This is a genomic window from Actinoplanes sp. NPDC026670 (assembly GCF_040638175.1).
Lineage (GTDB): Bacteria > Actinomycetota > Actinomycetes > Mycobacteriales > Micromonosporaceae > Actinoplanes.
Genome location: NZ_JBEZXU010000032.1, coordinates 1 through 111,902, shown reverse-complemented (window position 1 = coordinate 111,902; position 111,902 = coordinate 1). Strand labels below are relative to the sequence as shown.

At 69.8% G+C, this 111,902-nt stretch carries 108 protein-coding genes, 1 pseudogene and 4 riboswitches (1 of these 113 running past the window's edge); of the genes and pseudogenes, 63 read left to right on the top strand and 46 right to left on the bottom strand.

Annotated features, from left to right (window positions below; genetic code table 11):
- The 6 genes from AB0E94_RS28980 to AB0E94_RS28955 form a co-directional block, all read left to right on the top strand.
- Positions 1-87 carry the final stretch of a TetR/AcrR family transcriptional regulator gene (locus AB0E94_RS28980; RefSeq protein WP_360332241.1) on the top strand. 540 nt of this gene lie to the left of the window's left edge, so 87 of the gene's 627 nt are visible here — the last part of the coding sequence; its start codon lies beyond the left edge, outside the window; the stop codon is at positions 85-87.
- A riboswitch (cobalamin riboswitch) is annotated at positions 85-293 on the top strand. (Overlaps the previous gene by 3 nt.)
- A 54-nt stretch (positions 294-347) precedes the next feature.
- On the top strand, positions 348-1,229 hold the full coding sequence (locus tag AB0E94_RS28975; RefSeq protein WP_360332238.1) for a MerR family transcriptional regulator: 882 nt from the start codon (positions 348-350) through the stop codon (positions 1,227-1,229).
- On the top strand, positions 1,226-2,011 hold the full coding sequence (locus tag AB0E94_RS28970; protein ID WP_360332235.1) for a (2Fe-2S)-binding protein: 786 nt from the start codon (positions 1,226-1,228) through the stop codon (positions 2,009-2,011). Before AB0E94_RS28975 ends, AB0E94_RS28970 begins: the two co-directional genes overlap by 4 nt.
- 167 nt (positions 2,012-2,178) lie before the next feature.
- Complete coding sequence (locus AB0E94_RS28965; protein WP_360332232.1) at positions 2,179-2,475, top strand: hypothetical protein; 297 nt, start codon at positions 2,179-2,181, stop codon at positions 2,473-2,475.
- An 86-nt stretch (positions 2,476-2,561) separates the two neighbouring features.
- A riboswitch (cobalamin riboswitch) is annotated at positions 2,562-2,781 on the top strand.
- A gap of 138 nt (positions 2,782-2,919) precedes the next feature.
- Positions 2,920-5,316 carry a ribonucleoside-diphosphate reductase subunit alpha gene (locus AB0E94_RS28960; protein WP_360332229.1) on the top strand — a complete coding sequence of 799 codons (2,397 nt, stop codon included), beginning with the start codon at positions 2,920-2,922 and terminating at the stop codon, positions 5,314-5,316.
- On the top strand, positions 5,316-6,311 hold the full coding sequence (locus tag AB0E94_RS28955; protein WP_360332226.1) for a ribonucleotide-diphosphate reductase subunit beta: 996 nt from the start codon (positions 5,316-5,318) through the stop codon (positions 6,309-6,311). The genes AB0E94_RS28960 and AB0E94_RS28955 overlap by 1 nt, the downstream gene beginning before the upstream one ends.
- 69 nt (positions 6,312-6,380) lie before the next feature.
- On the opposite strand, the gene AB0E94_RS28950 is transcribed toward AB0E94_RS28955, so the two are convergent.
- The 3 genes from AB0E94_RS28950 to AB0E94_RS28940 form a co-directional block, all read right to left on the bottom strand.
- A complete protein-coding gene (locus tag AB0E94_RS28950) occupies positions 6,381-6,950 on the bottom strand; it encodes a hypothetical protein (RefSeq protein ID WP_360332223.1) in 570 nt (189 codons plus the stop codon).
- Positions 6,951-7,060: 110 nt separating this feature from the next.
- Positions 7,061-7,324, bottom strand: a complete 264-nt coding sequence (locus AB0E94_RS28945; protein WP_360332220.1) for a hypothetical protein — start codon at positions 7,322-7,324, stop codon at positions 7,061-7,063.
- Between the two features lie 13 nt (positions 7,325-7,337).
- Positions 7,338-8,831, bottom strand: coding sequence for a GGDEF domain-containing protein (locus AB0E94_RS28940; protein WP_360332217.1), 1,494 nt, complete (start codon positions 8,829-8,831; stop codon positions 7,338-7,340).
- Positions 8,832-9,280: 449 nt separating this feature from the next.
- Here AB0E94_RS28940 and AB0E94_RS28935 point away from each other — a divergent pair, with 449 nt between their 5' ends.
- The 3 genes from AB0E94_RS28935 to AB0E94_RS28925 are packed head-to-tail and all read left to right on the top strand — an operon-like array spanning position 9,281 to position 11,121.
- Positions 9,281-9,805: a hypothetical protein gene (locus AB0E94_RS28935; protein ID WP_360332214.1), complete on the top strand. Its 525-nt coding sequence runs from the start codon at positions 9,281-9,283 to the stop codon at positions 9,803-9,805.
- Complete coding sequence (locus AB0E94_RS28930) at positions 9,778-10,686, top strand: hypothetical protein (protein WP_360332212.1); 909 nt, start codon at positions 9,778-9,780, stop codon at positions 10,684-10,686. The genes AB0E94_RS28935 and AB0E94_RS28930 overlap by 28 nt, the downstream gene beginning before the upstream one ends.
- A 60-nt stretch (positions 10,687-10,746) precedes the next feature.
- Positions 10,747-11,121 (top strand): helix-turn-helix transcriptional regulator, encoded by a 375-nt coding sequence (locus AB0E94_RS28925; protein ID WP_360332210.1) that lies wholly within the window; start codon positions 10,747-10,749, stop codon positions 11,119-11,121.
- A 64-nt stretch (positions 11,122-11,185) separates the two neighbouring features.
- On the opposite strand, the gene AB0E94_RS28920 is transcribed toward AB0E94_RS28925, so the two are convergent.
- Positions 11,186-11,947, bottom strand: a complete 762-nt coding sequence (locus tag AB0E94_RS28920) for a CbtA family protein (protein ID WP_360332207.1) — start codon at positions 11,945-11,947, stop codon at positions 11,186-11,188.
- A 78-nt stretch (positions 11,948-12,025) separates the two neighbouring features.
- Positions 12,026-12,166, bottom strand: a riboswitch (cobalamin riboswitch).
- Positions 12,167-12,219: 53 nt separating this feature from the next.
- Positions 12,220-12,401: riboswitch (cobalamin riboswitch) on the top strand.
- 43 nt (positions 12,402-12,444) lie between these two features.
- On the opposite strand from AB0E94_RS28920, the gene AB0E94_RS28915 reads away from it, so the two are divergent.
- The 6 genes from AB0E94_RS28915 to AB0E94_RS28890 all read left to right on the top strand — a co-directional run bounded on the left by AB0E94_RS28915 (position 12,445) and on the right by AB0E94_RS28890 (position 17,044).
- Positions 12,445-13,425, top strand: coding sequence for an ABC transporter substrate-binding protein (locus AB0E94_RS28915; RefSeq protein ID WP_360332204.1), 981 nt, complete (start codon positions 12,445-12,447; stop codon positions 13,423-13,425).
- 32 nt (positions 13,426-13,457) lie between these two features.
- Positions 13,458-14,456: an iron chelate uptake ABC transporter family permease subunit gene (locus AB0E94_RS28910; protein WP_360332201.1), complete on the top strand. Its 999-nt coding sequence runs from the start codon at positions 13,458-13,460 to the stop codon at positions 14,454-14,456.
- Positions 14,456-15,217 carry an ABC transporter ATP-binding protein gene (locus tag AB0E94_RS28905; RefSeq protein WP_360332199.1) on the top strand — a complete coding sequence of 254 codons (762 nt, stop codon included), beginning with the start codon at positions 14,456-14,458 and terminating at the stop codon, positions 15,215-15,217. The genes AB0E94_RS28910 and AB0E94_RS28905 overlap by 1 nt, the downstream gene beginning before the upstream one ends.
- The gene (locus tag AB0E94_RS28900) at positions 15,214-15,918 is read left to right on the top strand and encodes a (2Fe-2S) ferredoxin domain-containing protein (RefSeq protein WP_360332196.1); all 705 of its coding nucleotides are present in this window, start codon (positions 15,214-15,216) and stop codon (positions 15,916-15,918) included. The genes AB0E94_RS28905 and AB0E94_RS28900 overlap by 4 nt, the downstream gene beginning before the upstream one ends.
- Positions 15,919-16,013: 95 nt before the next feature.
- Positions 16,014-16,706, top strand: a complete 693-nt coding sequence (locus AB0E94_RS28895) for an energy-coupling factor ABC transporter permease (protein ID WP_360332194.1) — start codon at positions 16,014-16,016, stop codon at positions 16,704-16,706.
- A complete protein-coding gene (locus AB0E94_RS28890) occupies positions 16,703-17,044 on the top strand; it encodes a PDGLE domain-containing protein (RefSeq protein WP_360332191.1) in 342 nt (113 codons plus the stop codon). Before AB0E94_RS28895 ends, AB0E94_RS28890 begins: the two co-directional genes overlap by 4 nt.
- A 69-nt stretch (positions 17,045-17,113) precedes the next feature.
- Here AB0E94_RS28890 and AB0E94_RS28885 read toward each other — a convergent pair whose 3' ends face one another.
- Genes AB0E94_RS28885 through ureG form a run of 3 tightly spaced genes read right to left on the bottom strand, consistent with a single transcriptional unit; the run spans position 17,114 to position 18,789 of the window.
- Positions 17,114-17,554, bottom strand: a complete 441-nt coding sequence (locus AB0E94_RS28885) for a transcriptional repressor (RefSeq protein ID WP_360332189.1) — start codon at positions 17,552-17,554, stop codon at positions 17,114-17,116.
- 42 nt (positions 17,555-17,596) lie between these two features.
- Entirely contained in the window at positions 17,597-18,079 is a 483-nt protein-coding gene (locus AB0E94_RS28880) for a MarR family winged helix-turn-helix transcriptional regulator (RefSeq protein ID WP_360332187.1), read from the bottom strand.
- A 5-nt stretch (positions 18,080-18,084) separates the two neighbouring features.
- A complete protein-coding gene (gene ureG, locus AB0E94_RS28875; RefSeq protein ID WP_360332184.1) occupies positions 18,085-18,789 on the bottom strand; it encodes an urease accessory protein UreG in 705 nt (234 codons plus the stop codon).
- A 371-nt stretch (positions 18,790-19,160) separates the two neighbouring features.
- Here ureG and def point away from each other — a divergent pair, with 371 nt between their 5' ends.
- Together def and tsaD are read left to right on the top strand one after the other, a co-directional pair.
- Complete coding sequence (gene def / locus AB0E94_RS28870) at positions 19,161-19,664, top strand: peptide deformylase (RefSeq protein ID WP_360332182.1); 504 nt, start codon at positions 19,161-19,163, stop codon at positions 19,662-19,664.
- 2 nt (positions 19,665-19,666) lie between these two features.
- The gene (gene tsaD, locus AB0E94_RS28865; protein WP_360332180.1) at positions 19,667-20,692 is read left to right on the top strand and encodes a tRNA (adenosine(37)-N6)-threonylcarbamoyltransferase complex transferase subunit TsaD; all 1,026 of its coding nucleotides are present in this window, start codon (positions 19,667-19,669) and stop codon (positions 20,690-20,692) included.
- Here tsaD and AB0E94_RS28860 read toward each other — a convergent pair whose 3' ends face one another.
- The 3 genes from AB0E94_RS28860 to AB0E94_RS28850 are packed head-to-tail and all read right to left on the bottom strand — an operon-like array spanning position 20,693 to position 24,051.
- A complete protein-coding gene (locus AB0E94_RS28860; RefSeq protein ID WP_360332177.1) occupies positions 20,693-20,947 on the bottom strand; it encodes a hypothetical protein in 255 nt (84 codons plus the stop codon). It abuts the gene before it with no gap.
- Positions 20,944-23,565, bottom strand: coding sequence for an alanine--tRNA ligase (gene alaS, locus AB0E94_RS28855; RefSeq protein WP_360332175.1), 2,622 nt, complete (start codon positions 23,563-23,565; stop codon positions 20,944-20,946). The genes AB0E94_RS28860 and alaS overlap by 4 nt, the downstream gene beginning before the upstream one ends.
- 48 nt (positions 23,566-23,613) lie before the next feature.
- Entirely contained in the window at positions 23,614-24,051 is a 438-nt protein-coding gene (locus AB0E94_RS28850; RefSeq protein ID WP_360332173.1) for a transcriptional repressor, read from the bottom strand.
- A 109-nt stretch (positions 24,052-24,160) separates the two neighbouring features.
- Between AB0E94_RS28850 and AB0E94_RS28845 the strand changes: the two genes are divergently transcribed.
- From AB0E94_RS28845 to AB0E94_RS28815, 7 genes are read left to right on the top strand one after another with little or no spacing between them, the layout of a single operon-like run.
- The gene (locus tag AB0E94_RS28845) at positions 24,161-24,790 is read left to right on the top strand and encodes a superoxide dismutase (RefSeq protein WP_360332171.1); all 630 of its coding nucleotides are present in this window, start codon (positions 24,161-24,163) and stop codon (positions 24,788-24,790) included.
- Entirely contained in the window at positions 24,787-25,035 is a 249-nt protein-coding gene (locus tag AB0E94_RS28840; protein WP_360332168.1) for a superoxide dismutase, read from the top strand. The genes AB0E94_RS28845 and AB0E94_RS28840 overlap by 4 nt, the downstream gene beginning before the upstream one ends.
- Positions 25,036-25,038: 3 nt before the next feature.
- The gene (locus tag AB0E94_RS28835; RefSeq protein WP_360332166.1) at positions 25,039-25,656 is read left to right on the top strand and encodes a GNAT family N-acetyltransferase; all 618 of its coding nucleotides are present in this window, start codon (positions 25,039-25,041) and stop codon (positions 25,654-25,656) included.
- A 47-nt stretch (positions 25,657-25,703) separates the two neighbouring features.
- Entirely contained in the window at positions 25,704-26,036 is a 333-nt protein-coding gene (locus tag AB0E94_RS28830; RefSeq protein WP_360332163.1) for a hypothetical protein, read from the top strand.
- Complete coding sequence (locus AB0E94_RS28825) at positions 26,033-26,479, top strand: MerR family transcriptional regulator (protein ID WP_360332162.1); 447 nt, start codon at positions 26,033-26,035, stop codon at positions 26,477-26,479. Before AB0E94_RS28830 ends, AB0E94_RS28825 begins: the two co-directional genes overlap by 4 nt.
- Positions 26,460-26,729 carry a hypothetical protein gene (locus AB0E94_RS28820; RefSeq protein ID WP_360332160.1) on the top strand — a complete coding sequence of 90 codons (270 nt, stop codon included), beginning with the start codon at positions 26,460-26,462 and terminating at the stop codon, positions 26,727-26,729. The genes AB0E94_RS28825 and AB0E94_RS28820 overlap by 20 nt, the downstream gene beginning before the upstream one ends.
- A gap of 37 nt (positions 26,730-26,766) precedes the next feature.
- Positions 26,767-27,108, top strand: a complete 342-nt coding sequence (locus AB0E94_RS28815) for a YnfA family protein (protein ID WP_360332158.1) — start codon at positions 26,767-26,769, stop codon at positions 27,106-27,108.
- Positions 27,109-27,123: 15 nt separating this feature from the next.
- Here AB0E94_RS28815 and AB0E94_RS28810 read toward each other — a convergent pair whose 3' ends face one another.
- Positions 27,124-27,582 (bottom strand): hypothetical protein, encoded by a 459-nt coding sequence (locus AB0E94_RS28810; RefSeq protein ID WP_360332155.1) that lies wholly within the window; start codon positions 27,580-27,582, stop codon positions 27,124-27,126.
- A gap of 52 nt (positions 27,583-27,634) precedes the next feature.
- Between AB0E94_RS28810 and AB0E94_RS28805 the strand changes: the two genes are divergently transcribed.
- Positions 27,635-28,861, top strand: coding sequence for a hypothetical protein (locus tag AB0E94_RS28805; protein ID WP_360332153.1), 1,227 nt, complete (start codon positions 27,635-27,637; stop codon positions 28,859-28,861).
- Here the strand turns inward: AB0E94_RS28805 and AB0E94_RS28800 are convergent.
- From AB0E94_RS28800 to AB0E94_RS28785, 4 genes are read right to left on the bottom strand one after another with little or no spacing between them, the layout of a single operon-like run.
- Complete coding sequence (locus AB0E94_RS28800) at positions 28,845-29,540, bottom strand: methyltransferase domain-containing protein (RefSeq protein WP_360332150.1); 696 nt, start codon at positions 29,538-29,540, stop codon at positions 28,845-28,847. The two genes, AB0E94_RS28805 and AB0E94_RS28800, sit on opposite strands and share 17 nt — an antisense overlap.
- Positions 29,537-30,307, bottom strand: coding sequence for an ABC transporter ATP-binding protein (locus AB0E94_RS28795; protein ID WP_360332149.1), 771 nt, complete (start codon positions 30,305-30,307; stop codon positions 29,537-29,539). Before AB0E94_RS28795 ends, AB0E94_RS28800 begins: the two co-directional genes overlap by 4 nt.
- The gene (locus AB0E94_RS28790) at positions 30,304-31,266 is read right to left on the bottom strand and encodes an ABC transporter substrate-binding protein (protein WP_360332148.1); all 963 of its coding nucleotides are present in this window, start codon (positions 31,264-31,266) and stop codon (positions 30,304-30,306) included. The genes AB0E94_RS28795 and AB0E94_RS28790 overlap by 4 nt, the downstream gene beginning before the upstream one ends.
- A gap of 10 nt (positions 31,267-31,276) precedes the next feature.
- Positions 31,277-32,326, bottom strand: a complete 1,050-nt coding sequence (locus AB0E94_RS28785; protein WP_360332145.1) for an iron ABC transporter permease — start codon at positions 32,324-32,326, stop codon at positions 31,277-31,279.
- Positions 32,327-32,608: 282 nt separating this feature from the next.
- On the opposite strand from AB0E94_RS28785, the gene AB0E94_RS28780 reads away from it, so the two are divergent.
- Positions 32,609-35,380, top strand: a complete 2,772-nt coding sequence (locus AB0E94_RS28780) for a TIM barrel protein (RefSeq protein WP_360332143.1) — start codon at positions 32,609-32,611, stop codon at positions 35,378-35,380.
- Between the two features lie 14 nt (positions 35,381-35,394).
- On the opposite strand, the gene AB0E94_RS28775 is transcribed toward AB0E94_RS28780, so the two are convergent.
- Together AB0E94_RS28775 and AB0E94_RS28770 are read right to left on the bottom strand one after the other, a co-directional pair.
- Positions 35,395-36,222 (bottom strand): citryl-CoA lyase, encoded by an 828-nt coding sequence (locus AB0E94_RS28775; RefSeq protein WP_360332141.1) that lies wholly within the window; start codon positions 36,220-36,222, stop codon positions 35,395-35,397.
- Positions 36,219-37,397 carry a CoA transferase gene (locus tag AB0E94_RS28770; protein WP_360332139.1) on the bottom strand — a complete coding sequence of 393 codons (1,179 nt, stop codon included), beginning with the start codon at positions 37,395-37,397 and terminating at the stop codon, positions 36,219-36,221. The genes AB0E94_RS28775 and AB0E94_RS28770 overlap by 4 nt, the downstream gene beginning before the upstream one ends.
- A 193-nt stretch (positions 37,398-37,590) precedes the next feature.
- On the opposite strand from AB0E94_RS28770, the gene AB0E94_RS28765 reads away from it, so the two are divergent.
- Genes AB0E94_RS28765 through AB0E94_RS28755 form a run of 3 tightly spaced genes read left to right on the top strand, consistent with a single transcriptional unit; the run spans position 37,591 to position 41,281 of the window.
- A complete protein-coding gene (locus AB0E94_RS28765) occupies positions 37,591-39,063 on the top strand; it encodes an aldehyde dehydrogenase family protein (protein WP_360332136.1) in 1,473 nt (490 codons plus the stop codon).
- Positions 39,063-40,802 carry a thiamine pyrophosphate-binding protein gene (locus AB0E94_RS28760; RefSeq protein WP_360332134.1) on the top strand — a complete coding sequence of 580 codons (1,740 nt, stop codon included), beginning with the start codon at positions 39,063-39,065 and terminating at the stop codon, positions 40,800-40,802. The genes AB0E94_RS28765 and AB0E94_RS28760 overlap by 1 nt, the downstream gene beginning before the upstream one ends.
- Positions 40,803-40,822: 20 nt before the next feature.
- Entirely contained in the window at positions 40,823-41,281 is a 459-nt protein-coding gene (locus AB0E94_RS28755; RefSeq protein ID WP_360332131.1) for a type II 3-dehydroquinate dehydratase, read from the top strand.
- A 74-nt stretch (positions 41,282-41,355) separates the two neighbouring features.
- Here AB0E94_RS28755 and AB0E94_RS28750 read toward each other — a convergent pair whose 3' ends face one another.
- Positions 41,356-42,147 (bottom strand): IclR family transcriptional regulator, encoded by a 792-nt coding sequence (locus tag AB0E94_RS28750; RefSeq protein ID WP_360332128.1) that lies wholly within the window; start codon positions 42,145-42,147, stop codon positions 41,356-41,358.
- Between the two features lie 294 nt (positions 42,148-42,441).
- Between AB0E94_RS28750 and AB0E94_RS28745 the strand changes: the two genes are divergently transcribed.
- From AB0E94_RS28745 to AB0E94_RS28730, 4 genes are read left to right on the top strand one after another with little or no spacing between them, the layout of a single operon-like run.
- Positions 42,442-43,008: a TRAP transporter small permease subunit gene (locus tag AB0E94_RS28745; RefSeq protein WP_360332126.1), complete on the top strand. Its 567-nt coding sequence runs from the start codon at positions 42,442-42,444 to the stop codon at positions 43,006-43,008.
- Positions 43,005-44,285, top strand: coding sequence for a TRAP transporter large permease (locus AB0E94_RS28740; RefSeq protein WP_360332123.1), 1,281 nt, complete (start codon positions 43,005-43,007; stop codon positions 44,283-44,285). Before AB0E94_RS28745 ends, AB0E94_RS28740 begins: the two co-directional genes overlap by 4 nt.
- A 38-nt stretch (positions 44,286-44,323) precedes the next feature.
- Positions 44,324-45,358 (top strand): TRAP transporter substrate-binding protein DctP, encoded by a 1,035-nt coding sequence (gene dctP / locus AB0E94_RS28735; protein WP_360332120.1) that lies wholly within the window; start codon positions 44,324-44,326, stop codon positions 45,356-45,358.
- A 58-nt stretch (positions 45,359-45,416) separates the two neighbouring features.
- Complete coding sequence (locus tag AB0E94_RS28730) at positions 45,417-46,292, top strand: shikimate dehydrogenase (protein ID WP_360332118.1); 876 nt, start codon at positions 45,417-45,419, stop codon at positions 46,290-46,292.
- A 13-nt stretch (positions 46,293-46,305) separates the two neighbouring features.
- Here the strand turns inward: AB0E94_RS28730 and AB0E94_RS28725 are convergent, their stop codons facing one another.
- The 5 genes from AB0E94_RS28725 to AB0E94_RS28705 all read right to left on the bottom strand — a co-directional run bounded on the left by AB0E94_RS28725 (position 46,306) and on the right by AB0E94_RS28705 (position 53,749).
- Complete coding sequence (locus AB0E94_RS28725) at positions 46,306-48,156, bottom strand: hypothetical protein (RefSeq protein ID WP_360332116.1); 1,851 nt, start codon at positions 48,154-48,156, stop codon at positions 46,306-46,308.
- 51 nt (positions 48,157-48,207) lie between these two features.
- Complete coding sequence (locus tag AB0E94_RS28720) at positions 48,208-50,883, bottom strand: PQQ-binding-like beta-propeller repeat protein (RefSeq protein WP_360332113.1); 2,676 nt, start codon at positions 50,881-50,883, stop codon at positions 48,208-48,210.
- 16 nt (positions 50,884-50,899) lie between these two features.
- Positions 50,900-51,964: a ThuA domain-containing protein gene (locus AB0E94_RS28715; RefSeq protein WP_360332111.1), complete on the bottom strand. Its 1,065-nt coding sequence runs from the start codon at positions 51,962-51,964 to the stop codon at positions 50,900-50,902.
- 219 nt (positions 51,965-52,183) lie between these two features.
- The gene (locus AB0E94_RS28710; RefSeq protein ID WP_360332108.1) at positions 52,184-52,360 is read right to left on the bottom strand and encodes a group II intron maturase-specific domain-containing protein; all 177 of its coding nucleotides are present in this window, start codon (positions 52,358-52,360) and stop codon (positions 52,184-52,186) included.
- Positions 52,361-52,486: 126 nt separating this feature from the next.
- Positions 52,487-53,749 carry a glycosyltransferase gene (locus AB0E94_RS28705; RefSeq protein WP_360332106.1) on the bottom strand — a complete coding sequence of 421 codons (1,263 nt, stop codon included), beginning with the start codon at positions 53,747-53,749 and terminating at the stop codon, positions 52,487-52,489.
- Between the two features lies 1 nt (position 53,750).
- On the opposite strand from AB0E94_RS28705, the gene AB0E94_RS28700 reads away from it, so the two are divergent.
- Entirely contained in the window at positions 53,751-53,885 is a 135-nt protein-coding gene (locus AB0E94_RS28700) for a hypothetical protein (protein ID WP_360332103.1), read from the top strand.
- 186 nt (positions 53,886-54,071) lie between these two features.
- Here the strand turns inward: AB0E94_RS28700 and AB0E94_RS28695 are convergent, their stop codons facing one another.
- Entirely contained in the window at positions 54,072-54,731 is a 660-nt protein-coding gene (locus AB0E94_RS28695) for a hypothetical protein (RefSeq protein WP_360332100.1), read from the bottom strand.
- Between the two features lie 117 nt (positions 54,732-54,848).
- Between AB0E94_RS28695 and AB0E94_RS28690 the strand changes: the two genes are divergently transcribed.
- The 12 genes from AB0E94_RS28690 to AB0E94_RS28635 all read left to right on the top strand — a co-directional run bounded on the left by AB0E94_RS28690 (position 54,849) and on the right by AB0E94_RS28635 (position 69,596).
- Positions 54,849-55,295 (top strand): Hsp20/alpha crystallin family protein, encoded by a 447-nt coding sequence (locus tag AB0E94_RS28690; RefSeq protein ID WP_360332097.1) that lies wholly within the window; start codon positions 54,849-54,851, stop codon positions 55,293-55,295.
- A gap of 590 nt (positions 55,296-55,885) precedes the next feature.
- On the top strand, positions 55,886-56,380 hold the full coding sequence (locus tag AB0E94_RS28685) for a sigma-70 family RNA polymerase sigma factor (protein ID WP_360332095.1): 495 nt from the start codon (positions 55,886-55,888) through the stop codon (positions 56,378-56,380).
- Positions 56,377-58,566 carry a hypothetical protein gene (locus AB0E94_RS28680; RefSeq protein ID WP_360332092.1) on the top strand — a complete coding sequence of 730 codons (2,190 nt, stop codon included), beginning with the start codon at positions 56,377-56,379 and terminating at the stop codon, positions 58,564-58,566. The genes AB0E94_RS28685 and AB0E94_RS28680 overlap by 4 nt, the downstream gene beginning before the upstream one ends.
- Positions 58,567-58,611: 45 nt before the next feature.
- Positions 58,612-58,905, top strand: a complete 294-nt coding sequence (locus AB0E94_RS28675; protein WP_360332089.1) for a WXG100 family type VII secretion target — start codon at positions 58,612-58,614, stop codon at positions 58,903-58,905.
- An 89-nt stretch (positions 58,906-58,994) separates the two neighbouring features.
- On the top strand, positions 58,995-63,347 hold the full coding sequence (locus AB0E94_RS28670) for an FtsK/SpoIIIE domain-containing protein (RefSeq protein ID WP_360332086.1): 4,353 nt from the start codon (positions 58,995-58,997) through the stop codon (positions 63,345-63,347).
- A 361-nt stretch (positions 63,348-63,708) separates the two neighbouring features.
- Positions 63,709-64,755, top strand: a complete 1,047-nt coding sequence (locus AB0E94_RS28665) for a hypothetical protein (RefSeq protein ID WP_360332083.1) — start codon at positions 63,709-63,711, stop codon at positions 64,753-64,755.
- Positions 64,752-65,756, top strand: a complete 1,005-nt coding sequence (locus AB0E94_RS28660; protein WP_360332080.1) for a thymidylate synthase — start codon at positions 64,752-64,754, stop codon at positions 65,754-65,756. The genes AB0E94_RS28665 and AB0E94_RS28660 overlap by 4 nt, the downstream gene beginning before the upstream one ends.
- Positions 65,753-66,268, top strand: coding sequence for a nucleoside-diphosphate kinase (locus AB0E94_RS28655; protein WP_360332078.1), 516 nt, complete (start codon positions 65,753-65,755; stop codon positions 66,266-66,268). The genes AB0E94_RS28660 and AB0E94_RS28655 overlap by 4 nt, the downstream gene beginning before the upstream one ends.
- Positions 66,265-67,509, top strand: coding sequence for a hypothetical protein (locus tag AB0E94_RS28650; RefSeq protein ID WP_360332076.1), 1,245 nt, complete (start codon positions 66,265-66,267; stop codon positions 67,507-67,509). Before AB0E94_RS28655 ends, AB0E94_RS28650 begins: the two co-directional genes overlap by 4 nt.
- Positions 67,510-67,535: 26 nt before the next feature.
- On the top strand, positions 67,536-68,174 hold the full coding sequence (locus AB0E94_RS28645; RefSeq protein ID WP_360332074.1) for a 3'-5' exonuclease: 639 nt from the start codon (positions 67,536-67,538) through the stop codon (positions 68,172-68,174).
- Positions 68,175-68,197: 23 nt separating this feature from the next.
- A complete protein-coding gene (locus AB0E94_RS28640) occupies positions 68,198-68,989 on the top strand; it encodes an aldo/keto reductase (protein ID WP_360332071.1) in 792 nt (263 codons plus the stop codon).
- A gap of 97 nt (positions 68,990-69,086) precedes the next feature.
- On the top strand, positions 69,087-69,596 hold the full coding sequence (locus AB0E94_RS28635) for a hypothetical protein (protein WP_360332068.1): 510 nt from the start codon (positions 69,087-69,089) through the stop codon (positions 69,594-69,596).
- Between the two features lie 28 nt (positions 69,597-69,624).
- On the opposite strand, the gene AB0E94_RS28630 is transcribed toward AB0E94_RS28635, so the two are convergent.
- A complete protein-coding gene (locus AB0E94_RS28630; RefSeq protein ID WP_360332065.1) occupies positions 69,625-70,500 on the bottom strand; it encodes an aminoglycoside phosphotransferase family protein in 876 nt (291 codons plus the stop codon).
- Between the two features lie 39 nt (positions 70,501-70,539).
- Complete coding sequence (locus AB0E94_RS28625; protein ID WP_360332062.1) at positions 70,540-71,841, bottom strand: hypothetical protein; 1,302 nt, start codon at positions 71,839-71,841, stop codon at positions 70,540-70,542.
- Positions 71,842-72,314: 473 nt separating this feature from the next.
- Between AB0E94_RS28625 and AB0E94_RS28620 the strand changes: the two genes are divergently transcribed.
- A complete protein-coding gene (locus AB0E94_RS28620; RefSeq protein WP_360332059.1) occupies positions 72,315-73,040 on the top strand; it encodes a GPP34 family phosphoprotein in 726 nt (241 codons plus the stop codon).
- 129 nt (positions 73,041-73,169) lie between these two features.
- Here AB0E94_RS28620 and AB0E94_RS28615 read toward each other — a convergent pair whose 3' ends face one another.
- Both AB0E94_RS28615 and AB0E94_RS28610 read right to left on the bottom strand, forming a co-directional pair.
- Positions 73,170-73,787: a hypothetical protein gene (locus tag AB0E94_RS28615; protein ID WP_360332056.1), complete on the bottom strand. Its 618-nt coding sequence runs from the start codon at positions 73,785-73,787 to the stop codon at positions 73,170-73,172.
- On the bottom strand, positions 73,784-74,071 hold the full coding sequence (locus tag AB0E94_RS28610; protein ID WP_360332054.1) for a hypothetical protein: 288 nt from the start codon (positions 74,069-74,071) through the stop codon (positions 73,784-73,786). The genes AB0E94_RS28615 and AB0E94_RS28610 overlap by 4 nt, the downstream gene beginning before the upstream one ends.
- 127 nt (positions 74,072-74,198) lie before the next feature.
- Here AB0E94_RS28610 and AB0E94_RS28605 point away from each other — a divergent pair, with 127 nt between their 5' ends.
- Genes AB0E94_RS28605 through AB0E94_RS28595 form a run of 3 tightly spaced genes read left to right on the top strand, consistent with a single transcriptional unit; the run spans position 74,199 to position 77,872 of the window.
- The gene (locus tag AB0E94_RS28605) at positions 74,199-75,197 is read left to right on the top strand and encodes a hypothetical protein (protein WP_360332051.1); all 999 of its coding nucleotides are present in this window, start codon (positions 74,199-74,201) and stop codon (positions 75,195-75,197) included.
- Positions 75,194-76,468 carry a hypothetical protein gene (locus AB0E94_RS28600; RefSeq protein WP_360332048.1) on the top strand — a complete coding sequence of 425 codons (1,275 nt, stop codon included), beginning with the start codon at positions 75,194-75,196 and terminating at the stop codon, positions 76,466-76,468. Before AB0E94_RS28605 ends, AB0E94_RS28600 begins: the two co-directional genes overlap by 4 nt.
- 45 nt (positions 76,469-76,513) lie before the next feature.
- The gene (locus tag AB0E94_RS28595) at positions 76,514-77,872 is read left to right on the top strand and encodes a ferredoxin reductase family protein (RefSeq protein WP_360332045.1); all 1,359 of its coding nucleotides are present in this window, start codon (positions 76,514-76,516) and stop codon (positions 77,870-77,872) included.
- 34 nt (positions 77,873-77,906) lie between these two features.
- Here the strand turns inward: AB0E94_RS28595 and AB0E94_RS28590 are convergent, their stop codons facing one another.
- Positions 77,907-78,749: a hypothetical protein gene (locus AB0E94_RS28590; protein ID WP_360332279.1), complete on the bottom strand. Its 843-nt coding sequence runs from the start codon at positions 78,747-78,749 to the stop codon at positions 77,907-77,909.
- 31 nt (positions 78,750-78,780) lie between these two features.
- Between AB0E94_RS28590 and AB0E94_RS28585 the strand changes: the two genes are divergently transcribed.
- Positions 78,781-79,770 carry a hypothetical protein gene (locus tag AB0E94_RS28585; RefSeq protein ID WP_360332276.1) on the top strand — a complete coding sequence of 330 codons (990 nt, stop codon included), beginning with the start codon at positions 78,781-78,783 and terminating at the stop codon, positions 79,768-79,770.
- Positions 79,771-80,118: 348 nt separating this feature from the next.
- Here the strand turns inward: AB0E94_RS28585 and AB0E94_RS28580 are convergent.
- The 7 genes and pseudogenes from AB0E94_RS28580 to AB0E94_RS28550 form a co-directional block, all read right to left on the bottom strand.
- A pseudogene (locus AB0E94_RS28580) lies at positions 80,119-80,964 on the bottom strand (AAA family ATPase); the annotation flags it as partial.
- A gap of 165 nt (positions 80,965-81,129) precedes the next feature.
- Positions 81,130-81,906 (bottom strand): sulfite exporter TauE/SafE family protein, encoded by a 777-nt coding sequence (locus AB0E94_RS28575; protein ID WP_360332042.1) that lies wholly within the window; start codon positions 81,904-81,906, stop codon positions 81,130-81,132.
- A gap of 66 nt (positions 81,907-81,972) precedes the next feature.
- Positions 81,973-82,545, bottom strand: coding sequence for a rhodanese-like domain-containing protein (locus AB0E94_RS28570; RefSeq protein ID WP_360332273.1), 573 nt, complete (start codon positions 82,543-82,545; stop codon positions 81,973-81,975).
- A 21-nt stretch (positions 82,546-82,566) separates the two neighbouring features.
- Complete coding sequence (locus tag AB0E94_RS28565; RefSeq protein WP_360332039.1) at positions 82,567-83,961, bottom strand: MBL fold metallo-hydrolase; 1,395 nt, start codon at positions 83,959-83,961, stop codon at positions 82,567-82,569.
- Positions 83,962-83,996: 35 nt separating this feature from the next.
- A complete protein-coding gene (locus AB0E94_RS28560; protein ID WP_360332036.1) occupies positions 83,997-84,305 on the bottom strand; it encodes a rhodanese-like domain-containing protein in 309 nt (102 codons plus the stop codon).
- Positions 84,306-84,381: 76 nt separating this feature from the next.
- Positions 84,382-84,651 (bottom strand): metal-sensitive transcriptional regulator, encoded by a 270-nt coding sequence (locus AB0E94_RS28555; protein WP_360332033.1) that lies wholly within the window; start codon positions 84,649-84,651, stop codon positions 84,382-84,384.
- 251 nt (positions 84,652-84,902) lie between these two features.
- Positions 84,903-86,147, bottom strand: coding sequence for an MFS transporter (locus AB0E94_RS28550; RefSeq protein WP_360332030.1), 1,245 nt, complete (start codon positions 86,145-86,147; stop codon positions 84,903-84,905).
- Positions 86,148-87,118: 971 nt separating this feature from the next.
- Between AB0E94_RS28550 and AB0E94_RS28545 the strand changes: the two genes are divergently transcribed.
- The gene (locus AB0E94_RS28545) at positions 87,119-87,859 is read left to right on the top strand and encodes a GntR family transcriptional regulator (RefSeq protein WP_360332027.1); all 741 of its coding nucleotides are present in this window, start codon (positions 87,119-87,121) and stop codon (positions 87,857-87,859) included.
- 376 nt (positions 87,860-88,235) lie between these two features.
- On the opposite strand, the gene AB0E94_RS28540 is transcribed toward AB0E94_RS28545, so the two are convergent.
- The 3 genes from AB0E94_RS28540 to AB0E94_RS28530 all read right to left on the bottom strand — a co-directional run bounded on the left by AB0E94_RS28540 (position 88,236) and on the right by AB0E94_RS28530 (position 90,906).
- Positions 88,236-90,074, bottom strand: a complete 1,839-nt coding sequence (locus tag AB0E94_RS28540; RefSeq protein WP_360332024.1) for a hypothetical protein — start codon at positions 90,072-90,074, stop codon at positions 88,236-88,238.
- Positions 90,075-90,198: 124 nt separating this feature from the next.
- Entirely contained in the window at positions 90,199-90,411 is a 213-nt protein-coding gene (locus AB0E94_RS28535) for a hypothetical protein (protein WP_360332022.1), read from the bottom strand.
- A gap of 15 nt (positions 90,412-90,426) precedes the next feature.
- Positions 90,427-90,906 (bottom strand): NUDIX hydrolase, encoded by a 480-nt coding sequence (locus AB0E94_RS28530; protein ID WP_360332019.1) that lies wholly within the window; start codon positions 90,904-90,906, stop codon positions 90,427-90,429.
- Between the two features lie 465 nt (positions 90,907-91,371).
- Between AB0E94_RS28530 and AB0E94_RS28525 the strand changes: the two genes are divergently transcribed.
- The 6 genes from AB0E94_RS28525 to AB0E94_RS28500 all read left to right on the top strand — a co-directional run bounded on the left by AB0E94_RS28525 (position 91,372) and on the right by AB0E94_RS28500 (position 100,231).
- A complete protein-coding gene (locus AB0E94_RS28525; RefSeq protein ID WP_360332016.1) occupies positions 91,372-93,783 on the top strand; it encodes a BTAD domain-containing putative transcriptional regulator in 2,412 nt (803 codons plus the stop codon).
- 235 nt (positions 93,784-94,018) lie between these two features.
- Positions 94,019-95,035, top strand: coding sequence for a hypothetical protein (locus AB0E94_RS28520; RefSeq protein ID WP_360332013.1), 1,017 nt, complete (start codon positions 94,019-94,021; stop codon positions 95,033-95,035).
- Positions 95,036-95,309: 274 nt separating this feature from the next.
- Positions 95,310-96,395, top strand: a complete 1,086-nt coding sequence (locus AB0E94_RS28515) for an MBL fold metallo-hydrolase (protein WP_360332010.1) — start codon at positions 95,310-95,312, stop codon at positions 96,393-96,395.
- Positions 96,396-96,402: 7 nt separating this feature from the next.
- Positions 96,403-98,208, top strand: coding sequence for an amidohydrolase (locus AB0E94_RS28510; protein ID WP_360332007.1), 1,806 nt, complete (start codon positions 96,403-96,405; stop codon positions 98,206-98,208).
- Positions 98,209-98,307: 99 nt separating this feature from the next.
- The gene (locus AB0E94_RS28505; RefSeq protein WP_360332004.1) at positions 98,308-98,814 is read left to right on the top strand and encodes a MarR family transcriptional regulator; all 507 of its coding nucleotides are present in this window, start codon (positions 98,308-98,310) and stop codon (positions 98,812-98,814) included.
- A gap of 298 nt (positions 98,815-99,112) precedes the next feature.
- Entirely contained in the window at positions 99,113-100,231 is a 1,119-nt protein-coding gene (locus AB0E94_RS28500) for a hypothetical protein (protein ID WP_360332001.1), read from the top strand.
- A gap of 75 nt (positions 100,232-100,306) precedes the next feature.
- On the opposite strand, the gene AB0E94_RS28495 is transcribed toward AB0E94_RS28500, so the two are convergent.
- Positions 100,307-101,338 (bottom strand): hypothetical protein, encoded by a 1,032-nt coding sequence (locus AB0E94_RS28495; protein ID WP_360331998.1) that lies wholly within the window; start codon positions 101,336-101,338, stop codon positions 100,307-100,309.
- A 294-nt stretch (positions 101,339-101,632) separates the two neighbouring features.
- Entirely contained in the window at positions 101,633-102,454 is an 822-nt protein-coding gene (locus AB0E94_RS28490) for a hypothetical protein (RefSeq protein WP_360331995.1), read from the bottom strand.
- A 503-nt stretch (positions 102,455-102,957) separates the two neighbouring features.
- On the opposite strand from AB0E94_RS28490, the gene AB0E94_RS28485 reads away from it, so the two are divergent.
- A complete protein-coding gene (locus AB0E94_RS28485; RefSeq protein WP_360331992.1) occupies positions 102,958-104,202 on the top strand; it encodes an HDOD domain-containing protein in 1,245 nt (414 codons plus the stop codon).
- A 100-nt stretch (positions 104,203-104,302) separates the two neighbouring features.
- On the opposite strand, the gene AB0E94_RS28480 is transcribed toward AB0E94_RS28485, so the two are convergent.
- Complete coding sequence (locus AB0E94_RS28480; protein ID WP_360331989.1) at positions 104,303-105,037, bottom strand: methyltransferase domain-containing protein; 735 nt, start codon at positions 105,035-105,037, stop codon at positions 104,303-104,305.
- Positions 105,038-105,390: 353 nt separating this feature from the next.
- Between AB0E94_RS28480 and AB0E94_RS28475 the strand changes: the two genes are divergently transcribed.
- Positions 105,391-106,020, top strand: coding sequence for a hypothetical protein (locus tag AB0E94_RS28475; RefSeq protein WP_360331986.1), 630 nt, complete (start codon positions 105,391-105,393; stop codon positions 106,018-106,020).
- A 558-nt stretch (positions 106,021-106,578) separates the two neighbouring features.
- On the opposite strand, the gene AB0E94_RS28470 is transcribed toward AB0E94_RS28475, so the two are convergent.
- From AB0E94_RS28470 to AB0E94_RS28460, 3 genes are all read right to left on the bottom strand, one after another.
- The gene (locus AB0E94_RS28470) at positions 106,579-107,142 is read right to left on the bottom strand and encodes a hypothetical protein (RefSeq protein ID WP_360331983.1); all 564 of its coding nucleotides are present in this window, start codon (positions 107,140-107,142) and stop codon (positions 106,579-106,581) included.
- 353 nt (positions 107,143-107,495) lie between these two features.
- Positions 107,496-108,203: a class F sortase gene (locus AB0E94_RS28465; protein ID WP_360331980.1), complete on the bottom strand. Its 708-nt coding sequence runs from the start codon at positions 108,201-108,203 to the stop codon at positions 107,496-107,498.
- Complete coding sequence (locus AB0E94_RS28460; RefSeq protein ID WP_360331977.1) at positions 108,200-109,024, bottom strand: DUF4397 domain-containing protein; 825 nt, start codon at positions 109,022-109,024, stop codon at positions 108,200-108,202. The genes AB0E94_RS28465 and AB0E94_RS28460 overlap by 4 nt, the downstream gene beginning before the upstream one ends.
- Before the next feature lie 154 nt (positions 109,025-109,178).
- Here AB0E94_RS28460 and AB0E94_RS28455 point away from each other — a divergent pair, with 154 nt between their 5' ends.
- The 3 genes from AB0E94_RS28455 (at position 109,179) to AB0E94_RS28445 (ending at position 111,109) form a co-directional block, all read left to right on the top strand.
- Positions 109,179-109,763, top strand: a complete 585-nt coding sequence (locus AB0E94_RS28455) for a sigma-70 family RNA polymerase sigma factor (protein ID WP_360331974.1) — start codon at positions 109,179-109,181, stop codon at positions 109,761-109,763.
- Positions 109,717-110,439 carry an anti-sigma factor gene (locus AB0E94_RS28450; protein WP_360331971.1) on the top strand — a complete coding sequence of 241 codons (723 nt, stop codon included), beginning with the start codon at positions 109,717-109,719 and terminating at the stop codon, positions 110,437-110,439. The genes AB0E94_RS28455 and AB0E94_RS28450 overlap by 47 nt, the downstream gene beginning before the upstream one ends.
- 298 nt (positions 110,440-110,737) lie before the next feature.
- Positions 110,738-111,109, top strand: a complete 372-nt coding sequence (locus AB0E94_RS28445; protein ID WP_360331968.1) for a DUF1801 domain-containing protein — start codon at positions 110,738-110,740, stop codon at positions 111,107-111,109.
- 42 nt (positions 111,110-111,151) lie between these two features.
- Here AB0E94_RS28445 and AB0E94_RS28440 read toward each other — a convergent pair.
- Positions 111,152-111,902 (bottom strand): tetratricopeptide repeat protein (locus AB0E94_RS28440; protein ID WP_360331965.1); only part of this gene is annotated, 751 nt, incomplete at its 5' end.

Here is a 111,902-nt window from a genome sequence, read left to right as displayed (position 1 = left end):
CCCGGCACCGTCGACGACGTCCACCGGCTGGTCGCCGAACTGTGGCCCGGCCACGCCGCCGAGCGGCAACGGGTCACGCCGTCCTAAACTGGGCGGGCAGTCGGTTCGCCCTGTCCGCCAGACAGGGTGTCGTAAGAGGGAACCCGGTGTGAATCCGGGACTGCCCCGCAGCGGTGAGTGGGAACGACCGCCGTCAACGCACTGAACCTCGACCAGGTTCGGGAAGCGACGGCCAGTAGGAAGAGGCTGTACGCCCACGAGTCCGAAGACCTGCCACTGCCCGTACCGGATCAGGTGCGGTCGCAGACGGTGACCTCGAGGGCGGGTCGGCGGTGGACAACCACACCATGCAGCAGCAGAATCTCAGCGCCGGGTCACTGGCCCGGCGCCTCGGCGTGGCACCGACCACCCTGCGGACCTGGCATCAGCGGTACAGGCTCGGCCCCACCGGCCACGAGACGGGCCGGCACCGCCGCTACACCCCCGGCGACATCGCCACGCTCACCACGATGACCCAGTTGACCGCCCGCGGCATGCCGGCCGCCGACGCCGCCCGGGTGGCCCGGCGTGCGACCTGCCCAGCCGCCGCCGAGCACCCGCTACGTGACCCGGCCACCGACTCCCGGGCCCGGGGACTGGCCCGTGCCGCCCGCCGCCTGGACCTGCCCGCCCTGCGGTCGGCCCTGGACGACGCCGTCACCGAACACGGTGTCGTGCACACCTGGCACACTGTCGCCGGCCCCGCCTTCACCCACCTCAGCCAGGCCCAGATCAGCGAACCACGCAGAGCGGCCGCCCGCAGGCTGCTGGCCCGCCAACTCAGCCAGACCTTCGCCGCAGTACCCCGCCCACCGGCCGGCGCCCCGACGCCGGTTCTGCTCGTCGCGGCCGGGAACCCCCGCGACCTCACCTCGCTCGACGCGCTCGAAGCGGCCCTCGCCGAACATCAGATCGGCTGCCTGCACCTGGGCGCCGGGCTACCGGACGCGGCGATCACCGACGTGGTCGCCGCCAGCCGCCCCGTCGTCGCGGTGGTGTGGAGCCATCGGCCCCACCCCGCCCGGCCCGATCTGCTCGCCGCCCTCACCGCGGCGCCGGGATGGCCGGCCACCGTGGTGACCGCCGGCCACGGATGGCCGCTACCGTCACCGCCGGGCACGATGCCCGCGGCCACCCTCGCCGACGCTGTCGCCGTCGTCGCTGCGCTCATCACCGAAAGCCGCGGATGATCGCCGCGGTTCCGGCGCTGTCCGCGGCAGCAAGCATCGGCCCCTACTTCGTCTGGGAACGCCGCGAGGACACCGCCGGGTGGCGGCCGTTCACCGACCTGTGCGACCCGCAGGTCCTGGCGTCCCGGGTCGACATCGCCCGGCAGACGCTGGCCACCATGGGCGGACTACCGGTCGCCGGCATCGCCGAGCGGGTGGTCGCCTCGACCGTCTTCCTCGGTCTGGCCGCCCGGCTGGTGTCACCACCGCTGGCCGCAGCGGTCGCCGGCGCCGCCGTCCCACTGCCCGACACCACGCGCCTGTGGTGGCGTCCGGTCGACGGTGGCCCGATGCCCATCGCTCACGACGACATCAGCGCCGTGCCCTGCACCGGGCAGTCGGTGGACGACGTCGCCGCACTGCTCACCGCCACTGTCGTCGGCGACCTCGTCACGCCGGTGCTGGAGGTGTTCCGAAGCAGGTTCCGGCTGTCACCGCAGGTGCTGTGGGGCAACGTGGCGTCCGCGTTCGGCGGCGCGGCCGCGATGATCGCCGACACCGTGCCCGGCCACGCCGCCGGTGCCGCCGCCGTCGTCACGGCGATGCTCGGCCAGGGCCTGCTGGCCGGCACCGCGGCAATGCACCGGCCTGATCCGGGCCACGAACGGTGGTTCCTGGTCCGCCGCAGTTGCTGCCTCTACTACCGGATCCCCGGCGGCGGCACCTGCGGCGATTGCGTGCTGACACCCGAGCAGACCCGCCGTGAGCAGTGGCGGTCGGTCCTGGCCCGCCGACGAGCCTGAGGTTCCTGGCACGGTGGTGAGGGTGCCGAAGCCGATGGGCGATCTTCGGCACCCTCGGTCCACGGGTCAGCCGAGGTCGACCGACGGGTAGAGCCGGCGAGGGACGGGTCCACGTTGAACTCCGTGGTTGACTTGTGACTTGTCGTCCGTTGCACGGAAGGTGCCGCATGGGCCGAAAAATCGACAAACACACTGTGACCGTCGACGGCCGGGAGATGGTCGCGCTCCAGCCGGCCGACTACGAACGACTCGACGCCTCCCGCCGTCAGATCGGCGCTCGCACCGCCCGGGTCACCCGTCTCAACCAGCAGCTGCGTGACGCCCAGGAGAGGCTCGCTCAGATCGAGGCGGCGATCGCCGAAGCAGGCTCGGACGAGTGTGTTTGTGATCGTGTCGCGGCGATTCTGCACGAACCCGCCAAACGTCGCGGCGACAATCAGCGCACCCGCGGTGGCAGTCGGTAACGGCCACCGGGCTCTGAAACTGAGTTGTAACGGGTGACGGGTTCAACACACCATATGGGGCTGTGACTTTCGCTCGCCGCCCATATATGGTGTTCCCCGCAGCTGGTTCGGCCAGGCGTTAATACGTCTGTCCGAGGCAACAGGGAACCCGGTGAAAGACCGGGACTGCCCCGCAGCGGTGAGTGGGAACGAAAGCCGTCAACGAAGCACTGGGCTCGGCGAGCCTGGGAAGCGACGGCCGGTAGGAGGCTCGTTTTCGAGCTGTGCCCGCGAGTCCGAAGACCTGCCAGCGCGCCGCATGCCAGCCCGGCGTGCGGCGGTCGAAGGCCGCGTGGGACGGCCGACGCCACCAGCCGTGACACCCGGCCACGTTCCGGGGTGACGGCGGCGTCTTCCTGCGCGCCCCGAGACCTTGGGGAATGGGCGTGACGAGGGGGACGGAACATGACCGCTACGCAGGACCGTGTGGTGCCTGAACAGCGACGGCACGTGATGCAGGTGCGTAAACGCAACGGCGACCTGGAACCGGTCGACGTGAACAAGATCGTCAAAGCGGTCGAACTATGGGTCGCCGACCTCGACGAGGTCGACCCGCTGCGGGTGGCGACCAAGACCATCAGCGGGTTGTACGACGGAGCGACCACCGCTGAGCTGGACAAACTGTCGATCCAGACGGCCGCCGAGCTGATCGGTGAGGAGCCGCAGTACTCGAAGCTGGCGGCCCGTCTGCTCGCCGCGTACGTCGACAAGGAGGTCCGCGGCCAGGGGGTGGCGAGTTTCAGCCAGTCGATCCGCTACGCGCACGGCCTCGGCCTGATCGGCGACGAGACCGCGGCGTTCGTGGCGCGTAACGCCCGCAAACTCGACGACGCCGTGGACGCCGGTGGCGACCTGCGGTTCGAGTACTTCGGCCTGCGGACCGTCGCCGACCGCTACCTGCTGCGCCACCCGCAGGAACGCCTGGTCGTCGAGACACCGCAGTACTGGCTGCTGCGCGTGGCGTGCGGCCTTTCCAAGGACGCCCGCGAGGCGATCGGCTTCTACCGGCTGATGTCGTCGCTGGCCTACCTGCCCAGCTCGCCGACGCTGTTCAACTCGGGCACCCGGCACACGCAGATGTCGTCGTGTTTCCTGGTCGACTCGCCGAAGGACGAGCTCGACTCGATCTACGAGCGGTACCACCAGGTCGCGAAACTGTCGAAGTTCTCCGGCGGCATCGGCATCGCCTGGTCGCGGATCCGCGGCCGCGGCGCCCTGATCCGCGGCACCAACGGGAAGTCGAACGGCATCGTCCCGTTCCTGAAGACCCTCGACGCCGGAGTCGCGGCAGTCAACCAGGGCGGCCGGCGCAAGGGCGCGGCGTGCGTCTACCTGGAGCCGTGGCACCCGGATGTCGAGGAGTTCCTGGAACTGCGCGACAACACCGGCGAGGAGTCCCGCCGCACCCACAACCTCAATCTGGCCAACTGGATCCCGGACGAGTTCATGCGCCGGGTCGAGGCCGACGAGGAGTGGTCGCTGATCGACCCGTCCGACGCCCCGGAGTTGCCCGATCTGTTCGGCGACGAATGGACCGAGGCCTACCGCGCGGCCGAGAAGAAGGCCGTCAAAACCGTCAAGGCCCGCGATCTGTACGGGCGGATGATGCGCACACTCGCACAGACCGGCAACGGCTGGATGACGTTCAAGGACCGCTCGAACGCCCTGTCGAACCAGACCGGCGAGCCGGGCAACACGATCCACCTGTCGAACCTGTGCACCGAGATCCTCGAGGTCAACAACGACGACGAGACGGCGGTGTGCAACCTCGGATCGATCAACCTGGGCGCGCACACGACGGCCGACGGCGTGGACTGGGAGAAGCTGCGGGAGACGGTCCGGACCGCGGTCGTCTATCTGGACCGGGTCATCGACATCAACTACTACCCGTCGAAGCAGGCCGCCGCCTCCAACCCGCGCTGGCGTCCGGTCGGCCTCGGGCTGATGGGTCTGCAGGACGCGTTCTTCACGCTGCGGCTGCCGTTCGACTCCGACGAGGCTCGCTCTCTTTCCACGCGGGTTCAGGAGGAGATCTTCCTGACCGCGCTGGAGGCGTCGGTCGCGCTGGCCGAGCAGTTCGGTCCGCACCCGGCCTACCCGGAGACCCGGGCCGCCAAGGGTGACCTGCACCACGAGCTGTGGGGTGCTCAGGTCACGCAGGCCGACCGGTGGACGGCGCTGAAGGCGAAGATCGCCGAGCACGGTCTGCGAAACTCGCTGCTCATCGCGATCGCGCCGACGGCGACGATCGCATCGATCGCCGGCGCCTACGAATGCATCGAGCCGCAGGTCTCCAACCTGTTCAAGCGCGAGACGATGTCCGGCGAGTTCCTGCAGATCAACACCTATCTGGTACGGGAACTGAAGTCCCGTGGACTGTGGACCGCCGCCATCCGGGAGCAGATCAAACGGGCCGAAGGTTCGGTACAGGGCATCGCCGAGTTGCCGGCCGATGTGCGTGAGCTGTTCCGTACCGCGTGGGAACTGCCGCAGAAATCGCTCATCGAACTGGCCGCCGCCCGTGCCCCGTTCATCGACCAGTCGCAGTCACTGAACCTGTTCATGGCCGCGCCGACCATCAACAAGCTCTCCTCGATGTACCTGTACGCGTGGAAAGCCGGTCTCAAGACCTCGTACTACCTGCGTTCGCGTCCGGCGACGCGCATTCAGCAGGCGACCGTCTCAGTCGCTCCTGCGGCGGTCGTACCGGTACAGGTCGCGCCTGTATCGCTGATCCCGGCGCTGACCGAAGCCGAACTTTGCTCCCTGGAAAACCCCGAATCATGTGAGGCCTGCCAGTAATGCTGCTCGACCCCGGAATGGACCTGACCCTGCGGCCGATGAAGTACCCGCACTTCTTCGACCGGTTCAAGGACGCCATCAAGAACACCTGGACCGTCGAGGAGGTCGACCTGCACTCCGACCTCGCCGACCTCGCTCGTTTGAGTAAGTCCGAACAGCACCTGGTGTCGCGGCTCGTCGCGTTCTTCGCCACCGGCGACACGATCGTGGCGAACAACCTGGTCCTCAACCTTTATCAGCACGTCAACTCGCCCGAGGGCCGGTTGTACCTGTCGCGGCAGCTGTTCGAGGAGGCCGTACACGTCCAGTTCTATCTGAACCTGCTCGACACCTACGTCCCCGACGAGCAGGAACGGTTCGAGGCGTTCGCCGCAGTCGAGAACATCCCCTCGATCGCGCGCAAGGCCGAGTTCTGCTTCAAGTGGATCGACTCGGTCTTCGACCTGCGCAAGCTGGAGACCAAGGAGCACCGGCGGGCGTTCCTGCTCAACGTGATCTGCTTCGCCGCCTGCATCGAGGGGCTGTTCTTCTACGGCGCCTTCGCGTACGTCTACTTCCTGCGCTCCCGTGGCGTTCTCCAGGGGCTCGCGTCCGGCACCAACTGGGTGTTCCGCGACGAGAGCATGCACATGGCGTTCGCTTTCGACGTCGTCGACCAGGTGCGAGCCGAGGAACCCGATCTGTTCGACGCCGACATGGAACAGCAGGTCCGCGACATGCTCGCCGAGGCCGTCGAATGCGAGGTCCAGTTCGCGGCCGATCTGCTGGAGCAGGGTGTCTCCGGCATATCACTGGGTGACATGCGCGAATACCTCCAGCACGTCGCCGACCGGCGGCTCGCCGCGCTCGGCATCGAGCCCGTCTACGGCAGCAAGAACCCGTTCGCGTTCATGGAGCTCCAGGACGTTCAGGAGTTGTCGAACTTCTTCGAGCGGCGCGTTTCCGCGTACCAGGTAGGGGTCTCCGGAAGCGTCAGCTTCGACGACGACTTCTGACCGCACACCGGCGCCCCGCGGAAGACTTCCGCGGGGCGCCGTGCGGTGATCGGCCGGCAGGCCGATGATTCATGCCGATGATCCGGACGGCCGGTGCCCGGGCTGGAACGCGGCGGCGAGCGCCCGGGGTGCCCCGTCGAGCTTCAGTCGCGGTGTCCCGTACGCGATCCAGGACGAATCGACGAAGTCGACACGGAATCGCCGCTGCAGTCGGTAGCGCTCCCATCGTGTGCTGGTGATGTCGGTGCGTGCGACCTCCCAGCGTGCCGTGAGCCGATCCGGTTGGTCGGCGGCACACAGCAGGAGGCGACGATCGGTGACGACGGTGACCCTGACCTGCCTGGTGAACCGGATGCTCTGGTGCGCCTGAACCAGTCGGGCCGCCCGCGACCCGGGCTCACCGGCCGCGGCCACTCCGTGTAGCCAGTCGCTGGCCCGCTCGGGCAGGTAGTCCAGGGGCTTCGTCAAGCCGAGCAACACCGAGGAGACCATGAGGAACTTGTATCTGGTCCACACCGGCGGGTCCGGCAGCGCTTGATGGGGCATGTTGCCCGGCGCCAAACCCACCGTCAGCGCGGCGCGCAGTGACTCGCCGGGAAGCATCAGCGCTTGGGCCGCCTGTGACCAGTGGGCCGACATGGCTCACACACTAGCCACACTCTACCTCTCAGTTACGCTCTGCTGAGCACACGACTGGTAGTCGCCGGGCCGTCTACTCCGTCGACCAGATCAGCACCGAAACGGCCGTATCACCCGGTCGCATTGATCGCACGGATCCATCGCTGTCCACGTCCCAGGAACGCGGCGAATGCCAGTGCGATGGTATTGGGCCAACCGGCGCTGCCGGTCAGATCGCCGTACATGTGGGTGAGGAATCCGACGTACACCAGGGCGGCGAACACCGTGACCGCGACTACCGCACGCCAGTCGGTGATCGTCGCGGCCAGCGCACCCACCACGACCGCCATGACGAGAAGGCGTTCCGGTCTGGAGGAATCGAACGTCGCCGTCATCGCCTGCCTGTTCTCAAACCGGCTGCCATTGCTGGTCGCTGATGTGGAAGCGGGACTTTCCGTTGCTCTTGGCCGTGTACATGGCGATGTCGGCCTGCCGCAGCAGCTCGCTGCGCTGCAGCGTCGCGCATTGTTGGACGGCGGCACCGAGGCTCGCCGTGACGGTGAGGGTCAGGTCCGCGACGGCGAACGGCCGGGCGAAGGCGTCCACCAGCAGACGCGCCTGATCGGCGAGGCCGGTGACCTCGTCGCCGGTGACCAGTACAGCGAACTCGTCGCCGCCGAGGCGGGCGGCCAGGCTCGTGCCGGGGATGTAGGCGAGTAGCCGGTGCGCCACGGCGGTGAGCAGCGCGTCGCCGACGGCGTGTCCGTGGGTGTCGTTGACTTGCTTGAACCCGTCCAGGTCGAGGTAGAGCAGGCCGGCCGACCCGGGCCCGCCGGCCAGGGCGACGGTGTCGATGCGTTCGAACAGGGCGGCCCGGTTGGCCAGGCCGGTGAGCGCGTCGCTGTAGGCGAGCTTGCGCAGCTGCTGCTGGCTGTACCGCAACGCGGTCTCGCTGGCTTGCAGGTGCCGGACCGTGGCGTGCAGGTCGGCGGTGAGCCGCTGGTTGTCGCGCATGCTGAGCATCTGACGGCCGACCACCAGCAGCACCAGCACCGTCGACAGCACGTACAGCATCGGGCCGACCGTGCCGCGGTACAGGGTGACGGCCAGCGACACTGTCACGGCCGCCGCGAGCGGCACGTACGGCAGCATCACCCACAGCCGTGGCTCCGCCCCACGATGCCGGCCACCCTCCGGGGCGGTCCGGCGCTGCAGGCCGGCGGCGGCCCCGATCGACAGGAACCCCAGAATCCATCCGAGGTCGAAGATGTTGCTGGTGACGTAGCTGTCGCTGTTGACCAGATACGCGAAGCTCGTGTCGGCGAAGGCCAGCGCCAGATAGCCGGTGCCGAGCAGGCCGAGCACCCGTCGCTGATCGCGTCGCACCCGCGCGAACAGAATGAACATCATGCTGCCCACCACGACGTCACCGGCCGGGTAGGCCAGAGTCACCAGCCACTCGAGGGTGGTCGCGGCGCCCGCGTGGTACAGCTGGCCGAGCACCAGGGCCCAGCTGAGGTAGAACAGCGAACCGGTGATGATGAGGCCGTCGATCACCGAACGCGCCGCACGCCGGTGCGCGCCGATGAGGGTCGCCGCCCCGGCCACGGTGAGCGGCACGAGCGCCAGGTAGCCGGCGTCGGCCCAGGACGGGAACGGCGCCTCGACGCCGTCGACGTTCTCGTACCACGTCCAGATGACCTGACCGGCCGCCCAGCTGAGCGCTCCCGCGCCGAGCAGCCCCCAGCCGCGGCGGTCCCGGCCGGCGGTGCCGGGCCTGGTCGCCGTCCACACCCCGGCCAGGCCGGCGTACAGCGAGGTCAGGCCCTGGGCCAGGTTGGTGAACAGCACGGTCGCGTCGGGCCCGCCGATCACCGCCAGCAGCCATACGACGGCGACCACGCCCGGTAGCAGATGCGCCGCCACGAAGGATGCCGTTCCGAGCCGGCCCCGCGTCGGCGGGCTGTCCAACGGCGGTGGCAGCAAAGTCGACGGCTCCTCTCCGTAACCTGGCCGCGATGGTCACGACTATGGGCGGGGCGAACCCGGCTCCAGCGGTATCCCGATCGGCACCCCACGGCTGTTGTTGAGGCATCTGAGTCGGGTGCCGATCACCGTCGCGGCAGCCGCCCGACATCGTCGTCCTCGACCTCGGCCTGCCGGACATCGACGGCACCGAGGTGATCCGGGCACAGGATTGCCGTGTTCGGTCTGCTGTCCGATGTCGTCCAAGGCCGTCCAAGATGACGACCCGATGAGCAGGGGATACGTCACTGTTTCTTTGCTCGGCAGGTCGGGACGCTGGTGCGCGACGGCCGCCGGACTTCGATGTGTTCGTGGGAGGTTCGGGATTGCGCTTCTTCCGCCGCGGCAGCAGATCGCCCGGTCCGGAATCCGGCTCCTCGGTGGAAGGCCAGGCCGGGCCGCCGGTGGTCACCCACCTCTACATCGACCGGCCGGTCTTCCTCGGCACCGTGCCGGCAGACGCGACTCTGCCGGAGCCGTCCGAGGTGTTCGCGTTGGCGGTGGCGTCGCTCGACCTGGAAGCCCGGCTCGGCGGGTTGAACCTGCCGTCCGCCACGCAAGCGGAAGCCCTCGTGGAGACCTTGTCGACGTTGGAGCCGCAGGATCCCGGGATCCACAGTCCGCAGCTGGGACTGATGCTCGCCGTGACGGCCGGATGGCGGCTCGGGACCGACCGTGCCCCGCAAGCCGGAGTGGAGGCCCGGACAGCGGTCGAGAAGCTGTTGCGTTTCGCCGACCAGCCGCGACGTATTCAGGCCGCGTTGTTGTTCGCGTTCTGGTCAAGGCGCGGGTGGCCGGCAGCGAAGGCCGTACCGACGACGCCTTGTCCGCCGAACAGCGCGCCCGGGTGATCGCCGCCGCAATGGGATTTCCGGAGACCTCGCCGGTGTCGCCCGCCGCGACCGATGACCCCGTCGCGCAGGCGGAGGTGCTGATCGACAAGGCGATCGCTCTCAGCAGGCAGGGCCGGCGTGAGGCATCGGCGGAGATGCTGAACGGTGTGATCGCCACTCTCACCAGGCTTCGCGACGAGTCCGCCACTGCGCCGGGCGGCCTCGATCGAACTCTGTTCCGGGCCGCGTGGCGTCTCGCGGTGGTGCTGCAGATGGGCACCGACGCGGTGGCCGCGCTACGGGCCGGCCGGCAGGCTCTGGAGTTGGGGCGTGCGCTGCTGGCCGGCGACGCCGATGAGCAGGTCATCGCCGGGGTCGTCGTCATGGCCGCCGACGTCGCCGAGATCTTCTTCGCGACGGGACTCACCGACGCCGGGCTCGATCTGCTCATGGAGGCCGAGCAGTGGTCCGGCGACGGCACGGAACCGGCGTTGCTGCGTGCGCGGAGCACCGTGCTGCACAACTGGACCGCTGCCGGGCTTCGGATGCTGGCCGCGCCGGAGGCACCCGAACCCACCCGGCAGTCCCTGGAGAACCTCGCCGCAACCGCCACCGAGGCCGTGGGTCTACGCCGGCGGCTGCGCGACCCGAGTGACGGCGTGTCGCTCTACGAACTGGCCAACTCGCTACGACTGCTCGCCCAGATTCGCATCGCGCTGGGTGACAACGCACCGGGCGCCGACTCGGTGGCCGAGGCGTACGGGCAGGTCGAGTCGTTGTCACCGGGACAGGCGGTGAACCAGTTGAAGTCGCAGCTCGACGCCATGGTGCGCATCCTGGAACGGATCGCTCCAGCCGATGTCGCCCAGCAGCGCGCCATGGGCAGGATCCCTGGATGAACCGACGGACCTGCCCCGCGGCCATGTCGGGCACACGCCGTCATCGGCGGTCCCGCTGACATGGAGGTCGAATTCGGAGACGTCCTGCGCGGCCTGATGGCCAACCGCCGTCTGACCGTCCACGGCCTCTGCGTTGCGGCCGGCCTGGCTCATGCCGACGTCGGCCGGCTGCTGCACGGTGACCCACCCCGGCCGAGGATCCTTCGGCAGATCGCGCCGGCCCTGGGAATGTCCCCGAACGACCTGCTGGTGATCGCCGGCCTTTCCGTGACGGACGTTGAACCGCGCAAGCAGCACCCCCTGCATCGGGAGTTGATCTTCCTCAGGGCCGCTGCGAGCCGACTGTCACGAGAACAAGTCGCAACGCTGATCGAACACGCCTATCAGCTTCACCAGGGCAGCGCCGGCACGGGTCGGGACGCTGAGGTCGAGTAGTGGACCGCGCGCGGCCGGACAGGCGAATGGCCGGGACTCCACGAGCCCCGGCCTTTCGTGCAGCTCACGCTGCGGCGGTCTCCTCAGCGGCGACCGGCCGTGCGGGGGCGCCGCGCGGTGTGACCAGCGCGCCGAAGGCGATGCCGAGGACCGTCCACAGGACTGTCTGCACACCCAGCGACGTGATCCGGAAGTCCCACAGCAGGCTCGCCGGGAAGGTTTCCGGAACCTCGTTGATGTCCGGCAGCAGCAGGTACGCGATCGACACGACGACCAGGAACGCGACCACACCGGCGGCCGCCCGGCGCCACTCGACGGTCTGGGTGCGGGCGGCGATCACCGACGCCCACACCGCGACCAGGCCGAGTACCAGCACCGCCAGGTAACTCCAGGTCCGCTGGCCGATGGTCTCCGGATCACCGACGGCCGGCGGGTTCGGCGGATACTTCAGGAACGGCACCACCACGATCCCGGCCAGCGCGGCCCCGGCCAGCGAGAACGCGGCCCGGCTGTCGCTGGGGGTCCGCAGACGGCGGCGCAGCAGCGTGAACGCGGTCGCCAGGATGCCACCCATCGCGATGCCGTACAGGGTGGTGGCCAGCACCAGGCCGGCCTTCTGGCCCTCCCGGCTGACCAGCGGCTCCTCCTCGACGGCGCCCGGCTCGGCCGGCGGCGCGGCGGCCTTTTCGATGGCGATCGCCGCGTCGATGTGGGTCTCGCCGAACGTGTAGGCGAACGCCCCGGCCAGCAGGCCGGCGATCAGGCCCGCGAGCAGGCCGCGCAGCAGCAGCGAAATGTAATTGTGGCCGGTCGTGGTCAGTGACATGGCACACCCAGCAGGTGCCGGCCGTCGTGCATGAGCTCGGACATGGGTCCTCGAACCTCCTACGGGATGACGCGTCCCGTTCGTGGGGCCTGCGGTGAGCGAGTTCTCTGACTCCCGGCCCGCCGAAGCAAGCCGGTCACAGTGGCGCGACCGCACCGGACTCACACCGGTTTCCCTCACGTCACCGCAGATGGCAGCCTCAACCTAGTCGCGCATCGAACGGCGGCACAACCGCCCGCCTGCCTGGCGGCCCGGTTCCGGGCGTGTTTAGGATCGTCGACACCAGCCGTGGTGCTCGGGAAGCCGGTTCGATGCCGGCGCGGCCCTCGCCACTGTGTTCGGGAAGTCGACGGCCCTCGTCCTCGCGAGGTCACTGGGCTCAATGCCTGGGAAGGCCGGCCGCCGACTGCACCTCCCGTCAGCCAGGAGACCGGCCACGGCAGACGTACGACTCCGTCCACGAGGTGCTGGAAGGCGGTCCCGCTGTGCGGTTCCCCATGCCCTGGCGCGTTGCCGCGCCGTTGTCCCTGTTCGCCGTCGTGCTCACCGGCTGCTCCGGCCCGGCTGAGCCGGTCGCGTCACCGAGCGCATCGGCCGGCCCCGTCGCGATCACCAATTGCGGCACGCCGGTCACCGTCACCGCGCCGCCGGCGAAGGTGGTGACGATGAACCAGCCGGCCACCGAGATCATGCTGGCCCTGGGTTTGCAGGACCGGATGATCGGCACCGCCTACCTCGACGACGCGATCCTGCCCGCCTACGCCGGCGCCTACGCGAAGGTGCCGGTGCTGGCCAAGGAGTATCCGAGCAGGGAGAAGCTGCTCGAAGCCGAACCGGACTTCGTCTACGCCTCCTTCAACAGCGCCTTCAGCGACGAAGGGGTGGGGGACCGGGCCGAGTTGCAGAAGCTCGGTGTCGGCACGTACATCTCCCCGGCGGGCTGCCCGAAGGAGACCCGCCCGGCCAAGCTCGGCATCGCCGACGTGTTCGGCGAGATCCGCGAGATCGCCGCGATCTTCGGCGTCACCGGCCGCGCCGAGACGCTGATCGCCGACCAGCAGGCACGCATCACCAAGGCGGCCGGCAGCGGCAAGGGTACCCGGGTGATGTGGTGGGACGGCGGCACGGACGCGCCCAGTGTCGGCGCCTGCTGCGGCGGCCCCAACATGGTCATGGAGGCCGCCGGGGTGACCAACGTGTTCGCCGACGTGACCGGCAGCTGGGCCGACAGCAGCTGGGAGACTGTCGCCGACCGTGACCCCGACGTCATCGTGCTGATCGACGCGAGCTGGGATCCGGCCGAGGCGAAGAAGACCTTCCTGGCCGGGCACGCCACCCTCAAGGACCTGCCCGCGGTCCAGCAGCAGCGCTATGTGGTGATCCCGTTCTCGTCCACCACCGCCGGCGTCCGCAACGTCCTCGGTGTGGAGGCCCTGGCCCAGGGGATCGCCGGGCTGCCGCCGAAGGCGGGAAGCTGACCGCCGTCGCGGCGCGCACCGGCCGGACGGCCGTGGCCCTGCTGGTGCTCACGGCCGTCCTGGCGGCGTCGGTGGGTGCGGCGGTCACGGTCGGTCCGGCGGACCTCTCCATCGGCACGGTGTGGGCGGTCATCGGCGAGCATCTCGGCGTGGGCGATGCCGGGGTGTCGGTGTTGCGCGCCCACATCGTCTGGGACCTGCGGCTCCCGCGCGTGCTCGGTGCCGCGGTCGTCGGCGCCGGGCTGGCGGCGGCCGGGGCGGTCATGCAGACCGCCACCCGAAACCCGCTCGCCGACCCGTACCTGCTCGGGGTGTCGTCCGGTGCGGCGCTGGGCGCGGTGCTGGTGATCGTGGCCGGGTTCGGCGCCGGGATGGTGGCCGTCGGTGGTGGCGCGTTCGCCGGGGCGCTGGCCGCGTTCACGATCGTGGTGGCGCTGGCCGGGCGGCGGGCCGCGCTCAACCCGACCCGGGTGGTGCTGACCGGGGTGGCGATCGCGCAGCTGTGTGCGGCGCTGACCTCGTTCGTGATCATCTGGGTGGCCGATCCGCACGCCACGCAGAGCATCACGTTCTGGCTGTCCGGTTCGCTGGCCCGCTCCGGCTGGAGCGCGATCGGGTGGTCCGTACCCGCGCTGATCCTGGTGTTGATGTTGATTCTCGGGCATGCCCGGACGCTGAACGCGTTCGCCTTCGGGGAGGAGGCCGCCGCCACGCTGGGTGTCGACGTCACCCGGACCCGCTGGTTGCTGCTGGTCGCGGCCGCCCTGCTGACCGCCGTGCTGGTCGCGGTGAGCGGGGCGATCGGTTTCGTCGGGCTGATCCTGCCGCACGCCGTGCGGATGTTCACCGGCCCCGACCACCGGCTGCTGCTGCCGGTCGTGGTCCCGGCCGGGGCGATCTTCCTGATCTGGGTCGACACCGCCGCCCGCACCGTCTTCGAACCGCGGGAACTCCCGGTCGGGGTGCTGACCGCGCTGCTCGGCGTGCCCGCGTTCATGTTCCTGCTGCGCCGGCGGGAGGTCCGCGGCTGATGCTCGACGTCACCGGCATCACCTGGACGGCCGCGGCCGCCCGCATCCTCGGCGAGGTCACCTGCACGGTCGCGGCGGGCAGCCTGGTCGGGCTGCTCGGCCCGAACGGCTCCGGCAAGACCACCCTGCTGCGCGTCGCCGCCGGCCTGATCCGCCCCGACAGCGGGCAGGTCACGATCGGCGGCGACGACGTGGCCGGTCTGCGCCGCCCGGCTGTGGCCCGGCGGATCGCGCTGCTGGCCCAGCACGCCGACACCGACCTCGACCTGACCGTGGCCGACGTGGTGCTGCTCGGTCGCATCCCGCACCGCGCCTCCCGCTGGTCGGGCACCACCGCCGACCACACCGTCGCCGCCGAGGCCCTGGCCCGCGTCGACCTGACCGGCTACGAACACCGCCGCTGGCACACCCTGTCCGGCGGTGAGCGCCAGCGCGCCCAGCTCGCCCGGGCGCTGGCCCAGGAACCCGAGCTGCTGCTGCTCGACGAACCCACCAACCACCTCGACATCGGACATCAACTTCAACTGCTTCATCTGGTACGCCGAAGCCGCGTCACCACCCTCGCGGCCCTGCACGATCTCAACCTGGCAGCGATGTTCTGTGACGTCGTGGTGGTCCTCGACGCCGGCCGGGTCGTCGTCACCGGCCCGCCTGCCGAGGTGCTGACCGCTCGTCTGCTCGCCGACGTCTACCGGGTCGACGCCGACGTGCACCTGACCGAGGGGCGGCCGGTCATCGCGTTCCGGCCGCCGCAGTCATGAACCGCCGGGTGCTGCTGGTCGCCCGGTCGGTGACCCATCACGGCGGCCACGACGCGATCCACCGGCTCGCTGCCGTGGTGGGGGAGTCGCTGGGCGTACCCGTGCAGGGATGTTTCCTCGACGGCGCCGAACCGTCGCTGCACGCCGCGCTCGACGCGGCGGCCGACGCCGGACAGGTCGTCCTGGTGCCCACCCACGTGCCGCCGGACCGTTACCTGGACACCTGGATCCGTCGTGCGGTCGCCCACTGGCGGCAGGCCCGCGCCAGTGACCTGCCGATCGTGGTCACCGCGCCGCTGGCCGGGCAGCCCGCCCTGGCCGGCGCGGTGATCGAGGCCGTCGCCGGTGAGCACACCGTGCTGGGCGGCAATCCGGGACCGTTTCGCAGCCCGGCGTGGTCCCAGATCACCCGCCATCGCCGGCAGGTGCTGGTCTGCCGGGGGCCGCGCTGCTCGGCCTACGGCGCCGGGCCGGTCGCCGCAGCCCTCGCCGACCGGCTGGCCGAACACGGTCTCGGTGACGACGACGTGCTGGTCACCGCCACCGGCTGCCTGTTCCCGTGCAACCTGGGCCCGCTGGTCGTGGTCCACCCTGACGACATCTGGTATCAGCACGTCGACCCGGACCTGGCCCGCCGCATCGCCGACGGTCATCTGCGCGACGGCCGGCCGGTCGACGGCCACGAACCACGACGCTCCTGACCTCTCCCGTTTGTGCACGGCATCACACAGTTGCCAGATCTTGGCAACAACCCGCAACGGTCAATATGCTGCCGCGGAATCGTGAAGGAGAAACGATGGACGACGTGCAGGCGATGCACATCGCGAACGGGATCGTCAACGGTCCCGTCTCAGCGATCTTCATAGTGATAGCAGTGGCCGGCCTCGCGGTCTGCGTGTGGCGGGCCAAGACCGACCTCGACGACCGGCTCGCCCCGATGGCGGGCCTGGTCGCGGCGTTCATCTTCGCCGTGCAGATGCTCAACTTCCAGGTGCTCCCGGGCGTGTCCGGCCACCTGCTCGGCGGCACCCTGGCGGTGATCCTGGTCGGGCCGTGGGTCGGCGCCCTGTGTGTGGCGACGGTGCTGCTGGTGCAGTGTCTGGTCTTCGCCGACGGCGGCCTGACCGCGATCGGGCTGAACGTCACCAACATGGCTCTGATCGGCACGGCCGCGGCGTACCTGCTGGTCGCCCTGCTGCTGCGGGTCCTGCCGCGCACCGCGGGCGGGCTCGGCGCGACCGCGCTGATCGCCTCGATCGTCGGCGTGGTGGTCGCTTCCCAGGGCTTCGTTCTCGAGTACGCGCTGGGCGGCACCACCGAACTGTCGCTCGGCGGGATCGCGGCCACGATGGCCGGGGTGCACACCCTGATCGGCATCGGTGAGGGCCTGATCGCCGCCACCACCGTCGTCACCGTCGCCAAGGTCCGCCCCGACCTCGTCTACGCCCTGCGCGCCTTCCGTAAGCAGCCGATCGGAGCCAAGGCATGAAGAAGTTCCTGATCGCCGGGCTGTTCGTGGCGCTGCTGCTGGCCGGTGTGGTGTCCAGTTTCGCCTCCGGCAGCCCGGACGGCCTCGACTACGCCGCCCGCGAGGGCTGCACCTTCAACGCCGACGACGAGATCACCGGCGGCACCTGCATGGCCCAGCAGGAAGGCGACCACCAGCTCGCCGACAGCCCGCTCGCCGACTACGGCATCAAGGGCATCGACAACGAGTACCTCTCCACCGCCCTCGCCGGCGTCTCCGGGGTCCTGCTCACCTTCGCCATCGGCGGCGGCCTGTTCTGGCTGCTCCGGCGCCGTTCGACCGCTGACGAGAAGGTCTGACGGCGGCTCGTGCGTCACAGAAGGGCGTTTCGGCCGCGGTGATCCAGCGGCCGGGACGCCCTTCGCTGTTCAGGCTTGCTGTTGCCGGCAGTCGCCGCAGATCCCGGTCAGGGTGATGCCGACACTGTCGAATGCGAAGCCGGTGGCCTCCGCGGCGGCGGCCAGCGCCGGTGCGACAGCCGACGCCGGGATCTCCGCCTCATGGCCGCATCGCGCGCAGACCGCGTGATGGTGGGGCTGGTCGGCCATCCCGTACCGGGCCTCGCCCTGGCGGCCCAGCACGTGCACCACGTGCTCGTCGGCCAGCGTCAGCAGCACCCGGTGCACCGTCGACCGGTCGATCTGCGGGAACCGGGTGGTGATCTCGTCGTGCACCTCCTGCACCGACAGATGCCCGCCGTGGCCGATCAGCGCCTCCACGATCGCGCCCTTGGCGATCGTCCAGCGGCGTCCGCCGGCGCGGACCCGCTCGCGGACCGCTGCCAGTCTCTCGTGCTGCTGCACCCGCATCACAACCCACCTCGTGTTCCGTTGCCCCCGCCGGCAGTCACGTTATCCCGGATGCCCCCGTCGCCCGGGTGTCAGGCCACCCGCGGTGAGTGGTTCGCTGCCGGCGTAGGCGGTGAGGGCGGCCAGGACCTGGCGTGCCGCGGTCACGCCGGGTTCGCCGATCTGTTGGATGACCTGCTGCTGTAGTTCGTCCTGCAGGCTGCGGTCGAGGTCGGTGGCGGCCTGACCGGCCTCGGTGATGACGACGATGCGTTGGCGGATGTCGCCGGGCGCTCCTTGGCGGTGTGCGTAGGCGCGTGCCTCCAGCAGGCCGACCCGCTGGGCGGCGTCGTGGACGGTGATGCCCAGGGCGGCGGCGAGCTCACCGATGGTGTGGTCCCGCTGGGCGAGGGCGGCCAGGATCGGCATGAGGCCGCTGTGCAGGTCGGGATATCCGGCCCGGCGCAGGTGGTTGCGGCGATGCTGTTCGCAGGCGGCCTCGGCCCGGCGGCAGAGCGCCACCAGGCCGGGCAGGTCGTCGGTCATCGGGTTCAGGTGGCCGGGGCGGCGGCGAGGTGGCTGCGGATCCAGTCGGCGACCGCGGTGGCGGTGCGGTCCTGGGTCAGGGACTGGAAGATCGTGGGCAGATCACCGCGGCGGGCGCGGGAGTCGCGGTCCATCACCGACAGGTCGGCGCCGACCAGCGGGGCGAGGTCGGTCTTGTTGATGACCAGCAGGTCGGCGGTGGTGACGCCGGGGCCGCCCTTGCGGGGGACCTTGTCGCCGCCGGACACGTCGACGACGAAGATCTGTACGTCGATCAGGCCTTTGCTGAACGTGGCGGTGAGGTTGTCGCCGCCGCTCTCGACCAGGATCAGGTCGAGGTCGCCGAGGGTGTGTTCGAGGTCTTCGATGGCGTCGAGGTTGGCGGAGATGTCGTCGCGGATGGCGGTGTGCGGGCAGCAGCCGGTCTCGACGGCCCGGACCCGTTCGGGTGGCAGTACACCGTTGCGCAGCAGGAAGTCGGCGTCCTCGGTGGTGTAGATGTCGTTGGTGACCACCGCCAGGCGTAGCTCTCCGGCCAGGGCCCGGCACAGCGCGGCGACCAGCGCGGTCTTGCCGGAGCCGACCGGGCCGCCGATGCCGACGCGCAGCGCCCGGTGGCCGGACGACAGGGGTGCGTGCGGGTCGACGCCGGGTTCGGGGTGGGTGTGCGGGACGTCGTCGGGTCCGTGCACGTGCGGCTCGGTCGCCATGAGGGCCTCCGGAGATGTTCGCCGAGGTGGTCAGGCCCGGGCGAACGACACTGTCCGGCTCGGGCTCGGGGAGTCGCTGCATGCTACGTGTTACTGCAACCCGATTGCAGGAAGCCGCGCGACAATTTCCCGGGATGAAACATGGCCGGGCGGGATCGGCGGTAGTCCGGAGATTCTTCTTGCATCTGTGTTGCAACTACTAGAGAATCGCAGCAGGAGCACCGGTGTTGCTTGGCCGTGACCCGTCGTTCCGTCGTCAAGGGCGTTCCGGCAAGCGATGATCCAACCTCGCCGGAACGCCCTTGACCGTCTGTCGGCGCTCAGGGTGCGGCTAGCTGCAAGTCAATTGCAGTAGCAGTTAGAGTGCAGCAATGCCCGCGCGACCGATCACGTACTACGGCAATCCCGTCCTGCACCGCCGCTGTGCCGATGTCACCGTCTTCGACCAGGCGCTCGCCGACCTGGTCGCGGACATGTTCGATTCGATGTACGCCGCCAACGGCGTCGGCCTGGCCGCCAACCAGATCGGCGTCGATCTGCAGGTGTTCGTCTACGACTGCCCCGACGACGACGGTGTCCAGCACAAGGGTCACATCGTCAACCCGGTGTTGCAGGCGGCCTCGGCGCTGGCCGGCGACGTCACCGCCACCGAGGGCTGCCTGTCGGTGCCCGGTCCCAGCGCCGAACTGCCCCGCGCGGCCCTGGCCTCGGTCACCGGCTTCGATCAGGACGGCAAGCCGATCACCGTCTCGGGTACCGGCTATTTCGCCCGCTGCCTGCAACACGAGACCGACCACCTCAACGGCACCCTGTACGTCGACCGGCTGCCCGCCGCGCAGCGGGACGGGCTGCTGCGCGAGGCCGGGCTGCGCTGAACATGCCGCTGATCCTGGGCATCGAGACGTCCTGCGACGAGACCGGCGCCGGACTGGTCCGCGATGGGGTGCTGCTCGGTGACGCGCTCGCCTCCAGCATGGACGAGCACGCCCGGTTCGGTGGGGTGGTGCCGGAGATCGCGGCCCGTGCCCACCTGGAGGCGTTGCCGCAGATCGTGCGGGCCGCTGTGGACCGGGCCGGGGTGGGGTTCGGTGACATCGACGCGGTCGCGGTCACTGCCGGTCCCGGCCTGGCCACCGCGGTGCAGGTTGGGCTGGCCGCGGGAAAGGCGTTCGCGCTGAGTCTCGGTGTTCCGCTTTACGGTGTGCACCACCTGGCCGGGCACGCCGCCGTCGACGTGCTGGAGCACGGGCCGCTGCCCGGCCGGTGCGTGGCGCTGATCGTCTCCGGTGGGCACACTTCACTGCTGGTGCTCGACGATCTGGTCCGGGATCCGATCGTGCACCTGGGTGACACTGTCGACGATGCGGCGGGGGAGGCCTTCGACAAGGTGGCCCGGCTGCTGGGCCTGCCGTATCCGGGTGGGCCGGCGATCGACCGGGCGGCTCGTGACGGTGATCCGGCGGCGATCGCGTTCCCGCGGCCGCTGACCGGTGCGCGCGATGACCCGTACAGCTTCAGCTTCTCGGGTTTGAAGACGGCGGTGGCCCGCTGGGTCGAGCAGCGCCGTGGCGCGGTGCCGGTCGCCGACGTCGCGGCCTCGTTCCAGGAGGCCGTCGCCGACACCCTGTCACGCAAAGCCGTCGCCGCCTGCCGCGAGCATCGCAGCAGCACGCTGCTGATGGTCGGCGGGGTCGCGGCCAACAGCCGGGTCCGGTCGCTGATGGCCGAGCGTTGCGCGGCGGCCGGCATCGAGCTGCGGGTGCCGTCGCCGCGGCTGTGCACCGACAACGGGGCGATGATCGCCGCTGTCGGCGACCTGCTGGTCCGGGCCGGTCTGCCGCCGAGCCGCCTCGACCTGGGCATGCAGCCGTCGGTGACGCTGCACCGGGCTCTGATCGGCTGATCAGTCGGCGGCGGCCAGCGCGGCGATCCGCAGCGACAGGTCACGGACCACGTCCTGCACGGGCCGGCCGCTGCCGCTGCTCACCAGGGTCAGCGAGACCTCGGTGAGCAGCAGGAACGCGTGCGCCCGTGCGGCGTCGTCGGGGAACTCGGCGGCCAGTGCGTGCGCGCCCGCGACGTCACCGTGGTTACGGGCCGCGATGATGCCGAGCGCACGTTGCATACCGGCCAGCAGGGCCGCCGAGTCGCCTGTCATGCCGAGCGGACGAGGTCTCGCAGCCGCACCAGCAGATCGGCCGGATCACCGGTGGCCTTACCTTGAGCGAAGGCGTCGTTGCCGCCACCACGCCCGGCCAGCAGCAGCTTGATCAGGGCCGCGGCGGACAGGCCGCGTTCGGCTCCGGCCGGGGTGACGGTGACGACGATGCCGGCGCCCGCGATCACACCGATCACGCCGGGCCGGTTGCCGAGCCGCTGGCGGACCTTCTCGGCCAGGTGCTTGCCGTCGCCGGCGGTGGTGACACCGACGTAGGCGATCCCGTCGAGGTCGACGGCGTTGGCCGCGTGGTCCTCGGCGTCCAGGTCGACGAGCCGGTCCCGCAGGACCTCGGACTCCTTCTCGACCTGCTTCATCCGCGCCAGCAGGGCCGCCACCCGCTCGGGAAGCTCCTCGGGGCGGGCCTTGAGCTGGGCGGCGAGCCGGCCGACCAGGTCACGCTCGCGGGCGAGGTAGCGGAACGCCTCGATCCCGGTGACCGCCTCGATGCGGCGCTGGCCGGCGCCGACCGACGACTCGCCGGTGACCGCGAGCGAGCCGATCTGGGCCGACCGGTCGACGTGGGTGCCGCCGCACAGCTCCCGGGACCAGTCGCCGCCGATCTCGACCACCCGGACCGTCTCGTCGTAGTTCTCCCCGAACAGGGCCAGCGCACCTTCGGCACGGGCCTGGTCCAGCGGCACGTAGCGGACCCCGACCGGCAGGTCACGGCGGATGGCCAGGTTGGCGACCTCCTCGACCTCGCTGCGGGTGGCATCCGACAGGCCGCCGCGCCAGGCGAAGTCGAGACGCAGGTAGCCGGGCCGGTTGTAGGAGCCGGACTGCAGCGCGGTCGGGCCGAGCACGTGCCGCAGCGCCGCGTGCACGACGTGGGTGCCGGAGTGGGCCTGCCGGGCGCCGGTGCGCCATTCCGGGTCGACGGCTGCGTGCACGGTGTCGCCGGCGTGGATGGTGCCGTCGAGGATCCGTACCGTATGTGCGATCAGGCCTTTGATCGGCCGTTGCACGTCGATGATCTCGGCCTTCAGATGCGGGCCGGTGAGCAGGCCGGCGTCGGAGTCCTGACCGCCGGACTCGGCGTAGAACGGGGTCCGGTCCAGGAAGACGGTGGCGATGTCACCGGCGCCCGGCAGCACCGCGAGGAGCGTCGACTCGGTCTCCAGGGTCTCGTAGGCCAGCCAGGTCGTCGGGCCGTTCGCGTCGAGCACCGCCCGGTACTGCGAGAGGTCGGCGTGACCGGTCTTGCGGGCCTTGGCGTCGGCCTTGGCGCGGGCCCGCTGCTCGGCCATCAGCGCCCGGAACCCGTCGGCGTCCACGGTCAGGCCCTGCTCGGCGGCGATCTCCAGGGTCAGGTCGATCGGGAAGCCGTACGTGTCGTGCAGCTGGAACGCCTTCGACCCGGACAGCTGCGTGCCGCCGGACGTCTTCGTGTCGGTGATGGCGGTGTCGAGGATGGCGGTGCCGGCCCGCAGCGTACCGAGGAAGGTGTCCTCCTCGCCGTAGGCGACCTGCGCGATCCGCTCGAAGTCGGCCAGCAGCGAAGGGTAGGACGGGGCCATGCAGTCCCGGGCGATCGGCAGCAGCTCGGGCAGTGCCCGGTCGTGCCAGCCGAGCAGCCGCATGGCCCGGATCGCGCGGCGCATGATGCGGCGCAGCACGTAGCCGCGGCCCTCGTTGGAGGGGGTGACGCCGTCGCCGATCAGCATCAGCGCCGTGCGCACGTGGTCGGCGATCACCCGCAGCCGCACGTCGTCGGGGTGGCTCTCGGCGGCGGCCTGCCCGGACTGCTTGCCGTAGACCTTGCCGGTCAGCTCGGCGGCGCGGGCCAGGATCGGGCGGACCTCGTCGATCTCGTAGAGGTTGTCGACGCCTTGCAGGATCGAGGCCATCCGTTCCAGGCCCATGCCGGTGTCGATGTTCTGTTTCGGCAGGTCGCCGACGATCGTGAAGTCCTCCTTGGAGGTCACGTCGGTGATCTCGTGCTGCATGAACACGAGGTTCCAGAACTCCAGGAACCGGTCCTCGTCGACCTCCGGCCCGCCGTCCGGGCCGTACGCCGGGCCGCGGTCGTAGTAGAGCTCCGAGCACGGGCCGGCCGGGCCGGGGATGCCCATCGACCAGAAGTTGTCCTTCTTGCCGCGCCGCACGATCCGCGACTCGGGCAGGCCGATGCCGCGCCACAGCGCATGCGCCTCGTCGTCGTCGAGGTAGACCGTCGCCCAGATCCGCTCCGGGTCGAGACCGAAACCGCCGTCCGCGACCGGCTTGGTGGACAGCTCCCAGGCCAGCCGGATGGCGTCGGCCTTGAAGTAGTCACCGAACGAGAAGTTGCCGTTCATCTGGAAGAACGTGCCGTGCCGGCTGGTCTTGCCGACCTCGTCGATGTCCGGGGTGCGGATGCACTTCTGCACGCTGGCGGCAGTCGAGTACGGCGGGGTGCGCTGGCCGAGGAAGAACGGCACGAACTGCACCATGCCGGCGTTGATGAACAACAGGTTCGGGTCGTCGACGGCCGGCAACGGGGCACTCGGAACCACCGTGTGCCCATTGGCCTGGAAGTGCGCCAGGAACCGCCGCTTGATCTCCGCCGTCTGCATCCACGCACCCCTTATCGCAACTGACATGCAGTTGCATTCTATTGGTGATCAGTGACAGCGCGGGCAGCGGGTCGCCACCGTGACCGGTCCGGCTGCGAACCCGGCGGCGCTCAGCTCGGCGAGCAGGGCGGCCGCCGCGGGACCGGTCAGTGGCGCGACCCGTCCGCAGCTCTGGCAGACCAGACAATGCTGAGAGCGGGAGGCGATCCGATAGCCGACCGAGGAGTCACGGGGGATCGGCACGACCGCGCCGGCGTCGGCCAGGCGGCGCAGCACCCGGTGCACCGTGGTGAGGTCCATCCGCACGTCCCGGGCCTGTAGCCGGGCCTGCACCTCGGCGGCGGTCAGGCAGTCGTACTGCACCAGAACCTGTGCCACGGCGCGGGCAGCCATGGTCCGCCGCATGCCGGCCCCGCTGAGGGCGTTGAGCAGCTGATCGACAGCATTCGCCGATTCCATTCCGTCAAAAGCCGTGATCACAGTCACCGAAACTCCGACACGACATCGATGTGAAGACCTTCCGCCGTACGTTCGAACCTGATTTATTGCAATATAGTCGCAAGAGCCAAGCCTAGGCAGAAGAGAAGGTTCATCAATGGCGGTCTACACGCTCCCCGACATGCCGTACGACTACGGTTCACTCGAACCGGCCATGTCCGGCCAGATCCTGGAGCTGCACCACAGCAAGCACCACGCGGCGTACGTCAAGGGCAGCAACGACACCCTCGACCAGCTCGCCGAGGCCCGTGACAAGGGCGACTACTCCGCGCTGGTCGGCCTGGAGAAGACGCTGGCGTTCAACCTCTCCGGGCACGTGCTGCACTCGATCTTCTGGAACAACCTGCGTCCCGGCGCCAGCGCCGACCGCCCCGAGGGCGACCTGGAAGCAGCGATCATCGAGCACTTCGGGTCGTTCGAGGCGTTCTCCGCCCAGCTGTCCACCGCCACCAAGGGCGTGCAGGGCTCCGGCTGGGGTGTGCTGGCGTGGGAGCCGCTGTCGCAGCGCCTGATCGTCGAGCAGGTCTACGACCACCACGGCAACGTCGGCCAGGGCTCCACGCCGATCCTGGTCTTCGACGCCTGGGAGCACGCGTACTACCTGCAGTACAAGAACGTGCGCCCGGACTACGTCGACCGGCTGTGGAACCTGGTCAACTGGTCGGACGTGACCAAGCGGTTCGACGCGGCCCGCGCCGCCGGCAACCCGATCATCCTGGCCCCGTGACCGAGGCCGGCCCCGGGCCGGCGTTCCTCGCGGCACAACAGGCGGCCGGAGTCATCGCGGCCAAGAGCCGCGGTGACTTCGCCGGCGCCGAGGAACTGCTGTGTGCCATCGGCGACGAGCGGGTCCGCACCCGGGGATTCATGCTGCTCGCCGAGCTCGCTCTCGCCCTGGTGCGGTCCCAGACCGGGCAGAGCATGGACGAGCTCGTTCAGGAACTGACGCTGCTCATGGCCGAGGCCGGCTGAGTCTTGTTCACGATCACGGCGGCGACCGCCGAACAGTTGCGCGAGCTGGCAGACCGGCTGCACACGGTCTACCGGCAGTGCTTCGCGGCGCCGCCGTGGAACGAGACCCCCGACGAGATCGCCGCCTACCCGCGGCAACTCGCCCGGCAGACCGGTCATCCCGGTGCGCACGGCTTCGTCGCCGAAGACGAGCACGGCGAGATCGCCGGAGCCGTGTACGGCTGGCCCGCCCCACCGCGACTGCCGGAGAACAACGAGTACGACCTGGCCGTCCGCGATGCCGTCGGCCCGGATGCCGCGGGTCTCCTGGTCGAGCCCGCGGTGCTCGTCGCCGAACTGATGGTGGCGCCCGCCCACCGCCGCCGGGGCCTCGGCCGCATGCTGCTCGCCCGCTATACCGCCGGGCATCCCCGAGCCTGGCTCGCCACCCATCCACAGGCCGAGGCGGTCGCCCTCTACGAGGCCGAGGGCTGGATCCGCCGCGCCGCCTACATCGTCGGCCGCAAACCGTTCGTGCTCTACACCCGGGAGGCGACGATCGCGCGGCACATCGTTGCGGGCGGCGGCATGTTCGCGACACCGCTACCCCCGGACCGCCGCCCACGACGCCGCCCGTACTGATCCTCGGACTTGCATCCGGTACCGGGGTACAGGCTTACCGTCGAAGCATGAGCACCGACGACCAGCAATGGGCGCCCACAGCGTGCACCCTGCCCACCGCCGAGCGGCCGCTACGCGTCGCCGAGTTCGACGACCTGTTCACCACCGCCCTGCGTGACCAGCAGCGGCCGTCACCCACCCGGCTGCGCTGGTACCTCGACCCGGCCGCCGAGACCGTCGCCCGGGAACTGACCACCCGCGAGAGCGCCTGCTGCTCCTTCTTCACCTTCTCCTTCACCCCCGACGGCGACACCCTGCGCCTGGACATCGAGGTGCCGGACACGCAGGTGGAAGTCCTCGACGCCCTCGCCGCCCGGGCCGCCGGACGGGTGCCGCGATGACCGGGCTCCGCAGCAGCCAGCTCGCGGCGGCCGCCGGGGTCAACCTGCAAACCCTGCGCTACTACGAACGTCGTGGCCTGCTCGCCGAACCCGACCGGACCCTGGGCGGGCACCGGATCTATGCGGCGGAGACCGTCACCGTCCTGAAGGTCATCAAAGCGGCCCAGCGACTCGGATTCACCCTCGACGAGGTGGCGGAGCTGATCGAGACCGGCCGGCACCGGCACGGCGCCGGACCGGACGCCGGGCTGCAGGCTCGCGCGCAGGCCAAACTCGCCGAGGTGCAGCAGAAGATCGACGACCTGCAGCTGATCGCCGGCACCTTGCGGTCGGCGATCGACGCCGGCTGCGACGACCTGGTCACCTGCGCCGGACAGCCGTGCTGCCCGATTCCGTTCGCCGCGATCACGGTAGGAGCACCGGATGCCGAACTCTGCCACTGACCGGCGTCGTCGTCTGCTGCCGAACGGACTGACCGGGTTGGCGGGCGCCGCCTGCGCGGCCTGCTGCCTCATCCCGATGCTGCTCGCCGCCGGTGTGCTCTCCGGCGCCGGCTGGGCCGCCGCGGGAGCCTGGATGCCCGGCATCGCCGTCGTGCTCGCCGCACTCGCCGCCGTGGTCTGGTGGCTGGCCGGCCGACGGCGCCACCGTGCCGGCTGCGGGGGCGGGAACTGCGCGTGCGGTACCCCGTGATCGTGACGTCCGGGGCCGGGCCGATACGGTGCCGGGCGTGACCGTACTGCGATCTCTGCTGTTGTTCGTCCTCGCCGCCGTCGCCGAGATCGGAGGGGCGTGGCTGATCTGGCAGGGCTGGCGGGAGCATCGCGGACTGTGGTGGATCGCCGGCGGGGTGATCGCGCTCGGCGTCTACGGGTTCGTCGCCGCGTTCCAGCCGGATGCGAACTTCGGCCGCATCCTGGCCGCCTACGGTGGCGTCTTCGTCGCGGGCTCGCTGATCTGGGGCATGGTCGTGGACGGTTTCCGCCCGGACCGGTGGGACCTCATCGGCGCCGGGATCTGCCTGGTCGGCGTGGCCGTCATCATGTACGCGCCCCGGGCGGCCGGCGCCTGACCGGCCGAGCGCCGATCAGACCTTGCCGGCCACGTTCGGCCGGAACCCGGCGAGCAGCTCCCACAGCCGCGGCTGGCGCTGCGCGGTTGCCGCGATCACCGGATCGGTGTGCCGCAGGAACGCCAGATGGCGGCACGCATGCGCGGCCACGGCGGCGCGGTCCGCCACGGCGGGCGACGGTGACAGTGGATCGTCCCCGGCGGCAAGCGGCGTCGCCGGGTCCAACTCGACGGCGTCACCGGGATCCGGGTCGGGCAACGTCACATAGGTGAGCACGATCCGGCCCGCGTCGAAGCGCCACGACGTCGAGTGCAGCATGTCGACCTGACCGGAACCGGCCAGCCGCCGGGCCAGGTCGTCGGGATGGACGTCACCGCTCAGGCGGTGTTCACTGACCCGGTAGGTCAGGCGCGCGCCGCGCACCCCGAGCCGGAACACCTCGACGACCGTCGAACCATCGGTGCTGAGATCCACGACGCAATAGTGCTGCAATTGCCAGATCCTGGCAACAAGGGTTCACCTGGAGGTGACGTGGCCTGTGCTGACCATCATGGGTTCCGGTGAGACCAGTCCGACGATGGTGAGCGTCCACCGGACGGTCGCCGCCCGCCTCCCCGACCAGCCCGGCGCGGTGCTGATCGAGACCCCGTACGCCTTTCAGGAGAACGTCGCCGACATCTCCGCCAAGGCCTGCCAGTACTTCGACCGCAGCGTCGGCCTGCACGTCACCGTCGCGCCCGAGACCGACAACGATCAGGCCCTGACACTGCTGCGTACCGCCGACTGGCTGTTCTGCGGGCCGGGCAGCCCCACCTACGCGATGCGCCGCTGGACCGGCAGCCTCATCGCGCAGGCCCTGCACGACCGGTTCCGGCAGCGACGCGGCCACACCGTCTTCGCCTCGGCCGCGGCCGCCACGCTCGGCCGCTGGACCGTCCCGGTCTACGAGATCTACAAGTCGGGCGAGGACCCGTTCTGGGCCGGCGGGCTCGACCTGCTGCGCCATCTCGACCTCACCGTCGCCGTCATCCCGCACTACGACAACCGCGAAGGCGGCACCCACGACACCCGCTTCTGCTACCTCGGCGAACGCCGCCTGCGCATCCTCGAACAACACCTCCCCGACGACGCCGCGGTCCTCGGCGTCGACGAACACACCGCCGTCCACATCGATCCGGACGCCGACCAGGTGCAGGTCACCGGACGCGGCGCGCTCACCGTCCGGCGCCACGGCGCCGACACCGTCTTTGCGTCCGGGTCCGCGTTGACCCTCACCGAGCTGCGGTCCCTCGCCCATCAAGGATTGGGGGTACGGTCCACGCGCCCACCGGTCGCGCAAGAGGCGGACACACCGCCAACGATCTCGGAGACAGCCGCCACCTGCGAACGCCGTTTCGACACCGCCCTGACCGCCCGCGACGCTGACGGCATGGCCCGCGCGATCCTGGAACTGGAGACGGCGGTGCACGACTGGAGCACCGACACCGAGCTCGACGACGGCGCCGACCAGGCTCGCGCCATCCTGCGTACTCTCGTCCTGCGCCTGGCCGCGACAGCCGCCACCGGGCTCGCCGACCCCGCGGACCTGTTGGGCCCGCTCGTCCAGCCCCTTCTGGATCTCCGGTCCGGCCTGCGCGCCCGGCACGACTACGTGACCGCGGATGCCGTCCGGGACGCGCTGATCGCCGGCGGTGTCACCGTGAGCGACGACAACGGCCGGGTGACCTGGCGGGTGCTCAGACCCGGGCGGTGATCAGGAACTGCATCTGCACCTCATGGTTCGCCGACACCCCGTACCGCTGGTCGAGCTCGTAGATCGTCGTCAGCGGAACCGAGGTGACGTCGGTGAGCCCGGCATCGGCCAGGGTCAGGACGGTCTCGTCGATGGACTTGGCGGCGGCCAGGGGCAGCACCGCGCGGACGTCGTCGTTGTAGGACTCGGTGAACCGGTCGGCGCCCTGGTCGAGTCCGTTGGGGAACCAGGTGCTGTCGACCATGGCGACCAGGCCGCCGGGGCGTAGCAGCCGGGTCCAGTTCGCGATCGCGGTGGCCGGTTCGCGCAGTGTCCACATCACGTAACGGCCGACGATCGCGTCGAAGCTGCCGGGCGGGAAGTCCGGGGCGACGGCGTCACCGAGCCGGAAGTCGGGGGCGTTGCCGAGGCCGCCGGCATGTGCGCGGGCGTGGTCGAGCATGCCGGTGGACAGGTCGATGCCGGTGACCCGGTGGCCGAGCCGGGCCAGGGTGAACGCGACCTGGCCGGAGCCGGTGCCGACGTCGAGGACGTCCAGCGGCCCGGCGGGCAGGGCGGACGACCAGATGCCGGCCCAGGCCCGGTTGTCGTCGGCGAGGCGGTCCGGACGGTGCTGGTCGGCGTCGTAGCCGGGGGCACGGCCGGTCCAGTAGTCGTTGATCCGGTCCTGGGCGCTCACGTGGCCTCCTCGTCGTTCGGGTGGAACAGCAGGTGCAGTTCGCCCTCGATGTCCAGGCGGCGGATGCCGATGCCGTAGACGGGTTCGAGAACCTTCGGGTCGAGGACCTCGTCGACGGTTCCGGCGGCCACGACTCCACCGTCGCCGAGCAGCACCAGGTCGTCGCAGTAGCGGGCGGCCAGGTTGAGGTCGTGCAGTACCACGATCGCGCACGTGCCCAGGCCGCGGACCAGGCGCAGGATCTCGTGCTGGAAGCGGATGTCCAGATGGTTCGTGGGTTCGTCGAGCAGCAGGTGGGTGGCCTCCTGCGCGAGCGCCCGGGCGATCAGCACCCGCTGGCGCTCACCACCGGACAGCCCGGCGAACCGGCGGGCCGCCAGGTGGGCGGCCCCGACCCGGGTCAGGCACCGGGCGGCGACCTCGTGATCGGCCGCCCCGGCCCGCTGGAACGTGGACAGGTGCGGGCCGCGGCCGAGCAGCACCATCTCGGCCACCGTCAGCGCGGTCTCGCCGGCGGTCTCCTGCACCACCACCGCCATCCGCCGGGCCGACTCGCGCGGTGACAGCGACGGCAGGGTGTCGCCGTCGACGGTGACCCGGCCGGTGGGGCTGCGCAGCGCGCCGTAGAGCAGTCGCAGCAGGGTGGTCTTGCCGCTGCCGTTCGGGCCGATCAGGCCGAGCACCCGGCCGGGGTGGGCGAGCACGCCCACCCCGTCGATCACCGGGTTGGCGCCGTAGCGCCAGGAGACCGCGTCGGCCTCGATCACGCCGGCGCCTTGAACCGGGTGACGATCTTCTCCAGACCGTCGATGGACAGCGGGGACGGCGGCTCGGTGAAGTTGAACAGCTGCGGCAGCACGTTCCCGGCGGCGACGGCTTTGAGCTTCTCGGCGCCGGGCAGGCTGGTGACGGCCTGCTCGACGGCCTTCGGGTCGCCGTCGGAGTAGAGCAGGATCAGCACGTCGGGGTTACGGCCGAGCAACTCCTCCAGGGTGACCTCGAAGACACGTTCCTTGCTGTCGGCAAACACGTTGGTGAACCCGGCGGCCTCCAGCTGCGGGTGCGCCATGCTCGTCGACCCGTAGGCGTAGGTCACTCCACCCCCGACCGTGGGGTACAGGACTGCGGCGGTGCGCTTGGCACCCGTACCCGCTGAGGATTTGATCGTGTCGAATCGGGCCTTGAGCGCGGTGACCGCGGTGGCGGCTTCGGCCTCGCGGCGGAAGACCTTGCCGTAGGCCTCCATCTGCCGGTAGATGTCGTCGAACGTCGGTACGGCGGTGGCGTTCTCGCACATCGCGGGCTCCTCCAGCAGCGGGATGTTCACCGCCGAGAGGGTGTCGCGCGACAGGTTGTCGACCTCGCCGAGGACCAGGTCGGGCGTCTGGGCGATCACGATCTCCTTGGAGATCTGCAGGTGGCCGCTGGTGTCGGTCTTGTCGGTGAGCAGCGGGATCTTGTCGATCTCGGCCTGGGTGGCGGCGTCGTAGTAGTCCTTCGGGTACTGCCCGGCCCGGGAGACGACCTTGTCCATCACGCCGAGGGCGTGCAGGTACGGCACGGCGGCGCTCTTGAGCAGCACGATCCGCTCGGGCGCCGTGGCGAAGCTGACGTCGACGCCGCAGTTGTTGATCGTGACGCTGCTCGTCGCCTCGGTGGCGGCGTCGGTGGTGCCGCAGCCGGCGACCAGCAGCGTCAGGGAGGCGGCCAGGAGTGCCTTCTTCATGGGGGACCTTTCAGATCAGGCGTCGGATCAGGACCAGTAGGAAGGGGGCGCCGATCAGGGAGGTGATGATGCCGATCGGGATCTCCTGCGGGGCGAGCAGCACCCGGGCGATCACGTCGGCCCAGACCAGCAGGATCGCGCCGAGCAGGGCGGCGACCGGTACGACGCGCACGTGCGGCGCGCCGACGATGCGGCGGGCCAGGTGCGGTACGACCAGGCCGACGAAGCCGATGCTGCCGGAGGCGGAGACGAGCACGCCGACGCAGAGTGAGACCAGCACGAGCAGCCGCATCCGGAACCGGTCGGGGGAGATGCCGAGGGTGTGGGCGGTCTCGTCACCGACGGCCAGCACGTCCAGGCGCCGGCCGACGACGGTCAGGTAGGCGATGGTGCCGCCGATGACCAGCGCGGCGACCGCGAGCAGCGCGTCCCAGCGGGCCAGGCCGAGCGAGCCGAGCAGCCAGAACATCACCGAACGGGAGCCCTCGGCGCTGTTCGACGCGAAGATCAGGAAGCTGGTGGTGGCGTAGAGGGCGTAGCCGACGGCGACGCCGGACAGCAGCAGCCGCATCGAGGTGAGCCGGCCACCGGCCCGGGCGATCACGAACACCAGCAGCGACGCGGCCAGGGCTCCGGCGAAGGCGCTGGCCGACAGGGCGTACTGGCCGAAGCCGGCGCCGGCTCCGAACAGGATCGCGGCGGCTGCGCCGCTGGAGGCGCCGGAGTTGATGCCGAGCAGGTAGGGGTCGGCGAGCACGTTGCGGACCATCGCCTGCAGTGCGACGCCGCAGACGGCGAGGCCGGCGCCGACCAGCATGCCGAGCAGGACGCGGGGGAGCCGGACCTGCCAGACGATCGCGTCGTCCGGCGGCGCCCAGGTCGTCTCGCCGATGCCGAAGAGGTGGTGGGCGATGATCCGGGCGACGGTGGCCGGGCTGATCGCAATCGCCCCCGTGCCGACCGCGACCAGCCCGGTGGCGACCAGCGCGCCGGTGAGTCCGAGCAGCCAGAGGGCGGTCCGGCGGCGCTGTGTGCGCACGCCGAGCAGATCCGTCGCCACCAGCCGCTCCTTCGTTGTTGCAAACTATGTGCAGCAACGTAGCATCGTGATCATCACGGGATGAAGCGGCTGTGGTGCTCGTCTATTGCTGTTGCCAACTCCTGGCGGTAGTGCTTGGTGTCCGGCCCGTGCTGGGTGGCCTGCTCGACGTCCTGATCGCAGGTGCGTGGCACTTCCTCGTCCGGCTTCCGGCGAGTATAACTAACTAACTAGTTCATACATTGCGGTCACCTTTCCCGCCCGTCCACAGCTGGACCGAGGCATCGAGGAAGGCAGTGCACCATGCTCATCGTTGATCATGACGCTGCTCGCAACACCGAAACCGAACCGTCGGCCGAGCCACATCTGACGATCGCCACCGCCTGCCTGTCCGGCACCCTGGAGGACAAGCTGGCGGCCGCTGCGGCAGCCGGTTTCCATGGGGTCGAGATCTTCGAGAGCGATCTCATCGCGTCGGCGTGGTCGCCGGCCACCGTCCGCCAGGAGTGTGCGCGCCGGGGCTTGACCGTCGACCTCTACCAGCCGTTCCGTGACTTCGAGGCGGTCGCGCCCGACACGTTCCGGGCGAATCTGCGCCGGGCCGAGCACAAACTGAGTGTCGTCGAGCAACTAGGCGCGGGCGCGATGCTGGTCACCTCGTCGGAGTCACCCGACGCCGTCGACGACGATCTGCTCGCCGCCGAGCAACTGCGCGAATTGGCCGTACGCGCCGAGCAGCGCGGACTGCGGATCGCCTACGAGGCGCTGGCCTGGGCACGGCACGTGAACACGCCCACCCATGCGTGGCGCATCGTGCGGCACGCCGACCATCCCGCTCTCGGTCTCTGCCTGGACAGCTTCCACGTTCTCTCCCGTGGTGACGACACGGCCGGGATCCGGGTGATCCCCGGTTCGAAGGTCTTCCATCTGCAACTGGCCGACGCTCCCCGCCTGAAGATGGACGTGGTCGAGTGGAGCCGCCATCATCGGCTGTTTCCCGGGCTCGGCTCGTTCGACCTGACCGGCTTTCTGCGGCAGGCCCTCGCCACGGGCTACGCCGGCCCGCTCTCGCTGGAGGTCTTCAACGACGTCTACCGGCAGGCCGACCCCCGCCACGCCGCCATCGACGGGATGCGCTCGGTGCTCGCCCTGCAGGAGTCGGTGGGCGAAACTCATCGGGGCGGCGCACGCCGGCTGCGATCAGCGGGCCTGCCCCCGGCGCCCCGCCTCGGCGGGCACATGTTCACCGAACTGGCGGTCGACGAGGTCTCCGGGCCGGTCGTCGCCCGTACCCTGACTGCTCTCGGGTTCGCCCGGGCCGGCCAGCACCGGTCCAAGCCGGTCCAGCTGTGGCAGCAGGGAGATGCCCGGGTCCTGCTCAACTTCGCGCCGCAGCGAACCGTGGCGCCCGGAACCGCGGCGATCTGCGCCCTCGGCGTGCAGAGCAGCGATCCCGCGGCATCCGCCCAGCGTGCCGACCGGCTGCTCGCACCGGTGCTGCCGCGCGAACGCCGGCCCGACGAGGCGGACCTGAGTTCGGTGGCGGCGCCGGACGGGACGGCGATCTTCTTCTGCCGGGCAGGCGTGGACGGCGGCAGCTGGCTGGCCGACTTCGAGCCCACCGGCGAACGGGTTCGCACCGACGGACTGGTCAGCGCCACTGATCACATCTCGCTGACCGAGCAGGTCGACGACTTCGACCAGGTCGCGCTGTTCTACCGCACCGTTCTCGGGCTGCACGCGGGTCAGACGACGGAACTCACCGCGCCCTTCGGTCTGTTGCGCAGCCGGTCGGCCACCGATGCCGGGCACACGTTCCGGATCACGCTGAACACCGCGCCGCTGCGGCGCGGCTCATGGGCGCCGGCCGTGCCCAGCCCGCAGCATGTGGCGTTCGCCAGCGACGACGTCGTCGCCGCCGCGAAGGCCATGCGGCAGCTCGGCGCGCCGGTGCTGCAGATCCCGGACAACTACTACGACGACCTCGACGCCCGGCTCGGCCCGCCGCCGGAACTGCTGGCCACGCTGCGCGAGCACGCCATCCTCTACGACGCCGACTCCGGCGGCGAATACCTGCACTTCTACACCGAGATGCTGGGTTCCCGGATCTTCTTCGAGGTGGTGCAGCGCATCGGCGACTACGCCGGATACGGTGCGGCGAGCAGCGCACCGGTGCGGATGGCCGCGCACCGCCAGCGTCGCCTACGGCGACTGAAGGACACCCCACCGCAGGCGTACGGTCGTGAGCACGACTATTCGCTGGCCCACCTGACCGCGTTGAGCCTGTCCCCACCGGAACTGGTCGAGGCGGCCGCGGACGCCGGCTACCGGTATGTGGGCCTGCGTCTGACCCGCGTCACGCCGATCGAGCCGCACTATCCGCTCGCCACCGATCCGGCGCTGATGCGCTCGACGAAGGTGCGCCTGGCCGCGACCGGCGTCGAGGTGCTCGACATCGAACTGGCGCGCATCGGCCCGGACGAGAACCCGGGTGACTTGCAGCGTGTCCTGGAGGCCGGGGCGGAACTGGGCGCCCGCCACGTCATCGCCCAGCTGCCCGACCCGGACCGCAACCGCAAGATCGACTGCTATGCCCAGCTGTGCCAGATGGCCCGCCCGCTCGGCCTCACCGTGGATCTGGAGTTCCCGTCGTGGACCGAGACGCCGGATCTGACCGAGGCGACCCGGGTGTTGCGGGCCGCGGATCAGCCCAACTGCGGTCTGCTGATCGACCTGCTGCACTTCGCCCGGTCCGGGTCCAGCGTGGCCGATCTGCAGGACCTGCCGACTGAATGGTTCCACTTCGCGCACGTCTGCGACGCGCCCCCCGGGGTGCCGTCCGCGAAGGAGGATCTCATTCACACCGCGCGGTTCGAGCGGCTCTACCCGGGTGAGGGCGGCATCGACATCGACGGGATCCTCGCCGCCCTGCCGCGTGTTCCGTATGCCCTGGAGATTCCCCGTGCTCAGCTGGTGGCGCAGATCGGCGCCAAGGAGCACGCGCGCCTGGCGGTCGCCGCCGCCCGTCGCCGCCTCGACGGGGTGGCGCTGGAACGCAAGCCGGACGCGGCATGAGTGCCGGTGGCTGGTCAGCTGCCGTCGTGTCGGCTGCCGTCGTCAAAGGTCGGCAGGATGGACGGCGGCATCGGGCCCTTGTTGCGGCGGCCCTGGCCGGTCTCCTCCCAGGCATGGGCGAGGATGCCGACGCTTCGGCTGAGCACGAACAGTCCCCGGGCCAGCGGTGGGGGAAAGCCGAGTTCGGCGTAGATCACCGCGGTGCAGCCGTCGATGTTGATCGGTACGGGCCTGGTTCTGCCGTCGGCGAGCACTTGTTCGATCGCGGTGGCGGCCCGCAGGTAGGAGCCGGCCACGACGCCGTCGGCGACAGCCTGTTCCACCAGGCCGAGCAGGGGGTCCCGGCGCGGGTCGACGGTGTGGAAGCGGTGCCCGAAGCCGGGCAGGTACTTGGAGCGGTCCTGCCATTCGCGGACGGTCATGCCGGCTGCCGAGGCGACGTCGATTCCCTCGCTGTGGCGCTGTCGTACGTCGTTCAGCAGAGTCATGCACTGTTCGCCCGCGCCGCCGTGCACGTCGCCGAGCAGGTTCACCCCGGTCGCCACGGCGTTGTTCAAGCCGATGCCGCAGGTCGCCGCCATGCGCGCCACCGCGATGGACGGCGCGTGTGGCCCGTGATCGACCGAGGCGACCAGAGCTGCCTCGAGCAGGTGTTCCTGGCCGGTGGTGGCGGTCTCGCCGCGCAGCATGAGCCAGATGATGCCGGCGAAGCTGATCGAGCCGATCAGGTCCTGCACCGGACGCCCGCGCAGGTCGATGCGGTTGGGCTCGATCCGTGAGATGTTCGTCGCCCACCAGTCGGACACGTCGCTCAGGGTCGGCTCGTTCCGGTGGTCGTTCACGGTGTGCTCACCTCGTCGGCGGGGGTTTTGTACGCGTTGTTGTGCTCGCCGAGCAGCGGTGGCGGCGTTGTCGGCTGCAAGGGTTCGCCGTTGACGAGCACTCCGCTGCCGGTGACCCGCAGGGTCCGGTTCGGGTCGCCGGGGAACTCCAGGTCGGTGAAGAAGCCGCGTACCTTCAGCTGGTCGAGGTCCATCGCCTGCGCGACGGTGAGGATGCGGGCCGCCGGGACGCCGGCCGCCGACAGGCGCTGCTCCCATTCGATGGCCGACCGGCTACGCAGTGCGGTGTTGATCTCGTCGTTGAGGGCCGCCCGGTGCTGTTTGCGGGCCTCGCGTTCAGCGAACCGTGGGTCGGTGAGCAGTTCGGTGCGCTCGATGATCCGGCACAGCGTCGCGAACTGCTCCTGCCGGTTGGCGGCGATGTTGAGCGGCCCGTCCGCCGCGTGGAAGGTCCCGGACGGGGCGGCGGTGGCGTTCTGGTCGCCCATCGGCTCCGGCGCGACGCCACTGACGAGGTAGTTCGACGCCGCCCAGCCCATCGCCGACAGCGAGGTCTCCAGCATCGAGACGTCCAGGCAGACACCCTTGCCGGTACGGGCGCGGCCGGCCAGGGCCGCGGCGATCGTCATGGCGGCGACCAGGCCGCCGACGGTGTCGGAGACCGGGAAACCGACTCGCAGCGGGGCGGTCTGCGGCGTGCCGGTGACGCTCATCATCCCGGACAGGCCCTGGATGATCTGGTCGTACGCGGGGGCCTGGCGCATCGGGCCGGTCTGCCCGAATCCGGAGATCGCGCAGTAGACCAGGCGAGGGTTGATCCGGTGCAGGGTGTCCCAGTCGTAGCCGATCCGGCTGAGCACCCCGGCCCGGAAGTTCTCCAGCAGGACGTCCGCATCGCGCAGCAGGCCCTCGAACGTGGTCCGGTCGGCGGCGTTCTTGAGGTCGAGTTCGACGGATTTCTTTCCCGCGTTCTGGGCGAGGAACGAGGCGCCGATCCCGGCCTGGTTCAGCTCCGGCTCGGGGCCCAGCTTGCGGGCCAGATCACCGTCACCGGGTCTTTCGATCTTGACGATCTCCGCACCGAGAAGCATCAGGTGGTAGCTGCAATACGGGCCGGCCAGGACGTTGGTCAGGTCGAGGACCTGGATGCCGTGCAGCGGTCGATCGTCATCCATCAGAGGTGCCCCTCGGTCGTCATCGGGCGGCGGGCCCGGCATGGCGGTCAGGCGGCGGATCAGTGCGACGTCAGTGCCCCTCCGCCGGCTCGGGAAGCAAGGCATTGCCAGGGGACCGCACGGCCCGTACGTTACACCTAGTCCACAGAGTGGTCCATATGGTCTACCAAGTGGTGCGCTTGAAGGAGTGGTGATGACTGACGACCCACAGGACGCGCCGATCGCCGTCGGTTGCCTCATCGCCGGCGAGTGGGTGAACGACGGGCCGCACGCGGACCGGGCCGGTCCCTGGACCCGGACAGCCGTCAGCACCGCCCGGCAGGCCGGCGAGATCGATGTCGAGGCGGCGCTGCGCTACGCACGCCGCGGCGCCGCCGCGGTTGCCCGGATGTCACCCGCGGCACGGGCCGGCGTGCTCGAACGCGCTGCGCAGGCCGCTCTCGCCCGGCGCGACGAGCTGGCCCGGCTGCTCGCCCTGGAGCTCGGCAAGCCGGTCAAGGACGGCCGTGGCGAGATCGACCGGGTGGCCGACACCTTCGCGGTCTGCGCCGCCGAGGCCCGCCGGGTCGGCGGCGAGGTCCTGCCGGTGGCAGGCTGGCCCCGCGGGGTGGGCAACACGGCACTGACCTACCGTGCGCCGGTCGGTGTCGCTCTCGCGATCACCCCGTTCAATGCGCCGGCGAACCTGCTCGCCCACAAGCTGGGCGCCTCTTTCGCGGCCGGCAACACCACCTTGGTCAAACCCCCGCCCCAGGCGCCGGCCTCGTCCGTTGCGGTGGTGCGCCTGCTGCTCGACAGCGGGATGCCGGCCGAGGCGGTGCAGGTGCTGCACGGCGGTGGTGCGGTCGGTGCCGCCCTGAGTTCCGCGGCCGAGGTCGGCGTCATCAGCTTCACCGGAAGCCCGCAGACGGGTGCCGCGGTGGCCCGGTCGGCCGGTGCCAAGCGTCTGGTCCTGGAGCTCGGCGGCAACGCCGCGACGATCGTCTGCGACGACGCGGACATCGCGGCGGCCGCCCGGATCTGCGCCGCCACCGGCTACAGCAACTCCGGGCAGAGCTGCATCTCGGTCCAGCGGGTCTACGTCCACCGCAGCCGGTACGAGGAGTTCCTCGACGCGTTCACGCTGGCCGTCGAGAAGCTCACGGTCGGCGATCCGCTCGATCCGGCGACCGACGTCGGCTCGATGGTCGACGACGACGCGGCCGAGCGGGTCGTCGCGTGGGCACAGGAGGCCGCCGCCGCAGGCGCCACCATCACCACCGGTGGCCGCCGCGACGGAGCGACGGTGATCCCGACCGTCGTCGCCTCCGCCCCGCCGGATGCCCGGATCATCCGCGAGGAGGTGTTCGGCGCCGCCGTCGCCGTGCAGCCGTTCGACGACTTCGCCGAGGTGCTTGCCACCTGCAACGACAGCCGCTACGGGTTGCAGGCCGGCCTGTTCACCCACGACATGCGCCGGATCCTGACCGCGTGGCGCGAGCTGGAGGTCGGCGGCCTGATCGTCAACGGGTCCTCCAACTTCCGCCTGGACCACGTGCCGTTCGGCGGCGTCAAGGACTCCGGCTTCGGCCGCGAGGCGCCGCGCTGGATGATCGACGACTACACGGTCGTCAAGACCCTCCTGCTGCGCGGCATGTCCCTTCACGGAGAGCAGGAGGAGATCTGATGGGCACCCGCACCGCCGCCGAGGCGATGGTCGACCAGTTGGAGTCGTACGGCGTCGAATACGTCTTCGGCACCTGCGGGCACACCAACATCGCCCTGCTCGACGCCATCGGGCGCAGCAGCATCACGTTCGTCATCGCCCGCCACGAGCAGGCCGCCGCCCACGCGGCCGACGGCTACGCCCGCGCCAGCGGCCGTACCGGGGTGGTGCTCATGCACGTCGGCCCCGGCCTGACCAACGGGGTCACCGGTGTGCTGACCGCTGCCCTCGACTCGGTTCCGCTGGTCGCGATCGCCGGCGACATCCCCTCCTACTACCGCGGCCGGCACCCGCACCAGGAGGTGAACCTGCACGCCGACGCCGACCAGGCTGCGATCTACCGGCCGTTCGTCAAACGGGCCTGGCAGGTCCACCGGGCCGCCGACCTGGCCCGCTTCACCGAACGCGCCTTCTGGACCGCGGCCTCCGGGCGGCCGGGCGCGGTACTGCTCAGTGTGCCCATGGACCACTTCTCCCGGCCCGCGCCGGCCGATTCCGGCAACACCTTTCCGCTGGCGGTTCCGCACCGGCCGGCGCTGTCCGCCGACATCGCGGACCGCATCGCCGACCTGCTGATCGCCGCTGAGAAGCCCCTCGTCTACATCGGCGGCGGCCTGCGCCGCGGACCCGGGCTCGACGCGCTGCGCTCGATGATCGAGCACCTGGACATCCCCGTGGTGCACTCGCTGATGGCCAAGGGAACCCTGCCCGACGACCACCCGCTGCTGCTCGGCATGCCCGGGTTCTGGGGCCTGAAGATGACCAACGAGTACACCCGCGAAGCCGACGTCGTCCTGGCCCTGGCCACCCGATTCGCCGAGACCGACGCCAGCTCCTGGGACGACCGCTACACCTGGCAGTTCCCACCTGGGCGGCTCATCCAGATCGACATCGACCCGGCCGAGATCGGCCGGAACTACCCGGTCGAGATCGGCGCCGTAGCCGACGTCACGCACGCGGTGCAGACGATCGACACCGCTGTCCGCGCCCGATCGCCGCAGCCACGGCGCCGAGACGGGCTCCGCGAAACCATCACCACGACCAGGCGCACGCTGTTCACCGACAGCCGCGAACGCGGCACCAGCGACAACTTCCCGCTACGCCCGGAACGCATCCTCACCGACCTGCGGGCGATCCTGCCCGCCGACGCGGTGCTGGTCACCGACGTGGGCTGGAACAAGAACGGCGTCGCCCAGTGCTACGAACTGCCCGAGCAGGGCCGGTTCATCACACCCGGCGGCGCCTCGACGATGGGCTTCGGCCCGGCCGCCGCCGTCGGGGTGCAGCTCGCCGAACCCGAGCGGACCGTGGTCGCCCTGATCGGTGACGGCGGGATGAGCGCCCAGCTCCCGGCGCTGCCGATGGCCGTGGAACAGGGCGCACCGGTGATCTTCGTGGTGATGAACAACCGATCCCACGGCACCATCAGCGATCTGCAGTCCGCCAACTTCGGGCAGAGTTTCGGCTGCGACTTCACCGGCCCGGACGGCACACCGTACAGCCCGGACTTCGCCGCCCTCGGCCGTGCCTGCGGCGCCGACGGCTACGCCGTGAACAGCGCCGACGACCTCGGGCAGACGCTGCGAACCGCCCTCGCCGCGCGGCGCCCGGCGGTGATCGACGTGCCGATGGTCAACGAGCCGGTACCGACCCCGGGCCACTGGAACATCAAAGACATCTACCAGGGCATCTTCGACTGATCCGGAAGGCGAGGCCGCCGGTGCCGGAACGGCTGTTCATCCTCAACGGTCCCAACCTCGACATGCTCGGCCGCCGCGAGCCGCACCTGTACGGCCGGACCACGCTGACCGCCATCGAAAGCCGCTGCCGTACGGTCGCCGGGGAACTCGACTTCGACCTGTTCTTCGCGCAATCCAACGCCGAGGGGCAACTCATCGACTGGGTGCATCAGGCGTACGCGGAGACGGCCGCGCTCATCGTCAACCCGGCCGGCCTGTCCACCAGTTCGGTCGCCCTCTACGACGCGCTGCGGATGCTCGACCGGCCGATCGTCGAAGTGCACCTCACCAACGTGTTCGGCCGCGAACCGCTCTACCGGAACCTGCTGACCGCGGCGGCGGCCTGGGGATTCCTGGCGGGCTTCGGCGCGGAGGTCTACGAGATGGGAATGCGCGGCCTGGCCGCTCACCCGTCCCGAGGTGACCGGCCATGCGGATAGGGATCATCGGCCGTCGACGAGTCGTCGCGTTGCGGCGCGGCCGTGGAGCTGGCGCCGTGACCGTGGGGGAGGGGTCAGCGGCTGCTGAACGGGCGATCGAAGCCCCGTTCGGCCATCTGCTGAGCCATCTGCTGAAGGTCGGCGGCGAACTCGGTGACCCGCTCGGGGGTGAAACGCACGGTGGGACCGCTCAGTGCCAGGGCGGCGACGACTCCGCCGGTGTGCCCGAGGACCGGAACGGCCACTGCGGACAGCCCGTCCTCGCGTTCGCCGTGGCTCTCGCCGTACCCCCGCTCGGCGGCCTCGGCGATCCACGCCCGCATCGTCTCGGCATGCTCTCGCCCGTGGGGCGAGGTCTTGGCGATCCGCTCCAGCAGAGCCGGAGTGGCGTCGCGGAGCAGAACCTTGGAGGAGGCGCCGGCCCACATCGGCAGTTCGTCGCCGACCTGCACGACGTGCCGCAACGGTTGCGGGCTCTCCTGCTGGGCGACACACACCCGGTAGATGTCGCGGACCACGTACACATTGACCGTCTCGCGCCGCCGGGCGGCCAGTTCGCGCATTCCCCGCTGGGTCTCGGGCGGCAACTCCCAGCTGCGGCGGGCGAGGTGCGCCCAGCGCCACAGACCCGGTCCGGCCATGTATCCGCTGCCGGTGGCCCAGAGCAGGCCACTCTGCTCCAACGTCGACACCAGACGCAGCACCGTCGTCTTGGCCAGGCCGGTCTCCTCCACGATGTCCCGGACCGTCACCCGGGGCCGCTCGTCGGTCAGCAGCCCGAGAATGCCCAGCGCCCGCTGCACGCTGCGTACTCCCTGCTGATCGGCGGCTTCCGCCGCGGCATTGCGGGTGGTGGGCGCGTCCACGGCTGTGCACTCTCCTCGTATCCCGGGAATGGTTCGCTGACCATCCTGCCTGCACCGCCACGATTCTCGCGGCCGGGGCCTCGCATTCACGTATCCGTAACGGACCGGACTCAAGCCCTTGCCAGGGCCACGGAGTCACCGTAGGTTACGCGTAATCCGTACAGCGGTTCAAATGGTCTGCCAAGCGGTTCTCTATCGGGCAGGTCGCTGCTGTCGATTCCGGTGATGACGGGCAGACTTCTGAGAGCGAGGCGCATCGTTGAGGACTCCATCACGCATCGGCAGCGACAGCTGATGGCCGCCGACCCGCAAGCCACCCCCGGCGGCCAAGCCTCCCCGGCAGAGCCGGAAACCCGGCGACACTGGCTCGAGCCGAGAATCCTGCGCCTCTGGGGATCGATCGAGCTGGGGATCGGCTGTGTCGCCCTGGTGACGATCTTCGTCAGCGTGCTGTGGCAGGTCGTCAGCCGGTTCGTGCCGGCGCTCAACTGGCCGGGCGTGAGCGAACTCGCGAACTACTCGCTGATCGTGCTGACCTTCATCATGGTCGGCTACCTGATCGGCAACAACGGCCACATCACCATCCAGATCATCGACTACCTGGTGAAAGGGCGCGCCTTCGTGGCCGTCAAGGCCGTGTCCGCAGCCTGCACCGGCCTGATCTGCGCCCTGCTCGTCTGGGAGGCCTGGGAGCTGATCCAGGCCTACCCGACCCGGACGACAGCCGCACTGGGCATCCCGATCTGGACCCTCTACGCGGTCCCGATGCTCGGGTTCGCCTCCGGCGCCGTCCGTGCCGTCGTCCGTGTGCTCGCCGCCGGCTACGACGAGGCCCCCTTCGACGCGGCGGAGGCGAAATGATCCTCGAACTGTGGATGGTCGGCGCCGTCATCGCCCTGCTGCTGCTCCTCCGGGTGCCGGTCGGACTGGCCTTCATCGGACCCAGCCTCTGGTACGCGCTGGCCGACGGCCGCTCCGCCGGCTTCGCGCTGAAAACCACCTTCGACGGTCTCAACAGCTTCCCGCTGCTGGCCGTCCCGCTGTTCATCCTGGTCGGCGTGCTGGCCAACCGGCTCGGCATCGCCGACCGGCTCTACGAGTTCTGCCTCGCCGCGCTCGGCCGGCTGCGTGGCAACCTGGCCTACGTCAACGTCGGCTCCGCGGTCGGCTTCTCCTGGATGAGCGGCTCCGCCCTGGCCGACGTCGCCGGCCTCGGCAAGATGCAGATCCCACAGATGGTCAAAGCCGGCTACCCGGCCGGATTCGCCTCCGGCCTCACCGCCGCGTCGTCACTGATCAGCCCGGTCATGCCGCCGAGCATCCCCGCCGTCATCTACGCCGCGACCGCGACGATCTCCACCGGCGCCCTGTTCGCCGCCTCCGTGCTGCCGGCGTTCGCCATGGCGATCGGGCTGTGCGTGTACATCTTCTTCTGGACCCTGCGCCGTCCGCAGTTCGGCTCGGTCCCCTTCGACCGTGCCCGATTCGCCCGTGCCGCCGTGAATGCCGTCGGACCCCTGCTGACACCGGTGATCCTGCTGGGCGGCATCCTGTCCGGCATCTTCACCCCGACCGAGGCCGCCTCGGTGGCCGTGCTCTACATGCTCATCCTCGGGCTGATCTACCGCTCGGCGAACCCCCGGGTCCTGCTTCAGTCGCTGCGCGAGACCGTGGTCATCACCGGCGGCATCACCCTCATCCTGGGCGCCGCCGCCCTGCTCGGCCTGCTCCTGACCCGTGCCCACGTCTCCCGCGACATCGCCGAATACCTCACCTCGGTCTCGGAGAATCCCTGGATCTTCATGATCCTCGTCAATGTCATCCTGCTGATTCTCGGCGCCCTGATCGACGCCACCGCGGTGATTCTCGTGACCGTGCCGGTCCTGTTGCCGATCGCCATCGACCTCGGTGTCGACCCGGTCTACTTCGGCGTCGTCATGATCATCAACCTGATGATCGGCCTGCTCACCCCACCGGTGGGCAGCGTCCTCTACATCACCAGCTCGGTCACCGGCAAACCGGTCGACGTCGTGTTCCGCGGCGTCGCACCGTTCCTGATTCCCCTGGTCGCCGTGCTGATCCTGGTCACCGCACTGCCGGGTCTCGTGCTCTGGCTACCAGGCCTCCTCGGATTCTGATCCACCGGCCCGCCATCCCACACCGGGAGGAGAAAGTCATGACCCACCGTCCAGCAGGATGGCTCCGCCTCACCGCGGCGCTCACCCTTCCGATAGCGCTCGTTCTCGCCGCAGGCTGCTCCACCTCGAACAACACCCCCGCAGCAGAAGGCGGGAACCCCACCCTCAGCATCAAGATCGGTAGCTCGCAACCGGAGAGCCAGCCGAACTTCCACTGCGGCATGAAACTGCTCAAGGAACGCGTCGAGGCACAGAACCTCGGCCTCACCTTCGAGTTGTTCCCGAACAGCCAGCTCGGACCGGACGCCGAGCGCTTCGCCGGCGTGCAGAGCGGCGACATCGACATCGACCTACAGGGCGGCTCGGCGATGTCGACCGCCTTCCCGCAGATCGGTGTGCTCGACGCCGCCTACGCGTTCAACGACATCGACCACTTCTTCAAGTGGGTCGACCAGAACGGCAAGGACTTCTTCACCGACTTCAATACGGCCACCGACACGACCATCGTCGACGCCTGGTACTTCGGCATGCGGACCTTCACCGCCACCAAGCCCATCAAGCAGCCGGCCGACCTGTCCGGACTGAAGATCCGTTTCCCGAACACCCCGCAGTTCCTGGCCAACGCCGAGGCGCTCGGCGCCAACGCAGTCGCCATCGCGGTCGAGGAGCTCTACCTGGCACTGCAACAGGGCGTCGCCCAGGGCCAGGAGAACCCGGTCGTGGCCACCCACGCCCAGAAGTTCGACGAGATCCTCAAGGTCGCCAGCCTCACCAACCACCAGGTCGGCGCCCACTACGTGGTGGTCTCCGACAAGACCCTGGACAAGATGAGCCAGCCGCAGAAGGACGCCCTGTTCAAGGCGATCCACGAGATCCGCGCCGAGAACCGCAAGTGCGTCGACGACGAGACCGAGAAGGTCCTCGACGGGTGGCGCGCCGACCCCACCCGTACCGTCGTGGAAATCGACCAGGTCGACCGGACCGCCTTCATCAGCAAGGCGGAGGCCTTCTTCAACAGCCACTACACCGGCGAGAACCTGGAGCTCTACAAGAGCATCCGGGCGTCCGCCTGACCGAGGGGCGCGGGGCCGGCGATCCGCCGGCCCCGACACCAACCTGGAAGAGGTACGGGTGACCAGCCCTCAACAACCACACATCCTGGTCGGGCTGATCGGCGCCGGCATCGGCTCCTCACACTCGCCGCTATTGCACGAGAAAGAGGCAGACCGGCGGGGGATCCGGCTCCACTACACGACCATCGACTCCGACGCACACGGCCTCACCGCCGACGACCTGCCCGGCCTGCTGCGCTGGGCCCGCACCCTGGGATACCGCGGACTCAACGTCACCTACCCCTTCAAACAGCAGATCGTGCGCCACCTCGACCAGCTCTCGGCGCAGGCGAGAACCCTCAAGGCGGTCAACACCGTGGTGTTCACCGACGACGGCACCTGTGGGTACAACACCGACGCCGTCGGCTTCGCACGCCATTTCGACCGCGCCTTCACCGTCGTGCCCAGGAACCAGGTGGTTCAGCTGGGCGCCGGCGGAGCCGGATCAGCGGTCGCGCACGCCATGCTGACCCTGGGCGCGGGCCGGCTCACCCTCGTCGACGTCGACCGCGCCAAAGCGCACCGGCTCGCCGCCCTGCTGGCCGGCGAGTTCGGCAACGACCGCATCCGCGTCGGCGCACCCGCAGAAGTGGCAGCACTGCTGGCGGGCGCCGACGGGCTGATCAACACCACCCCGATCGGGATGGCGCATCACCCGGGTTGCCCGGTGCCTGTCGGCGTCCTGCGCCCCGACCTGTGGGTGGCGGACATCGTCTACCGGCCGACCGACACCGCCCTGCTCCAAGCGGCCCGCGCCACCGGTGCCCGGACGTTGCCGGGCGCGGGAATGAGCGTCTACCAGGCGGTTGCCGCGTTCGAACACTTCACCGGCATCCCCGCGGAACCGGAAGCGATGCTCGCCGACTCCGCGGACCTGCTGCGTAACGGCCTCTGACGGTCTCATACGGTCAGAGGCGCTTGCGGTCCCGGGGCCGGCGGAAAGCGGACGCGCTGTAGTAGCGGACGCCGTCGGGTCCGAGACTGTAGTGCTTGAGGAAGTCCCAGAGCATCGGCGACTCCTCGAACGTGGTGTTGTGCGATCGGTACAGATTCCTGGACAGCTTCAGCACCGGGATCTCGGTGTGGGCGCCGTGCCAGGTCCAGGTCCGGAAACGGTCACGCCAGCCGTGGCGTCTCCCCGCGACGGTGTCCACATCGGCGAGCGCAAGCCCGTTCACCCCCAGGTGGTACCGGGCCCAGCTGTCGAGCGAGTTCTGCGTGTCGTCCCAGAGTTCACCGGCGAGGAAGCCGAGGTCGCCGTACCCGTAGATCTGGTAGTTGGGAATCATCCGCCCGCTCGCCGGGACCTGTACACCGTCGATCGTCACCATGCCGGCGGCATCCGGGGCCGTGGTGAACGACGTCGAAGCCACCGCCGCGAAGTACTCCGGATGGGCGATCGCGAAGTTCTGCGTCACCGCACTCCCGGCGGACTGCCCGGTGGAGTAGAGCCGGGTCGGATCGACCGGGAACTCGTCGATGATCAGCGCGCGCAGCTGTTGATAGAAGGTGTTCGAGTCGCGGTGGCTGACCGAGACGGAGGTGGTGCTGTACTGCTCACCGATGACGACGAGGATGAAGCCTTCGCGTTCGGCGACCGTCCACCAGCCGGTGGCGTCGAAGAAGACCTTGGCGGTCTGGCTGTTGCCGGGCCAGACGAAGACGACCGGGGCCCGGTCCCGCCACAGCCGGCGGGCGGAACCGGGAACGTGGACGAGATATTCGCGTAGGTATCCCTCAACCATCATGGTGCGGACCTGGACGCCCAGCCGCGTGTAGTCGGCGCGTTCCATCAGCTGGTTGCCGTAGGCGAAGAAGTTCTCATACCGGGTGTAGCGGGTCAGGAAGTCGACGATGCGATGGGTGCCGATCGGGCGCTGCTGGACGGCCACCTGGGAGATCGGCCCGGAATGCGACGTCATCCAGCGACGGGAGTCGCGACGCTGCCGATACACGCCATCACGAGTGTGGCGTCCGGTGTCGTTGGCCTGCCTCCAGTAGGACAGGCTCGCTCCGATCGACTCCCGGTCGGGCTGGACGTAGAGGGTGGGCAGGACCGTCTCGTCGTACCTGATCAGGTCGAAGCCCGCGGGGAACTCGACCGGCGTGTAGCCGTCGGTCTCACCGCCGAACTCTCGGCCGGCGTAGGACGCCAGATATCCGGCATCGAGCCCCGGTGAGCCGATGTACGCCTGGCTGATGACCCGCAGGGGATGCGCGACCGCCCACGCTTCCAGAGCCGGTGCGCCGGTGCCGTAGCCGACGAGATAGTGCAGACCGAAGATCGAGAAGTAGCGGTTGTTCTGGAAGAAACCGATCGCGGCCTCGACGTACGCGGCTTCCGCCGCGAGGCTTCCCCAGCCGCCCGGGCCGGGTTCCAGCACGAACAGGCCCTCCTGGCGCCGGTCGGCGATACCGGCCCACCCGGTTCGCCGCAGGAACTCGCCGGTCTCGACGCCGTCGGGTACCGCGATCACCGTGTAGTAGGACCGGATCGGTGTCTCGGCAGAGATGTAGACCTTCGCGGTCCGGTTCCCGAACGACTTCGTCCAGTAGCCGGTCATCTCCCGCGGCAGTTTGCTGGCCCGGGAGTAGTCGTAGGCGGGGAACGGCCGGCCGTCCAGAGACTGAGGCGGGCCGAGCGGGGCCGGGTGGCCCGCCCCGGCCGGTGTGGCGGTCAGGGCCTGGTTCGTCAAGGTCGCACTCACCGCGAGCGCGGCAGATCCCCGCAGCAGGCGGCGTCGATCGATCGTACTCATCGCTGTGTGGCCTTCCATTGGTGACGGCTGAGGACCGGGTCCGTGCGGCGTCTACTTGTGGATCCGTACCGTCGCGGTTGAGGTGAGCTGCTTCTGGGTGCCCTCGTGCAGGAAGTTCGCGACCACCGTCAGCGGCACGGCGTCGCCTTCGGGCACGTTGTTGTCGAGGTCGGCCTTGTCGAACACCACGACCAACGTGCGGCCGATCGCCTTCGCCTGGGTGGCCGTGACGGGTGTCTGCGACAGCGGCGTGCGGAGTTCGACGCCGCCGTCGAGCCGGTAGCCGGCCGGCAGCGACAGCGTTGCCGTCACCGATCCGCGGACTCCGGTGAACACCCCGGTCCGGGAACCGAGGTCGACGGTCGCCGGAACGAAGCGCAGCGCACCCGGTAGGTCCTGCGGTGTCGGATACACCTCGATCTTGCCGGCCGGCCGAGGGTCGGTGCAGTCGTTGAAGAAGTACTCACCGACGCGGTCGAAGGTGAACTCGAAGCGTTCCCCGGGATCCAATCGTGGGTTGAACAGTCCCTCGAAGTACTGGGTCGCGCAGTGCGGCAGTTGGTTGGGGAAGTTCGGGAACGTCTCGGCTCCCGGGTTCAGGAACGTCACGGTGGTCCCGACCGGCACCCGCAGGTGGGTCGGTGCCATGCCCCGCTGCGAGGTGTTGTCGCGTGCGGCGATGGTGTCGGTGGTGCGGTCGGCGCGGCCCAGGTAGACCGTGTTGTTCACGGTCGTCCCGTCGACCGGGCTGCCCTGAACGGGACGGCGGATCGCCAGCGGCGCCGTGTCCGGCCCCTCCTGGCTACCCGACTCGGTCGTGTAGTCCCCGCCGAGCTTGAACGCCCACAGTGAATCGCCCTGGGTCACCGAGCCGCCGTACGGGTTGGTGGATCCGGCGGCGAGGACGGCGACGTACTGTTCACCGTCTGCCATGTAGGTGATCGGGGCGCCGGCGATGCCCGACCCGGTCTGGAACTGCCACAGGACGTCGCCGTCGCGGGCGTCCATCGCGAGCAGCCGGCCGTCGATCTGGCCGGCGAACAGCAGGTCGCTGGCGGTCGTCATCGGGCCCTGGCCGTGCGACATGTCGGTGCCGAGGTGGTTGCGCCATTTCACCTTGCCGGTCGAGGCGTCGTAGGCGAGGATGCCGCCGGTCTGGTACTGGCCGATCGCGCGCTGCCCGTTGGCGGCGGCGCCGTTCCAGTGGGCCACCGGGTTGGTGCCGTACGGGAAGTACACGAGGTTCGTGCTGTGGCTGTAGGAGTCGTTCGACCAGTCGCCGCCGCCGTTCTGGCTGGTGGTGGAGAGGATCGGCAGGTCCCACTGCGGGTCGTACATGCAGCCTTCACGATGGCCGGAGCGGTGGCCCGGCGGATAGGTCAGGAACGGTTCGTCGGCCTTGACGTAGCTGTCCGGGTTGAAGACCAGGTTGCCGTCGGCGTCGGGTTGGTAGCCGTTGTAGTTCGGTACGGCACGCCAGGGGTCGCCCGGGACGTTACGCGGGTCGAGCTTCTGCCAGACGACGCATTCGGGCAGCAGCCGCTGCGCCGGGAACGGCTGGGTCTCGGCGTTGTGTTGCCGGGAGTCCAGGATCATCGGCTTGTCGGCGACCGGGAGCACAGGTTTGCCGTTGGTCCGGTCGAGCACGAACTGATGCCCCGACTTGCTGCCGTAGAACACCACCTTGCGCTTCTGGCCCTTGATCCTGATGTCGGCAAGCGTCGGCGGGTGGACGTTGTCCATGTCCCACACGTCGTGCCGGATCGACTGGTAGTGCCACTTGTAGGCGCCGGTCTTCATGTCGACGGCGACCATGGTGGTGGAGAACAGGTTGTCGCCGGGGCGTTGGGAGCCGTCCTGGGAGCTGTGGCAGCTGCGCGGGTTGCCGAAGGTCAGGTAGTAGAAGCCGAGTCCGGGGTCGACCGCGCCGTGCATCCACGGTGTCGCGCCGCCTTCGAGGTTGCATTCGGTGCCGTCGGGCAGCTTCGGGCCCCAGGTGCCGCCGGCGTCGACGGAGTTGCCGTTCACGTCGGTGTAGACGGTGCCGCGGGCGGGCCCGCCGAAGAAGTGCCACAGGTAGCCGCCATTGTCGGCGCGGACCGCGACGACCGCCGCGCGGTCGCCGTTGGCGGCGTGGGCGTAGACGATGCCGTCGTGGTAAACGGTCGCGACCCGGTCGAGGTTGCCGAGGTCGACGCCGGCCTGCAACGCCGGTTGCACGGCCCAGACCTGCTCGCCGGTGTCCTTGTCGAGGGCGACGACGCGGTCGCCGTCGGCGAGGGTGTAGACCTTGCCCTGGCCGATGGAGACGCCGCGCCGGGTGTCCGCCGTGGCGAAGCCGTCCGGCGCCCATTTCCACTTCGGTGCGCCGGTGGCGCCGTCGACGGCGATCACCTCGCCGCCGGGGGTGTCGAGATAGATGATCCCGTCGGCGACGATGGGCGTCGTCTGCTGGCCGACGGCGTCGCTGGCCGGCGCGACTGCCGAGACATGGGTACGCCATGCGGGGCCGAGTTTGTCGAGGTTGCGCTGGGAGATCTGGGTGAGTCCGGAGTAGTGCTGGTTCGCGAGGTTGCCGCCGACGGTGGGCATGTCCGCCCCGGTGGGTTCCAGGCCGGGCGGTTCGGACTGTCCGGTGGCGCCACGAGGGCTCTGGGCGGCGACGGCGGACGGTCCGGCGGCGACCGCGACGGCGACCAGGATCGGTGCGAGGATTCGTATTCTCATCGATCGCCTTCCGTCGCTACTTGCGCCTGGCCGGCGTACAGAACGGCTCGTTGCCCATGGCGGACTTGATGCCGTGTTCCAGATGGGTCTGGAACTCGGCGGCGCCGGGGGAGGCCGAATTCTCCTGGAAGGCGGCCGCGTCGTGGCCGAGGGTGGTGACCCAGGAGCGGCCGCCGTCGTAGTACTGGCACCAGGTGACCGGGTGGAAGTCGCCGTGCCCGGGGTGCGATCCTTCGCCGCCCGCGCCGTCCGCCAGTGTCCGTTCGTCGACGGTGGCGAGGAAGTTCACGTTGGTCGGGTACGGGACGAGGTTGTACCACTCGTCGGAGAAACCCCAGCGGCGTGGCAGGCCTCTGGTCGACACGTCCCGGTCGTTGACGATGACGACGTCGCCTGGCTGGTTGCGTCCGTGGTTGTAGTAGTTGGCGTTGCCGAGCAGGCCCTCGTACCACTGCCAGCCGTACTCGGTGCCGAAGGCGTTGTGGACGCCGACGAAACCGCCGCCGCCCTGGATGTACTTGCGCAGCGACTCGCGGGCCCAGTCGAGGCGGGTGCCGCCTTGCGCGCCGCGCGCGTGGTTCCACAGCGTGTCGCGGGTCGGGCTCATGAAGATGACGGCCTTGTAGCTGGAGTTGAGCCGCTCGATCGCCTGGACGTCCTCGGTGATGTGCACCTCGATGCCGTCGTCCTGGAGCATGCGGACCAGTGCGGCCTGTGCCACGTTGGAGGCGTCCAGGGGACGGGGCCAGGCTGCCGGGTCGCTGTGGTTGTTCGTGATGACGTAAGGGCGGGGGAGTCCGAGGCCCTGGACACTCGCGTTGTCCGGGTCCAGGACCCGGCCGAGGTTGGCGTGCCGGGGTCCGGCTGTGCGCGAGTACACCAGTACCTTGTTGTCGCGCTCGGTGCCCCAGTCGTGGTAGCAGTCCGGGTCGACTCCGCGGCAGACCCCGTACACCGGGTCCATGCCGTTCGGTTTCCCTGAGGGGTCCTTCGACGAGTTGGCGATCGCCAGCGCGGACGCCGGTGCGAGGACCGCCAGCGCCGCGAGCGGCACGATCGTTCTGAGCCAGTTGCTGTTCACGCCGGGAGCTCCCGTCTGGAGGTGGATTCCAGTGGCATGCGTTCGTGCTCTCTGCTTGATCTCCTGAATCGATTGATCGGCGCAGCAGCGCCGGCGTACGGCCTCAAGCCCACCGCTCACTGTCGGAGGGCAGGCGGAAGGACGGACGCTGATTGTCCTCTGGTCCGTCTGGTGGACGAATTGAACCGCTTAACAGACCATAGTGGGGAGTGGTTCGGCTCACAAGGTCGCCGCGTGAGGCGCTACCCGGATCGAGGATGAGCGATGTGGGCCGAGTCGGGCACACGCCCGTCGGGGTAGGTCGGCGCTGCACCTGAACTGCAAGGTGTGCTTGGCGACGGCGTGCCGGAAGTAGCCGGCCCAGCCGTGCGTGACCTTGGTGAGCCTGGCCGGCATGGTTCTCAGGTGACGGCTGCCGCCGAGGAGCGGGCGTCGGCCGGCAGGCTGATTCAGTTGATCAGCATGCTGACGGTCCTGTCGACCCGGGCACCCTCGGCGCCCGCCCGCAGACCCGTGCCACGCTCACTGGGCTACGACCTGCTCCAGAATCCGGGCGGCGACGGCGGCACCGTCCTCCGAGCGCACCTGTTCTCCGAGGCGCCGGGCGGAGGCGGCCATCGCCGGATCACCGACGGCACGGCGGATCGCGGCCGCCAGCCGTGGCACGTCCAGACGCCGGAGATCAAGCGGGTCAGGCGCGACACCCAGCTGTCGCATCCGGCGGCCCCAGAACGGCTGATCGCCGACGAACGGGCACACCACCTGTGGCCGCCCGGCACGGATCGCCGCCGCGGTGGTGCCGGCCCCACCGTGATGCACAATCGCTGACACCCGCGGGAACAGCAGGTCGTGTGGTACGTCGCCGGTCAGCCAGGCATCCGGCGGTGGCACCTCGCGCAGGCCACCCCACCCGCCGGCCAGGACTCCGCGGACTCCGGCCGTCCGCAACGCCTGCACCACGACTTCGGTCATCGCGGTCGGATCCGGCCCGGCCATGCTGCCGAATCCGACATACACGAGAGGCTCGCCATCGTCATCCGGCTCGCACAACTCCGCGGGCAACACCGAGGCCGACGGCGGGGTGAACCAGTAACCGGTGACGTGTGCCGACGGCGGCCAGTCGGCAGGGCGGGGCACCACGGCGGGGCTGATCGCATGCAGGACCGGAACGGGCCCGCCCTCCGGGCGCAGCAGCGGATCATGGCGTCCGCGGCGGCGCGGCAGGCCGAGCCGGTCGCGCCAACTGTCGACAGTGCGGGCGAACATCAGCGTGGGTGCCTTCATGCCCGTGTAGGTCACCCGGTTCAATGCGGCCGGTAGGCGTGCCGGGAACTCCTGACCCGGCCACGGGAACGCCCTGGTGGGCACATACATCGGCATCGGCAGCGCCAGCACCGCGGGGATGCCCAGCAACTCGGCGACGTGCTGTCCGGCGATCACCTGCCCGTTGTGCACGATCACGTCAGCTCCGGCACCCGGCCCGGTGGAGGCGACCTGCCAGCAGTCGTCGAGAACACGGGTGAACATCGCCGGCATCTGCCGCATCAACGCGACCTTCGCACGAAGCCCACCCGTGGCGACATCTCCTACCGCGGAGGTGTCGAGCACACGCAGGGGGCCGTCGTCGATGACGGCGAACGCCAGCCCGCGGTCGGCGAACAGATCCGCGAAACGCGCCGGTGCCGCAACCACCGTGTCGTGGCCGCGCTCGCGCAGCTCCACAGCCAGAGCGACGAACGGCTGCACGTCGCCGCGGGTACCCAACGTCAGGACCAGAATCTTCAAGGTGAGCCTCCACCGGGCGTGGATCGACGATCGCCGACCAGACTTCCCGGCTCACCGCCGTCGATCGTACGCCCGCACCACCGCCCTGGACGACAGGCGGTTCACCGACACTCACCTCGGCCCCGGCTGGTCCTGATGGTCGTCGGATCCCGGACCTGCCCCGTCACCGACAGCGCCGGCCCGATCCTGGGCCGGCTGCACCGGGAGTTCGGCGACCGGGCGCGCTTCGTGCTGGTGAACACCCGCGAGGTCCATCCGGGGGAGCGTTTGATCAACCGCGCACCGACGGCGACAAACGGCGGCAGGCCGAGAAACTGCGCGATCAAGTGGTATCCCGGCGGCGGGGGTGCCGGCGGCGGATCTGGGCGGTGTGGTCGGTGATGGTGTCGATTTGTGCGGCGAGGTCGGGGTGGTCGGGCAGGTGTTGGTGGGTCGCGGCGAGGAGGTCGGGCAGGGCGGTGGCGTCGGTGTCGCCGAGGGCGTGGTGTAGCCGGGCGAGGTCGGTGGTGGCGGTGTCGCCGAGGTCGGTCAGGGCGGTGATCTGGCCGGCGAGGCGGCGTAGGTCGGCGGTGTTGTCGTTGGCCCATTGGTTGACGGCGCGGTTGCCGGCGCGGCGGTCGCGTTCGGCTTGGACGCGCTCGTCGCGGGTGTCGCTGGGTTGGTCGGTGGGGGCGGCGGTGCTGCGCAGGTAGCGGCGTTCGGCGGCTTGGCGGCTGGCCACTCCGAGTGCGGGCGCGAGGGCTTGCCAGGAGATCCCGGCGGCGCGGGCGGCGGCGATCAGGATCGGCTCGAGGCCGGCGAGTTCGGTCTGGGCCTGGCGCAGCAGGGTCAACGCGTGGAGCAGGTCGGTGCCGGTCACCGGCAACCTGTCGATGGCGGCCTGTTGGGCCGCCCGGACGGTGGCCACGAGCTCGGCAACGGCTTCGGCCAGATCGTGGCTTTCCGGTGGTGGGCCGGCGCTGGTCGCGGGTGTGTCGGGCATGCGTACCTCCTGCTGTCATCGTTTCGATTACGAATCGCTTGTCATCGCCGCGATGACGTGTTAGAAAGACGGTATCGCGCATTGACCATCAAGTCGAGACCGCAGGAGGTGGGAACCATGTTGATGCGCAGCGAACCCTTCACCGAGGTCAACCGGATCGCCCAGCAGCTGTTCGGGGTGCCGGCAACCGGGACCTGGTCACGTCCGACGGCGATGCCCGCCGACGCGTATCGCAACGGCGACGAGTTCGTGATCGCGTTCGACCTGCCCGGGGTGGACGCCGACGCGATCGACATCGACGTGGAACGCAACGTGCTGACCGTGCGCGCCGAGCGCCGCCCGATCGCTCTGGGCGATCAGGCCACGGTGCAGCTCAGCGAGCGTCCGCTGGGGGTGTTCTCGAGGCAGCTGTTCCTCGGCGACGCGTTGGACACCGACCACATCGACGCCGCGTATGACAACGGGGTGCTGGTGGTGCGGATCCCGGTCGCGGAGAAGGCCAAGCCCCGCAAGATCAGCGTGGCCGCGCGGGAACACACCGAGCAGAAGGTGATCACCAGCTGACCTGGCGGTTCGCCAGTACAGCTTTGCTCCCCGACAGGACCGGACGTGGCGGGTGGTGACCGGCATGACCACTGATCCCGTAGCGCATGCGGGCACCGCGTTGTCCCCCGAGTGGGACCGCGGCTTCGACGAAGCCTTCACCGAACTCATCTGCGGCGACCCCGGCCTGGTCCGCGCCGAGTTCGACGCCCTCATCAGGGCCGGCTTCGACGAACCACCCCTGCCGCCGGCACCACCCGCCCCGTCCGCTGCCCAGCCGGCACCTTCCCCGCCGCGACCGGACACCTCACCGACACCGTCGGCCGACGACGGGCACCCGCCCTCAGAGATTCCTCAGAGAATCGAAAAGTATTGGCACGGCCGTTCCCGCAGGCTGACGACGGGTCCGAACCGGCGGACCCGTTCGTCGAGGGAGAGCCGTCGCAGTGACCACGGGCCAGAGTCTCGCCACCGATGCCGCAGGCACGGGTCAGGGCGTACGGCAGGGACAGTTTCCACAGGAGCCGAGTAGAACGCCCGGCGTTGAAGCCCGCACGACCCGCCGCCTGACGGGTGTCCGCGGGCCGGACGATGTGGCGGATCAGGCCTACATGGATCTGGTGGATCGTTACGGGGAGGCGGTTCACGCCTACCTGCTGCGCCTGACCAGGAACCGGAATCTCGCGGAAGACGTTTACCAGGAGACGCTGCTGAAGGCCTGGCGTCACCGGCATGCTCTGGCCGGCCGGGACGGTTCGGTGCGGAGCTGGTTCTACACCGTCGCGCACAACGCCGCCGTGGACCAGCTGCGGGGGCGTCGTGCGCAGCCGGTGACCGGCGAGATCTGGGACAGCCTGCAGCGCCCGGTCCCGGACCACGCCGACGCGGTGGTGACCGCCGCCGCGCTGATGCCGGCGTTGCGGCGGCTGGCCGTCGAACATCGCGACGTGCTCTTCGAGCTCTACTACCGCCGCAGCACCGTGACCGAAGCAGCACGATCGATCGGCATCCCGCCGGGAACCGTCAAGTCCCGGGCGCACTATGCCGTACGGGCCCTGCGCGCCGAGCTGGTTCCGGCCGCAAGCGACTCGGAGACTCCGGCATGAGCAGGCGCTACACCACCGGATTCGACATTCTCGGCATGGACCGGGACCCGACCCCCGGCGATCCGGACCGCATCGATGACCTGGCCCGGTTCTACGAGGAGATCCGCGACGACGCCCAGACCGGCGTGCGGGTCCTCGGCCGCGGCGGGTCGCTGTCGAGAGCACGCGGCGAGTCCATGGAGAAGCTGCGCGACATGCTCGACAACCTGCCCCGCAAACTTCAGCAGACGGTCGTCTCCTTCGACGCGGCGGCGCAGGCCTATCGGACGTACGCCCGGGTGCTGCGCGACCAGCAGACCCGGATCGACACCGCGATGGATCAGGCCACCGAGGTCGTTGCCGCAGCGCGACGGACCCTGAAGACCGTACCGGCCGGGGCCACCCCGGAGCAGCTCGTGCAGGCGCGGGCTGAGGCTGACGGCATCGCCGGAGCCCGGGCTCAGCTCTCGGCCGCACGGCGACTCGCTGCCGACGCCCGGCGACTGCGGGAAGCGGCGTCCGCCAGGTGCAACCTGGAACTCGACGACGCGGCCGACAAGGCGATCAAGCCCCCGCCGCGGCGCAGATTTTTCCAGCGCATCGGTGACTTCTTCCGCAACAACCCGATCTTCCGGCTGATCATCGACATCGTGATCGCGGTCGTCGGGGTGGTCTTCCCCGTCGTCGGGATCGTGCTCGCCGCGGTCGCGCTGGTTGTCACCGTGGCGGTGCAGGCCGCGAACGGCAACTTCGAACTGGGAACACTGCTGGTCGGCCTGGTGACGCTCGTACCCGGCGCGAAGCTGATCGGGCCGTTCGTGCGGGGCGCCAAGTCGGTGGCGCCCGGCCTGGTCAAGACCGTCAGCAGCGGAGCCGAGGCGTTCGGGACGTTCGGCCGCAACAACACCGTCATCTCCGGAGCGCTCCGGTTCGGTGGCCGCGCCCCCACTCTGGGCAAGCAGCTGGTGGCCGACTTCGGCAAGGGTGTCGTGGAGGAGGTCGCCACCGTCGGCCTGAACAAGCTCGGCAACCCGAACAGCGAGGGCTTCAACGCCGCCTCGATCTTCGGTGGCGCTGCAGTCGGCGCAGCCGCCGGTGGCCTGTTCGAAGCCGGGGCCGACAGTTTCCGGAAGAACTCCGGCGACGTGGATCTCGACTTCCGTAAGGGTGACGGTCCGTTGTCGGCCGGCGGTGACTCCGTCCCCACCAGCTCGTCTGCAGATGTCGGCGGAAGTGGGACCGGTGACGTCGGACCCTCGACTGGAGACGGGGCCACCGGCGGCGCAGCACCGACCGGTGACAGTGGTCCACCCACGGACCGGACGGATACCCCGAGCCGTCCGGATCCCGTGGACCCGTCGCCTGCCGGGGACCGCACTGACCCCGAGCCGTCTGTACCGGCTCCGGCTCCGGTGGACGCGCCGCAGCCGTCGAGCGCCCCGGCCGTGAGCAGCCCGCCGGATCCGCCAGTGAACTCGCAGCCTGACTCCGTGGGAGTGCTGCCGGAAACCCCCACACCGGCCGCCGGCGCTGACGCCGACCGGACCGGACGGGATATCGAGACCGGGTCGGCTGCGCCGCAACAACCCCCGGCAGAGCCCGCTCCGGTCGCCTCAGCTCCGGCGGCCGGGCCGTCGCCGACTGGCTCGCCGACGCCGCCAGCACCCTCCAAACCCGCTGCCGGGGGAGAACCGCCGGACGATTCCGTACCTGTGGGCGGCGCGGAACCCAGCAGCGCCGGGTCGGATCAAATCCGGACCGACACACCTCCGGCCCCAGAGGATTCTGTGGCGGCCGAGTCGGCCGGGCCGCCGGAGCCGGTCCAGCCTGCACCGTCGGCCGTCCCGGCCCCGAGCGAAACGCCGAACCCCGGTGTGGACGGGAGCACCACCGGTCCGGACACGACTCGACCGCAGCCCGAGCCGGCTACCGCCAGCCCGGATGAGTCCACGTCTGCCGACGCCGATGCCGAGATCGACCCGGACAAAGCCCGTGAGGAACGCGCCGTCGAGGCGGCGACCGCCGCGATCTCCGGCGAGGCCAGCCGGGCAACCTCCGAAGCCATCGAAGAACGCCAAGGCGAGGAGCCCGACGACGAGACCGCCAAGGGCGAACTCAAATTCGGCTTCCTGCTCGACGAGGACCTCTCTCCGAACGACTCGTCTGCCGGCGACGACACCGGATTCACCAAGAGGGTCCGCCGGTAGGACCTTCCACCGGCGACCACCACCAGAGAACAAAGGAGTACCACCATGCCCGACTTCGCCGTCAACAGCGACGAGACCGCCCAGACCTCGGCGGCCCTGCTCAACGACTTCGCGCAGCTTCAGGACAAGCTCGTCGAGGTACGCGGCAAGGTCCAGAACCTGCTCGCCCAGGGCTACCGAACCCCGGCGGCCCAGCAGCGGTTCCAGCCGTTCTTCGACGAGTTCGCCAAGGGCTTCGACCAGGTCAACCAGGGCCTGCAGGGGATCGGCAACTACGTGCGGTCCGTCGGTGAGGCGTTCGCCTCCACCGACCAGGACCTCGGCTCCCGACTCGGCTGACACCGACCACCACAGACGACCCGGGTACGCCTGGCACGCCATGGGCGCGTCAGGCGTACCCATCTGGACAGGAAAGGAGAGGATCGTCCATGCGTCTCAACGTCAGCCTGGTCTCCGACGCCTCGCCGGCGGCGGAACCGCTGGTCGTGGACGCGGAGCCGGGCACTTCGGTGGGGGCGTTCGCCGCGGAGCTGGCCGATGCCGTCGGCTCCCGGCCCGGCACGCTGTTCCACGGCTCGACACCGCTGGATCCGCGGCTGTCGCTGGCTGAGGCTCGGCTGGGCGCCGGCGCTGAACTGGGCCTGAACCGGCCGGCGCGGTCGTCGGCCGCGCATGCCGGCGCGGTGGAGGTCCGGCTGGTCAGCGGGCCGGGCGCCGGCGGCATCGTGTTGCTGCCGCCAGGGGAGTACGAGATCGGTAGCGCGCCGACTTGCCGGGTACGGCTGGCCGGCGACGTGCCACCGGTCGCCGCCCGCCTGCTGGTCACCGTGGACCGTACGGTCGAGGTGACCGCCGTGGCGGCGACCCAGATGGACGGCGTCGCCCTGGACGGCGTCACGGAATGGCCGGCCGGCCGTCAGCTGGCGATCGGCGGGGTCCTTCTCGAGTTGGCCACCGGCGTGCCGGTGCGGGCGCCACTGACCCGCGCCTCGGACGGCTTCACGTGGGAGTTCAACCGCCCGCCACGGTTCTTCCCGCAGATCCCGGGTGGCAAGTTCCGGCTGCCGGTCGAGCCGGCGAAACCGGAGAAGAACCACTTCCCGCTGGTGACACTGCTGCTGACACCGGCGATCGGCGCTCTGGTCGGCATCCTCGCGACGGGTAACTGGCGGTTCATCTTCCTCGCGCTGGTCTCCCCGATCGGTGCGCTGCTGACCCAGTTCAGCACCAAACGCCGCGGCACGCAGACCTTCGCCGAGCAGATGCAGGAGCACGAGGAGAAACTCGCCCGGGTCCGGGCCGACATCGACGAGGCCGTCCTCGAGGAACAACGAGCCCGGCGGTACGCCTACCCGGACCCGGCGTTCACCGGACGCATCGCGACGCTGCCCGGAGAACGGCTGTGGGAGCGGCGGTGGCGTGACGACGACTTCCTCGCCCTGCGGGTCGGAACCTGCTCGATGCCGTCGACGGTCCGGGTGGAGGACCCGGCGCTCGACGAGCACCGCCGGATCACGGTCCCGGAGCTGGGACAGGTGCCGGTGGCCGTGGACGTGCGGGCCAGCGGTGTGGTCGGCGTGGCCGGAACCCGTCTCGCCAGGCTGGCGCCGTGGCTGGTGGCGCAGGCGGCGGTGCTGCACAGCCCGGACGACCTGCGGATCTGTGTGCTCACCGACACCGCCGGCGAGAGCCGCTGGTCGTGGCTGCGGTGGCTGCCGCATGCCCGGGCCGACGGCGAGGAGGCGTACGTGCGTGTCGGCACCAGCGCCGAGTCGGTGTCGCGGCGCATCGCCGAGCTGAACCGGATGATCGCCGCCCGTTCGGCCGTCGACCGGTCGAACGGGGCCGAGCGTGGTCCCGCCGCCGGCGAGCCGGACGTGCTGGTCGTCTTCGACGGCGCGCGACGGCTGCGGTCGATGCCGGGCGCCGTCACCCTGCTACGGGACGGGCCGGCGGTCGGCGTCCACATCCTGTGCCTGGAGCCGGAGGAGCGGCTGCTGCCGGAGGAGTGCCGTGCGGTGGTGGTCTCCCATGAGGACGGCGTCTCGCTGCGCACCGCGACGGCAGGGCTGGTCACGGGCATCCGTGCCGACGAGCCGGACGCCGGGTGGTACGAGCGGGCGGCCCGGCGGATGGCGCCGCTGGGTGTCTCCGGTGACGGCGACGAGACGGTGCTGCCGGCGTCGGCGCGGCTGCTCGACGTTCTCGACCTGGAACCGCCGACCGCGGAGCAGATCGCCGCGGGCTGGGCGGTGCGGCCGCGCAGCACCGAGGCGGTCCTCGGTGTGGGGATGGACGGCCGGTTCGCCATCGATCTGGTACGCGACGGGCCGCACGCCCTGATCGCGGGCACCACCGGCGCCGGCAAGTCGGAACTGTTGCAGACCCTGGTGGCGACGCTGGCGGTGGCGAACCGGCCGGACGAGATGACCTTCGTGCTGGTCGACTACAAGGGCGGCAGCGCCTTCGCCGAGTGCGAGCAGCTGCCGCACACCGTCGGTATGGTGACCGACCTGGACACCCACCTGGTCGAGCGGGCCTTGACCTCACTGGGTGCCGAGTTGCGCCGCCGTGAGCACGTGCTCGCCGCCGCCGGGGCCTCCGACATCGTCCGCTACCAGGAACGGCGGGCCCGCGACGCGAGCATGCCGCCGATGCCGCGGCTGGTCCTGGTGATCGACGAGTTCGCGTCGATGGTGCGTGAGCTGCCGGACTTCGTCACCGGCCTGGTCAACATCGCCCAGCGCGGCCGGTCGCTCGGCATTCACCTGGTTCTGGCCACGCAGCGGCCGTCCGGCGCGGTGACCCCGGACATCCGCGCCAACACCAACCTGCGGATCGCGCTGCGCACCACCGACCAGGGCGAAAGCCGCGACATCATCGACGCTCCCGACGCCGGTGAGCTGTCACCGCGCACACCGGGTCGCGCCTACGCCCGATTGGGGTACGCCGCACTGCTGCCGTTCCAGGCCGGCCGGATCGGCGGGAAACGGCCGGTGGTCGGTGAACGTGCCGACGAGGTGCGTGTCGAGGTGGTGCCGGTGAACTGGGCCCGGCTGGGCGACCCGGTGCCGGCCCGCCAGGTGCAGGCTGCCTCCTCCGGCGGCCCGGCCGACACCGATCTGAAAGAACTCGTCGCGGCGATCGTCGCGGCCACCGAACGCCTCGGCGTGCCCCGCCAGCCGAGCCCGTGGCTGCCGGCACTCACCGAGGTCGCCCAGTGGGCCGATCTGCCCCAGCCGCACGCCGCCGCTGTTACGGGTGACGTCGGTGCGGTCGCCTACGGCATCGTCGACCTGCCCGCGTCGCAGAGCCGCGAGCCGTTGCTGTTCGACGCCGACCGTACCGGCCATGTGTTCTTCATCGGGTCCGGCCGCAGTGGCCGCTCCCAGGCGTTGCGAACCCTGGCGGCCGCGCTGGCCGTCCGGCACTCCAGCGCCGACGTGCACCTGTACGCCGTCGACTGCGGCAACGGGGCGCTGCTGCCGCTGGCCGGGCTGCCGCATTGCGGGGCGGTGGTGGACCGGCTGCAGACCGAACGCCTGGACCGGATGCTGACCTGGCTGAACAGCGAGCTGACCCGCCGGCAGTCGCTGTTCGGGGAGCAGGGCGTCGCCGACCTGACCGAACAGCGCCGCGGTGTCTCGGCGAACCAGCGGCTGCCGCACGTGGTGCTGATGGTCGACCGGTTCGAAGTCTTCGAACGTGACTTCGCGACCTACGACAACGGCAGCTACCTCGACCGGCTGACCCGGCTGCTGCGTGACGGCGCCGGGGTCGGGATCCATGCCGTACTGGCCGGTGACAAGGTGCTCGGCTCGGGCCGGTTCGCCGGCGCGACCGAGGACAAGCTGGTGCTGCGCCTCAACGACCGCAGCGACTACTCGCTGCTCGGCCTGAATCAGCGGGAGGTCCCGCCGGAGTTGGCACCGGGGCGAGCCATCCGGCTGGCCGACCACGCGGAGGTCCAGATCGCGGTCCTCGGCCCGGACGTCAGCGGGCAGGGGCAGGCGGCGGCGATCACCGCCGGGGCCAGGCAGATCACCGACCGGGACGCCGGCGTTCCGGCCGAAGCCCGGCCGCGCCGGTTCGCGGCGCTACCGGACCTGATCGGGTACGCCGAGATACGCCGGATGCTGCCGGCGACCGGCCGACCGCTGACCGCGACCGTCGGAGTGGGCGGCGACGAGGTGGTCCCGCTCGGCCCGGACTTCGTCGACATCCCGACCTTCGCGATCGGCGGACCGCCCCGCTCGGGCCGCAGCACCGCGCTTCTGGCGGTGGCCCGGACCCTGCTGGCCAACGGCACCGGCCTGCTCGTGGTGGCGCCGCGCCGCTCGCCGCTGCGTGACCTGGCCGGGCAGCCGGGCGTGGCAGCTGTGGTGACCGACGCGGGGATCGCGGCGGCCGACTTCCGCAAGCTGCTGAAGAGCCTTCCGGAGGACACCGGGGCGGTGGTGATCGACGACGCCGAACTGATGACCCAGTCCGACATCGACGGTGACCTGAACATGCTGGCCCGTGGGGCGGCCGGCAACGGCTGGGGTCTGGCGGTCGCCGGTAACGCCGAGGCGCTGAGCCTGGGGATGGCCGGCTGGCTGACCCAGCTCAAACGCAACCGGTCCGGTCTGCTGATCGCCCCGCAGACCATCACCGACGGTGAGCTGATCGGGTTGCGCATCCCGCGCGGCATCGTGGGCCAGGCCGCCCAGCCCGGCCGGGCCTACCTGCACCTGGGCGACGGCACCCTGACCGCGGTACAGGTGCCGAAGGCAGACTGAAACCGAACGGATCCGGTGGCACCGAGGTGGTGCCACCGGATCCGTTGTCTGCCGAGTCAGAAGTCAGCAGTCCAGGAAGCGGGAACCCCGACCGTTCATGGTGTAAGGGAACGCCGTCACCCACCCAAAGTGTGGTCCTTCGACCAGGTCCGCAGCGTTGAGGCGGGCTATGACGGTTCTCCCGGTCGCCTGGTGGTCGCCTGAATACACCCACGGTGGGGTGCCAGCTGAGGTCTCACCTGGGCCCTTTCGGCCGTGGTGAGCGGCGCGTGATTGTCGGGCTACGTACTTGTTCCGGCAGGAGGCGCCGATGACCATCTCCTCTTCCACGATCCGCCGACGAACGGCGTCGCCTTCCGTTGTGAGGCGGATCGGCTACAGCGCATGGGGCTTCCTGAGCGATGGAGTCCTGGACACTCCGGACGGGGCGCGTGCCTACCGCCGTGCGGTGATCGACGCGCTCCAAGACGCCGGGAACGAGATCGTGCTGCTGCAGACCGACCGGGACCGGTGGGAGGCAGGCGTCGACCTGGACGACCGATACCGGTTCGCCGCCGGGCTGCCGGAGCTGGATGCGGTGGTGTTCGAGTGGCGGTGGCCGCTGCCGGGCCGCAACACCACCGACTGCGGAACGTCAGGTCACACCTGCGACCTGCACCGGCAGCAGGAGCTGATCGAGCACTACACGACCGGCCTGGCCACGCCGACGGTGATCTGGGACATGGACCGGCGGCTGCCTGCCGATGACCCGCTGCGGACACGGGCGAACGTGCGCGTCGGCGAGTACGCGTTTCGCCTGACGCCGGGTGCGATCACGCTGGCCTGCCCAGTTCCCGACACGCTGCTCGATCAGGCCGACCCGTATCGGCTTGCCGCAGCGCAGCGGCCGATCCCACTGGTGTACGTCGGGAACCAGTACGGCCGCGACGACGCGTTCGACCGATTCTTCGCGCCGGCCGCCGCACAGGTGACCCACCGGGTAGCCGGGAAGTGGACCGACACCGGGCCGTGGCCGCACGTGAACTTCACCGGCCGCTGCCGTTTCGACGAGGTCGCCGCCATCCACCGCGGCGCACTGGCGACGGTATTGGTGCTGCCGGAACGCTATCGGACGGTCGGGCATCAGACGTCACGGCTGTTCGAGTCCGTGACCCAGGGTTGCCTGCCGTTGACCCCGGCCGACACGGTGGCCGCCGACCGGTTCACACCACCGGAGTTGCATGTCCGCGACGGCGGCGAGGTCGTCGAGAAGCTGCATTGGCTGCAGTCGATCGCCGGGACGCCGGCCCACCGGGATCTGATCCGCGCGTGCCTGCGCCTGTTGGAGCCGTACCGGCTCAGCACCCAGATCGCGGTCCTGCTCGACACCCTGCACACGCTCGGCGCGCCGGTAAGGAGATCGCGATGACGCTCACCCCGGCGACGTTCGACACCTTCGGCGAGGCTTACGTGGCGGTGCTGCGCCGCATTCACGATCAGCCGGTGTACGACACCCGAGGCCGCGGCAAGGACGCCATCGAGGTCCCGAACATCAGCTTCCGGCTCACCGACCCGGTATGCCGGTCGCCGTACCTGGCCGCCCGGCGGGCGAACATCGTCTTCAACCACGCCGAGGCCTTGTGGTACCTGTCCGGGCGCGACGACCTGGACATGATCGGCTACTACGCGCCGCGGCTGGAGAAGCTGTCCGCCGACGGCCTCCGGCTGACCGGCACCGCCTATGGGCCGCGCCTGTTCGGCGCTGACGGAACCGATGGCCGGTCGCAGTTCGACCGGGTCATCGACCTGCTACGACACGACCCGGACAGTAAACGTGCCGCCATGCTCGTCATGCGGCCCGACGAGCTGATCGATTCCGGGAACCCGGATGTCGCCTGCACCCTCGGGCTGCAGTTCCTGCTGCGCGGCGGTCAACTGCACGCGACCACCTACATGCGCGGCAACGACGCCGTCATCGGCCTGCTGTGCGACACCTTTTCGTTCACCATGATCCAGGAACTGGCCGCCCGTCGTCTCGGTGTCGAGGTCGGCACCTACACCCACCACGTCGGGTCGATGCACATCAACGTCCTCGACATGGCCAAGGTCGAGGCGATCCTGGCCGAAGCCGACCGTACACCGGCTCCGATGTTCCCCCTCTCGCCGATGCCGGACACCTCGCCGGAGGAGTTGGCCACCGTGTTGTGGTGGGAGCAGGCTCTCCGGGCGGGCGGCACCACGTTGACTGCCGAGGCCGCTACCCGGGTTCCGGTGTCCGGCTACTGGCGGCAGGTCCTGCTGCTGTTCGAGGCCTACCGGCAGATCCGGGAGACCGGTGACCCGGTCACCGCCGACATCACCGCAGCCCTGACCGCCGGCGACCGGTGGCTGATGGCAGCCCGCTGGCCCGACCGGATCGGCGCGCCGTGAACCCCGACGGCTGGCGCTGGTGGACGGTCATCCTGCTCAAACCCGACTGCCTCGCCCGTGACCTGCTCGGCCCGGTCCTGACCGCCGTCGAACAGGAACTCCAGGTGGTCGACGTCTGCTGCGTCTTCCCCACCGAGGAACAGATCTTCACCCACTACGCCGACATCCTGCCGCTGTCCACACAGCTCGGCCGGGATGTGCCCGCCGAACTGCGGCGCATCTACGTCGGCCGGCAGGCCGCCGTAGCCCTCGCCTACGGAATCGACGCCGCGCCACGGCTGCGCCGGCTGCTCGGCCCCACCGACCCGGCCGCCGCCGGACCGGACACCATCCGCGGCCGGTTCGCCGCCGACAGCCTCGAGAAGGCGATGGCCGAAGGCCGCCTGATCGACAACCTCATCCACAGCTCCGACAGCACCGAGGTCGTGCCCCGCGACTTCGGCATCTGGTACAGCCCGGCCAAGAAACACCTGCTCCGCGCCCCGCACCCCTCGAACGGAGAATCTCGATGACCATCATCCCGGACCTCGACGTCGGCCCGAGAACGCTGCGCTTCATGCCGGACGCGCTGAAGGCCGGCCTGGATCCGTACATGGCGCAGTACGTCGGCTACCGCAAGAGCGGCCTGTCGCTCAACCACATCATCGGCTGCCCGCTGGACTGCGGATACTGCGTACGCCACTTCTGGGGCAACTTCGACGTCAAACAGCCCCAACTGCTCGTCCCTACCGAGCAGGCGATCGAGGACCTGATCAGTCACGAGGCGTTCCAGCCGCACGTCACCCCGATCCAGCTGTTCAACAAGGCAACCGACCCGTTCCTGCCCGGCGTCAAACCGCACCTGTTCCAGGTCCTGAACAGTCTCGACGCGCGCGGCTACACCAACCACGTCCTGATCATCACCCGGTTCAAGGTCACCGCCGACGACATGGCCACCCTCGAACAGTTGGCCCATCTGCGGGTCACGCTGCTGTTCACCTACTCGGGGATCACCGACCCGCGGATCGAGCCGATCGCCAAGACCGCCACCACCGTCACCTCGATCCGCACCGCCGCCCAGCACCGCAAGCGCACCGGCGTGATCCTCTACTGGCGGCCGATCACCCCTGGCTGGAACGACGACGACCAGACCATGGCCCACGTCCTGGACATCGGCCGCGACGTCGACGCGATCGTCTTCACCGGCCTCTACCACAAGGCCGAGAACGCCGCCTACCTGCAAGAACAAGGCGTCACCGTCCCGTACGGCGAAGACGAGTTCCACCGCCGCAAGACCATGCCGTACGACCTGGACGCCCGCGTCGTCGCAGCGTGGCGTGCCTCCGGCATCACCACACCGCTGTTCCGCAAGACCTCCTGCGGCGTCGCCTACGCCCACCAGGCCCCTGACTACAACGGCCACTGGGGCGTACGGGAAATCTGCGACATCTGCCCTCTCGACCAGCAGCAACGCTGCGCCGACGCCTACCGCCCACCGACCGGGTCCGACATGCGCGAGGTCCTCGACCGATTCGGGTACGACAGTGACTTCCTCATCGAGGACGGCCACGTCTGGACCCACGGCCTCGGCGAACAACGCCGCTACGCTCTGCAGCACACCCTGCAGTTCCAGATCTGGGAACTCGACCAGCCGCACTTCCTGCACGCCCACGGCCGATCACTGACCGGCCACGGCGCACCCGAGGAGCAGGCTGACGCGTTCGACCAGGTGAGGGCCCGGTTCGCGCACGCGGCCCGCTTCAACGACGAGTGATCCATCCGTACGGCGTAGGCGGTGACATGGCAGCAACCTGGCGGGAGGCGACCAACCTGGTCGCCCTCGACCTCGAAGGCAGCGGCGCCCAGGACGGCGACCACGAAGCCATCCTGGAGATCGCCGCCGTCCGCCTGATCGCCGGCCGCCCCGACGTGGCCACCGCCTACACCACCCTGATCGACCCCGGCCGGCCGATCCCCGCCCGGCCCTGGATCTCACCCGGCCTCGCCGGCACCGCCCTGTCCAGAGCACCTGACCTCGACACGGTCGAACCGCAGCTGGCACGCCGGCTCGGCGGCACCTACCTGGTCGGGCACAACATCGGCGTCGACTGGCGGCTGCTGCACCGCCGCTGCCCCTCGATCAGCATCGCCGGGCTCATCGACACCCACCGCCTCGCCAAGACACTGCCTTCCACCGGCAAGAACAGCCTCACCGACCTGCTCGCCCGTCACCGGCTGACCGACACCGTGACGGCTGCGGCGCCAGCCAGCCGGCCTCACCGTGCCCTCTGGGACACCGTCGGTGCGGCGATCCTGCTCGACACCCTGATCCAGCAACGCTGGGCCGGTGATCCCAGCCTGGACGAACTCCTCGCCGTCGCCGGACCACCGGCTCCGAAGACCGTCCCGGAGGCGCAGGCAACGCTTTTCGACTTTTGACCCCGCCGAGAGGAGACCGCCTGATGGACCCCTCCACCGTCACCATCGGCGGCGACATGCCCGTGCGCCGCATCGGCTACGGCACCATGCAGCTCACCGGCCCCGGACACTGGGGACCACCCGCCGACACCCGCAACGCCCTCCGGATCCTGCGCCATGCCGTCCACGACCTCGGCATCGACCACCTCGACACCGCCGACGCTTACGGACCCCACACCGTCGAGGAACTCATCCGCCAGGCTCTACACCCGTACCCGGACCACCTGATCATCGCCACCAAGGGCGGCATGTTCCGACCCGGACCCAACCAGTGGACACCCTGCGGACGGCCCGCATACCTGCGCCAATGCGTTGAGCTCAGCCTCCGCCGCCTCGCCCTCGACCGCATCGACCTGTATTACCTGCACCGCATTGACCCGACCGTCCCCCTGGCCGACCAACTCGGCGCCCTTGATGACCTCCGCAAGGAGGGCAAGATCCGCCACCTCGGCCTCTCCAAGGTCACCGCCGACCAGATCGACCAGGCTCGCGGCTACACCACCATCGCTGCCGTGCAGAACCAGCACAGCGTCGACACCGATGACCCTGCTCTCGCATATGCCGAGCGGCACGGACTCGCCTACGTCGCCCACCAGCCATTTCGGGCAGATCCGACCTTCAGTGGGGCATCTCCGGACGGCCGTGCGGAGCGGACCGAGCATGTCCTCCGCGCCCTGCTCCAACGGTCCGCGGCCCTGATCACCATCCCCGGCACTTCCTCTCATCGACACCTGGAGGAGAACAGCTCCATGATCAGCGCAGGCTTCGGGTCGTGAACCGGGCACTTCCCGCGAACAGCTTCATTCGCATCCCGGTCCGTACCGGTTGGCCCGGCCGTTCTCGCCTCGCGCCCCGCAACCGCCGATCTATTGCGTGGGGCAGGATGGCAGGGTGCTTATCGTGCGAGCGACCAGGAAGCTGCTCGATCTCGTCGGCCCGCCAGACATCGAGCCGGCCGACGAGGACACGACTGAGCTTGGCCCGTGGTACGCCACAGTGCTGCCGTGGCGGCCACGAGTGGCTCTGCTCGTCAGCGAGACGACGCTCCTGCCGATCCTGACACCGTTGACGCCCGCCGCCAGCTGGCCGACCAGGATCGCTGCGGCAGTCGCTCCGGTTCTGGACGCGCACGGCGTACCGATCAGCTTCATCGAGAACGAGGTACGGCAGATGGATGACCGTCGTCTCGCCACCACCGCCAGCCGCAGCATCGTCGGCGTCATGAACGACTACGTCGGTCTTGCCAAGGCCCACCGCGATCACGGCGATGAGCTGAGCCTCCTCGATCTGTCGCTGCGCCTGTCCAGAACGCCTTTCCGCCCGCTGTACAACCGCAACGTCAGCCCGGACCGCGAACTCGCCGCCATGACAGGTCCGGGTTGAGTCCTTCGCTGGACCACGGAGCGGGCCCCTACAAGATGCTCCAGGCGGTCAATTCCTGCAGGTCTTCGCGGAGACCGGCGATGCGGTGGTGGACTTCGGCCGCGGCAGGGCTGCCGGGCGCCGACTTGCGGGCGTTGGTGGCGATCATCTGGAGCTCGCGGAGCAGGCAGAGATCCTCGAAGTGGTCCCAACTGCGAGGGTCGCGTCCGTACGCGGTGACGAAGTCGCCGAAGTCGTGACTGCCGAACCGGCGGCAGTGCACGGCCACGGTGGCGATGTCCCACATGCGGGGTCCGGTGGAGGCGCTGTCCCAGTCGGCCAGCACGGGGGTGCCGTCGTCGCGCCGCAGCGCGTTTCGGACCTGAGGGTCGGACTGGATCAGGCCACTACCGAACGGCATAGCCGTCTCCCAGACCGGCGCGAGGTCCCCGAGGCGACGAACCAGCAGATCACGATCGTCGCCGTCAAGGATCGCGGAGGCATCGACCGAACGGCGTACTCCCGTGACCGGATCGAGGGCGGTCGGCACGCCTGCCGGCGGCAGGGGCAGGGCGTGCAGGCTGCGAAGCAGGAGACCGAGTTCCGCAGTGGTGATCGGCCGCGCGGCGGAGGCGTCGAGTCGCTGCCACACGGTGACCGGGTACCCGTCGATGTGCAGCGGTTGCTGGATTCCGGGATGCAGCGGGACGGTCGGAAAGTCCTGGTCCTGCAGCCATTCCACGAGATCGACGACGCGCCGTATCCGGTCGAGCGGGATCGCAGGTGGGGAGATCTTGACCACCACGTCGCTCACGGCGTACACCGCGTTCGTGTGGTGCCGCAGTAGAACTGCCTGATCAGGGGCGCGGTCGATGAGTTTGCAGACCTTGTCGAGTACCGGTCGGGTCCGTTCCTCGACGAACATGGACGCTCCTGACGGCCGGGGACGGTGTCCTTACCCGACTCAGGGTAGAGCCGCCCTCCTGCCGCACTCGCGGAGGTAGTCATCCAACTCGGCGACGGGGCCCTGCCGTTGATCGGCAGGGACGACCGCGACGACGTCGCGCGCCCGGGACAAGACGATCTCGGTGCGTTGCGGCTCGGGCAGACACGCGACAGCCTCGCGTGCCACGGCAGCTGCTTCACCGGTCCGGTGTTCACGGGCCAGGCACATCGATCGGTCCATCTGGATGAGTGCTGGATCGATCGCCGGAACCGGGCTGGCCCGGTACAGCGCGAGCGCCTCGTCCTGAAGGTGGTAGGCGGCTGGCAGGTCACCTGCCCAAACGGCGGTCCCGGACAGGTAGAACAGCAGTCTTCGTGCCGGGAATTCGAAGGCCGCATGGGTGTCCGTCTCGCCGGCCTGGTCGAACAGGTGACGTGCCTGCACCATCGCGATCCTCGCCTGCTCGGTGGCACCGATGCGGGCCAGCGCCCGAGCGCGGGCGGCCGCGGCCAGAGCGGTCAGCGGGCACGGCGTCGCGGACAGCGCGAGCGCCTGTTCGGCCAGGGCGACGGTCTGCCGCGGGTCGCCGAAGTAGTAGGGCAGCATCGCGGCATGCGTCCGGACCAGCACCCGCAGCCGGGTCTGGCCGCTGTCGTCCGAGGCTACGGCCGCCGTGCGGTACCAGAGCCGGGCATGGGTGGCGTCGCCCAACCGGAGCAGCGCATCGGCGGACAAAGCCGCCAGCAACGCCGCGGCAGCCGACAGCCGGGCCTGGACCGTAGCGGGTTGTCTCCGCCGCGACAGCGTGAGGACTTCAGTGCACTCGGCGGCGATGTCCTGAAGCACCGTCAACGGCGGGGACGACAGGTAGCCCCGGACGTGATCATGGGTCGCCTCTTCGATCATCTCCAGCTGATTCGCGGTCACCGTCGAGGAGGCCAGCGCCTCGTCCAGTTGGGCGCGCAGCGCTGCGAGGCCGCTTGCAGGAGCGTCGGGCTCGGCGGGCGTCGCTGGTGTGGGTTCGTGGCCCAGGCCCATGACGGCTCGGGGGATGCGCAGGCCGACGGCGACCCGTTCGAGGACCTCGTACGCGGTGACCTGCCGCAGATTCCTGGCGATCTCGGCGGCCCGGTTCGGGGAGATGCCGACCAGCCCGCCGATCGCGCCGTACGAGACCCCGCGGGCGTGCAGAAACCGGAAGATGGCCGTGACGTCGCGTCGCTCCAGGAAGTCGCGGATCGGCCGGCCTTCCCAGAAACCCGACACCCACCAGCCCGGGTCGATCTCGACGCGCACCGGCACCCCTCCCGCCGTCACCATGCGTGATGCGTACGCCCTGTAGGTCAGGGCATCGACCCAGCGTGGCATCGAAATCCGATGATCTCAACGATGTCGGGGCGGTTCACCCACCGTGGGAACCCACGGTGAGGTCGCACCATCGGGCGACGCCGCACCTACTGCTCCCGCATTCAGTCGGCCGCCGCGTGGTGGGGTCCCTGGTGCACCCCCAGCATGGTCCTTCCGGCCGTACCAACGGCACGGGATCGTCGATTCGCGCTGCCGTGATCACCGACGTCACCCGAAGACGTCCGGGCTGGTCAGCAGCGCACCAGTAAGGCCCCGAGACGCAGGTGGCGGGTGATGCGGCGTAGGCCCCCTGTACACGCCGGCAGGCATTGTCACCACGCGTCTCGGGGCCGCCCATCGACCCGAGGAGTTAGCCGTGCACACCACGACACCCCACTTTCTCGAACTCGCCAGCGGCCACCCGCAGCGGTAGACGGGATCCGCTCATGACGAACATCGACACCACCTACACCGGCAACCTCGGGCCGGTTCGGGGCCGGCATGCCGTGGCCACATCGTGGCAAACCGGTCAGCGGCGGCCGACCTGGCCGCTGGTCGCTGACGACCTGTTCCGACTCGCCCACCGCGACCACGACGGCCGGCCACTTCTCGATGAGCACGTCACCGGTCTGGGCTTGGCCGCCGCGCTGCTGGCCGAGCTGGTGCTGGCACGCAGGCTCGCGCTGCCGGGCGGACAGGTGATCATCGTGGACGCGGAGCCGCCGATCGACGCGCTCGCGCACACGGTCCTGGACCGGCTGGCTGCCGAACACGCCGCCCTACCAGTATGGACCTGGCTTGCCTACCTCGCCCAGACCGCCCACCAGGACGTCGCCAACAGGCTCACCCGGGCCGGACACCTACGCAAGACGACCGAGCGACGACTGCTCGGGCGGCGGGTACGCTACGTGCCGACCGACATGAACACCGCCGCTTGGCCCTGGGCCCGCCTCTCCGGCCGCCTGCAGACAGGCCAACCCTTGGACGGGTTCGACACCGTCCTCGGCGGCCTGATCCTCGTCACCGACCTGTACCGCAGCGTGTTGCTCGGCCCCGCCGCAGACCTGGAAGCCGGGCTGCGCGCTGCCGTCGCCGATGCTCCGGCCCCGGTGCGGGAGCTGGTGGCTCACACCGAGGCCGCCGTCGGGGACGCGATCATCACCCGCCGCTGATCCATCCTGCCGGACGACCCGCAGCGGCTCGCTGTCATCACCGGCCGATTCCATCCTCCGTTCGCCGATCTTGAACAGAAACGTGGCCCGACCTCGCACCCAGCGGGGAGGGCTCACAAGTAAATCTCGTTAGGGCCGGGTCGTTGATGCGAACTGCAGGGTGCCGGTGATGGCGTCGAAGACGTCGTACAGTGCGTCGGCGAGCGGCAGGTTCGGGCTCATCCCGGTCACCACGAGGTAGGACCCCGGCTGACCCGGCACCGGGACGATGGTGTGCATGGCGACCATCACCACCGACGTGGTGTCGGTCAGTTCGACGATCTCTGTCCCGGTGATCCGGGCGACCGGGCCGATGCCAGCAAGGGTCGTCGAGGTGACGGTCCGGTCGCCGTGGCCGTCGGCCAGTGCCGGGCGCGACACCTGCTGGGCGATGTCGGCGACCGACAGCGGGGTCCCGTCCGGGACGGTGACGCCGAACACCGCGACGAACGCCATCAGCAGCCCGCCGTCGTCGTCGCGGGCGATCATGCCGGCCGCGGAGGCGGCGCCCTGACGGCGTGCCGCTCGCAGCAGTCGCCGGGCCTGGCGCATCGCGTCGTCGACCGCCTCGCGCTGTTCGGGAGTGGTCGCCGCGGCTCGCAGTTCCTGCTGTTGCCGGCTGAGGTCCTGGTTGGCCAGGTCGTAGTCGAGCCAGCCGTCCGGTACCTCGAACGTGAACGATCCGGGGGTGTGCACGGGCGCGGTCACCGGCCACCACCGAGGCTGGCGCCGCCCTGTTCGTCGACCTTGGTGAAGGTGTCGAGGATCAGGTCGATCGCCTCGATGATGTCGTCGCACTCGTTGCGCAGCTGCTTGCGGCCGGCGTCCCAGCGGTCTTCGAAGTTCTCCGCGGCCTCCCGGACCGGGGGACCGACGGTCTGGTTGAAGTCGGCGGCGCTGCGTTTGACGTTGATGGTCCGCAGCACCTGGCGCATCGCGTCGGCTGCCTGTTGAAGATCCTCACCCGGGATCACGATGTCAGATCTGGCCATGCGCCCGTCACGACCCAGAACCCGTAACGGTTCGATGAATGTGACCTGAGACACATTCATCGAACCGGGTGGGCGGTCCGGTCGTGAAGTCCGCATCTGTCGACCCGATCGAAACGGAGGTGTCATCGTGGCCCGGACCCCGGCCCGCGCGATGGCCGCCCCACTCGCCGCGGCTCTGCTGCTCATGACGGGCTGCGCCGGCGCCGAGCCTGCCGCGCCGGCGGCGGCACCGGTTCTTGCCGGCGGTGAGATCCAGCTGGTCGACGCACCGGCGTCGAGCGCCGGCCTGACCGGCGACGGCCGTGCCGACGAACCGGCACCGGCGGCCACGACGCAATCCCCGACACCCGCACCGTCGACCGCGGCCGCCGACGCTGCGGCGCCGGCCAAGTGGGTCCAGCTCTCCGTCAACCAGGCGGCCATCGGGGCCACGGTGACCGACGTGACCGGATTCAGTCTGTACAGCTTCGCCAAGGACTCCGCCGACCCGCCCGCCTCGCAGTGCACCGGTGAATGCGCTACGAGCTGGCCCCCGGTGCTGATTCAGCCCGGCGGCCGGGTCTTCGTCGACGGGATGCAGACCGACGACGTCGGCGCCGTCCGCCGCCCGGACGGCGGCGTCCAGGTCACCATCGGCGGCCGCCCCGCCTACCGCTTCAGCGGCGACACCGTCCCCGGCGAGCTCAACGGACAGGGCGCCGACGGGACCTGGTTCGCGTTCGCGGCCGACGGCAAGCCGATCGACGCGCTGATCAGCACGGCCGAACTGAAGGCCGCAAAACCCGACCGCACCGGCACGCTGACCGCCAAGGACGGCAAGGACGGACCGATCGTGGTCGACGACGACGGCGCGACCCTGTACCGGTTCGACGGCGACGACACCGACCCGCCGGCCAGCAACTGCAAGGGCACCTGCGCTGTGCTGTGGCAGCCCGTGGTCGCCAAGAGCGGCGGCAAGGTGAAGCTCAAGGGCATCGACGAGGACCGGGTCTGGTGGCTGAGCCGCAAGGACGGCACCAAACACGTCACCCTCGACGGGTCGCCGCTCTACCGCAACGTCGCGGACTCCAGCACCGACACGATCATCGCCAGCGCCGCTGTGCAGGGCTGGACGGCCGCCCGATGATCCGTCGCCTCGTCCTGCTGCTCGCCGTCGTTCTCGTGTCAGCCCTGGCCGTGCCGGCGGCTGCCGTCGCCGCCCCGGACGACGTGGTCAAGGTCGCCGTCGTGCGTACCGCCGCACAGAACGGCGGCCGGCCCGACTCGCTGGCCCAGATCGCCCAGCGAACCCTCGGCGACCCGGCCCGCGCCACCGAGATCCTCGACCTCAACCGGGCCCGCCCGCAGAGCGACGGCAGCGCCCTCACCGACTCCGGCGAGCTGCGTCCCGGATGGATCCTGCTGCTGCCCGCCGACGCGACAGGCCCCGACGTCCGTCTAGGCCGGGTCGCCGCGACCCCGGGCGGCAGCGACACTCCACTGCTGAACACGCAGGTCACGGCCGCACTCATCGGTGCGGTGGTCCTGGCGCTGCTCGCCCTGCTGGTGATCTTCCGCCGCCGGATCATCGGCGGGGTCCGCAGCCGGTACCGCGCCTATGCCGACAATGCCCGCTGGCACCGCCAGATCCAGGAGCGCATGCAGGCACGCGCCCGGCTGGCCGCCGAGTTCGCCGCCGATCAGAGCCGCCCGGCACTGGCCTGGCAGGCCTCCGCCGAACTGACCGCAGCCCAGGTCGAGACCTACGCCCTGCGCGTGGACGCGACCGCGGTGACCGCCTGGGTCACCGCCGACCACGCTCCCCGCTGGCCGTGGCAGGCCGAGACCGACGGTGTGTGGACACGTCCGGCCGACCTTCCCACGGCCCGGCCCACCCGGGGCGACGGCGTCACGCCGTGCCTGGTCCGGGTCGGCGGCGAGGACGGCACCCTGTTCGTGGACCTCACCTGGCTCGACGGCGTGCTGTCGATCGGTGGTTCGGCAGGTGTCGCCATCGACGTCCTGGCGAACCTGCTCGCGGACCTGACCCGATTCCGTTCCGACCTGCCGGTGTTCTCCGTCCCCGGCCTCGGCGGCGAACCTCCGGGCGTTCCGCAGACCGCGGTGCGGCTGCGTTCGGTCACCGACCTGCGTGTGGCCGGCTCCGCGCCCGGCACCGACGACGGCATGGTGCGCCTCGCCGCCCGCCGAGGAACCCTGACCTCGGTGGCGGTGATCGCCGAGATCCCTACCGACGAGCAAGCCGCACACCTGCTGGCCGCCTGCGGACCGGGCACCGGCCAGGTCGCGATCGTCCTCGGCGACCTCCCGGGCGCCCGCTGGCGGTGGCACGCGGAAGCAGACGGCAAGGTCCGCCTGCCGGAGATCGGTCTGACGGTCACCGCACCGTCCCGCTAAGCCTCGACCCGCCGGTCCGTACGGACCGATTCAGGAAGGTTCCCGATGTCGACCACCACCACCCTCCCGGCCAGGAACACACCCGTCCGGCGGACCGGCCAGGCCCGGGCCGCCTACCTGCTGGTCTGGACGTTCCTGCTGGCCAACCTGGTGATCCTGCAGGTCATGTTCGCCAACCCCAGCCGACCCGCGCACAACACCCTGACCTCGATCGGCCGGTTCTTCGGCCTGTACCTGGGCTTCGTCCTGGTGGTGCAACTGCTGCTGATCGGCCGGGTGCCGTTCCTGGAACGGCGCATCGGCATGGACAAACTCACCAACTGGCACCGCTGGACCGGGTTCGCGATCTTCTGGCTGGTCATTGCGCACCCGACGTTCGTGCTGCTCGGCTACTCCCAGTTGGACCGGATCCCGTTTCTCGCCGAGATCCCGAACCTGGCCAAACAGATGCCGGTCCTGCTCGGCATGATCGCCGCAGCCCTCATTTTCGTCATGGCGATCAGTTCGGTACGGATGGCCCGCCGCCGGATGTCGTATGAGGCCTGGCACGCCACCCACCTGGTGGTGTACGTGATGATCGTGCTCGCCGTGATCCACCAGATCTACGAGGGCAGCTCGATCGCCTCCACCCCGATCACGCAGGCGTACTGGTGGGCGCTCTGGGCCTTCGCGATCGGTTCACTGCTGACCAACCGGCTGTTCGTGCCGCTGGTCCGCAACGCCCGGCACCGGCTGCGGGTGGTCGCGGTGGTCCCGGAGACCGACTCCGCCGTGTCGGTCTACGTGGGCGGCCGGAACCTGGACCGGCTGCGTGCCCGGCCAGGCCAGTTCTTCTGGTGGCGTTTCCCCGGGCACACCTCCTGGTGGCAGGTCAACCCGTGGTCGCTGTCCGCGGCGCCCGACGGCCGCACCCTGCGGCTGACCGCGAAAGCGATCGGCTCGACCAGCGCGGGACTGCGGCAACTTCCGGTCGGCACCAAGGTGTACGCCGAAGGGCCCTACGGCGCCCTGACGACCGCCGGCCGTACCCGGGAGAACACCCTGCTGATCGCCGGTGGCATCGGCATCACCCCGATCCGGGCGCTGCTGGAGGACCCCGACCTGACCGGTGACGTCGTGGTCCTCTACCGGGCCCGGACACCCGCCGACGCCGTCCTTGCCGGTGAACTGCGCAATCTCGTACAGGCTCGCGGCGCCCGCCTGCATCTGCTGACCGGCCGCACCACCGACGGCAACCAGCCGTTCAGCCCGGAGAGCCTGCGCGGCCTGGTACCCGACATCGCCGAACGTGACGTCTACCTGTGCGGGCCGGCCGCGATGGCCACGACCGTGCAGCGCAGCCTCCGCGCGCTGCGGGTGCCGGCCCGTCAGCGACACATCGAAGCGTTCCGGCTCGGAGTCTGAGGGGGCGTGCCGTTCCCGATGTCAGGGCACGGCATCAAGGGAGTTGTTCGAGCAGGCGGGTGACGTGCCGCTGGACCATTGCGAAGCCGAACCGCTGTGCGGTCTTCTCCGCTTCGGCCGCCATGGCACGTGCCCGACCGGGCTCGGCTCCGGAGAGTGCCTGAGCGTAGGCGAGGTGGGTGCGGGCGACGAACAGCGGCGCCCGCAGACGACGGTTGACGGTCAGGGCAAGCTCGTACGCGGCGGCCGCCTCCTGAGTACGGCCCAGGGTTGCCAACGCGCGGCCCAGCCCGTGTGCGATGGCGCCCTCCGTGCTGGCGCCGGTGCTGGCAACCTGGTCCTGCCATCGGCTCAGGACCGGCACGAGCCGGGAAGCATGCTCGGGCAGGTCGAGCGTATGGCAGACCTCGGCCCACAGCATCAGGGCCGTCGACCAGAACTGGGGCGCTCCGCAGGCGGAGATGTCGAAGGCGCCGATGAGCGCACGGGCCTCCGTTTCCCTGCCGAGTTCGCACCGCACGTAAGCGAGGGCAGCGTGGAAGACCTGCAGCGCCGGGTTCGCCTGGAGGACCTCCTCGATGGCACCGGCCGTCTCGGCGAGGCGGTCCTGGGCACGGCGGATCTGAAAGATCTGGCCGGCGTAGCCGTAGAACGCCTCCGGTTGTCCGGAGGCGACACCGAGTTCGAAGCCGTCCTGGGCGACGGACTCGGCCCCGTCCAGGTCGCCGTCCATGAACAGGTGCATCGACTGGGTCTGCGAGGTGGTCCAACGGACGAACGGTTCCGGGCTGTCCCTGGCGAAGGACTCCAGGACCAGCCTCTCCCGATTGATGGCGTCGCGATCGCCGAGCTGGAGGTCGACCTCGTGCTGGGACATCGCGAGTACGCCGCGCAGCCTTGCGTCGCCGGTGGATATCGCGGCGGCCAAACCTTCGGGCAACAACCCGGGACCGGGGCCGGAGAGCGTCGGGGGTGCGCAGCGCGCTCTGGGCCAGGCTCACCACCTCCGCGATGATGCGGGCCTCGCCGGTCGCACGGGCGAGCTCCATCGCCCGCGTGGCCACCGGTTCGACCTCTTCGTCGGGCGCGCCGTGCAGCTCGATGGCGAGGATCGCGTGCAGAAGCGAACCCTCGGGTCCGCCGGGCCGCACCGTGATCGCGCGGCGCAGAACCTCGACCCGCTCGTCGTCGATCGACCCGAACCCGCTGACGTCGCCGCGATTGTTGGCCAGCGCCGCGCGTACGAGAAGATCGTCGAGGTGAAGTTCGATCGCGAGATGGCCGGCTTCCAGCAGCGTCTCGCGGTGAGCGGGGTCGCCGGTCTGGCGTTGAGCGGTTCCGAGCCCGACAAGGATCTCGCACCGCTGTGTCACGTGTTCGGCCGGGAGCAGGGCCAGCGCCTGCCGGAACCAGGTGCACGCGTCGTCGGGAGCCAGGCTCGACAACGCGTAGTCGCCGGCCCGGCGGGCGTACTCGGCGGCCTTGTCCCGGTTACGTGGCGTGATGGCATGAATCCAGTGATGGGCGATCTCGGCGGCCCGCACGGCCGCGTCGGCGAACTGCCGCTCCAGAGCCACCGCGACCGCCTGGTGGGTGAACGCGCGCAGAGTGGGGCTCAGTTCGGCGTACAGCGTGTGGGCCACGATCGCATGCGTGAACGCGAACCGGCCGGCCGCGTCGATGACCAGCGCGTTGTCCACCGCCGGTGCGAGCCGTTCGAAGGTACGCATCGGATCTTCGCCGAGGAGCTCGCAGAGCAGCCCGAGGTCGAACTCCCGGCCGATGACCGCCGCGGTGTCCAGTGCCTTGCGCGAGTCCGTCCCGAGCAGCTGAACGCGCCGGCCCACCACCTCCCGGACGCTGACCGGCAGACCCTGACTACCCAGATGGGTCGGTGAGATCCACCGCCCGTCCGTTTGCCGTTTGATCGCACCCGTCTCGGCGAGGTGCCGCAGGATCTCGGTGACGAAGAACGGGTTGCCTTCGGTCTCGGCCTGCAGCAGATCCCGAAGAGCCAGCCCATCACGGTCCATCTCGTGGCCGGCGACCGTTTCCAGCAGCCCGAGGACCTCGCCGTCGTCCAAGCCGCGCAAAGCCAGCCGGACGGCGCCCGGCTCCCGGTGGGTCGCGGCCAGCAGCGTGCGCAGCGGGTGCGACGCGTCGATGTCGGACTCCCGGAACGTCGCGATCACCAGCACCGGCGTGGTCAGGGCCCGTTCGACCAGATGACGCAGCAGGCTGAGAGTCTGCGCGTCGGCCCAATGCAGATCATCGAGTACGACCAGCGCGGCGCTGCCGTGGGCGGCGACGGCGCCGAGCACGTCCAGGACCGAGTTGTAGAGCGCGAACCGGGCCGAGTCCGACTCCAGATCCTGTGTGCTCGAAGAACCGCCCAGCAGCGGTGCGAGGGGGTCGCGGTGTTGACCGACGAGGCCGGGCTTCTCTCGGTCGAGATTCGTCAGTACCTCCCGCCACGGCTGGTAGGGGATCGACAGTTCCTCGTCGCACCGCCCGTACAGCACGGTCGCGTCGGGCCGGGATCTGGCGAACACCGAACACAGCGTCGTCTTACCGATTCCCGCCTCACCGCTCACCAGGACCACACGACGCTGACCAGCGGCGATCATCTCCTTCCACGCGTCGGCGAGTACCGCGCGCTCGCGGTCACGGCCCGCGAACCCCAGCCCGGTCGACGTCGCGAGCCGGGCCGGCAGGGCGGCGTCCGGAAGCGGCGCGGCCTCGGCAACCCCCTGCCGGACGGTGCCGACGAACTGGTAGCCACGGCGATACAGGGTCCGTACCAGCCGTTGTTCCCGCCCGGCGTCACCGAGCGCCACCCGGATACCGCGCATCACCGTGGTGACGGCGGCGTCGGTCACGAAGCGGTCGCCCCACACGGTGTCGAGCAGTTCGTCCTTCGAGACGACCCGATCACGATGCAGAACCAGGTGGACGAGCACGTCGAACGCCCGGGGCTCGAGCGGGACACGCCTGCCCGCGAGCCGAAGTTCGTATAGAGAGGTGTCGAGCTCGAACCCGTCGAAACGGTACGGAGCTGCTTCCACCGCACGGACGATATCATCCACGATCATCCGGGTCCGCTGCGCGGCGTACGGCGTACACCCCTTGACTCTGTTCGATCCCGACGGACATTCCGCGACCGAAATCCATCACGCTCCACAGTCGGCTGGTGGGCGGGGTGGACCCCTCCGTGCGTACCCCTGGGGTGTTGAAGGGTTGGGGTTTGACGTTGGTGGTCAGCCGGCGGCTGGGTTGATGGTCGCCTGGATGGCGACCAGTGCGGCGACGGCGAAGACGAGCCAGGCGAAGGCGCGGTGCAGTCGCCCGGTGGGCAGCCGGCCGGCGATACGGCCGGCGGCGAGGGATCCGGTGACGGCGGCGAGGGTGAACGCCGTGGTGATGCGGTAGTCGAGGGTCGTGTCTCCGGCGTGGGCGGCGAATCCCGCGGCTGAGTTGACCACGATGATGACCAGCGAGGTGGCGACGGCGGCGGGCATGGACAGCCCGAGCAGCAGCACGAGGGCGGGAATGATCAGGAAGCCGCCACCGACACCGAACAGGCCGGTGAGGAACCCGACGCCCAACCCGGCGGCGACGGATTTCGGAAGACAGCCACGCCAGTTGACACCTCCGCTGGGCAGGGCGCAGTCTCCGCCGGAGTCGTTGGTCCCGGACAGCATCCGCCATCCGGCGACTGCCATCAGCGCCGCGAACCCGGCCAGAACGAGGCGGGGATCGAGCAGCCTGTTGACGGCTGCGCCGGCGAACGCCGCGGCGGCGCCCGTGCCGCCGACGATCCCGGCGATGCGCCACCGCACCAGCCCGGCCCGCAGTCGTGGGACCAGAGCGGTGGCCGACGAGATGCCCACCACCAGCAAGGACGTGGGTACAGCCGCCGCGAGGGTCAGGCCGGCGCCGTAGACCAGGGCGGGGACGGCCAGGATCGAGCCGCCACCGCCGAGCAGCCCGAGCAGGACCCCGATGAGCGAGCCGAACCCGATCGCGGCGATCACGACCGGCCCCGGCCCGGAGAACTGCCGGGAACCTTCCGGACGCGGTTGGCATACCGGGGCACCGGGCTACTGCCGCTCGCCGGTCAGGGCGGTGACGACCTGCTCGAGGCCGGTGCGCGGGCCACGGTTGTAGGGCAACTTGGCCAGCAGCATGCCCATCGCGCACGTGTTGGTCAGCGCCGCGACCGCCAGGCCCGCACCGAGCAGCGCGGCCGCCCACTTGACCGGCTCGACCGGGACGCTGGCCAGGACGGCGAGGAGGACCAGGCTGCCGGTGACCAGGCGGACCTGTCGTTCCAGGTCCCAGCGGGGGGTTCCGGCGGTGACCGGCGCCTGGAGGGTCTGCCAGGCGGTGATCCCGCCGGTGAGTACCCGCAGGTTCGGCAGGCCGGCTTCGGTCAGGGCCTGTTCGGCCTGGGCGGCGCGTTGCCCGGAGCGGCAGACCAGGACGACCTGCTCGTCGAGGTGGGCGCGCAGTTCGTCGCGGTGCTCGCGTAGCAGGTCCAGGGGCACGTTGTAGGAGCCGGGGATGTGTGCTGTCGCGAATTCGGCCGGGGTGCGCACGTCGATCAGCCGCGGTGGGTGGCCGGTGGCGAGCAGGTGTTGCAGAGCGGGGGCGTCGAGGGCGGCTGGTGGCATGGTCACGGGCGTTGCTCCTTCTCAGTTGCCGGTGACGATGGGCAGACCGGCGTCACCGGCGTCGGCGTAGGAGTCGTCGAGGTGCACGACCCGCCGGCCGGCTCGCTGCAGCAGGCTGGTGGCCGCTGCGGCGCGGTAGCCGGAGCCGCAGTGCACCCAGACGGTGCCGGCGGGCACGTCGTGGAGGCGGTGCGGCAGGTCGGGCAGTGGGATGTGCACGGCGCCGTCGATGTGATCGGCGCGCCATTCGTTGTTCATGCGCACGTCGAGCAGCACGTCGACGGCGGGCAGCCCGTGTGGTGGGGTGCCGGTGCGGGCGGCGGCTAGGTCGGCGAAGGTGGCCGTGGTCAGATCGGTCAGGCGGGTCGTGTCGCCGCCGGCCCACAGTTCCGGGTCGCCGGCTGCTGCGGTGGCGGGCCGGTCGATGCCGATGCGGGCCAGTTCCCGCTGGGCGTCGGCAACCTGCTGCCGGCTGTTGCCGAGCAGGGTGATCGGCGCACCCCGCGGGGCCATCCAGCCCAGCCACGTCGACATCGGCCCGTCCAGGCCGAAGCTGAGCGTGCCGGCCAGGTGCCGGTGTGCGAACGCCTTGCGGGAGCGCAGGTCCACCACCCACTCGCCGGCGGAGATCCGGGCGGTGAGTTCGGCCGGGTCGGCGACGGCGACCGGGCTGAGGTCGATCAGGTCGGCTCCCGCGCTGTTGCGGGCGCCCATGTGCGCGTAGTAGGCGGGGTAGGCGTCTAGTCCGGCGAGGGTCTGGGCGACGAAGGCGCCGGTCTCCAGCCGCAGGGCCGGGTTGGCGGTGCGTTCCCGGCCGATCGTCGACTCGGGCGCGTCGGACTGGGTGGCCGAGCAGAAGCTGCCGAAGCCGTGGGTGGGCCACACCTGCGCGCCGTCGGGGAGCAGGTCCGCGAGCCGGTGTGCGGAGGCGTGCTGGTGTTCGGCGAGGGCGTGGGCGTGTTGTTCGCCGAGCAGGTCGGTGCGGCCGGTGGTGCCGAACAGCAGCGACCCGCCGGTGAACACCCCGGCCGGGCCGTCGTCGCCGTCGAGGATGTACGACAGGTGATGGAAGGTGTGCCCCGGCGTGGCCACCACGCGCAGCCGCATCCGCGTCGACACGGTGATCTCGTCGCCGTCGGTGACCGGTTGCCGATGGAAGCCGACCTCGTCGTCGGCGGCGACCAGGTATGTCGCGCCGGTCAGCCGCGACAGGGCCAGGCCACCGGAGACGTAGTCGTTGTGCAGATGCGTCTCGGCCACGTGGGTGATCCGCACGCCGATGCTGCCGGCCAGGGCCAGGATCCGGTCGATGTCGCGTTGCGGGTCGACGACGATCGCCACCCGCCCGTCGTGGGCCAGGTAGCTGCGGTCGCCCAGGGACGAGGTCTGTACGACCTCCACGTTCAGCTCGCTCACGTGTCGTGTCTCCTTGCTTCGATGGCGGATGGGGTTCAGTGGCCGGTCTCTATCGGGTGCCCGGCCCGCCGCCAGGCGTCGGTGCCGCCGGCCAGGGACTGCACCCGTGCGCCGGCCGCGGCCAGCAGCCGGGCGGCGGTCACGCTGCGGGCGCCGGAACGGCACACCGTCACGACGTCCTGCCCGGCGTAGCGGGTGGCGGCTGCGGGTAGGTCGTCGAGTGGGAGGTTCACGGCACCCGGCAGGTGACCGGCGGCGTACTCATCGGTGGCGCGGACGTCGAGCAGCACCGCACCGGTGGTCCCGAGGTGCAGTTCTTCCACGCGTATTTGTCGGACAGTCATCTCACGGCTCCGTTCGGTGCATACCCATGGGGGTATATTGAGGGCGCAATGCGGCCATGGCGTGACCGCAACCAGGTCAGGACAGGGCCAGGAACAGTTTCTCGAGCTCGTCGATGCTCATCGGCGGCTCCTCGCCCCGCTCGCGGGCCGCCTGGCACTCCCGCATGCCCGTCGCGATGATTTTGAAGCCGGCGCGGTCGACGGCGCTGGACACCGCCGCCAACTGAGTGAGAACCCTTCGGCAGTCCTCCCCGTTCTCGATCATCGAGATCACCGCCCCGAGCTGCCCCTGTGCCCGTTTCAGCCGGGTCAGTGCGTCCTTGAGCAGGACCGGACTCATCTCCATAGGTTTCCGCCTCCCGACGAAACATGCCCCAGGGGGTATCGGCTGCCCGGCTCGGTCGCCGGGCGTTCATATGCCGTGTGCCACTGCCGTCAACGCCTGGCTGACACGCTCGCTCGTGCCCGCCGGGCCTCCAAGATACCCCCAGGGGTATACGCGATCGCAAGGTGAGATGGGCCCCAATGCTCGAAGCAGAGGTCTCATCCGTCTACATGGCCTGCCCGCTCAAGTACATGAGCAGCCCGTACCCACGGTCACCTCGCGATGGCCAGCGTGGCCCTACGCAAGGCGGGGGAGCGCGCCCCCAGGGTCGCCGCCACCAGCAGGAACGCCGCGCATGCCGTCAAGGCGACGCCGGCGTCGAACAGGTCGCTCACCGAACCCAGCGCGTTGTTGGTCAGCAGCAGGGGCAGACTCTGGGCCAGCACCAGCACCGACTGGACGCGGGCGAGATGGGTCGACGGCGCGCCCCCGAGGATCAGCGGGCCCACATGCGCGGTGAACAGGCCGGAACCGATCCCCACCACGGCGGCTGCCGTGATCGCGGCGGCCGCTGCGGGCGCGGCAACAAGACCGAGCACCCCGGCTGCCGCCAGGGCCAGCCCACCGACGGCGGCCAGCCCGGGCCGCCGGATCGGCCCGGCCGTGGTGACGGTGACCGCGACGGCCACGACCCCCAACGCGATCGTTGCGGCGAGGACGCCACCGAGGTCGGCGTTCCACCCGCGTTGGGTCGCCAGCAGCGGAATGAGCAGGCCGGACACCGGCAGAAGGAACGCGGCGGTGGCGGCGATCAGTCCCAGCGCCGAACGCAGCACCGGATCCGACCAGGCCACCCGCAAGCCGTCGACCGCGCTGCGCACGCCTGCACCGGCCGGCGGAGGCGGGGTGGGCGGCGCGGAACGAGGCCGCAAACCAACCAGGATGACCGCCATAACCACATAGGTCCCCGCGTTCACGAAGGCCACCGTGGCGAGCCCGGCGGTCGCCACGAGCAGGCCACCGGCCGACGGCCCGGCGAACGTGGCCAGCTGCCCGACCACCTGCCGTGCCGACATGGCCCGGGCCAGCGGCTCACCGGTCACCAGACGCCGCGGCATCGAACCGGAACTGGGCAGATAGAAGGCGTCCAAGATGCCGATGACCAGAGCGATGCCGAGCAACAGGTACGGCTGGACACCGAGCACCAGAACGGCGCTGCCGAGCACGAGCGCCGCACCGGCCATGGCGAAATCCGACGTGATCATCACCCGCCACGCGCCGACGCGATCCGCCAGCGCGCCGCCGAACAGCAGCAGCGCCACCCGTGGCAGGTTGACCGCGGTGAGCACGGCGCCCGCGAACGCGCCACCCCACACAGCCGCCACCCAGGTCATCCCGAAGGCCATCATCTGCGAGCCGAGCAGCGACAGGGTCACACCACCCAGCCAGATCCAATACCGCCGCGGAATGGGCTTGTGCCTGGACTCCGCGACCGCTGGCTCCGAAGAGAGGGACATGACGCTCCTGGACTACTCGATGACGTATCGGCGACGCCCGGTCACTCTCGGCCCTCGACTTGGTCGAGAGTCAATCCGTCAACGCCGGGAACCACCGCTCCGGTCACGTCGGCGGCCCCGGCCAGCCACAGGCAGGCGTCCGCGACCGCCGATGCCTGTACGAGCCGGGTTGGCCGGCTGATCGCGCCCGAACACCTCATCCGGCGGCAGTTGCAGGGCCCCGGCGATCTCCGAGAGCATGCGGCCCTCCAAATCGGGTTCGTCCAGCACCGATCCGGGGCACACGACGTGCGCCGGCCGTGGCCGCCTCGACCGCCCAGCCGATGGTTCGGCCCGGGTCACCTCGAGTTCGCCGGAGCGATCCTCAAGGCGATCAGCTTCTCAGTCGCGATCGCCCCACTGATGACCTTGCTGCCCCACCAGTGAGCCGGGATGAGGGCTCGGGACACCCCGAACCCCCTCGCCCCCCCGTCCAGCTCAGGAACCGCCGGAACAAGATGGCCGGGGGAACGTGCCGGAGGTCACCAATCGCCTCGTCCATCACGTCCCACATCCGGGTCCGCAGTGCCAAGGGCGACGGGGTCTCGGTCAGAATTCGGGTCCGGGCCGGTTCACACGGCCACCGGTCCCCGCACGTGCCGCAGTTCCACAAGGGCCGGACCGCCTGGTGGTCAGCCATCGCATTCGACCAGGGCCAGCCGGTAGATCCCGGCCGAACCCCGGTCGTCAGCCGGGAAAGCCGGGCGGAGGTCAGAGGCCCACACCTGCCGCTGATACCCAGGTCCCGAGCCGGTGTCGAACCAGACGTTCACCAGCCCTGCCCGTGGTAACTCATGCGGTCCCGCCACCAGAATCGACCTCTGCGCCATCTCCGCCTCCACTCGCCCGGGTGTCCACCTCTCTCATGTGACGCTTCGGCGTCCTGAACACTCCAGTGGTGTTCACGCTGAACACGAGTAGCGTGAACACCCATGGGTGAACCGGCATACCAGAACGTCGCTGACGCGATCCGCGCCGACATCGAGGCTCGGCGCCTGATCGAGGGCGACCGCCTCCCCACCGTCCGGGAGCTGGCCCAGCGCTTCGGGGTGCCGACCGGCACGGTGGCCAAGGCTGTGGACGTGCTCCGCGCTAACGGGGTGATCGTTGCCCGCCACGGCCGGGGCCTCTACGTCCGCAGCTTCGGCCGGATCGTCCGCTCGTCGCCCGACCGGCTCTCGAAAACCTGGTGGGGTGAGGGCAACTCGATCCAGGACCGGGACACGAACGGCCGGCTCCGCGCCGTGCACGTAGTCGTCGAGGAGGCCCCCGCGTCCGAGGAGATCGCGGAAGCGCTGGGCGTGCCGGCGGGCGCCGCCGTGCTGACCCGGGCACGCCGCTTCGCGGTGGAGGACCGGATAGTCCAGACCGCGATCAGTCACCTCCCGCTGGACGTGGTGGCGGCCGCCCCGGCCGTGGGGTACACCGGCCCGGGACCGGGTGGGATCTACGCCCGGATGGCTGAGGCCGGGCTGGGGCCGGAGACGTTCCGGGAATCGCTGATCTGCCGGATGCCGACGTCCGCCGAGGCCGAGGTGATGGCCCTTCCCCGGGGCACCCCGGTCATTGCGGTGACCCGACGCGCGTACACCAGCACCCGCCGGTGCGTGGAGGTCAACGAGATGGTGTTGGACAGCTCCGCGTATGAGCTGGAGTACATCCTGGGCGCGTGAAGTTGACACGTGATCGTCAACCTGAACCCCCTCTGGCCCCTCGCCTCGGCGAGTCAGGATCAGGACCCCGACGATCCAGAACCCGATCCCTCCGGGGTCGAGCCCAGCGGTATGGAGGTTGTCGAGGTGCCCGATCTGCCTTCCCCGTACGAAACTCAACGTCGCGATCCAAAGCCTCCTCCCTGGCAGCTTCCGCTTCAGCCTCCGGTGTAGCCGTCCGGTCCCTCGGTGGGGGTGGGTCAGAAATCGTCGGCTGATCTGAGTGTCTGGGCCGACCACTGCCGTCTGGTCGAACCCCTTGATCTGGACCTGATCGTCACTCAGGTCTGAAGCCACGGCGGCCGGTGACGCGATGTACGGCAGCGGGTCGGCGCGATCAGAAGGTTGGGCTGGTCAGGCGTTTGATCCAGATGCTGGCCTGTGGGGTGGCGGCGGTGACGGTGGCGATCGTGGTGGCGGCGGCCCACCAGAGCAGGACGGCGATGTAGGCCCAGGTCAGGTATTCGACGGTGCGGACGCTGCTGACCAGGGCATACCCGCCGCCGAGGACGACGGCGGTGATGACGCGCAGCAGGGGCTGGCGGGTTGCGGTCAGCGCCGTCGCGACACCGAGCAGGACGGCCCCGGCGAGCTGGGTCGGGCCGGCCGTGGGCAGCAGGTCGGCAGGGAAGGTGTAGGTGAACGCCGCCCGTTGCAGGTAGACGCCGCAGGCGGCGAGGGCGATCGCGGTGACCGGTGGGTTCGCCCGGCCCAGCCATGCGACGACCGCGTCCTGGGGAATGCGAGGCGCGATCAGCGCGATGAGCGCGGCGCACGCGGCGAGCGGGATGGCGCAGGTGAGGGCGGTTTTCAGGTAGGCGGGGTCGTCGAAGTCGACGCTGACGCCGATGGCGAGGCCCCAGAGACCGGCGACGGCGAGGCCGAGGGCGGCGGCGCCGAGGTAGCCGCGACGCAGCAGTGCGCCGGTGGTGATGTCGTCGTCGGCGTGAGCGGCGGTGAGCCAGGTGGTGGGGACGAGCTGGGCGGCGGTCCAGGCGGTGAGGACGGCGAGGGCGGCGGCCAGGCCGATGTTGTCGACGGGGAGCAGGACGCCGATGATGTCGCCGCCGAGGCGGCCGATGTCGGCGGTGGTGATGGTCTGCAACAGGACCGCGACGCTGGCGGCGGCGAGGATCGAGACGCGGGCCAGGTTGGCCAGCGTGATGCGGGTACGCGGCAGCCGCCCCGACGCCGCAGTCGCACCCGGCGGGGGAGTGGCGGGCGTGGTGGGCCCGGTGATGCGCAGGGCTCCGCGGGCGACGGCGTGCGGGTCGTCGACCACGACCGGTTCGGGTAGTCCGGCGGCGGTCAGGGCCGCCCCGAGTTCGGGCAGGACCGCGTCGTCGCCAGCGAGGATGACGGTGGTGACGTCGGCGGTGTCGAGGTCGGCGTCGGCCAGCACCTGCTTGACTGCTTCGGGCACGCGGGCAAGATGTGGGGCGGCGGCCGCCGACACGTCTGCTCGTTCGAGGACTGCCGCCGGAAGTGGTGGTGGGAGCAGCAGCGACGCCCGCGGCTGGCCGACAAGGACGGCGCGGGCCTGCCGGATCTCCCGGTGGACGGGCCAGCCGACCGGTGGCGGGTCGGCGAGCCGGGCCAGGAGCGCGTTGTCGATGCCGGGGTGGGCCGGATCATGGATCGAGGTGTGAGCGACCTGCTGGTAGCCGTCCTCCAGGTCGAGGATGGTCAGGTCGGGGGCGGCGGTGGCGACCAGGGCGAATCGGCCGGCGGTGGCCGTACCCCCGGATAAAGCCGCAGCCGCGGTGACGATGCCGGGAACCGGCAGCCCGACCTGGGTTGCCGCCTGTTGCAGGCGTTGCCGGGCGCGGTGGCCCCACCCGGTGGCGGTGACGACCGTCAGCGCGGTCACCGGGGTGCCGGCGAGCGCGGACGCATGGGTCGCGACATGGGCGAGGACCGCGGCCAGCGCGGTCGTGTCGGTGCCGGTATGGGTCAGCGCCATCGGGTCGGGCCGGTAGTTGTCGGCGTCGAGCAGCCCGGCCGCCAGGGCGGCGGTGCCGGTGAGCAGAGCGCCGCCGGGGTCGGGGATGACGCCGCTGGGGAGCCGGGCGTGGCCCGTGAAGTAGACCGGGTGGATGGTGCCGGCGTGTTCGTAGGCCGCGGTGGTCCACCAGGGGGCGATGTCGACGGCCAGGTGAAGATCCGTTGCGGGCATGCCGGGCAGTGTCGCAAGACGACATCACACGGGTCGACCGGAAATGTTGTTCTTCGCATAGTGATAGACGCCGACAAATGCGGTGGCCGATGATCGTGTGTGGCCGGTAGAGATCAGGGTTCGATCACGAACCAGGCGGGAAATCATCATCGGCCCACCTCCTGCCGTCCTGGCCGCAGGTCACCGCGTTCGTCACCGACAGCGAACGCCCAAACGGCACCCACCTGATCGTCGGTGCGGTGGCGATCCTGTTGTGGCTGGTCTGGGCGATCATGATGCTGCCGCTCGCCGCAGCGTCCTGACCGTCGCCGTCGCCCTCGCCGTGCTGCGAAATCATGCTACGAAGCGGGTGTCACCGCGGTAAGCCGAGATATGCGGTTCGTCCGGTCCGACGCGCTTCGAGAGCTGCGGCGATCCGCGGTGCGACCGCCTTCGGCAGATGCGCGGCAGCCTCGAGCGGCTCGAGGAACGCATAGGCCGACAGTTCGTCGGCGGGCAGCCGCAGTGAGGTGGAAGCTGGAAGTTCGCCGACGTCGAACGTCACGCTGATGAGTGCACGTGGCCGGGGATCAGCGGGCGGCGCCCAGTCCACGACCAGCAGCGCGCCAACCTTGAGGTCGAGGCCGAGTTCCTCGTGCAGTTCGCGGGCGCAGCCGTCCTCCGGGTATTCGTCGGCTTCCAGATAGCCGCCAGGGAAGGCCCAGTGGTCGCGGTAGCTGGGTTTGACCAGCAGCACCCGGCCGGTGCCGGCCTCGGTGATCAGAGCCGCGGTGGTGGCATAGAAACTGGGCAGCTGCGCATACCACTCGCGGGGTTCGATCCAGGTGCTCACCGACACGACGGTAGTCCAATGCCGGATGGCCTGTCGTTCACGCTGTGGCGAGCAAGTCGTGGTGGCGGTCGAAGAAGTCGGCTACGACCGGAACCCGCCGGTACGGGATGAGGCGGTCGGTGAGTTCAGTGAGGCGTTGCCGCACTCGTCGTGACTGCATGGTGCGCAGGTGTGGGACGGCTTGGGTGCCGTAGCGGCTGGCTCGGGCAGGAACACGGCGCGAACCTGCGCTGCTACCTCTGGCACGACCATCTCTGGCCACCGTCCTGCTTCGCCGGGCCGTGCGGCGGAGCACGGCCAGGTGAAGATCCGTTGCGGGCACGCCGGGCAGTGTCGCAAGACGACATCACACGGGTCGACCGGAAGCGTTGTTCTTCGCATAGTGATAGACGCTGACAAATGCGGTGGCCGATGATCGGGTGTGGCCGGTAGAGATCAGGGTTCGATCACGAACCAAGGCGGGAAATGAGCGAGGACGTACGCCGCAAGACCGCGGAACTCACCCGGCAACCGACGGTCTGGCCGGCACCCCCACCACCGCACGACCAGCGCAGCCGTGCGGGCCGGGTGTTGCGGGCCCTGCCGGGCGTCCTCGCCCTCACCGTCGTACCGCCGCTGCTGCTCACCCTCATCTTCGGCTCACCGGCTGACCTGCTGCCGTCCTGGCCGCAGGTCACCGCGTTCGTCACCGACAGCGAACGCCCGAACGGCACCCACCTGATCGTCGGCGCCGTGGCGATCCTGTTGTGGCTGGTCTGGGCGATCATGATGCTGCTGCTCGCCGGCAGCGTCCTGACCGTCGTCGCCGGCTGGCGGCTCCCACGCTGGCGGTTGCCGGCACCGTTGCACCGGATGCTGTTCGGGCTGGCCGGCACTGCGGTCGTCGCCGTCGCCACCACCCCGGCCGGCACCAGCCAGGCTCCGGCACCGGCAACGGCCGCGGCCACGACGGGCGACAGCGTCCTGCAGCGCGGCACGGTCACCGTCATGGTCGGCCAGACCCGGTTCGAGTACGAGGTGCGCCGCGGCGATTCACTGTCGAGGATCGCCCGGCGCTGGCTGGGTGACGCCGACCGCTGGCCGGAGATCTGCCAGTTGAACCGCCACCGCCACCAGACCGGCGGCGCGCGCCTGACCGACTGCGACCTGATCCAGCCCGGCTGGCACCTGCGCCTGCCCGCTGACGCCCGCCCACCGGCCGGCGCCCGCACCACACCCCCACCCCGGCCACCGGCGACCCGCCCGACCGCACCGGAGACATCCAACGAACTGCCGCAGCGGGACCAAACGACACGGCCTCCGTATCGAAACGATCAGCACCCGCTGCCGGCGCCGAGCGGTCCACTCGCTCCGGAAGCCTCGTCCAGCAGCGAGGATGGCATCCGGCTGCCCAGCGGCAGCATCCTCACCTGGGGACTGGCCACGGCGATCACCGGCGCTGTCGCGCTGGTGTGGGCCCGCCGGCGACGCCAGCGGCCACAACCGGGCGAGACCGTCGTCCTGCCTGCGCCGGCGCCACCGGAACCGGTCGACACGATCCGCCGGCACGTCGACCGGACCACGGTGCCGGCTCCGTCCGTACCATCGCTGCCGTTGCATCCCGTCGGGGTCGAAGGCCCCGGCGCCGAAGGTGCCGTTCGCGGCCTGATCCTCGCCGCCCTGACGGCCGACCACCCCGCCGAAATCCTCATCGACCGCAACGCGTGCACCGACCTGCTCGGCCCCGCCTCGCCGCAACTGCGCCTCACCCGCGACTTCTCGGACACCCTCGCCGCCGTCGACGCCCAGCTCCTGCACCGCAGCCGCATCCTCGCCGAACCCCACGCGCACGACCGGGAGGCGATGCCGCCACTGCTGGTGATCGCCCGCGCGGCCGATGCCACCGGCGAACACGCCCGCATCACCCTCAGTCTCGCCCACGGCCTCGACATCACCGCCGTCCTGCTCGGCCCCTGGCCACACGGCACCACCCACACCATCACCGCCGACGGCCACACCTCCGGCCCCGACGATCGGGCCCTGCCCCGCCGTGTCGACGTCATCGCCCGCGACGACGCCCTCGCCATCCTGGCCGGCCTCACCCCGCCACCCGTCACCCGGCCGGTCGAGACCCGCAGCGGCGAGACAGCCACATCCGCCGTATCCGCACCCGTGCAGGTCCGGGTCTTCGGCGTGCCCCGCATCGACGGCATCACCCACCCCGGCCGGCCACTACGCGCGAAAGCCGCTGAACTCGCCGTCTACCTCGCCTGTCATCCCAACGGCGCCGACAGCGACACTCTCGTCGAACACCTGCACGGCGACGCCCGCCAACGCCAGGCCAGGCAGCAACTGCACACCAACGCCTCCAACCTGCGCCACGTCCTGGCCCGCGCCGGAGGCCCTCTTCGGGGTGGCTACCTGCTCAAACGAGGCACCACCGACCGCTACCGTCTCGACCCGGCGACCGTCCAGGTCGACCTGTGGCAACTGCGTGACCTGCTCAACAAAGCCCGCCGCGGCACGCCACCGGAACGCCTCGACCTGCTCCGCCAGGCCTGCGACCTCTACACCGCGCCGCTGGCCGACGGCCACGACTACGAATGGATCGACGACCAGCGCCAGCACGCCCACCGCTGGGGCATCGAAGCCCACCTGCTGCTCGCCGAAACCCTGCTCCCCGACGACCCGCAGGCGGCCGGCACGATCCTCGACAAGGCGATGACCCTCGACCCTTACAACGAAGACCTCTACCGTACGGCCATGCGCGCCCGCCACGCCCTCGGCGACCATGACGGCGTCCAGACCTTGTTGCAGGCTCTCACCACGGTGCTGGCCGACATCGACACCGCACCCACAGCCGAAACCGTGACTCTGGCCCGCACACTTCAGCCCTGACGACAACCTGCTAACGGTGCCCGGTCTTGGCGCCGCTGCCGAGCAGCCGCCAGAGCGTTGTCGACCTGGCCCGCGGCTTGAGCGCCCCGGCGTTTCTCGGCTCTGGGCGCCGCGACCACAGTGTCGTCGTCCGTTCCTCGTCGGACAGCGTCAACGGCGCAGTCCGGACCGTCGCAGGCGAGAGCGACAGATCGCGCCTCTTCGTTTGCGGGATCGGCATCGGTACGGTGCACGGATGCGCAGGATGAGGTTCCGGCTCCTCCGTACCGTGCGGGACCGCCTCTACTACCGGCCGATGCCGCGGCATCTGCGGGTCAGACGGCACTGGCTGGTACGAACGCGCAAAGGCGGCATCCGCGATACCGCCCTCGCCCTGGGCGCCGGAATCCTCGCCATCGGAGCGGGACCGTTCATGGTCGTCGACGGCTGGCGACAGGGCCGGTTCTCCGGAACCATCCTGATGATCATGGGCGTGGTCGCCACCCTGTTCGGTGGCCGCTGCCTCGTAGCCATCACCAGACGGATGCGCACCCGGCCGCGAACGGTGCGGAGGCAAACGGTGCCGCACGCCCCGGTCTGGTCGGCGCGAGACCTCGCCTGGCGCTATGCCGCCCGTGGCGACCGCCGCGATGTCGAGGACCTGCGGAGCCTGCTTCGCGACCTGAGCCGTACCGGCACCGAAGGACTGGACGCGCTGGCCGGGCTGAGCACCTGCCCGGGCCTGCTGGACGGCCTGAGTTTCCGGGCCCGCCGCGGTGAACTCGCCGAAGAGCTGCAACCGTTCGTCGACGCCGTCGTTGCCGAGGTCGCACCGTCCCCGGAACCTCGGCTGAATCCCACTCTGGCGGCCGCGCTCGCCTCCCTGGACCGCGACGGCCACACCCGGGAGACGGCCGTCGCCGCGATGGCAGCCGACCCGTCCCCGGCGAACGCCTGGTTCCTCGCCGAACGTGCCGCCGACGCGGTCGAACCGGTCCGGCTGCGCGCCCTGGCCGCCCTCGAGCGCCTGATCATCGCCGATCCTCGAACGTATGCCCCGGTGGTTCAGCAGGCCGCCGCCCGGTTGGGTGCGCGGCGGCAGGTCGCGGCGCTTCACGCGCTCGCCGGCCCGGAGCCCGCCCGGCAGTCCTTGACTCCGTGCCGTCAGTGCCTGCGGGGCAAGCGCTGTCTCCCGGTCCAGCGCGAGCGGGCGGCCGCTGATAACGACCGCACCGGGCGACAGGAAGCCGCCGGCCCGGCCGTCGCTCATTAGGCAACAGGGTCACCGAGGCCAGGCGCCTATACGGGTGCACCATCCGGTGGACCGGGGACCTGCGCAGATCTCCCGTCACTTCGCACTGGCTGGCGTGGCCCTCGCGTAAGCGGGGGAGTGCGCCCCAAGCGCCGCCGCGCCGCTGATCGAGGGCTTCGGCCGACGTGGCCGACTCGCTCTACCTGGGCTTACCTGTGCAGGAAGTCAACAGTTGCGAGTGCGAATGGTTCGTGCCAGTATCATTCGAGTACGAACTACTTTGGTTGGAGACGCGATGAGTCAGGAACTGACACGCAGGAACATGCTCCGTGGGACGGCTGCCGTGGCCGCCGGCGCGGCGACCGTGGGGATACTGCCCACGGCGGCCCACGCGAGCGCGGAGAACCCCGGCTACGTCGTCGACGGTCTCGACGCCGCGAGTTACCTGCGGCTTCCGGAGTCGGCGAAGATGCCAGCGTTCACCGAGAAGGGCTACCTGCTCGACGACCTCGGCGGCGGCGCCTACGGCGTACGTACCGCCGGCGGCTCCAACTCGATGTTCCTGGTCACCGGCGACGGCGTCGTCGTCGCCGACGCCCCGAACGGCGCACTCGTCAAGGCCGCCATCGCCGAAGTGACCAGACTGCCGGTCACCCACTTCATCTACAGCCACTCCCACGGCGACCACACCGGCGGCGCGGCCGCGTTCCGCACCGCGAACCGCAAGGGCACCAGCCCGGTCTACATCGCGCACGAGCTGGCCGCGCAGCGCATCCGGCGGGCCGCCGACCCGCGCCGGCCCGTCCCGACCAAGACCTTCGACGACGACAGGTACGTGCTCCGCACCGGCGGCGAACGTCTCGTCCTGAGCCACCACGGCAACTTCCACTCCCCGGGCGACCTGTTCATCTCCGCACCCCGGCAGAAGGTGCTGATGCTCGTCGACGTGATCGCGCCGCGCTACGCGCCGTACTTCCAGCTCGGCCACACCCCCGACATCCCGCTCTACATGGGCGTCGCCAAGACGGTGCTCGGCTACCAGTTCGACACCTTCGTCGGCGGGCACGCCTACCACTACGGCACCCGGCAGGACATCGCCACCTACGGCCGGTACCTCGACGACCTGTACCAGACCGCCCGCAAGGTCTTCATCGAATCCCGGGTCGACTTCAGCAAACTGGAGCCCGGCAACGCCTGGGGTGGATCTCAGCTGTTCTACGCGACTCTCGCCCGGCAGACCGCCGAGCAGATGCCGAAACACTGGCTGACCGAGCTCGCCGGCGCCGACCTGTACATCGAGGGCAGCGCCCGTGTCCTGCTGTACAGCTTCTGGACCGACTACGCCCCGTTCCCCGGCGGCCCGAACGACCCCAACCGGTAACCGCGCCATGCCCGACAAGACTCCCTCCGGCCCCCGTATCTCCCGGCGGGGAGCGCTGGCGATCACCGGCGCCGGCGCCGTCGCAGCCGCGGGAATGCCACTGCCGGCCACCGCACGAGCCGCGAAACCGGCGGCCGACGTGATCCTGGTCAACGGCCGCATCACCACACTCGACCGCAGCAGACCCACCGTGTCCGGGCTCGCGATCACCGACGGGCGGATCGTCGCCACCGGCGACGACCACCAGGTCCGCAGGCTCGCCGGCCCCGGCACGCGGGTGATCGACCTGCGAGGCCGCCGGGTCGTCCCCGGCCTGAACGACTCGCACACCCACCTGATCCGGGAAGGGCTCATCTACACCAGCGAACTGTCGCTGGCCGGCGTCACCTCGGTGGCCGACGCCCTGCGGCTGATCAGGTTCCAGGCCGACCGTACCCCGGCGCCGCAGTGGATCCGGGTCGTCGGCAGCTTCACCAAATGGCAGTTCCGGGAGAAGCGCCTGCCGACTCTCGCCGAACTCAACGCCGCGGTCCCGGACAAACCGGTGCTGCTGCTGCACCTGTACGACCGGGCGCTGCTGAACCAGACCGCGGTGCGGCTGCTGGGGATCACCCGGAACACCCCGGCCCCGCCCGGCGGCCACATCGAGGTGGACGCCGCCGGCAACCCGACCGGACTGCTGCTGGCCAGCCCAAGCCCGGTCCTGCTGAACGCCACCCTGGCACAATTGCCCACGCTCGACCCGGACAGCCAGGTCCTGTCCACCCGGCTCTACCTGCGCCACCTGAACGCCCGCGGCGTCACCAGCATCACCGACGCCGCCGGCGGGGGCACCCTCTACCCCGACCACTACCGGGTCGTCCGGCAACTGCATGCGCGCGGTGAACTGACGGTCCGCATCGGATACCACCTCTACCCACGCTCGCGGGGCACCGAACTCGACGACTTCCGGCAGTTCGTCGCCACGACCAGACCGGGCGGTGACGGCTTCTTCACCATGGCCGGAGCCGGCGAGGTCGTGGTGTTCGACGCGGTCGACTTCGAGAACTTCGAGTACCCGCGGCCCGACCTGGCCCCCACCATGGACGCTCAGCTGCGCGACATCCTGTCGCTGTTCGCCGAGCACGAATGGCCGTTCCGGCTGCACGCCACCTACGACGAGTCCGCGACACGGTTGCTGAACGTCATCGAGCAGCTGCACGGCCCGTCCGGGCCCGCCGCCGGCTTCATCATCGACCACGGCGAGACGCTGACCGCCCCCACGATCGACCGCATCGCCGCCCTCGGCGGCAACATCGCCGTACAACACCGGATGGCGTTCCAAGGCGAGACCTTCCAGCAGCGGTACGGCGTACGGGCGGCCGCGCACACACCTCCGATCCGCCGGTTCCTGCGCAGCGGCATCCCGGTCGGCCTCGGAACCGACGCGACCCGGGCGGCCAGCGATAACCTCTGGATTGCGTTGTACTGGATCACCACCGGCCGCACGCTGGGCGGCACCCGCCTCTACCGGCCGGACAACACCCTGGACCGGGTCGAGGCGCTGCGCCTGCTGACCCAGGGCAGCGCCGCCCTGTCGAAGGAGGGCCACCTCAAGGGCACCCTGACTCCAGGATTCTTCGCCGACCTGGCGGTACTCACCGAGGACTACCTGACGGTGCCGGACTCACGAATCCCGGGTATCGAGTCGGTGCTGACCATGGTCGGTGGCCGGATCGTGCACGCCGCCGCAGAGTTCCGCGGCCTGAACCCGCCGCTACCCGCCGTACAACCGTCGTATTCGCCGTTGCTGACCGGAGCCAACCGGCTCTGATCCACTGCGGTGCCCGGGCGTTCTCGCCCGGGCACCGGGGACTTTACTTCGAGCAAGAACGGTATGAACACGGATGGTCCGCATGTGTACGCTCACGGTGTGGCATCCGAGAACTTCGCCGAACACGCCTTCCTCACCCTGCTCAAAGGCCATCCGCTCCTCGTGAACCATCTCGATGCGGCCCTGCGCAAAGACGCGGAGCTGTCGCTCATCGAGTACGGGATGCTCGTGACCCTGTCCGAGGCGCCCGAGCGGAGACTGACGATGGCCGAACTGGCCCGCGCCGTGGTCTACAGCCGCAGCGGGCTCACCACGCTGGTCGACTCCCTCGAACGCCGTGGCCTGATCGTCCGCGAGCGCAGCCAGACCGACCGCCGATCCTGGTACACCACGCTCACCGACGACGGACTCACCGCTCGGCGGGCCGCCGAGCCGGTCTACACGGGTTTCCTGCACGACCACGTCCTCGCCCACCTCACCCCCGAACGGGCCGAGGCGATCGCCGCCGTCTACGGCGCCGTCATCGCCGACCTCGCCCCGGACTGGCCCGAACTACGGCAATACCATCCCTCCGAGCAGCCGACAGCCATCCCACATGAGTCCTGACATGCGGAAAGGCGCCGATACCGCGGCCTGAGTCGCTGGACGCCACGATCTCGGCGACCGTGGTCAGCGCCCCGGAGCCGACCAGCCTCTCGTACCCGGCGCGATCGCCGCGTTGCAGATACATTGACGACTGTTGGTTGTGCGGGACGGTTAGTCTCGGGAGTCATCCGGATGGCGTGCACCGGCCAGGGCCGATAGGAACCCGCGGATGGAGACAGGCGAGCGGTCGTGGTTTCGCAGGCGACGCCCTTCGCCAGCCGCGCTGAGTGGGCCGAACCCGGCGATTGCCGAGCCGCGAGTGCCGCGAAACTTGACCCCGGCAGCGGAGCCGGACGATGGCGTCGGCGGCGGGGAACGCCAGGTGGTGCACGTGGTGCGGTCCTGGGGCTCGTGGACTGATGCCTACCGGGTGCGCGTCAACGCCTCCGGCGAGTTGACGCCGGGGCAGAAAGACTTCCTGCTCGGGAGCCGGGGCAACAGCAGAGTAGGCCTGATCGCCGCCACCGTCGCGGTGACGACGCCGGCCATGCTGGTCGCATGGCCGCCCGATCCACTCACGGCCACCGCACTGTCTCTGGTGAGTGCCGCAGCCGCCGCCACGACGATTCGCATCGGATACCTGCGGCTGCGGTTCCTGGCCCGGTCGGCCCGGCTGCGCCGCAAACGGGTCGCCACCGGACTCGGCAAGATCAACAGGGCTGCCGAGGGCGCTTTCGTGGGCACCCGGCGTATCCCGGCCCTGCCTTCGACGCTGCCGCTGCCGCCCGACGGCTGGTACCGGCTCGCCTGGCTGGAACCCGCCGGGGGAGGTCGCCCGATCCTGCTGTCGGCCGGTCCGGCGCAGCTACCGGCACCGGATCCACAACCCCCACCGCCACCGCCAGCAGTGACTGTTCCGAACGATCTCCTGGAGGGGAAGCTGACCGCGGCGCAACGGCGAGCGCAACGCCGTGGCCTGTGGGGCTGGACGCTGCCGCGAGTAGCCGGCCTCATCGCGTCCGGCGGGGCCCTGCTGGCCTGCATCGCAGCGGTGGTCACCGCACCGACCTTCGGCGACGTGGTGGGCACCCTGATCGGCAGCGGCGCGGTTCTGTGCCTCTCCGGCATGGGCCTGGCGAGCGTGCTCGCCACAGTGCGGGAGGACCACGGCCGGATGCTCGCCTTGCACGGGGAGGTTCCCGTGCTGCGCGCCGCCGGTCCGATCGACCTCGACTGGGCCGACCGCGAGGGCTGGTACCTGCAGATCGACGGCAAGACCCTACTGATCACCGAGGCGATGGCGGCCGAACTGCGCGTACCCGGCCGGTACGACGTCTACTACCTCCCCGACCACCTGGCACGACCCGGCCGGGCCGTGCTGCACATCGAGGCCCTGGCCGCGCCGAACGAGCCCGATGATCAGGCCGAGACGGACTGACGCGAGTTTCAACCGATGCGGCGTGGCGGGTGGCCGGGTGGTTGTGACGCAGTCGCCCTTGCCCTGACCCCGACCTCAGTAAATGGAGACATCGAGCTTTCTCGCCAGGTTGGCCAACTGCTTTCGCAGATGCTTCCATTCGGATGGCGATACGACAATCGGCAGTCCCCAACCGTCCGGCATCGCTCCGGGTTCGCCGCCGGTCGGCCCGCCGTATACCCGGTCCAGAGTGTTGGCGAGTGCAGCGATGTCGAGGATGGTGTCCACCGCAATCTCGACTCTCTTCAGTTTCATTGCGCAGGTCGCCAGGGCCAATCCGGCACGTACCACATCGGGAATGCCGTTCGGGAGAGTCTTCATCCGGTGCTCGGTGAACAGCGTCATGGCCGTCGCGGCAAAACCGCGGGCGTTGTAGGCATCGCGGCGTGCGAGAAAGTGCTCGGCCATCATCAGCACGCAGTATGCGTAGTAGCCGTTCTCAGTGTCGTCGAGTTGATCAGCATGATCCAGATAACTCTCAGTGGCCGCGGTGGCCGCGTCGATCGCCGAGCGGCGCCGCCCCAACCTGGCCAGCAGCACTGCTTGCAGGGCGAACCGTGCCGTCAACTGCCGGTCCGGGGCGGTGGCCAGGCGGCCGGCCCAGGTCGAGGCAAGGTACACGCTGACATCGGCCGTGCGATTGCGGTCCAGCCGGCGCTCGATTTCGTCCTGGTACCTGTCGCTGATCGACGGATCCAGCAGAGAGTCCGCCCGGCGTGGCACAGCCGGGTGCCAATCTCGTGGTGTTGTCGCGTCCGGCGCGGCGTCAGACTCGCCAGTCGGGTTGCCGGCCGTGAGGTGTTCGCGGTTGATCGACGCGAGCAGTTCCTCGGTGTAGGCCTCCGGGTCCTCAGGAGGTTCGGTACCGGTCGCCTCGACCTCGTCGATCACCTCGCTCAGTTGCGCCTGAGCCGTCTCGAGCAGAGGCTGGTAGGACGAGTCCGAGGCCGCCTTCAGCCGGTAGACGTGCTCTATCACGGCAGCGAGGGTGCCGGCCGCACGATAGTCACCAGCGGCCCGATATCGATCGATGTGTTCCTGGAGATACGACTGTTCCGGCTCCGGCATGGAACACGCCCTTCACCGTCATCAATGGACTTGGATGCTTCGCGATGTTGAACCACTGTGCTGCTTATCGGTTTACCGGCCTTGAGGTCGGGGTCGAGGTCAGGGCGATTGCGTAGTCCGGCGGTAGGGGCTCTGATGGTCATCGGCTGGCATGAGCGGGGTGATGTCAAAAGTCGCGGAAGCGAGAACACCGCCGATCACGCGGTGCAAAACGCACGGTCACACGACATCGAGAATTGCGGAGAGACGAGGGTTGCGCCCAGGTCTGCCAACTCTCAGCGCCGGCCGTTGTTGCTATTTCTCGCGCAGTACCGCAAGCCACTCGGCCATCCGCGACTTGACCATTGCCTCGGTGAACACCTCCGGTGTGTACGCGGCCGCAGACGCGCGCGCCTGCCCTGGTGGCACCGGCGGCACGACTACCAGGGGAAGTCGCCGCGCCACTGCCGCAGCGCTCCTGAGCATCGTCAGCATCTGTGGTGCCTCAGTCGCAGTGACCGGGGTGCTGTCGGCGATCAGGAGCACCAGCCTGATGTAGGTCATGGCGCTATATCGTGTGCCTATGCTGGCTTCGCGGTAGAAGGCCGCCGCCCGGCGCAGCGCCGGTCCGCCTTCCGGGTCGCCGATCAGATGCATCGCCCGGCCGTAACGGCCGTAGCCGTCGGCGAGGACCAGCGGGGGATAGTCGTCGGTCACCCCCTCGTACGCCCTGATGGCCGGCGCGTGGCCACGAGCCGCTTCGGCGTCACCGGCCCGGGCGTGCAGCTCACACAGCAACAAGTCCAGCGACGGCACCATCAAGGCCTCATCGTCGTTGGCCGGCGACTCGTGCAGAATCGCCAACGCCTCGCTCGCATCACCGATCGCGCCGCTGATGTCGTCCATGGCCTCACGGATCAACGCGCGGTCCCATAGGCGATCCGCCAGGACACCTGGCCCCATCGGGTCATCACGGCGCCGTGCGGCGACCTTGCGCGTATTGGCCACCGTCCAGTCCGCCCATCGGATGGCATGCCCCATCATGTCGTCATTCAGCGCGTGTTTCGCCTGCTCGGCCTGGTAGTCGGCATCCCTGGCAAGGTCATTGGTGGACTCCCGGAGAAATCTGTTGAACACCTGGCCTCCAAGGTCACGATCTGCGACGGCCCCGGGTCACCTGTGCCCGGTTCGATGGGCAGCCCGTCCCATTGAGCGGCAGCAGATGCCTACTGAAACAGACGCAGCCGACAGGCCCGGCGACCATGACGGACACGCTACTCGACCAATTGACAACCGTCGAAGACCGCCGCGCAGGATGCCTCCCGCGAGCTGCGTCCGGCCGCGGCGGCGGCCGCGCGGGCGTGGGCCGGCTGTCAGCAGGCGGTAGCGCCGCAGTTGTTCCCGGCCGGCGACTTTGCCGCAGCGCTGCGGATCCGGCGTCGGCTCGATGTCGTCCGCGAAGTCCTTGCCGTCGGCAGGTCGACGATGACGACCTTGAGAGGTGGACAGCCTCGGAATGCCGTTCCGACTGCGCTTCGACGTAATGCCTGCCCTGGGGGTCACGAGGTTCGCCGCAGCGGCCACGGGTGGCGTCAAGATCGGGCAAGCTGTGTGCAGGAGCCAGACGAGAAAGGCGGGCCATGCAGGGCAACAGCGGCGATCCCCGTGCGGTGGACAGCACGCACCAGGTACATGTCGCCCGGCAGCCGATCTTCGGCCAGGAAGACGCCGTGATCGGCTACGAGCTGCTGTTCCGCGGCCGATGGGACGACGTCGAGGCCTCCCAGCGCGGCACCTTCGCCACCAGCCAGGTCATCGTCACCGCGTTCACCGAGTTCGGCCTGTCCGAGGTCGTCCGCGATCGGCTGTGTTTCATCAACCTCACCCGTGAGTTCCTCGTCGGTGACCTGACGCTGCCGTTCGGCCCGGAGCAGGTGGTCCTCGAGGTCCTGGAGACCATCACCGTCGACGACGACGTGCTCGCCGGCGTCACCAGCCTGGCCGACGCCGGCTACCGCATCGCGCTCGACGACTTCGTCTGGGGCCTGGGCCACGACCAGCTCTTCGCACTCGCCTCCTACGTCAAACTCGACCTGCTCGATGGCGACCTCACCAACCTCGCCGACACCGTCGCCGTGTGCCGCCGCCACCCGCAGATCCAGCTCGTCGCCGAACGCCTGGAAACCGCCGAGCACATCGCCCTCGCCGACCGGTACGGCTGCGAACTGCGCCAGGGATACGCACTGAGCCGCCCGCACGTGCTGAGCACCATGACCCTGTCAGCGTCGAAGCTACGCCGCCTCGAACTGCTCACCCTGCTACACGCCACCGACACCGACATGGACCGGGTCTGCCAGCTCATCTGCACCGACACCGCCCTGGCCATGCGCGTGCTGCGCGCCTGCAACAGCGCCGCCGCCGGTCTGCCCCACCGCCTGTCGTCCGTACCCCAGGCGGTGGTCCTGCTCGGCATCTCCCGCATCCGCCAATGGGCCGCACTCATGATCGCCAGCGACGTCACCGGCGCGTCCGACGACCAACTGGATCAGGCACTGGTGCGGGCCCAGTTCTGCCACCGCCTCGCCCCACAGTTCGACGTCGCGCAGCCCACAGCCTTCCTGCTCGGCCTGCTCACCGGCGTCGCCGACCTGCTCGGCATGCAACGATCCGACCTGGCCACACAGATGCCACTCGCCGACGACGTCGCCGCAGCACTACGCGGCGAGGACAGCGCCCTCGCCCAGGTCCTGCACGCCGTCGAAGCCTACGAGAACGCCGACATCACTGCTTTGGCAGCAACCCCCGTGGACCTGGGCACCGTCGGCCCGGCCTACCTCGACATGCTGCGCTGGTCGCATCAACTACTGTCGGCTGTCGAGACCTGACCAGACCGGCCGGATACCGCCCCTCGCACCGCCGACCCGGGGCCGGTGCGTGTCAGCCGATTCAACGCGCATTGCGCGGATGAGGCATCAGCTCAAGACGTCAGCGACCGAGTACGAGGTATGCGAAACCGAAGACGCCGCGGTAGACGCCGACGTATTCGCGTAGCCGGACATCGAGTTCGTCTCGGAGCGCAGCCGCTCGGGGATCATCAGGATGACGCAGCAACCACTCCTGCCGACCGGCGAGCCACGTCGACTCGAAGTCGTCCCATTCCCGCTGGTCGGCAACGCTCATGTGCAGGACCCGCCAGCCCAGCGATCGGGCATCCTCGATGAGATCGGGGAGCGACATGATTCCCGGGCCGATGATCTCGGTCGCCTCTGTTGTCGGCGGACGCTCCCAGAACCCGTCACCGAACAGCAGACGGCCGCCTGGCCGGACGAGGGCGGCGAGCGACTTGAGCGCCGCAGATGTTCCTCCGAACGCGTGAGAGGCGCCAACACACAAGACCCGGTCCGCGGGCTCCCGCCACGCTGTCGCTTCCTGCGTCAGGAATGTGACCCGCTGGTCAAGTGACCGCTCGGCAGCGAGCGTACGGCCGCGCGCCAACGCCGCACCATCGGTGTCCACGCCGGTCCCCGTTGTCGAGCCAGTGCCATCGGCACCGACTGCCTGCAACAACAGTTCGCCCCAGCCGCATCCGAGGTCCACCACTCGGGCACCGGCGGGAATGCCAAGCCGATGGAGAAGGAGATCGGCGTGGGCCTGTGAAAGCGGCGTGTTCCAGCGCATCCGCTCATAGCGTGCGGAGGACAGTTCGTCGATTGAAGACATCGCGCCAGTGTGCCGGGCAACCGATCCGCGGCATACCGCATTTACTTCTGCTCCCAGTGCCCTCCATTGGCAGACAAGTCGCTTTATGCCACAAGATAGTCACTGTGCGTGAGTCGTGCCGGCGGTTGTCCGCTGCCAGCGAAGTTGGCCCGGTACGACGCCATGACCAGGGCGGATCAGAATGGGTGACACGGCTGGCTCTATGTCGCAACTCGCTGTGGCGGGCGGCGGTGAGCTCGGTTTGTGTCACTGAACCTGATCCGATGCTTGAACGAGCCGGGTGGAGGTTCGGGCGTAGCGATGAGGTGATGAATGCGGTCGCCAGCGTCGCCTTCGGCCCGTAGCCTCATACGATGATCACGCTGACGCCGGTGCTGGAGCGGTGGTCTGCTGACTGCCCGTTCTGGCCGGCCGAGCAGACTGACTTCTATTTCGCGGTTCCGCGAATGCCGACGTTGCAGCAGGTGGGGGCAGTGGTCTGGACGTTAATCGGCCGCAGTGTGACCGCCGATGACCTTTCGATCACCGCGACGGACGCGGTCGAGGCGATCGAAAAGTATCTGGCCTGCGACGACGGAGACTTCGCGCCGGGTGGATTGCAGATGGTCGACGACAACGTCGTCGTCGACCCCGGATGCTGTGTCGGCCTCGACGAATGGCGCGACTGGCTGCGCGTGATCGGCGGTGAGGTGATCGACCTCGGCCATGACCCGGATCCGCTGATTGAGCACCGAGGGCCGGTAGTCCGGGTATGGAAGGACGGCGGCCAGCTTCCTGCGGGGTCGGTTCTCGGCCCGGACGAACCACACATCGACATCCCGCGCCATATCTTGCCGAACCTATTGAATGCGGTTCAGCAGGATCTCGCTGGTTTCCTGACCGCTCTGCGTCCGTGGGTGCAGGGCATTCGCTCCGATCTGGCGGATCCGCTGGCCGCGGCGATGGACCGGCGCCTGCAAATCAGCGAACCTCTCGGCATCTGACACAGCATGTGCTTCTATCCCTTGCCATCCGGCCTCGGGCCGCTGGTGCTGAAAGTCAGCGACATCGGTGCCGGAACCCACGAGCGAAGCCAACCCGGCGATCGGGCCGCTCGCGCACACAAGGTGTCCATTGCCAACGAACGATGTCCGGGTCATCGGACCATGTTCCAGGCCAGGTTCTCGCTATCGAAGGGTGTCCGTCAGGGACGGCGGCGCACCGGCCGCTGCACTTCTGGTGACTCGGAGTGACGCTCTCGCCGCCTCGCTGAAGTGCTGAGATGCCGATGAGAGGGCGTTCTCGGAGCGGCGTCTCGTCGAAATCCTGCGGATCCGGCGGGCTGTTATGCCGGGTGCCGATCGCGCACCTCGCGTGCGGCTGCCACCGTGTCCGCCGCTTTCTCCCGCCGTTCGACTGAATGTCTCGGGCGTTCTGCAGCAACTGTTGAGGCGACTTCCGCAGTCGACCTTCCGGCCGAGGGTTGATGTCAGCGAGCATATTTATCTAGCCGATGAGAGTGCAATCTGCTGCGCACAGGATCCTACGGGTCAATTGCGCTGTCAACCATCGGACTTTTCGCGACCCTGATACCAAGGCGCCTTCATTTGACCGGTGATCCAGGACCGGAGGTATTCCCTTTGATTAAGAGTCTCACGGTAGCCGATTACAACACTCGCGAGACTGGTGAACGCCCCAAATAGCCCGAAGCCGGCTACGGCCAATCCGGTCATTCCGGCGCGCCATCCCTCATCCGTCGCCGAGATGGTCGCGGCGGCTGCGCCGATGAGAAAGATGCTGGTGAATATCCCAAACAAGCAGTAAGTCAGTACCTTCAAGGCCGGATCCCAGCCAAGAAATCCGACGAATGCTGAACCTGAGCCGTCTGAAAGTAGCCGACCTTTCAGTACTGGCCGCCATGTGCTTCTCGTATTCAGCTTCGCAGCTGATCGCCGGATGACGTAACCGGATTCAGGCGGATTGTCTCCCGACATCCAGCGACTGGCAGCCTCGATAGGCATCGGGGATGACAGGGTAATATATTCGCCACGCCAGGCAGCGAGGAGATCGGTAATCCAACCGTGCATGTTAACATTATGTGGCACGGACCAGACCGTGTCGATCACAGAATATGCCCGATCGCTGAGTTTTCCTCGAACGAACGAGGCAACTCTCATGCCGCGATCCGCGGCATCGGCGCTCTCCCGCCGGTAACACAGCGTAAAATTAAGCATCGGGGTTGCCTACGCCGACTCTGGAGTCGCAGCAGCCGATTGGAACGGGCGTAGCGGCTCCTCATGCCGGGTGCCGGTGCCAGTGCCGTCACCCGCTCGGGTCGCTACGGACCAAGTTCAGTGGCACATGGACGGACTTGGCTGGTCCCGCACACGAGGCCTCACTGCCGGCAGCGCATTCTCGTGGGCGCGGTGGCCGCGTCATCGTCCCCGGCGGATGTGGCCGAGGCTCTCGGTGACGGCTGCTATCGGGTGGCGCCGCGCGCCGCGGCGGGGCGGCCGATGGCTGTCACCACGACGTTGTCGCGATAGTGTCTGGTTTCGGGGTCGAACGGGCCACCGCAGGTGATCAGGGTGAGCCGGACCGTGCCGTCGCGGGCGAAGTAGTCCTGCAACGGCACCACGCTCTTCGCGTAGCGCTTACGGGCGACGACCTCGAACTCGCGGGTCTGGCCGCCGGGCCCGGTCAGGGTGACCGGGTCGCCGGCGTCGAGGGTGCCGAGTGCGAAGAACGCGCCTCTGCCTTGGGCGGCGCTGTCGACGTGGCCTGCGATGACGATGGAGCCGGCGTCGGCGGAGAAGCCGGGCCCGTACCGGTACCAGCCGACCCGGTCGACGCTGGGTGGCACAGCGAAGTCACCGGTTGCCGCATCGATGCCGACGGCGTCTACGGTGGCGTCGAGGTCCAGGGCGGGGATCCGTAGCCGGGTGGGTGCCGTGTCGCCGGGGGAGGCGGGAAGGGTGCCGTCGGTGATCGGCACCCGGACCATCGGCGCGGCAGACGCCGTCGGCGCGATCGGGGTGCCGGCGGGCGGGGCGCCGAAGTCCGCGGCCGGCTGCGACCGGCGGACCACCAGAACGGCGGTGAGGGCCAGCATGACACCGAGTACGACCAGGAACGCGGCCCGCCCCGGCGACTGCCGGAGCGGGCCGTTGCGGTGGGAGACGCTCATCGCCGGGCGGTGACCAGCCGGGTCAGGCCGAACACGGCCAGCAGGATCCCGGCGACGCCGACGCCGTACCAGGGCAGAGTGCCGTTGCCGTCGGCGCGGCCGCCGTTGCCGCTGGGCACCCCGCCGGGCGCCGAGTGCAGGCCCTTGATGCTCTGCGACACGATGTCGAGGGTCTTGTCGTCGGCGGAACCCACCGCGTACACGATGGTCGCGGTCCCCTCGGCCAGGTTCAGGTCGGTCGGGCCGAGAACCCGGGTGTCGGTGCCGGCCAGTACGACGTCGGCCGAGACGCTGCCGGCGGCCAGGTCGGTCTTGCCCTCCTTGCCGTTGGTCACGCCCTCGAAGACCGGTTTCCCGCCGGCCCGGATGTCCACGGCGGGCGCGGCCGCGGTGTGCCGCACGATGAGCCGGGCCTCGCCGGCGGCGAGTTTCGAGGTGTCGTTGGCGAACGGCGTCAGCACCGGCTTGCCGCCCTCGTTGAGGTGCGCGACCAGGCTGACGTTCGCGTCGCCGGGAACCGCGGCGTCCTCGACGGTCAGCAGCGCGTCGCCGACCGGGTCTCCGGGCTTGGTCAGGGCGATGTCGTACGAGCCGGCGGGCAGGCTCAGCGGTCCGGCGACCTTGCCGGGCTGGAAGTTCGGGATGGTCTTCTCGCCGTTGACGTAGACGTCCACCGGCTGGCCGGGAATACCGTGCACGACCGTCACCTTCGAGTCGGCCAGGGCGTACGCCGGCGCGGCGGCCAGGACCGCGACACCACCGAAGGCCAGCAGAGACATCGTCGCGACGGTGGCGGCGCGACCGAGAGGCAGAATGCGCATCGGATCTCCTCGAGTGATCGTCGTTGATTGCCTACGCCGGTCCTTCGCTGCCCGGCCGGCGTTCGGATGCAGCGGGGACGAAATTGGCTGCAACCGCCGGGGACCTCACGAGCGAAGTAGTCAGTGAGCACTGGTGATACAGGGAAGGGGGTCGATGAGTTCCGACGATGAGCTCGCCGAGCGGTTACGCGCCGGCGACGAGACGGCATTACGTGAGGTGTACGACCGGCACGGCGCGGCCGTGCTCTATCTGGCCCAGCGCCTGCTGGGTAACCGGGCCGACGCCGAGGACGTCACCCAGGTGACGTTCGTGGCAGCCTGGACCGGCCGGGACGGTTTCGATCCGCAGCGCGGCACGATCCTGGGCTGGTTGCTCGGCATCGCTCGCCGCAAGACCGTGGACCGGATCCGGGCCGCCGCCCGCGACCAGCGCACGACCGAGACCGTCCAGGCCCAGCAACCGCCGGCGGCCGCGCCCGACGAGGAGACACCGGAACACGTCGTCGACAGGCTCGTCGTCGCCGACGAGATGAAACGGCTGCCCGAAGAGCAGCGACGCACACTGGAGCTGGCGTTCTTCGACGACCTGAGCCATCCACAGATAGCGGCGGTCACCGGACTGCCGCTCGGCACGGTCAAAAGCCATATCCGGCGCGGAATGGCAAACCTGCGACGCCGTTGGGAGGTGGACGGTGCAACATCTGGATCCCGATCGACTGGTCCTTCTCGCGCTCTCTGAAGAACTCGAGGAGCCGACCGAGATCGATCACCTGGAACACTGCGCCGACTGCCGGCGGGAGATGCGCGCGTTGCGGGACGTCGCCGAGATCGGCGCGCAGACCGGTGAGATCCGTGACCTGCCCGCCCCTCCGGAGCACGTCTGGCAGGCCATCGAGGCCGGCATCACGGCCCCGCAGGCACCGGCCGGATCAGCGGCGCCGGTCGTTGACCTCGCCCGGCACCAGTCCCGGCGAACCCGGCCCCGCTGGCTGGCGCCGGTGCTCGCCGCAGCCGCGGCCACAGTGCTCGCGGTGGCCGGCACGGTCGGCTTCGACCGGATCATCGACCGGACGCCCGACAACCAAGTGACCGCCCGGGCCACGCTCACTCCTTTGGCGACGGTTCCGCCCAACGCGGGCGGTGACGTGCAGGTGCTCGCCGACGGGCAACTGCGCATCGACGTACGAAATCTGCCGTTGACCTCGGGTTTTCATGAGGTGTGGCTGCTCGATCCGGACACGCCGGGCAAGATGGTGGCCGTCGGGAACCTGCCCGGTAAAGCCGAAGCGGTGCTGACCGTGCCGGCGGGCACCGACCTGAACCGGTACCGGCTCGTCGACGTCAGCGACGAACCCCACGACGGCGACGCCACCCATTCCGGCAAGAGTCTGCTGCGCGGAACTCTCACGAAATAGCCGCATCCATTCACGGGGCGCCGAGCGAGGTACGGGTGGTGGCTGTCGGAGCCACCACCCGTACCGATCGGAAATGAGGTTCGACGATGAGGTTCACCCGTCTCGGCAGGAAGGCCGCCGCAGTCGCCACCGCCGCGATCGTCGCGTCCGCTCTGGGTGCCGCCTCCGCACAGGCAGCCGGGAACAAAGCCGCTGAAGACCAAGTCCCTCGCCGCGGTGCTGACCGCGGACCCCAGCGGCTTCGACCACAACGGCCACTGCGGGCGCTGAGCCGAACGGGGCGTGCCACACTGGCGCCATGGCCAGACCTCAGACGGTCGACGAGTACATCGACGGCTTCACCGGACCCGGCCGCGAGCTGCTTGAGCAGCTGCGGGCACTGGCCCACGAGGCGGTTCCGGAGGCGAGCGAGGCGATCAAGTGGGGCTATCCGGCGTGGGTGCACCCCTCCGGAACGATCCTCTTCATGGTCAGTGGACACGCTAGACACGCAAGCGTCGCGTTCACGCCCAGCACTCGCCAGGGGTTCGATGCCCAGCTCGCCGGCTTTGCCACGGGCAAGGGCACGGTCAAACTCCCATACGGCCAACCTGTGCCGGGCGACTTGTTGCGCCGGATGATCGCATTTCGGGTACGCGAGCACGAGGACGATGGCGTGCTGTGGATGTGACCGTGTTGTCCTACACAGTCGACTCGACGGCCGTGGGACACGTCAGCCGATCTCCGATGCGGCCTCGGAGTGCGCAGCGAGATCGGCGAGGTGGATCCGGACCTCGTCGGCCTCCGGCAGGCCGAACTCCTCGTATGTGGCCAGCGCCGCAGTGAGGTGCTCGCGGGCGAGGTCTGGATCCCCGAGAGCGCGGTGCGCCAGCCCCAGCCCCTTGTGGGCCCGTGCCTGCTGGCCGCGGTCGCCGGAGTCGAGCGCGGCCACATGCACGGCGAGGGCCTCTGCCGGGCGGTTCCCGGCAAGGGCGGTCTCGCCGAGTCTGTTCAGCGCCCATGGCATGCCGTCCTGGTAGCCGAGCTCCCGAAACAGGGCCAGAGCCGCCTGGAAATGCACGGCTGCATTCTCGATCCGGCCCGACCGCAGCTCGACACCGCCGATTCCATCCAGCGCCCACGCCTCACCGGCCTGGCTGCCGACCTCCCGGAACGCGCCGAGCGCCGCACGGTGATACGCCGTGGCGCTGTCGAGGTCTCCGCGACGTGCCTCGACACGGCCGAGGTTGTAGAGGGCGAAGCCCTCGCCCTCTCGGTCGCCGGCCTGGCGAAACGTTGTCACCGCGGTCCCGATGTGCTTCGCGGCCTGATCGATCCGGCCGAGTCGCTGTTCCACGTGGCCGAGGCTGGTCAACGACCGCGCTGCCGCTAGGCCGTGTTTCGTATGGGCTGTTGGGGCCTGGGTGTGATGGATGTCCGGTGTGGCGGTGATCGATAAAGGTTGAGGTCTCCGGTAAGTGGGT

What these genes read in the sequence shown, in the direction of transcription:
- AB0E94_RS28975 (WP_360332238.1), top strand. Translation starts at nt 348, where the DNA reads ATGCAGCAGCAGAATCTCAGCGCCGGGTCACTGGCCCGGCGCCTCGGC.
- AB0E94_RS28970 (WP_360332235.1), top strand. Translation starts at nt 1,226, where the DNA reads ATGATCGCCGCGGTTCCGGCGCTGTCCGCGGCAGCAAGCATCGGCCCC.
- AB0E94_RS28965 (WP_360332232.1), top strand. Translation starts at nt 2,179, where the DNA reads ATGGGCCGAAAAATCGACAAACACACTGTGACCGTCGACGGCCGGGAG.
- AB0E94_RS28960 (WP_360332229.1), top strand. Translation starts at nt 2,920, where the DNA reads ATGACCGCTACGCAGGACCGTGTGGTGCCTGAACAGCGACGGCACGTG.
- AB0E94_RS28955 (WP_360332226.1), top strand. Translation starts at nt 5,316, where the DNA reads ATGCTGCTCGACCCCGGAATGGACCTGACCCTGCGGCCGATGAAGTAC.
- AB0E94_RS28950 (WP_360332223.1), bottom strand. Translation starts at nt 6,950, where the DNA reads ATGTCGGCCCACTGGTCACAGGCGGCCCAAGCGCTGATGCTTCCCGGC.
- AB0E94_RS28945 (WP_360332220.1), bottom strand. Translation starts at nt 7,324, where the DNA reads ATGACGGCGACGTTCGATTCCTCCAGACCGGAACGCCTTCTCGTCATG.
- AB0E94_RS28925 (WP_360332210.1), top strand. Translation starts at nt 10,747, where the DNA reads ATGGAGGTCGAATTCGGAGACGTCCTGCGCGGCCTGATGGCCAACCGC.
- AB0E94_RS28920 (WP_360332207.1), bottom strand. Translation starts at nt 11,947, where the DNA reads ATGTCACTGACCACGACCGGCCACAATTACATTTCGCTGCTGCTGCGC.
- AB0E94_RS28915 (WP_360332204.1), top strand. Translation starts at nt 12,445, where the DNA reads ATGCCCTGGCGCGTTGCCGCGCCGTTGTCCCTGTTCGCCGTCGTGCTC.
- AB0E94_RS28905 (WP_360332199.1), top strand. Translation starts at nt 14,456, where the DNA reads ATGCTCGACGTCACCGGCATCACCTGGACGGCCGCGGCCGCCCGCATC.
- AB0E94_RS28900 (WP_360332196.1), top strand. Translation starts at nt 15,214, where the DNA reads ATGAACCGCCGGGTGCTGCTGGTCGCCCGGTCGGTGACCCATCACGGC.
- AB0E94_RS28895 (WP_360332194.1), top strand. Translation starts at nt 16,014, where the DNA reads ATGGACGACGTGCAGGCGATGCACATCGCGAACGGGATCGTCAACGGT.
- AB0E94_RS28890 (WP_360332191.1), top strand. Translation starts at nt 16,703, where the DNA reads ATGAAGAAGTTCCTGATCGCCGGGCTGTTCGTGGCGCTGCTGCTGGCC.
- AB0E94_RS28885 (WP_360332189.1), bottom strand. Translation starts at nt 17,554, where the DNA reads ATGCGGGTGCAGCAGCACGAGAGACTGGCAGCGGTCCGCGAGCGGGTC.
- AB0E94_RS28880 (WP_360332187.1), bottom strand. Translation starts at nt 18,079, where the DNA reads ATGACCGACGACCTGCCCGGCCTGGTGGCGCTCTGCCGCCGGGCCGAG.
- ureG (WP_360332184.1), bottom strand. Translation starts at nt 18,789, where the DNA reads ATGGCGACCGAGCCGCACGTGCACGGACCCGACGACGTCCCGCACACC.
- def (WP_360332182.1), top strand. Translation starts at nt 19,161, where the DNA reads ATGCCCGCGCGACCGATCACGTACTACGGCAATCCCGTCCTGCACCGC.
- tsaD (WP_360332180.1), top strand. Translation starts at nt 19,667, where the DNA reads ATGCCGCTGATCCTGGGCATCGAGACGTCCTGCGACGAGACCGGCGCC.
- AB0E94_RS28860 (WP_360332177.1), bottom strand. Translation starts at nt 20,947, where the DNA reads ATGACAGGCGACTCGGCGGCCCTGCTGGCCGGTATGCAACGTGCGCTC.
- alaS (WP_360332175.1), bottom strand. Translation starts at nt 23,565, where the DNA reads ATGCAGACGGCGGAGATCAAGCGGCGGTTCCTGGCGCACTTCCAGGCC.
- AB0E94_RS28845 (WP_360332171.1), top strand. Translation starts at nt 24,161, where the DNA reads ATGGCGGTCTACACGCTCCCCGACATGCCGTACGACTACGGTTCACTC.
- AB0E94_RS28830 (WP_360332163.1), top strand. Translation starts at nt 25,704, where the DNA reads ATGAGCACCGACGACCAGCAATGGGCGCCCACAGCGTGCACCCTGCCC.
- AB0E94_RS28825 (WP_360332162.1), top strand. Translation starts at nt 26,033, where the DNA reads ATGACCGGGCTCCGCAGCAGCCAGCTCGCGGCGGCCGCCGGGGTCAAC.
- AB0E94_RS28820 (WP_360332160.1), top strand. Translation starts at nt 26,460, where the DNA reads ATGCCGAACTCTGCCACTGACCGGCGTCGTCGTCTGCTGCCGAACGGA.
- AB0E94_RS28790 (WP_360332148.1), bottom strand. Translation starts at nt 31,266, where the DNA reads ATGAAGAAGGCACTCCTGGCCGCCTCCCTGACGCTGCTGGTCGCCGGC.
- AB0E94_RS28780 (WP_360332143.1), top strand. Translation starts at nt 32,609, where the DNA reads ATGCTCATCGTTGATCATGACGCTGCTCGCAACACCGAAACCGAACCG.
- AB0E94_RS28770 (WP_360332139.1), bottom strand. Translation starts at nt 37,397, where the DNA reads ATGGATGACGATCGACCGCTGCACGGCATCCAGGTCCTCGACCTGACC.
- AB0E94_RS28765 (WP_360332136.1), top strand. Translation starts at nt 37,591, where the DNA reads ATGACTGACGACCCACAGGACGCGCCGATCGCCGTCGGTTGCCTCATC.
- AB0E94_RS28760 (WP_360332134.1), top strand. Translation starts at nt 39,063, where the DNA reads ATGGGCACCCGCACCGCCGCCGAGGCGATGGTCGACCAGTTGGAGTCG.
- AB0E94_RS28745 (WP_360332126.1), top strand. Translation starts at nt 42,442, where the DNA reads ATGGCCGCCGACCCGCAAGCCACCCCCGGCGGCCAAGCCTCCCCGGCA.
- AB0E94_RS28740 (WP_360332123.1), top strand. Translation starts at nt 43,005, where the DNA reads ATGATCCTCGAACTGTGGATGGTCGGCGCCGTCATCGCCCTGCTGCTG.
- dctP (WP_360332120.1), top strand. Translation starts at nt 44,324, where the DNA reads ATGACCCACCGTCCAGCAGGATGGCTCCGCCTCACCGCGGCGCTCACC.
- AB0E94_RS28725 (WP_360332116.1), bottom strand. Translation starts at nt 48,156, where the DNA reads ATGAGTACGATCGATCGACGCCGCCTGCTGCGGGGATCTGCCGCGCTC.
- AB0E94_RS28720 (WP_360332113.1), bottom strand. Translation starts at nt 50,883, where the DNA reads ATGAGAATACGAATCCTCGCACCGATCCTGGTCGCCGTCGCGGTCGCC.
- AB0E94_RS28710 (WP_360332108.1), bottom strand. Translation starts at nt 52,360, where the DNA reads ATGCCGGCCAGGCTCACCAAGGTCACGCACGGCTGGGCCGGCTACTTC.
- AB0E94_RS28695 (WP_360332100.1), bottom strand. Translation starts at nt 54,731, where the DNA reads ATGCCCGACACACCCGCGACCAGCGCCGGCCCACCACCGGAAAGCCAC.
- AB0E94_RS28690 (WP_360332097.1), top strand. Translation starts at nt 54,849, where the DNA reads ATGTTGATGCGCAGCGAACCCTTCACCGAGGTCAACCGGATCGCCCAG.
- AB0E94_RS28685 (WP_360332095.1), top strand. Translation starts at nt 55,886, where the DNA reads ATGGATCTGGTGGATCGTTACGGGGAGGCGGTTCACGCCTACCTGCTG.
- AB0E94_RS28680 (WP_360332092.1), top strand. Translation starts at nt 56,377, where the DNA reads ATGAGCAGGCGCTACACCACCGGATTCGACATTCTCGGCATGGACCGG.
- AB0E94_RS28675 (WP_360332089.1), top strand. Translation starts at nt 58,612, where the DNA reads ATGCCCGACTTCGCCGTCAACAGCGACGAGACCGCCCAGACCTCGGCG.
- AB0E94_RS28670 (WP_360332086.1), top strand. Translation starts at nt 58,995, where the DNA reads ATGCGTCTCAACGTCAGCCTGGTCTCCGACGCCTCGCCGGCGGCGGAA.
- AB0E94_RS28660 (WP_360332080.1), top strand. Translation starts at nt 64,752, where the DNA reads ATGACGCTCACCCCGGCGACGTTCGACACCTTCGGCGAGGCTTACGTG.
- AB0E94_RS28650 (WP_360332076.1), top strand. Translation starts at nt 66,265, where the DNA reads ATGACCATCATCCCGGACCTCGACGTCGGCCCGAGAACGCTGCGCTTC.
- AB0E94_RS28645 (WP_360332074.1), top strand. Translation starts at nt 67,536, where the DNA reads ATGGCAGCAACCTGGCGGGAGGCGACCAACCTGGTCGCCCTCGACCTC.
- AB0E94_RS28640 (WP_360332071.1), top strand. Translation starts at nt 68,198, where the DNA reads ATGGACCCCTCCACCGTCACCATCGGCGGCGACATGCCCGTGCGCCGC.
- AB0E94_RS28630 (WP_360332065.1), bottom strand. Translation starts at nt 70,500, where the DNA reads ATGTTCGTCGAGGAACGGACCCGACCGGTACTCGACAAGGTCTGCAAA.
- AB0E94_RS28625 (WP_360332062.1), bottom strand. Translation starts at nt 71,841, where the DNA reads ATGGTGACGGCGGGAGGGGTGCCGGTGCGCGTCGAGATCGACCCGGGC.
- AB0E94_RS28620 (WP_360332059.1), top strand. Translation starts at nt 72,315, where the DNA reads ATGACGAACATCGACACCACCTACACCGGCAACCTCGGGCCGGTTCGG.
- AB0E94_RS28610 (WP_360332054.1), bottom strand. Translation starts at nt 74,071, where the DNA reads ATGGCCAGATCTGACATCGTGATCCCGGGTGAGGATCTTCAACAGGCA.
- AB0E94_RS28600 (WP_360332048.1), top strand. Translation starts at nt 75,194, where the DNA reads ATGATCCGTCGCCTCGTCCTGCTGCTCGCCGTCGTTCTCGTGTCAGCC.
- AB0E94_RS28595 (WP_360332045.1), top strand. Translation starts at nt 76,514, where the DNA reads ATGTCGACCACCACCACCCTCCCGGCCAGGAACACACCCGTCCGGCGG.
- AB0E94_RS28590 (WP_360332279.1), bottom strand. Translation starts at nt 78,749, where the DNA reads ATGTCCCAGCACGAGGTCGACCTCCAGCTCGGCGATCGCGACGCCATC.
- AB0E94_RS28570 (WP_360332273.1), bottom strand. Translation starts at nt 82,545, where the DNA reads ATGCCACCAGCCGCCCTCGACGCCCCCGCTCTGCAACACCTGCTCGCC.
- AB0E94_RS28560 (WP_360332036.1), bottom strand. Translation starts at nt 84,305, where the DNA reads ATGACTGTCCGACAAATACGCGTGGAAGAACTGCACCTCGGGACCACC.
- AB0E94_RS28555 (WP_360332033.1), bottom strand. Translation starts at nt 84,651, where the DNA reads ATGGAGATGAGTCCGGTCCTGCTCAAGGACGCACTGACCCGGCTGAAA.
- AB0E94_RS28550 (WP_360332030.1), bottom strand. Translation starts at nt 86,147, where the DNA reads ATGTCCCTCTCTTCGGAGCCAGCGGTCGCGGAGTCCAGGCACAAGCCC.
- AB0E94_RS28545 (WP_360332027.1), top strand. Translation starts at nt 87,119, where the DNA reads ATGGGTGAACCGGCATACCAGAACGTCGCTGACGCGATCCGCGCCGAC.
- AB0E94_RS28540 (WP_360332024.1), bottom strand. Translation starts at nt 90,074, where the DNA reads ATGCCCGCAACGGATCTTCACCTGGCCGTCGACATCGCCCCCTGGTGG.
- AB0E94_RS28535 (WP_360332022.1), bottom strand. Translation starts at nt 90,411, where the DNA reads ATGATTTCGCAGCACGGCGAGGGCGACGGCGACGGTCAGGACGCTGCG.
- AB0E94_RS28525 (WP_360332016.1), top strand. Translation starts at nt 91,372, where the DNA reads ATGAGCGAGGACGTACGCCGCAAGACCGCGGAACTCACCCGGCAACCG.
- AB0E94_RS28520 (WP_360332013.1), top strand. Translation starts at nt 94,019, where the DNA reads ATGCGCAGGATGAGGTTCCGGCTCCTCCGTACCGTGCGGGACCGCCTC.
- AB0E94_RS28515 (WP_360332010.1), top strand. Translation starts at nt 95,310, where the DNA reads ATGAGTCAGGAACTGACACGCAGGAACATGCTCCGTGGGACGGCTGCC.
- AB0E94_RS28510 (WP_360332007.1), top strand. Translation starts at nt 96,403, where the DNA reads ATGCCCGACAAGACTCCCTCCGGCCCCCGTATCTCCCGGCGGGGAGCG.
- AB0E94_RS28495 (WP_360331998.1), bottom strand. Translation starts at nt 101,338, where the DNA reads ATGCCGGAGCCGGAACAGTCGTATCTCCAGGAACACATCGATCGATAT.
- AB0E94_RS28485 (WP_360331992.1), top strand. Translation starts at nt 102,958, where the DNA reads ATGCAGGGCAACAGCGGCGATCCCCGTGCGGTGGACAGCACGCACCAG.
- AB0E94_RS28480 (WP_360331989.1), bottom strand. Translation starts at nt 105,037, where the DNA reads ATGTCTTCAATCGACGAACTGTCCTCCGCACGCTATGAGCGGATGCGC.
- AB0E94_RS28475 (WP_360331986.1), top strand. Translation starts at nt 105,391, where the DNA reads ATGATCACGCTGACGCCGGTGCTGGAGCGGTGGTCTGCTGACTGCCCG.
- AB0E94_RS28465 (WP_360331980.1), bottom strand. Translation starts at nt 108,203, where the DNA reads ATGAGCGTCTCCCACCGCAACGGCCCGCTCCGGCAGTCGCCGGGGCGG.
- AB0E94_RS28460 (WP_360331977.1), bottom strand. Translation starts at nt 109,024, where the DNA reads ATGCGCATTCTGCCTCTCGGTCGCGCCGCCACCGTCGCGACGATGTCT.
- AB0E94_RS28455 (WP_360331974.1), top strand. Translation starts at nt 109,179, where the DNA reads ATGAGTTCCGACGATGAGCTCGCCGAGCGGTTACGCGCCGGCGACGAG.
- AB0E94_RS28445 (WP_360331968.1), top strand. Translation starts at nt 110,738, where the DNA reads ATGGCCAGACCTCAGACGGTCGACGAGTACATCGACGGCTTCACCGGA.